This is a genomic window from Xenorhabdus innexi (genome assembly GCF_002632485.1).
Taxonomy (GTDB): Bacteria; Pseudomonadota; Gammaproteobacteria; order Enterobacterales; family Enterobacteriaceae; genus Xenorhabdus; species Xenorhabdus innexi.
In genome coordinates this window covers 57,672-141,912 of sequence record NZ_NIBU01000005.1, presented here as the reverse complement: position 1 = coordinate 141,912, position 84,241 = coordinate 57,672, and the positions used below count along the sequence as shown (strand labels likewise).

Sequence of the window (84,241 nt, the reverse complement as noted above, 5' to 3'; positions counted from 1 at the left end):
TATGCCAGAACGCGTTCAAAACACCACAAAGAAAATCATGTAAAAACAAAACATTGGATGCGTGTTTTGAACGGCTTAATTCTTAAGAGCCTATCTATGATACCCTATTAATTGTTATTATCATTTCTAATAACAGAGTGAATTTATCCCATCGTTAAAATCCTATCGAGCCTGATTTAATTAATTAGATGATGATGCCATCAATTTATATAAAGAAGTACACCTTACAATCATAGCCCATCATGTGCCATGATAAGCTTATTCTCTTCCTTAACATAAAGGGAGGTATTAAATGCAATCACTTACTCACATCTGGGAATCAGAACGAAGGGTATCGTTTAGCACCTTTATCTCACTCTGGCGGTTCACACCAATACGGTTTGAATTATCTTCGGGCTTACTTATCGGTATTAAATATGAAAATACGAAAAGCGCTTGTATTTTATTTACCGTTTTCTTCATACCGTGTTTACAAAGACCATGGCTTGGAGTCAATAATATAAATTTTTAACAAAATAAAAATGGAGTCCTATCTCATGAATATGATGAAAAAAATACTGTCAGGAGTTTTGATTTTATTCATGCTAAACGTTTTTTCAGCAGCATATGCTCATACTGATAAAATAAAATCTAACACCAAAGAAGGAGCGACTCAAGTTATATCCAAGGTATCGATAGGAACTACATGTACTCCTACGTCTAACTATAAAGGTTATGTTGACTCTGTTGCTATTGGGTATGGAGGTATCAACAAAGGTGAGGCAATAAAAAACTATATCGCTATTACATTAGTTGATCAAAAGAGGAAAAATAACGAATGGTACTGGACACAGTATGATGCTAATACAGATGCAGGTAAATCCATACAAGCAATCGCGTTATATGCTGCTGCTAGTGGGCAGAAGATTCTTGCTGAGTGCGTTACGTCCGGGGATCACCAAAATATTAAATCCTTATGGGTTGGGCCCGATGCTTGGTAAAAAAATAACGGGAGCATATCATGAATTTAATAAAGAAAATATTCATTGCCATAATTGCAATGTTATCATTTTTATCATCTAATTTCATGGCGTTTGGCCAGCCACCCCCTCCACTCCAACCATTAGCACCATATGATCCAAGGTATTTTGTTGTCGCTTTCTTTTGGGGTTCAAACTATCAGATTTATAATCCCGTAGTGGCTTACGGACATACAATAAGATATACACTACCCAATCCAAATTTATGGGTAACATATACATATGCTGGAGACGATATTGATATTCCGATCGCGCCGCTTATGCGCCGTGCTGCAGAATATTATTCCACTATTCTGCAGCCTTATTTGACTATCAGGGAATCTGAACCAGGGGAAGAACCTAATTTTACTCTACAAACTATGTTACCTACTATGTTAAATAACATAAATCCTGAGTTCAATATTAGCGATGATCTAGATGCAATAACTGTTATGCGGGGTACCGATTATTATCATGTGATGGTATCTCGTTATGGAGTTACGTCACCAGGAGTATTTTTTAGGCCTACCCTTGCTGTGTCTGATCAATTTTACGAGGGTTTGGAAACCACAATGGGGCGGGATCATAGTTTAGAGTACTATGCAGAGATTTATACATATGCGCTTATACTTCATGAGATGGGCCATGCTTTAGGATTAGGTCATCCTGATGATGCGTTCGAGGGTGTACGTAATGTAATTTCAGATACTCGCCCGGCGATCGCTGATGTAAATGATTTGGCTGTATTTACAGATGAAAATACACATCCTGCTTATCAAGATCCACCCGTAATGCTTTCATATCAGATGACTTTTTTACTAACTTTGAATCAACTGATTGGTGTACCGTTAACTATTGAGAATCTTCTGTTAGCAAGACGTGAAATAAGGTATCTACTTGATCGGGTTTCTGGAGTCTGCCGTCCATTACATTTTGAAATGCCATCGAATTCAGCTGAACTTGATAGCCCAAAGGCAAACTGTGATTATAACATTGTGTACCCACTAGCAAAAACAATGGTACCCATTGTCAATATGCTGCTGAGTAATTCACCACCACCTCCTCCTCCTAAGCCAACAGTTAAGACTTGTACAGTTGAGCTTGCAACCATAGACAGCCTGGAACTTCTCTTTTCTAGCAACTGGTATACTACCTTTACTCGCAAGAGCGGATGTGAGGTCAATCTGACTTTAAAATGTGATGGAAGTGAAAGCGCCTGTGACAGTGGAGATTATTCATCACATAATAAATTTCAGGCAATTATATATGATAACGAATCAAGCTATGACGAGAAACTCACCAGCATCGTTAAAAATACAGAAAAAGATAATACAATACACCGGATAACAAATTTATCATCAACTGATAATATGAAATTTGAAAATAAAGGTCGTGGTACGGCAAAAGTTTCATATGTTGATTCCATTTGCTATTACAACGTGGGTCCCCCTGTGATGGAAATTAAACCAGGTCTTGACCGCGCGTTTACCGTAGAAACTAATAATAATTTTTTTAGTGCCTGTACATCACAACCCAAAAAAATAAGCTGGAAAATTGAATACACGACATATGAATAAATGAGTTAAATCCTGAGTAAAACAGGAAGCAATATAATATTTTTTTTGTATTGTTGTCATGGGTAAAATTCACTTATTTAAACTGTATTCATTAAATATTAATATGTGCATTAGTATTTTCAATATTGTGGAATTGAAAGGTAATAAGACAATAATTATAGCTAAAATTTTTTATCGAAGTAAAAACTTCAAGGATTAACTTTTCAGTACTCGAGAATATGTTGTATCAACAGATCGAGCTTACATACGCAATCAGCCATCAACTTTGTATGTGAATGCAGACTAGTTAATAAGGAACAAATGACTATGAAATCAATTTATTTATTCGTATTATTTTGTTTGTTTTCCTGTAGTGTGTCAGCGGAGGAGAATGGAAACAAGATAACTGATAGCCAATTAAGGCAAAATATCAACGTTCCTACAAGTAGGAGTGATGCAATAAACTGTAATAAATCTATTACAGGAAATGTTATTTCTGTTTCCACAGGATATAACGGAAATAAAGATTGGTTGACCGTCACAATTAAGAATAAAGATGGTCAGAACTGGTTCTGGGTGGCTCACCTAAACAATACTGATGCAGGAAAATCTCTGCTTTCAACGGCAATTTTTGCTGCTTCTAGTGGCCAAAAAATTTATGCCGACTGTGATAGTAATCAATATATTACATCTCTGTGGGTTGGGCCGGCTGCGTGGTGATTATTTTATGTTGCCAGTCGATAAACTTTCTCTGCGGGAATAGCACATTATATTCAAATTCTGATGCCAGAAGATCACAAATTAAATAGATTTATCAATTTTCATTCTGTTAGTTACCTCTTTAAATATGTAAAATCATAATATTGTGTCATAATGCCAGGGACGACTAATAACAAGGCAAAATTGAAATGGGTTATAGCTTAGATTTCCGAAAAAGAGTACTGGCATACAAAGACAAGCATGCGTTGACGTTCGAGCAGATCAGTGACCACTTTGAGGTTTCTATCCGTACTCTGTTTCGGTGGTGCAATAAAATAGAACCCTGTATGACGCGTGATAAAGCTCCCACAAAAATCAGTGACGAGACACTGCTCGCTGATGTCAACCGTTATCCCGATGATTATCAATGGGAAAGAGCAAAACGTCTGGAGGTCTCACAATCCGCCATCCATTACGCCTTGAAACGACTCAGAATAACCGCCAAAAAAAACACTAAAACACCCCGCCGCTGACGAACACGCGCGTCAGGTATTTAGTGAGCGTATCCGCCATCATGAGCAGGCGGGCAAACCGATTGTTTATCTGGACGAAAGCGGCTTTGAGCAGTCCATGCCACGTACGCATGGTTATTCGTTAAAAGGGACGCGCTGTTTTGGTTTACATGACTGGCAGCACAAAGGTCGCATTAATGCCATTGGTGCCATCATTAAAAATACCTTTGTGACCTTAAGTTTGTTTGCCGGAAACATTAATGCGAATGTGTTTCATGCCTGGATGACACAAGATTTGTTACCGAAGATCCCAAAGGGTGCTGTGATTGTGATGGATAATGCCTCTTTCCATAAACGGTGTGATACGTTACAAGCGATAGCCGATCACGGGTGCCAGTTAGAATGGCTTCCCCCTTACAGTCCAGATTTAAATCCTATCGAAAACAAATGGGCGGAAACAAAAGCGATAAGAAGGCGAGAAAGATGCTCTCTTGATGAGTTATTTACAGAACATGTGAGCTATGTCTAGTTATATTGATTCAGCTATACCAAAACCAGCGTTGATGTTGCTTGTTCCCCACAAACGATCATTGTTCATCTATTTCGCAGATAAGCTGAATATTTTTTCCCTCAAGGGGAAGTGTTGTTACGTGTCGGGGCGTGAGTTTTTTAATGTCTTCATAACGGTGGCTGTTGCAACTTTCAGGATTCTCGCGGTATCACGAACTCCCACGTTATTCATCGCGATATCAACAATCTGCTCTTTAACGCCGGGCTTGCAGGCTTGATAGGTGTATTCCAATTGAAAGACCTTACAGCAGCTATAACAGCGATAACGAGGATGTCCGCCATTTCCTTTTCCGTGTCCTTTGACCTGTTCTGATTTGTGGCAATAACGACAATAAACGTCAACTTTAGCCATGCTTCATCCTTAAAAAGCCGGAAGCATATCACAGCAACTAACTATTTAATACATGACCTGTAGTGAGATAAGAAGCTCAATTAATTAATTATAAAATTTATTCTTTTTTATATTTAAACAAAGGGATCACCATATTTATTACAATAATTATAATAACCTATCCTGAATAGCTCATGCTCTTTCTCAATTTCTGCTCTTTTATCACTATATAATGCTGTCAGGATTTGTTCAGAAAATTCTATCGCGGCTGTTCCATTTGCCGTGATAAGGTTTCGATCAGTAATAGATTGCTTTTTGATGAAGTTATTTCCATTCCTGTACTCTGTATATTCATTCCATATGTATTGAGAATTACCTGTATGTTGATAATTATTTAATAATCCATTTTTGGCTAAAAAATCCACGGCACCACAGATAGCGCCAACAATTATCCCCGAAGTAAGATAAAAATTTATAAGATTTTTCAGTTCATTATTTTCGATATTCCATGAGTTACCACCAATTAAGATACAAAGATCAATATCGCGGGGGATCTCTTCTAAAGAATAAGCAATAACTATGCTAAAGCCCCCTATTGATTGACATATTCCTTTGTCTAAAGATGCAGTTTCCACCAGCCATTCTTTAGTCATACTGAGTCTGGAAGCAAGATATGCGCCTTCCCAGTCAGCATAATCATTCAACAAGAAAAAAATGGCCTTTTTCATACTCTACCCCTGTTTGTAAGTTATCTGCCTGGTAATAGACTGAATTAGCTGGTTATAACCCGTCGACAAAGTACGCACTAATTGCGCGTAGCCATTTTCTGTTTGTTTTAATTCTAAGTTGAATGTCCGATTAATGGTCTGTTTCTGATTGGATAACACCCAGTATCCCTGAATGATAACCCGCCCATCATGACGCCCATTAAAAGCAGTTATTGTGATTTCCAATACATCAGCATTCTTTTCCAATAACTGGTCAGAAACCAGTCTTTGCGGAAATGCCGCACTCAACTGAGTAGTCAGGATTTGTTGTAACTGTTGCTCCAATGGGCTGGCCCATAAGTGATTCGAAGCATTGATATAGCTGACATCTCCTGTTTGATAAGCGATACCCGGTGATGCGAGGTAATCAGCAAGATTTACCTTTTTTATCCATAATTGAGGTTTATGCGCGCTATCTACCCATTTTATCTCCGAAGCTTTTGTGACAATAGGTAGTTGATAATATGTTTTCTTCGGCTGGCTGCTACTGCATCCTGAAAGCAACATCCCCCCCACCAGCAGGAAACCAACAGGAATAAAAAATGCCAGTCTTAATATCAATTTTTTCATCAATTACGCGCCTTTTTCGGTTCAGGGTCCTGTGTTGCTTGTGCTTCAAATACCAGTGCGTTGCTCTTATTATTCAGTGTCTTCAATATTGGCTGTAATTCACGTAAGACCTGATCCAACCGTTGCATGTTATCAACCAGTTTATTGTAAGCCTGTGAACCCGGCTGAATCCCCTGCATGCTGCGGTTTAATTCATTCAATGTATTTTGTATATCTTTGGGAAGCCCTTGAGCTTCTTTACTTGCAAGGATGGTATTTAATTCGTTCATCATTTTTTGCGCAGCCTTAACTGTTTTCTGGCTCTCTTCTAATGTTTTAGTCGCCTGTACAAAGAGAGGTTCAATCGGCATTTGATTAATTTTATCCAGAGCCATGGTGACTTTTTGCTGAATCTGAGCCAATCCGCTGCTTGTAGTTGGTAAAACCTCGTAACCTGCCACTTTTCTCGGGCCTTTCCACATCTTTTCATCAGGATAAAAGTCCAGATCGATGAATAGTGCTCCCGTCAGTAAGTTTCCGGATTTCAAGGAAGCTCTTAAGCCCCGGGAAATAATTTTTTCCAGTTCTTTATCTGTGTAGAAGCCATTACCAATTTCTTTCTCAAACCGTTCAGGCTCCATATGGATTAAGACAGGAATACGAAAATCGCTATCAAGGCGCTGGCCAATCCCATCCGTATAGAATGGCACTTTTGCTACTGTTCCCACCCGTATGCCTCTGAATTCAACAGTAGCGCCCGGTTGTAAGCCTCTGATGGAATCAGAGAAGAACAGTAAGAAATCTCTATGTTCGGTATAAAGTGAGTTTTCTATGTTTTTTTCACTATCGTAAAGCCTGAACGTTTCTTTTTCTTGTACCGGTTTGCCTAAATCCCAACCTTTCGGCACATCAAAACTGACTCCCCCGGCAAATAAAGTCGACAATGCCGCAACTTCAACTCTTACTCCCTGTGATGAAACATCAAAAGCAACACCACTGTCTTTCCAGAACCGGATATTGGTTGTTAATAATCCGTCATAAGGCGCATTAATGAAGACCTGATATCTGGCCAAACGGGATTTAGGATCGAAAGTACTTGTTTCCACTGAACCAACACGATACCCACGAAATAAAACGGGGTCACCCGCTGATAAGCGCCCTGCTTTTTCACTGGTTAAGATCAGGCGCATGCCTTTTGCATCCGGTGATGCCAATGGCGGTGAATCTAATAGTGAGAATTTTCTTTCTTCACTGCCTTCGCTTCCGGGCTGTAATTCAATAAAGACTCCCGATAGCAATGTACTCAGGCCAGAAACGCCTTCACGACCAATTTGAGGCTTTACGACCCAAAATGCGGTATCTTTGTGTAATAGCCTTTCCATACCATCATTCAGACGAGCTTTGATGATCACTTCACCCAAGTTATCGCTTAATGACACTCTTTCAACCACACCAACATTAACACTGCGGCTTTTTATTTTCGTTTTTCCGGCCTCAATGCCTTCAGCATTAGAAGTGACCAGTATCACTTCCGGCCCCTGATGACTAAAGTGATAAAACAGTATCCACGCACCGATGAGCACAGTAATAATTGGTACAATCCATATCGGTGACCAACTCTTAAGTTTGCTGATCTTGGCTTGCGCCAGAGTTTCTTCTTTATCCGTCACCTTATGATTCCTCATTATTCCGTAACTCAAATTTTTTATTTGCTTTATCCCAAGTCAGACGCGGATCAAATGTCATTGATGCAAACATGGTTAAAATCACCACTGAGGCAAACAGTATGGCTCCCGTTGCGGGATAAATACTCATAAATTGCCCCATGCGTACTAACGCCGATAATACCGCGATAACAAAAACATCAATCATTGACCAACGACCAACAAACTCCACCATTTCATAAATAAAGTGCATGGTTTCAGAGTTATATCTGCCATGTCTTTTTGCATCCCAGCACAACCAGCAAATAGCGAGCATTTTCAGTAACGGCACCATAATACTGGCAACAAAGATAACCAGCGCAACGGGATAAGAACCCGTACTCCAAAGCAAAATAATCCCTTCCAGAATGGTTGAATTAATGTCGCTTCCTAATGTTTGTGTCACCATAATCGGTAACATATTCGCTGGAATATAGAGTATGGCTGATGTAATCAATAGTGCCATTGTCCACTGAAGACTGTAATGGCGGCGGGCATGCCCTTTTGAGTAGCAGCGGGGGCATTGATGTTTCTGTGCAGGTAAGATGGCTGTACAACACTGACATAGTCTGACCCCCTGAATTAAACCGGGTTTACCTGTTTTTAGAGGAACATTTATTTTCGGTGCCGATTCTATCTCATTCCAGATCCAGTACCGATCCAGACATTGAAAAGCCCTGATCTGAAACAGGCAGAAAAGACAGTAAGGCAGAAAACTGAGACCAACCGCAATATCGCCATAAGCCATTAGCTTAACAAAGCTGACTAACACTCCGGCTAAGAATATTTCGGCCATACACCAAGTTTTCATCTGAAATAAAATGCGCGCCAACTCAACTTTAAGCCGACGCGCCATTTTGATGTTCTGGCATAAAAAAATGATGGAAACCATGCAGAATGCTGGTACAAGCTGCACAAAGATCAGGAAGAACACGGCCATGCTCGAATAATCTTCACTGAACATGATTTTAGGGATTTCTGTCAGTGTGATTTCACTGACAATCCCTGCAACATTCATACTGACAAAAGGAAACAAACAGGCAAGCAATAGCATAAATAATGCACTTACTGCATAACCTGTTGGTTGGTTACGTGGTTCTTTCCACTTTGCGGTCAGTAACGTGTCACATCGTGGGCAGACGGCCTTCTTCCCTTCTTCCAGATCAGGCAGTGCCACCAGCATATCGCATTGGTGGCATAGAAGCAGCCTGCCATTCTGATGATTGTCAGAACACAAAGTGTTTCTCCTGTAACAAAGTCAATGCTGTTGTTCTGTTTACACTCTTTGTTTTCCAGTTGTTTCTTTGTCGGCTGCCCCTTATAACAGTCATCGTTTTTATAAACAGGCTGTTATCTATGCTTCTGAGGGTTCACTCTCCTGCTGCCGCGCTATATCTGGAATCCATTAAGTATACTTTAGATTGCCGCGCTATATCGCAGCAATCTGTACACTATCAGATATCACCAGCAGACATTATCCATTTTTCATCATTTCCAATTCTTGCCAGCGATCAAAAGCTTTCTCCAATTCCTGCTCTTTGTTTGCCATCGCCTGCAATACATTTTGTGTAACTTCATGTGGCTGATTGAAAAATTCAGGATCACTGACCTGAGTTTGTAGCTGTTCGATCTCTTGCTCTAACGTTTCCAATAATGAGGGTAGTTGTTCTAACTCTCTGAGTAAATGGTAACTTATCTTATTATTTGAACGTTTTGTAGCTTCTTTAACCTTATCTGGTTTACTCTCTGCCTTCTCTTTTTTTGCAGGAGACTGACGCAAAGAAACAGTTTGCTCCCGCTGTTGCTGGGCATCGAAATAGCCACCGACATAGTTGTTGATTTCGCCGTTACCTTCAAAAATCCAACACTCTGTCACAGAGTTATCAACAAACTGACGGTCATGGCTCACCAGAATGACTGTACCTGTGTAACCATCCACTAACTCTTCCAGTAACTCGAGCGTTTCAACATCAAGGTCATTGGTTGGTTCATCAAGAATAAGCAGGTTACTCGGTTTCAGGAATAAACGGGCTAACAGCAGACGGTTACGCTCTCCGCCTGACAAAGCCCGTACAGGTGTCATTGCCCGTTTAGGATGGAAAAGGAAGTCTTGCAAATAACCCAAAACATGGCGCGGACGACCGTTTACCATGACTTCCTGTTTGCCTTCTGCAAGGTTATCCATCACTGTTTTGTCTGGATCAAGAGCGGCCCGATGCTGATCAAAATAAGCTACTTCAAGTTTTGTACCACAGTGAAGCCGCCCACTGTCTGCTTTCAGATCACCCAGCATCAACTTCAGTAATGTTGTTTTACCACAGCCATTCGGCCCCACTAAGGCAATTTTGTCACCACGCTGAATCTGAGCCGAAAAATTGTTAACTAGCGTCTTATCGCCAATCCGATAATTGACGTTTTCCAGTTCAAATACAATTTTGCCGGAACGGGTTGCTTCTTCAACCTGCATTCTTGCACTGCCCATAACGTTACGACGCTCTGAACGTTCCACCCGCAGCGCTTTTAGTGCTCTCACCCGGCCTTCGTTACGCGTACGACGAGCTTTGATGCCTTGTCGAATCCAGACTTCTTCCTGTGCCAGCTTTTTATCAAATTCTGCATTCTGGAGATCTTCAACCCGTAATGCTTCTTCTTTTCCCTCAAGATACTTATCATAATTTCCCGGCCATGAAGTCAGTTTTCCGCGATCCAGATCAATAATACGGGTCGCCATACTGCGAATAAATGAACGGTCATGGGAAATAAAAACCAGACTGCCATTAAAATCTTTCAGGAAATTTTCGAGCCATTCAATCGTTTCAATATCCAGATGGTTGGTTGGCTCATCAAGGAAAAGGACTTTCGGTGCGCTGACTAAGGCTCTTCCCAGAGCAGCTTTACGCAACCATCCACCCGATAAAGAAGATAATTTTGCTTCCCCCGGTAAAGCCAGTTGCTTTAATACATCACTAATCCGGCTGTCCAGCAACCAGAGGTTGCGGGTATCCAATACCTCCTGTAACTCTGCCAGTCGGTTGAGATTTTTCTCACTGGGATCAGTTTCAACCAGACGTGAAGTCTGGTGGTATGCCTTAATATACTCCGCCTGCTCTTTTACGCCTTCCGCGACAAAATCAAAGACCGTACCTTCCACATCACGGGGGGGATCTTGTTGTAACCGGGCAACAATCAGATCCTGTTCATAAATAACCTGCCCATCATCCAGAGGCTGCTCTTTTGCCAGTACGCGCAACAAAGTGGATTTACCGGCACCATTACGGCCCACCAAACAGACTCTTTCATTTTCTTCAATATGCAGCTCAGTATCATCCAATAATGGAGCATCGCCGAATGACAGCCCTGCGCCAGATAGACTAATCAATGCCATAATATTATTTTCCTTCGCCAGCGTGACGCAGCAGCCAGCAATTGTGGATCTGGCGGTTGCGGGCAAAATCCTGAGACAGGGTTTTTTCTGTAATATCTTCTGCTACCAGACCCAACTTCTCCAGTTCAGCCAAATCCATTTTAAAACCACGCTTATTGTTGGAGAACATTAATGTTCCTCCACGACGGAGTAAGCGCTTTAATTGTTTCATTAAGTCAATGTGATCGCGCTGAACATCAAATGTATCTTCCATACGTTTAGAGTTGGAAAATGTCGGAGGATCAATAAAAATCAGATCAAACTGTTCGCGTGTCTGTGCCAGCCAACCCAGACAATCGGCCTGAATCAGACGATGCTGACGACCAGACAGACCATTTACCTGTAAGTTTTTCTCCGCCCACTCAAGATAAGTGCGGGACATATCCACTGTCGTCGTGGAACGTGCCCCACCCAATCCGGCGTGAACTGTCGCTGAACCGGTATAGGAAAACAGATTGAGGAAGTCTTTGCCCTGACTCATTGCCCCCAGTTTTTTCCGGGCAAGGCGGTGATCAAGGAATAAGCCCGTATCCAGATAATCCGTCAGATTAACCCAGAATTTTGCACCGTATTCATTCACCAAAAAGAATTCTTTCTTTTCAGCGAGTTTTTCATATTGGTTTTTACCTTTCTGACGCTGGCGGGTTTTCAGGATCAACTGATTCGATTGCAAACCAAGCACGTTCATTGTTGCGCTAATAACATCAAACAAACGCTGACGGGCTTTATTGGCATCTACAGATTTAGGGGGAGCGTATTCTTGTACAATAACTTTATCAGCATAGCGATCAACTGCGACATTATATTCCGGCAAATCTGCATCATATAAACGATAGCAATCAACACCCTGCTGTTTAGCCCATTTGCTGAGTTTCTTTTCATTTTTACGCAGGCGATTGGCATAATCTTCTGCAATACCACTATCCAGTGGCTGAGATTTACCTGACGCTTGTTCACTTTGCTGAATAGAATAGTTTTTCTGAACACAATCTAAAGGGCCATTTTTCGCTTTAAATTCGCGTTCAGCCCGCAATTGCAGGCAACTTAACAATTCAGGTGAAGCACTGAACAGGGATAAGCGCCAGCCCGGAAAACGATTTTTTATAATCCGACCGAATACATTGTGTAAAGCAATCAATGCCGGTTCACTTTCAAGGCGCTCTCCATACGGAGGATTACTTAAAATTGTTCCTGTTATGCCTTCCTGTAATGGATTTTCCAGCTTACTTGCGTCGCCTTGCTGAAATTCAATCAGCTGAGAAACTCCCGCTCTGCGGGCATTTGAACGAGCCATATCCATAACGCGACGGTCAATATCCAGCCCCCAGAAACGCGATGAAGTTTCCTGTAATCCTTTACGAAAACGTACCTGTGCTTCTGTGGTAACTTCACGCCAGATGGTTTCATCGAATTTTAACCATGATGTGAACCCCCAGCGCTGGCGGTTTAAACCCGGTGCACAATCAGCCGCCATCATTGCTGCTTCGATCAATAATGTTCCTGAACCACACATCGGGTCAACCATTGGCGTTCCTGCGTTCCAGCCGGAACGCAACACAACTGCGGCTGCCAGATTTTCTTTCAGTGGAGCCTGTCCGGCTAAATCACGATAGCCACGGATATGCAGCCCTTCCCCACTCAGATCGAGCGATACGCTTGCTTTCTCTTTATTAAGAAAAACGTTAATACGCACATCAGGCAGTTGTTTGGCAACATCCGGGCGTTGTTTGGTCTTCCGCATAAAGCAGTCAACAATGGCATCTTTGACTTTCAGAGCACCATATTGGGTATTTCTGATTTCTTCATTGGTTCCGCTGAAATGGACTGCAAATGTGCTATCTACTGAGAAAATCTCAGTCCAGTCAATCGACTGAACACCAAGATACAGATCCAGATCGCTGTAAACCTTAAATTCATTAAGCGGCAGCAGAATACGGGAAGCTAATCTGCTCCAGAGCAGGCTTTTATACATCACCCGTTCATCGCCTTTAAAATGAACTCCACCCTGGGCAATCTTACAGGATTGTGCCCCCAGCGTTTCCAGTTCGTTCTTTAACAGTTCTTCCAGTCCACGTGCCGTGCTGGCAAAGAGAGAGTTCATGTATTATTCACCAAGACTATTATTTACTAAGAAATGTACCACCAAAAAATTGCTGCCATTATAGCTAATACCAGCAGCATGTCATAAGATTGCTCACTTAAGGTAAAAATAAAGATGGAAAGTAGCCTGCGACCGGCACTTAAGGGCACTCGTATACGGGAAAACGTCAGCACTCTTTGATGCGCGGAATAGGTTAAGATTTAGTTAAGAGAGAGAAAAAAGAAACAGTCAGCCTTCAGCGGATGTGTATTTGGAGTATATGTATTTTGATCAGTTATAGAGCCGGATTAATATAACCTTTAAATTACCTTATCATATATAGGTGCCTGAGCTGGCTCAGTATAAGGTATTAAACGGTCATTCATTATTTTTATTGGATCACAGAAATTCATTACACGATCACCAAGATCTAATTTTTGCTGCACCAATAAGCAAACACTGGCATTTTCTCCCGCCTCAGCAACCATAAATAACGCTTCTGAATCATTTTCCTGTAGACGAACCTGAATAATTTCACCCTGTTCAGGTTTACTTATTAAAGAAAAGGTAGAGAAATACCAACTTTTAGGCATCTGTGGTTTCATAAAACGAAATGCAACCAATCCATTTAAGGCTAATTCAGCTCTGAGTTCTGGTGCAATATTAATACGGCGGGAATATTCTTCGAAAGTATAATAAAGCGCGGCATCATCGACAGAAAAGCTAATTTCTTTCATTGTGGTTACATAAGCAGTCAACATTCTGGCAGGAAAACGAGAACGAAAAACCATACCATTAGCCAGATCGAGCATAACTCGATTATGCTCAGTATCAAAATACCAGCGCCACTGATCATCAGGTCTAATTTTCATTGGTTACCCTTTTCTGCTCAAAATAGTTTATTTGTTTAAAAATAAGCACCACCCTAACGGGAATTTTAAAAAATTGATAAACTTTTAATCTGTCAGACAAAATATAGACGAGTCAGGAGCAGAAATAAACCCCCAACTCATTAATACTAAACCTTAAACACCAGATTGCAGTAAATATTCAGATATGATTAACAATATCTTTGATTAATTTCGGCCCTTTATAGATAAAACCAGAGAATATCTGAATCAGTGAAGCACCGGCTTCCATTTTCTCTCTGGCTGAAACTAAGGAATCAATTCCACCAACACCAATAATCGGAATTTCACCTTTTAATTCCTGAGAAAGGCGGCGAATAATTTCTGTGCTGCGCAACTGTACCGGACGACCGCTTAAACCACCAGCCTGCTGACAATGATTTAATCCTTCAATAATCTTTCTGTCCAGAGTCGTATTTGTTGCAATAACTCCATCAATTTGATGACGCATTAAACTATCTGCGATTTCTACTAATTCAGCTTCTGTCAGATCCGGCGAAATTTTTACAGCAACAGGAACATACTTTTGATATTTTTGTTGTAGTTCACTTTGTTTATTTTTAATCGCAGACAGAAGATCATCCAGCGCTTCGCCATACTGTAATGTTCTCAGGCCGGGTGTATTAGGTGAAGAGATATTAATCGTAATATAACCAGCATGGGAGTAAACTTTATCCATACAAATTAAATAGTCATCTTTACCATTCTCTACCGGCGTATCTTTATTTTTGCCGATATTAATTCCGATAATCCCGTCGTATTTTGCTTTTTTAACATTCTCAACCAGATTATCAACACCAAGATTATTAAAGCCCATCCGATTAATGATGCCTTCTGCTTCAACAACACGGAATAACCTCGGTTTATCATTCCCTGCCTGCGGACGTGGGGTCACTGTACCAATTTCAACAAAACCAAAGCCCATTGCACCAAAAGCATCAATGCAATCACCATTTTTATCAAGACCGGCAGCTAAACCAAGAGGATTTTTAAATGACAACCCCATACAGGTAACGGGTTTAGTAGCAACTGATTGGCGGATGAGGAATTCGAAAGGAGTACCGGTAACAAGTTTGAGCTGGCGAAAAGTAAGCTCATGGGCCTGTTCCGGATCAAGTTGGAACAATGCCTTCTTTAGAAGCGGATAATACATGCAATCTCCTGCGAGCATAATGACAGGTTATGGTGACTATGAAATAAGCGCGAAGCATCTTAAAGAGATCCTGCCAAAATGTAAATGTAACGCAGAAGATATTTTCCTGATTTCCTCCGGCATAGGCCGGAGGAAGTCTCATTACTCAGCTTTCCAGTGCCTTAGTGATTTTCTCAAATAAGTCACCCGATAAGTTTTCCAGTGTTTTCAATTCTTCTAACGTTGCGCGCATCAGTGCCTGACGTTTTTCATCATAGCGTTTCAGGCGGATTAGTGGCTCAATCAGGCGTGAAGCTACTTGCGGGTTACGTGTATTCAGATCAGTCAGAACTTCTTTCAGGAACTGGTAGCCCTGACCATTCTCAGCATGGAATGCCACCGCATTATTGGCAAAGAAGGTTCTCAGTAGCGAATAAGTACGGTTTGGGTTACTCAGGCTGAAAGAACGGTGGTTCATCAGGCTGCGTACTTTATCGAGTACATCAAACGCCGGACTGGTTGCCTGAAGAATGAACCATTTATCCATGACCAAGCCGTCCTGATGCCAGCGTTGATCAAATTCATCCATCAATTGGTAACTGCAAGGCAATTCTGCCGCCATTGCCGCAGATAAAGCAGCAACAGTATCAGTCATATTATCTGCCTGATAATACTGCGTAGCGACTAATTTATCGGCCTGAGTTTTATCTTCAATAAAGGCGAGATAATGCAGACAAATATTACGTAATGAGCGTTTCGCAATATCCTGATGATCCACACGATATGCCCCTGTGTGAATGCTATGGTAAACAGCAGCAAATTCATCTGCCATTTCATTTGCCAGACTGCGTGTTATTGCGTAGAGCACTTCATGAATAGCCTGCGGATCAATCACGGTAAACAGCTCTGCTATTTCATTTTCAGACGGCAGTGTCAGGATCAGGGCTGCCAGAGCCGGATCGATATTTTTATCCAGCAATACCGCACGGAATGCATCAATAACATGGATTGGCAATTCTATCGGCTGAGATTGCTGGTAACGGCTGACATTTTGTTTTACATAATTTGCTAACAGCGCCTGTGCCGAATCCCAACGAGAAAACTCATTACGAGCATATTTCATCAGGAAGGTCAGTTGATTATCAGTGTATGGATAATCCAGTTTCACCGGTGCCGAGAATTCACGTAATAAAGAAGGAACCGGCTGTGACAGTACATCATCAAATACAAATGTCTGTTCTGCGTGGATAATATTCAGCACATGATGTACCGGCTGCCCATCACGGCGCAGCGGAATGACACGGCCATGTTCATCATACAGTTCAATATCCAACGGAATGTGCAGAGGCAGTTTTTCTTTCTGATCTGCGGTAGGTGGAGTCATCTGGCTGACATGCAGAATATACTGCTGTTTTTCAGCATCATATTCATCACGGACAGTCAGTACTGGCGTACCTGATTGGCTGTACCAGCGGCGGAATAACGTCAAATCAACGTTTGAGGCATCTTCCATTGCCTGTACAAAATCATCACAGGTTGCCGCACTGCCATCATGACGGTGAACATAAAGCTGTATTCCCGCCTGAAATTGCTCTTCACCCAGTAAAGTGTGGATCATTCGAATGACTTCTGAGCCTTTTTCATAAACAGTCAGCGTATAGAAATTATTCATTTCCATCACCTGCTCAGGGCGGATTGGATGCGCCATCGGGCTGGCATCTTCAGCAAACTGAGCGGCACGCATAATACGAACATTATTAATACGATTAACGGAGCGTGAACCTAAATCCGAACTGAATTCCTGATCACGGAATACTGTCAGACCTTCTTTCAGGCTTAACTGGAACCAATCACGACAAGTGATCCTGTTTCCTGTCCAGTTATGGAAATATTCGTGTCCAATCACAGATTCAATGCCAAGATAATCTTTATCTGTCGCCGTTTCAGTTTTCGCCAATACATATTTGGAGTTAAAGACATTCAGCCCTTTATTCTCCATCGCACCCATATTGAAGAAATCAACAGCAACAATCATATAAATATCAAGGTCATATTCCAGCCCAAAACGGCTTTCATCCCACTTCATGGAATTTTTCAGTGACGTCATGGCCCAGTCAGCGCGATCCAGATTCCCTCTGTCAACAAACAGCTCCAGCGCAACCTTACGGCCACTGCGGGTAATAAACGTATCATGCAGAACATCAAAATCCCCTGCGACCAGTGCAAACAGGTAAGATGGTTTCGGGAATGGGTCCTGCCATTTAACCCAATGGCGGTCATCGCTCAGCTCTCCCTGCTCAATACGGTTACCATTAGACAATAAAAATGGATACCTGGATTTATCAGCCGTGAGACGGGTTGTAAAACGGGCCAATACGTCCGGCCTGTCCAGATAATAAGTGATATTGCGGAAACCTTCTGCTTCACACTGAGTGCACAAAGCATCACCTGATACATACAGCCCTTCAAGTGCAGTATTGGCCGCAGGATTATTTTCATTAACTATTTTCAGCGTAAATTCAGCAGGTAGTTGCTCAATGATTAACTTACCATCCTGCTCCTGATAATGTTCCCATGCTTTATCATTAATATGGATACTTTTTAATGTGAGGTTTTCTCCATCTAAAATAAGTGGAGTAATATCATTAACCTGACGTTTTACCTGACTTGTTGCTGTTACAGTTGTTTTCTCTGCATCCAGCTCAAAATCAAGATCAATATCTGTAATAGTATAGTCTGGCGCTTTATAATCCAGACGATGCTTAATAAGCCGCTGTTGTGTCATAAGAAACCTTTTTCATTACTTAACTGTTTTAAGCACTTAAATGTGAGAAGCTAACGCTGCCACAGAGACACCATCCTTTCAATCCAGAAATCTCTTTTTTCAGATGTTAATCATTTATTAAATAAAGGTGTCAATCCTGTATTGAGAATATTAGTACTTTTGTGCTAATGCTCCTCTCATATTGTATTTAACATGATATCATCTATAAATTGATTAACCTTAATCTCTATTGTCCGGAAAAATATATGCGATTATGTAGCTTTAATAACAAAATAATCACGGTATACTCTTCCGACTTTATCGATTTATACCCAATGGATTTCAAGTTGCATCGCGGCGGCAAGGAAGCGAACCCCGGGAGCATAGCTCACTATGTGACTGGGGTGAACGAGCGTAGCCAACAAAGAGACAGCTTGAAAGACGAAGGGTATAGCAGACACAAATGCTCCGCGAGGATGCCTGACGCGCCATGACTTTAGACGCTACCCCGATTATCAAATCACTGCTTGATACTGATGCTTATAAATTTCATATGCAGCAAGCAGTGTACCACCATTACAACGATATTCACGTTGTTGCAGAGTTCCGCTGCCGTGGTGATGAACTGCTCGGTGAATACGCCGGGGCATTACGCCAGCAGATTAATATGATGGCTGACCTGACTTTGACAGAACAGGAAGCCGAATATCTGTCTGGTTTACCTTTTTTTAAAAAAGATTATCTGGACTGGTTCAAAACCTTCCGCTTTAATCCTGAACAAGTAGAAGTTTCTGTTACTGATAATGGACAGCTCGCTATCAGAATTTCAGGTTTATGGCGTGAAGTTATTTTATGGGAAGTTCCGTTACTTGCCCTGATTAGTGAACTGGTACACCGTGATCGTTCTCCTGAAATTAAACCAGAAGCGGCAGTCAGCCAGCTCAGAAAATTAATTGAGCTGTTCTATCAGGATGCAGCAGCAGAACATATCGATTTATCTGGTTTCAAACTGATGGATTTCGGCACACGCCGCCGTTTTTCACACGAAGTACAATATGCCATCGTTAAGGAACTAAAAGAGAGTTTTCCTTACCTGATTGGAACCAGTAACTACCAGCTGGCACAGCAACTTGATCTGGCTCCGCTCGGCACGCAGGCGCACGAATGGTTTCAGGCTCATCAGCAAATCAGCCCGGAACTCGCTAACAGCCAGCGCGCAGCCTTACAGACTTGGCTGAACGAATACCCGAACCAGTTAGGTATCGCCCTGACAGACTGTATCACTATGGATGCTTTTTTACGGGATTTCGATAAACCTTTTGCTGTTGCCTATAACGGCCTGCGCCATGATTCTGGAGACCCCGTTGACTGGGGCGAAAAAGCGATTGCTCATTACCAGTCACTGGGTATCGATCCGCTGACCAAAACGCTGGTATTTTCAGATAGCCTGGATCTGCAAAAATCACTGGCCCTTTATCGTCATTTCCACCAACGAATCAATGTCATGTTCGGCATTGGCACACGGCTGACCTGCAATATTCCGGGAATAAAGCCCCTGAATATAGTGATCAAACTGGTTGAATGTAACGGCAAACCTGTAGCCAAACTGTCTGACAGCCCCGGAAAAACCATCTGTGAAGATGTCGAGTTTGTCACCAGATTACGCAAAGCATTTGATATCCCGGAAATGAAAAAAGCCGTGTAATTTTCAGGATAGTTTGTATCGATCTTTTATCGGTGTAATCAGCCTCTTTCTGATTACGCCGATAAAAAACGACTTTTCCCCCTATTTCCTCCTTAACCCCCTTAATTTCTGCTTGTTTCCTGTGAGAGGACAAGTAAGATAAGGAGTCATCGTGCCATTTGGCACGACTTACAATAAGTCTAATTATCTATATATAAAGAAGAGAGAAATTTATGAGCGTAGCGCCTGTAGTCGATGTACTGCAAGGCCGTGTTCCGGTTGGCAGCGAAGTCACCGTCCGCGGTTGGGTACGTACAAGGAGAGATTCAAAAGCTGGTATCTCGTTCCTCGCCGTTTATGACGGTTCCTGCTTTAATCCATTACAGGCCGTCGTTAATAATAATTTGCCTAATTATCAGAGTGAAGTTCTGAACCTCACAACCGGCTGTTCTGTGGAAGTAACCGGTACTGTTGTGGAATCACAAGGTAAAGGTCAGAGTTTTGAAATACAGGCAACCAGCGTTGTAACCGTTGGTATGGTGGAAGATCCTGATACTTATCCGATGGCAGCAAAACGCCACAGTATCGAATACCTGCGTGAAGTTGCACACCTCCGCCCACGTACTAACCTGATTGGCGCTGTTGCGCGTGTTCGTCACACATTGGCGCAGGCTCTGCACCGTTTTTACCACGAGAAAGGGTTTTTCTGGGTATCTTCACCACTGATCACCGCCTCAGATACTGAAGGTGCAGGTGAAATGTTCCGCGTTTCCACTTTGGATATGCAAAATCTGCCATTGACAGATAAAGGTGAAGTTGATTTCAGCGAAGATTTCTTTGGACGTGAAGCCTTCCTGACTGTATCTGGTCAGTTAAACGGTGAAGCTTATGCCTGTGCATTAAGTAAAGTTTACACCTTCGGGCCGACTTTCCGTGCTGAAAACTCCAATACCAGCCGTCATCTGGCTGAATTCTGGATGCTTGAACCAGAAGTTGCTTTCGCTGATCTGAATGATATTGCTAAATTGTCTGAAGAAATGCTGAAATATGTTTTCAAAGCCGTTTTAGAAGAGCGTGCTGACGATCTGGCATTCTTTGCAGAACGTGTGGACAATGAAGTCATTACTCGTCTGGAAAAATTTGTCGACTCTGATTTTGTCCAGTTGGATTACACGGATGCAATTGAAATTCTGGAAAACTGCGGCCATAAATTCGAAAACTCGGTTTATTGGGGTGTTGATTTGTCATCTGAGCACGAACGCTATCTGGCAGAGAAACACTTTGGTGCGCCGATTATCCTGAAAAACTATCCGAAAGACATCAAAGCGTTCTACATGCGTATGAATGATGATGGCAAAACTGTTGCAGCAATGGATGTTCTAGCTCCGGGTATCGGCGAAATCATTGGTGGTTCTCAGCGTGAAGAGCGTCTGGACGTACTGGATAAGCGTCTGGAAGAGATGGGTATGAATAAAGAAGATTACTGGTGGTATCGTGATCTGCGCCGTTATGGTACTGTTCCGCACTCTGGTTTTGGTCTGGGCTTTGAGCGTCTGGTCGTTTATGTCACCGGCGTATCAAACGTACGTGACGTTATCCCATTCCCAAGAACACCAAGAAACGCAAGTTTCTAATGAATTAGCTCAATAAATAGCCACAATTCAATCTAAAGAAAAGCCAGCGAAAGTTGGCTTTTTTCGTTTTATCGTCAAAACAGTGCAAAAAAAGTTCCTTGACATTTACACTTTGTAATATCTTTTTTCACTTTGTTACCAATCTTGCGCTTTTGTAGCATTTTGAAGGTGGATAAAAGCCATAACCAATGGAACACTGGGCGCAGATTAATGAGACACCTGATACCAACAAATAGTTCCAAAAATTTTAGTGTTCTATTTCCAATATGTGTCAGATGTCTGAATAACACCAATGAGGGTAATAATAATGAAGCGCAATATTCTTGCAGTGGTAATCCCAACTTTGCTGGTTGCTGGTACAGCAAACGCAGCTGAAATCTTTAACAAAGATGGCAACAAACTGGATCTGTACGGCAAAGTAGACGTTCGTCACCAATTCGCTGATAAAAGAAGTGGTGAAGATGGTGATGACTCTTACGCTCGTATCGGTATCAAAGGTGAAACTCAGATCTCTGACCAACTGACTGGTTTCGGTCGTTGGGAATATAACCTGAAAGCTCACCAAGAAGAAGGTAAGGGAACACAAGAAGCATCTACCCGTCTGGCTTTCGCTGGTCTGAAATTCGCTAACTACGGCTCACTGGATTACGGTCGTAACTACGGCGTAAACTACGACGTTAACGCATGGACTGACGTACTGCCAATCTTCGGCGGTGATTCTATGTCCGACAAAGATCGTTACATGACTGGCCGTGCCACTGGTCTGTTAACTTACCGCAACACTGACTTCTTTGGTCTGGTTGATGGTCTGAATTTTGCTCTGCAATATCAGGGTCAAAACAGCGAGCGTACCAAGAATGCTCGTTCCGGATCTAAAGCCAATGGTGACGGCTATGGCCTGGCTACTACTTATGACGTAGGTTACGGCATCAATGTTGGTGCTTCTTATGCTAATTCTACTCGTGCAAATGGTGACTGGGCTGGTACAGAGGCTCACGGTAAACGTGCTGAAGCGTGGAACATCGGTGCTAAATACGATGCTAACAACGTATATGTAGCTGCAATGTACGGCGAAACTCGCAATATGACTCCTACTTCAGTGTCAACTAAGCATGGTGCTCTGGATGGTATTGCGAATAAAACTCAAAATATTGAGTTAGTTGCACAATACTTGTTCGCTGACTACGGTCTGAAACCATCTCTGGCTTATGTTCAGTCTAAAGGTAAAGATCTGAACCGTAATCACAACAGTGATGAAGGTTTCAATGCAGATCTGGTTAAATATGTTTCTGTAGGTTCTTACTACTACTTTAACAAAAACCTGTCTACTTATGTTGATTACAAAATCAACCTGTTGGACAAAAACGAATATGCTGATGCAAATGGCCGCAACGTATTCGGTGTTGGTCTGACTTATCAGTTCTAATTGCCGTTGATAAACAGTTTAGCCAAAAGTTAAACGATTTATCTCAGAAAAGCAGCGCTCCGGTGCTGCTTTTTGCATTTTATCCCTCTGTTTTTTCAGACTCTTTTCTCCACTTCGTAAACTACTTCACAAGATTTTATTCTTTTTGCTACAAGTGGTTGGCAAATCGATTTCTTAGCGTTACCCTGAGCAGCGTATAATTTATTTCGGGCTTAACTCTCCAAATTTTGGAATAAAAAAATGTTTGAAAAAATCACAGCAGCGCCTGCCGACCCTATTCTTGGTTTAGCTGATAGCTTTAAAGCTGATCCCCGCGAAAATAAAATCAATCTGGGTATCGGTGTCTATAAAGATGAAACCGGTAAAACTCCTGTCCTGACCACCGTTAAAAAAGCAGAAAAGTTCCTGCTGGAAAACGAAAATACTAAAAATTATCTGGCAATCAGTGGATTACCGGAGTTTGGTCGTGTAACTCAGGAACTGCTTTTCGGCAGCACCAGTGCTATCGTTACTGAAAAACGTGCCCGTACTGTACAAAGCCCGGGCGGAACAGGTGCACTGCGTATCGCCGCTGATTTTATTGCCAAACAGACTAATGCCAAACGTGTTTGGATCAGCAACCCTACATGGCCGAACCATATCGGTGTTTTCTCCAGCGCTGGTTTAGAGATCCGCCAGTACAATTATTACGATGCAGAAAAACGTGCTCTGGATTTCGAAGGTATGCTGGCAAGTTTGTCTGAAGCACAAGCCGGTGATGTTGTTCTGCTGCACGGCTGCTGCCATAACCCAACCGGCATCGACCCTACTCCTGAACAGTGGCAGAAATTGGCAGATCTATCTGTAGCAAATGGCTGGTTACCTATATTCGATTTCGCTTATCAGGGCTTTGCTAAAGGTCTGGATGAAGATGCAGAAGGTCTGCGCATTTTTGCCAAGAACCATAATGAATTGATCGTTGCCAGCTCTTACTCCAAAAATTTTGGCCTGTACAATGAACGTGTTGGTGCCTGTACTATCGTTGCAACAGACAGCGATACCGCAGAAAAAGCATTTAGCCAGGCTAAATCTATTGTACGTACCAACTATTCTAACCCTCCGGCTCACGGCGCTTCTGTTGTGACGACCATTCTGTCCAACGAAGAACTGAAAGCAGAGTGGGTTCAGGAACTGGCAACAATGCGCGAACGCATTCAGCGTATGCGTCAGTTGTTCGTCAACACCTTACAAGAAAAAGGTGCAAAACAAGATTTCAGCTTCATCTGCACTCAAAATGGGATGTTCTCATTCAGTGGCCTGACCAAAGAACAGGTTGAACGTCTGCGTGAAGAATACGCTGTTTATGCCGTTAGCTCCGGTCGTATCAACATAGCTGGCTTAACACTGGAAAACATGGTTCCTCTGTGTGAAGCGATTGTTGCTGTACTTTAATTTGCATACAAAGTTTCATTGAAGTACACAATCTATATTGATATTAAAGCCGCTGAAAAAGCGGCTTTTTCTTTCCAAAGACTCTTAAAATTCAGACATACTGAATCAAAAAATTATTGGTCAGTTTTGCAAGAAAGGATTGGTTTTCCGTTCATGCCCCAAAGTTGACATCGGGCCGTGCCCCGGAATGAATTGATAATCATCCCCCAAAGCCAGCACTTTCTCTTTGATGGATTGGATTAACTCATCATGATTCCCACCCGGAAAATCCGTTCGACCAATACTGCCTTTGAACAGAACATCTCCCATTGAAATTAGCTTATCAGCATGATTGGCAAAAATAACATGTCCCGGAGTGTGCCCCGGACAGTGTAAGACAGAAAGCTGAATATTACCGATTTTTACTGTATCCCCATCATCCAGCCAACGTTCGGGGGTAAAAGACGGACACTCTTCAACACCAAACATCTGGCATTGAACCTCTAATGCTTCTATCCAAAATGCATCACCTTTGTGTGGGCCATGTACCGACACATTAAAATGCTTAGCAATATCAACGGTTGCACCTACATGGTCAAAATGACCATGTGTCAGCAAAACTTGAGTTAGCTTAACTCCCCGCCTCTCGATCTCAGCGATCAGTTTTTCAGCCTCACCGCCCGGATCGACAATTGCAGCCTCCAGAGTTTCATCGCACCAGATCAACGTACAATTCTGCATCGCTACGGTGACAGGCATTATGTGGTATTTCATTGTATTGTTTACACTCCACAATCAGGATAATTTCTTAATATATCGACGTATTTCAAACCATTTTACAGCTAACTTGAAATATGAAAGATATAATAAGATTACCACGTCCTGACTGGGCCTGTATCAATATGAATAAAATTACTTTTTGGGTAAAACCCTACTCCACCAGCTCTCATTTTTAATGCAGCTTTACGGATATGTGATAGCTTCATACCATCAATATGGAAATCCATCGCCTGACCACGGGTGTGGTAACTGTGTTTTGCCACTCCTGAACTTGCATGACGCAGCATATTATTCGTTTTTAGTGAACGATATCCTGAAACCAACTGAACTGGTTTATTTATTCCCATCATCATTTGTAACAAGTAAATTTGATCAAACAATTTGGGATCTATTTTTTTAGTTTCATTCTGGCGATAATCACGGAATAAATAATTCAGTCGAATAAGTTCAGATTTATTATAATGATGCCCGTCAAAGAATTCGGCCTTAATCTTTTCTCCGGTATGGAGGTTATCTACCCGCAAGATTCTAGGGCGTGGTGTTGTTAGTGTGGCTAGTGCATGTTGAGGTAATAAACCTAATCCTAATGCAACCATACTGACGCCGAGCCACTTACGGCGGTTATGATCAATATTATTCATATATATAATGCCCTGCTGCTTTCCTGATTCTTAGATAGCTTCAAAAATATATTAACAATCAACCCTGATCAATTAACAAATAACTAACAAACAAAAAGTAGCTTTTACTAGTTTTTGTCTATTAATGTAAATTTGTTAGTTGATACTTTTCTCTGATTTACATAACACAATTTATATTAAACTGAATTAAAATATTTATATTTGGTTAATGCAAGCTATTAACTGAGTATTTGTGTAATAATTAAAAGAAAAAATCAGAATGTAGAGAGAATTGCAGGTAAAAAAATAGCAGTGAGGATATTTCTCACTGCTTAAATACGTTTTATCTTTTTCAGCTACTGTTTAACAAAAATCAAAGCATCATATGGTTGCCAAAATATTAGACATAAGTTCAGATTTTTGTCTGGTATGACTATCATATTCATAAATATCAGCACGATATTGTGGTTTTCCTTTTTCATCCACCCAAGCAGTCTGGTAATAAAGGAATACCGGAATTCTTTTCGGGATATTTACATATTTTGTCACCCACGTTTTTAAAGAATTATTTACCTTTCCTTTATTCCAGCCTGCATCTCCCAGTAACATATTTGCTAATTCAGGTGCTTTATTAACACGTACACAGCCTGAGCTGACGGCCCGCATTTCCCGCTTAAATGAGGCCTGATTTGGTGTGTCATGTAAATATATTGCTTCCGAATTAGGCATATTAAACTTGAACCTGCCTAATGAATTAGTCGGGCCGGGAGCCTGCCGTATCCGGTAAGGAAAATTACTGGGTGTTATTGTTCCCCAGTTAATCGATGAAGGATCGATTACTGTCGCATCACTGCTCCAACTGGCAAAAACGGTATAACCACGGCTGCGGAAATAATTGGGATCACGCATGGCTCTTGGTGCAATGTCTTTACGAGTCATGCTAACAGGAACAGTCCAGGGAGGATTAATCACCACATTATTCAGTTCACTACTCATAATTGGTGTTTTTCGGCTTGGGCGTCCTACAACAACTTTAGAGCTTAATGCCTCTTCGCCATTCAAATTATAAAGTAACGAGTAGTTCGGTATATTCACTAAAATCGCAGTAGGAAGGTTATCAGGAATGATGCGCAACCGTTGCATATTCAACGCCATGATCCGTGCACGGATTTTCGGGGTGGTATTTAACCATACTCTGGTTGATTGCCCGATGACGCCATCAGCAGTTAGACCGTGTGAAGCCTGAAATCGTTTAACTGCTGCAACCAGCTCTTTGTTATAAATTTTATTTTCAGGACTTACCGCCGAAGATTTTAAAGTACCTGATCGAATTAATATATTTCTCAGTGCAATGACGCTCTGGCTGCTTTGCCCGGGTTTTAATGTTCCTTTCATCGAAAATTCAGACCACGGCTGTTTGTCCTTCAGTTGCTTTAGCATCTCCTCACGCATCAGCCCATACATAGAATGATTAGGTGATAATGACGAGATATAATTGTTGATATTATTACTCTTAACCTGTTGTTGCCACTTTTCAATTAAATTATGAGGGGGTAAATCAATTTTATATGGAGTTTTACTGTATAGCCATGAATCCCCTTTATTATGAATATTATTAATAAAGTGAAGATAACCTAACATAGCATCAGATAGGATAATATCCCGCCCCATTTCACTTAATTCGGGCGAGTTAAGTTGCACTATCCATTTGCCAAATTGAGGCTGAAACCCAGCTAACGATAAATCAAATAATTGTTCTTTAAAATTTTGTATGGCGTTTTCATCCCGCCATAATGGTTGCAAGTTATTTACTGAATATAATCGTGATAATTGTTGATAATATATCGGTTTTATTTGTTTAGGCAATAATATTTGTATTTGCTCTCCTATTTCCTGCGGAGAGCTCGATGAAGATATAGGAGCTATTTGAGTAGAGGTGTCATCCGTATCTACTTTTTCCTGCCCCCAGGATAATGGCTGGGCATTATTTGCTGTCAATACATTATGTTGACTTGCAAAGGCTCCCTCCGATACTACTAAGACACTACAGATAAAAGAAACTTTCAGTAACCTTACCGGATTCTTTGCCATAAGAGTTCACCTCGCTTTTATGTATACCCCTTTTTCATAGTGACACGTTTACCGACTGTATTTACCAGCCCTGAAACTTTACATGAAATTTACTGGGTATATTTGGCTATCCAATGACTTATTCTAATTATCGGCAGACCAATGTTATCAGAAGAGAATAGTAGTAATTATATACATAATTACTTATTAAGACAGAAAGCTCCTCAATTATATCCAATTACATGAACCAAAAGAAAATTACTGCTATAATAAATTAACTTATATTAGTTATAAAAAAGAAAAGGCACTTAAAGTGCCTTTAATAATAAATAAACACGATAAGTGTTTAAATTAATATTCTGAGTTAATAACGACTTCTTCTCCAAATTTACCCGCTTTAGGCAACGGCTGATAGGAGGAATTTGATGCTCTCAAAATACGAATACCACGAATATTCAGTTCACGGGCTGCAGCAATATCTGCGTCAGCATCACCATAATAGATTTCCAGCTTATGATCCTTCATCCAACTAATTTTATTATTTTTACCGGGATCATCTCCTGCAAAGATAACCGAATTCATTTTATTGACAGGAATATGGAGGTCTTCCTGTAAATATTTAGTGACTGTTTCTGTTTTAGTTCTGGTACGGCCGGTAATAAAATAAATGTCATCACCGCGTTTCAGGTGCATCTGGACCAAATCGATGCCAATCTGCTTCGGCATGCTGAATTTATCCCACTCGTTATTCATTTTTTCCCAGAATTGCGGATTTTTCAGATAGCTATTGTCATTTGGTGAATATTCCAGCTGACCTCGATAAAAACCGGGGCTGGAAAACAGTACTGTATCATCTATATCAAATCCTACGGCCATCGGCGGCTTATTTTGCAAACTTTTTTCAATCTGCGCCACTGAAACCCAATGCACCGCCTGACGTTGAGAAAGTTCTGCTGTCGTGACCCCTGTACTCACTTGTTCCGGTACTTGCACTTTTGCCTGAGCAGCACCACTTAAACCAACAGCAAGCGCAATTGCACTAAATGCTAACACTACCTTACGCATTATTTTTCCTTCTTTTTATCTTGGTCACAATGGGAGGGAATGATAAGTACTCTTATTTCAAGAAAATGAGATTCAATGCACATATTTCAAAACGTGATTATTATCTTTATGAATTAAAAAGCCGTCATCTCACCAATGACGGCTTTAATTTATTAATTCAGATGGAAATTATCCTCAGAAGATCGCCTGAGCCTGTTCCTGCCGCTGTTCAATAACGGGAGTTTCCTGCCCGAAGCCTCGTAAACCCACAACATGCACATGTTCCTGATTATTGAAGATCTTACGCACTAATTTATACGTAGTGCCTTTCTCCGGGCTAATATTTTCCGGAGCAGCAATAATCAGCTGCATCTGTAAGCGTTCACATAATTCAAACAGTGTGGCGATTGATTTCGCATCCAGACGTGCTGCTTCATCGAGGAATAGCAAGCGACATGGGGAAATATCTTTACCACGCAGGCGGCGGGACTCTTCTTCCCAACTCTGCACAACCATAACCAGAATAGACATTCCCGTACCAATGGCCTCACCGGTAGAAAGTGCGCCACTTTCCGCTTTCAGCCAGCCATCTGAACCACGATTCACCTCAACATCTAATTCAAGGTAATTACGGTAATCCAGCAATTCTTCACCAATTGTCTGAGGTAAACGCTGCCCCATATCAATTTGCGGATTTAAGCGCTGATACAGTTTAGCTATAGCTTCTGAGAAGGTCAGGCGCTGGCTATTAAACAGATCCTGATGTTGTTCCTGTTGTTCAGACAGAACATCCAGCAAAGCAGCGTGGCTTTCACGTATGTTCACATTCAGGCGTACACCACCCACCTGGCCAAAAGAAACCATTTGTAGTCCCTGATTCAGCATTCTGATCCGGTTCTGTTCACGCTGAATAGTCTTACGGATGATATTCGCCACACTTTTAGAACTGATCGCCAGTTTTTGTTCACGTGCCGTTAACTCTTCGGTTAAGCGCGCCAGTTCGATTTCCATCTGCTCAATAGCATCAACCGGATCATCAGTGCGAATAATATCCTGACGAATACGCTCACGCAGATGCTGATAAACGGCTACAAAGAACTGAATCTTGCGTTCAGGACGTTTCGGATCTTCAGATAAACGCAACGCATCACGTAAATGCTCATTATCTGCTACAGCAAGACGCAGTGCACCCAGTGCCTTATCTGACATTGAACGCAATGCATCAGCATCCATATAAGCCAGTTCACGGCGATGAAGACGGCGTTCAACACCATTATCTTTCACCATCCGCATCACTGCACACCAACCCGCTTTCGAAGACACCACCTGCTCACGTTTCTGATAATAATCACGCTCTGATTTACGCAGTTTCTTCTGGAGGTTTTCCATTTCCGCCTCGCAGAATGCGATCTGCTTCTCAAGCTGATTGATGCGGGAACGGTTGGCCTGCACTGAGGCATAAAGCTGATCACGGCGTTCACGAGCACGATTTTCGGCATTAGCATCAGCCTGAACACCAATATCTTTCATTTCCTGTTCAAGTTCTTTCAACATATCCTGTTTGGTGTCATAAGAACTTTTCAGGGAAGCCAGTACCTGACTGAACTGAGCACTTTGTGATTGCTGCTGGCGAAGCTGTTCACGGGCACGGCTGCGATCAGATTCCGCATGTTCAAGACGCTGACGCAGCTTATCGTTCAGGTCACTATTTTCACTGAGCATGCCTGCTGAGTCGCTGTAACTGAAATGCACGCGACGCTGTACTACTTCAGTCAACGCAAACGCCTGTTGCTTGGCTTTGATTTGACTCTGTTTTACCAACTCATAATCCCGCTGCAACTGCTCATGCTGACGAGGATCGCTTTGCAAAACCGAGACCATCGGCTCAAGTTTATTCAGAGTGTTGGTATGCTGTTGCAGAAAACGTGCCGCATCCTGCGCTTCACTCATTTCTTCACGGACAGCTTCCACACGATCAATCAGGGTTTCATCCAACAAAATTGCAATTTGCGGGATCAGCCGATTCAGCACAGACAGGCTTTCTTTTACCTGCGTCAGTTTTTGTTGGTTCTGTTGCGTGTGGGACTCAAATTGTGACAGCTCCCGTTCCAGCTCAGTTCTCCGCTGGTTCAGGCTACGGATTTCCATTTCAGGATCGCTATCAAACGCCACAGACAAATGTTTACCGACAAAACGGCTGAAAGCCTGATGTGCACGCTGGATTTTCTGCACATCAAATGAGAGCGTTGCATAACGTTCTGCCAGTGTATCGCGCTCCAGACCAAGAGCTTCCAGACGATTTTCCCTTGCCGCCCGTCCGAACAGAGGGACTTCAGGATAGCGGGAATAACGCCACTGACGATCAGAAGATTTGACCAGAACAGCATTTTCCTGCTCTTCAAAATCAAACACGCTGTCATCAAACGATTGCGGATCTCCTTCGATCAGATAGAGATCTTCCGGGCAATCTTCTAACGCTTCCAGATGTGGGCGAACCAATGAAAGATCAGGCACAACAATAGCATGCCGTGCGGAACCGTATAACGCGGAAAAATAAGGTGCATCATCAATAGTGATGTCATCATAAATTTCTGACAGTAAAACACCGCCGAAACGTTCCGCCAGAGCCAACAACCGGCTGTCTTCCGCACCACTTGGCTGGCTCAGTCGTTCGATCTGTTTTTCCAGTTCACGTTTCTGTGCTGAGACATTATCACGTTCAACAGTGGTTTCACGTTCCTGCTCCAGCAATTGCTGCATATATTCCGTGACATCATTGCTGTCTTCGAATGTTTCACCACTCTGTTCGCAAAGCTGATCCAGTGTTTCCTGTGCCGCCAGCCAGACTGGAGCACGGGCAGTCAACGTCTGAATTTTCTGCCTGAGCTGTTCAAGTTCCTGACGCACCTGCATACGGGATTCACCGCTTTCATTTGCAGTCAGGCTTAATTCTTCCAACTGGGCTTCTAATTCACCCTGCAATACTTCCAGATCTTCAGCCTGATATTGCTGGTGATGACGCTTACAGAACTCTTCCAGCATACGTTCTGCATTTTGCTGGCTGTTAAGACGCTGTTCCAGCTCAGCCAGCTGAATACGTAACGGTTGAACACGCTCTGCCAAATGGCGTTGAGATGACCATTCACGCAATACTTCACGGGCCCGGTGCCATGCTTCGCTACGGCTGACTTCACCAACAATATTTTTCACCAGCTGGTAAGCCTGTTCAAACTGACTATGAGCAGCATCAGCCACACTGAGTTTTTGTTCCAGTGCTAACAGGGTTTCAGTTGCCTGCTGTTCTTTGGCCTGATAAGTCTCCTGCCATTCATCAGCATTCTCTGCCGATAATTCAGGAAGCTGGCAAAGTTCACGTGCACGCTCCAGTGCTTGCAGCGCCTGTTGATACTGAATAGCGCGAGTCTGCTGAACATCCAGTGCCTGCTGATAATCAGCAAGCTGGCTTTTCAATTCGTCAACTTCCTGCTCCGCTGCCTCAGATGCAGCTTCGTATTCCGCCTGCATCTCTTTCGCTTCTTCAACGACTTCAGTCTGTTCTTCCAACCGATAAGTCAGCTCTTCGATATCGGCCTGATAGCGGTCAATTTTTTCCTGCTGACGCATAGCGGTCTGAACCAGATTCAGGTGGTCACTGGCTGCCTGATAATCCATTTCCAGATCAGAGGATGCCCCACTCTGTTCAGTCAGTTCTCGCGCCATTTCTACATGACGGTATTGCTCCGTCACTAATTGCCGTCGGCTGCCAAACAATTCACTACGTAGAGCCAACGCTTCATCCAGATGGACGCGGCGCTCATTGGCATGACGCATGTAGTCAGCTGAAACATAAGCTGTTGCTTCAGTAATGAGGTGCTTAAACAGGTCACGGTCAGACTGAGTGACACGGATAGCTTCCAGTGTTACACGGTTTTCACGCAGAGCCGCTTCCATATCCTGAAATGCTTTTCTGACACCGCTATTTTCTGGTAACAAATAATCACGCAATGAACGTGTGATAGCGCTGGAAATCCCGCCATACAGTGATGCTTCTATCAGACGGTAAAACTTGCTGCGATCACTGGCAGAACGTAAACGTTTCGGGATCACACCCAAATCAAACATCAGGGAATGGTAATCCGTAATGGAATTAAATTGTTTGAACTGAACGCCATCCATCTCTTCGAGGCGCTCTTTAAGTTCATTCAATGGCAGAACGCGTGCCTGACGTTCGTTGATGTTTTCGGTTAATAACTGTGTTGGTTGTATTGATGCGGGTACACCCTGAATCATAAAGGGTTTGATATCAACTTTCCGATCTCGTCCCGCGATCTGCTGTAAACGTACACCGGCAATAACTCTCTGATGGCGGGAATTAACCACATCCAGCGTAGAATAACAGACTCCAGCTCTCAGTTTACCGTGCAAACCTTTATCACGGGAGCCACTGGTTGCTCCGGCTTCTGTCGTATTGCGGAAATGCAGTAGTGTTAAATCCGGAATTAATGCCGTGACAAATGCTGCCATCGTTGTGGATTTACCCGCGCCGTTACCACCGGATAAAGTCGTTACCAGTTCATCAAGATCAAACGTTCTGGCGAAAAAGCCATTCCAGTTTACCAGTGTCAGTGAGCGAAATTTACCGCGTTCAATCATGACTGTTCATCCTCCGCACCGGCTGCTGAATGCGTGGGTGCTTCTTCGTGTTCATTACTTTCCTGCGATAAACTGCTTTCCACGGGCATTGCTTCTCCATCACGGATCATCCGCAACTGAGCCTCACGTGGATCATCACCGCTACGTACATCTGCACCGAAACGAAATACAGCTTCGGTGATCATAAATTTATTACTGTCATTTTGTAGGAAATAAGCCATCCCCAAGCGACGCAGACGGTTCAGCGAGGTGCGTACTTTTTCCTGTAATTTTTGTTTATCCAAATCTGAACCGGTTGAGCGCTGATTCACCAATTTCATCAGTCTGTTTTCATCAGCCAATGACAATAGCTCTTCATGCAGTTCCTGAAAGGTGAATATTCCCTGATTAGACAGGCGCTCAGGGCTGAGATAGAGATAACACAGAATTTTACCCACCATCATGTCCAGCTCAGATAAAACAGAGCGGGAGATCAGCGTATTTGAACGCGGCCGCAGGTAGAAAAAACCTTCTGGTGCACGGATCAATTCGACGTTATAACGCGAGTAAAATGTTTCCAGCTCTTCCTGAAAATCCATCAGAAAAGCATGATTATCAAGATCATCCATTCCAATATGACGCCCTGAACGAAGCTGACTGTCTAATTCGGGGAAAAGTGTATTGGATAATGCCTGAGCCAGTTTAACTGGCATAAATTGTTCAATATGTGTCGATGACATGTGCCTGCACCTTGGCTCCGTAATCATTAATCGCTAACCATTCCGCTGGCAACCCAGAGAAATCTGCTTCTGCAACGCCCAATCGTACTGCCTGATCCACCAGAATACGTGCAACATCAAAATGATGGGTGTGTGGATATTTGGCAAGGTAATCACGCAAGACCGCGCCCAAATCCAGAGGGAGTTTAGCCTGTTGGTAAATTGCCAGTGCCTGTTCTATCATTTCCGCCAGTTGCTCGTGAATTTCATTAAATTCTTCGTATTCCATTTCTGGCGGCAGTTCACCCATGACTTCTTCATTGCGTAATGTCAGTTCTTCATCTCGCATATCCAGCAGACGCTCTGCACTGGCAATATTCAGCACCCACGGATTATCAAAATAATTCTGGATAGACTGGCGAAGACGCTGGGCAAAAATGCGGTTTTTATCCATATCAATCGCAGTTCGGATGAATTTGTGAACATGTCGGTCATAACCGATCCAGAGATCAATGGATTGCTGCCCCCAGCTAATAATGCGGTCGAGTTTGCTTTGCAGATCAAAAACCAGCTTATCCACCAGCTCAGAGCCATCACTCATCATGTTGGCATCCTGTATCCGCAATAAGTTGGCCTGTAGCTTGTCGCCTGCGGCTTCAAGCGTATCCTGAAGCTCCCGCAGCGTCCCGGAGGTTTCAGACAGTAGTTGCTCACAATTAGCGATGGCGGCCTGCCAATCCTGATTGAGTAAGGCTGCAATATCGGTTTTTACACTGTTTTGCTGCTCATCCATGATGCGCTGTGACAGATCAATACTGTCAAAAATTTCAGCTACCGAATATTTGAGTGGTGCAAATACATTGCGATGCCAGTGGAACTCATCGCCACCTTCTTCAGCCGCTTCCGCCGCACGATGTAGCTCATTAGCAACAATGGAAAGCTGCATGGAAAGACGCAACGTGGAAAATTCACGCTGACGAATATAATAGTCACTGATGCCAATGCCTAATGGAGTCAGGCGATAAATAGCGCTACCATCCGCCAGTTCACTGGTAAAACGGTTAAGCAGCTTTTGCCTTACCATATCGTTAATTGCATTATTTGCCCTGACCGCTACCGCTTCTGAAGTCTGTTCAAAACCTTTACAGACTTCCCGGAAAGCATCAATCAGCTCTCCTTCACTCATTTCGCCATCAAGACGTTCACTGTTCAGTACGGCAATTGCCATTAAAAAAGCCAACCGCTCTGGTGGCAACGAAATGGAAAAATCATTCTTTCTGGCCCAGGACACAAGTTCAGGAACAGTCTGGGAATATTCACTCATAATTCGCTCTTTAAGGTAGGCTTGCGTGCCGTCACATGAATATAGCGCCCAAGGCTGATATAAGGCTCTTGTCTGCAATAACGCTGTTCAAGTTCAAGCAGCGCCGGAAAATCTGTATTTTGCAATTGGCGACTTTGCAGGTAGTCGTGAAAAACCCTGACTCCTGTTTTAGCCATTATTTCCATATTAAGTTCAGTGAGCCACTGATATACCTGCTCAGGTATTAATGGATTCTGTGGCGATAGGGAGCGCTTCCGACGGCGTTGAATATTTGGTGTTGCCAAATGAAAATTACCCAAAATGGCATTGCGCATAACCAGCCCATTAGCATTATAAAACATTAATGAGAGTGCACCACCGGGCGTAATGATATCTCCCAATATTTCTATCACATCTTTTTGATCAGTAATCCATTCCAATACCGCGTGGAACAGGATTAGATCAACAGGTTGAGTAATATATTGGTGAATATCCTGTACCGGACATTGAATAAACTCCATCCGATGAAGAACTCCCCGTTCTTCTGCATTGCTTTTTGCCCGTTGGATCATTTCTTCGGAGAGGTCACATAATATGACCTGATGGCCTAATTCAGCTAGCTGGCAGGCCATATTTCCTTCACCGCCCCCTGCATCTAAAATACGCAGAGATCGTTGAGGCAAATGATTCAGCAATTCTTCGATATCCTGCCAGACAACGGCTTGTCTGATTTTACCTTTGGTCGTACCGTAAATATTACGCGAAAATTTGTCTGCAATATCATCGAAATTGCGATCCCGCATGAAAAAACGCCTCATTAATAAATAAACTAAGCTTGATGTATCTATGGAGTATTTATAGGGTCTATTAAGTATATATAGTGTCTGGTGCTATTTTTGCTACCGTTATTCTGGCACAGTAATCAGTAAATTCACTACTTTTACCCTTGAATTTACCCCTGTGCGGTGATAATTCAATCAAATTAAGGCCAGTTAATGCTATTCCTGCTAAAAAAATACGTTGGTGCGCTATTAATGCCGCTCCCTTTAATCATTTTAATCGCTTTAGCAGCTTTACTCCTGCTGTGGTTTACCCGTTGGCAAAAAACAGGAAAGACAATTCTCTCCTTGAGCTGGCTTGCTCTACTTTTATTGAGCTTACAGCCCGTTGCTGACTATTTACTACTTCCTGTTGAAGGGAAATATACTCAGCGTTACGAGCCTGATGCAGCACATCAGACCCCGGTAAAATATATTGTTGTTCTTGGTGGTGGCTTTACGTATAACCCGGAATGGGCACCCAGTGCCAACCTTACCAGTAATAGTCTGCCCCGAGTGACTGAAGGCATCCGGTTATACCGCCTTAATCCCGGTGCTAAAATGATTTTTACCGGTGGTAAAGGTGTGAATTCAATCAGCAGTGCAGAAATCGCTGCTATGGTAGCACAATCTATGGGGGTTCCTGTAGCAGACACAATAGCATTAAAAGATCCGCTGGATACAGAAGAAGAAGCTACTGAAGTTGAAAAAGTCGTCGGTCAGCAACCTTTTATTCTGGTTACATCCGCAAACCATATGACTCGTTCTCTGAAATTTTTTGAACAGCATGGTATGCACCCTATTCCCGGCCCGGCAAATCAACTGGCAACCACAACCCCACTATATAATTGGGAAAAATACACTCCGTCATCCTATTATTTTTCTCATACAGAGCGGGCATGGTATGAAACTCTGGGTAAAATCTGGCAGGCAATTAAGCCTTCAGGTACAGATAAAAAGAGTGAAAATTAATTATGATGTTTATCGTTATCGCTGAGTAGCCAGAAAAAAATTAGGCGAATTTAATCGCCTAATTGCTATGGTCTATAAATACTATGGTCTATAAATACTATGACCTATAACTACTATGACCCGCTTGCTACTACTATGTTTTATTATTTTCTTATCTCAGACTGCAAAAGCCTTTCTGACTGCTTCCAAATCTTCCGGGGTGTCTACGCCAGCCCCCGGCGCCTGTAGCGCCTTCGCAACATGGATTTTTTCCCCATACCAAAGCACCCGTAATTGTTCGAGCATTTCGATATTTTCCAATGGGCTTGGTTCCCACTGCACATAGCGACGTATAAATCCGGCTCTGTATGCATAAATCCCGATATGGCGCAGGAAATTATTCCCGATAGTCTCTTTGGACTGCATAAAACGATCCCGCTCCCACGGAATGGTGGCACGGGAAAAATAGAGCGCATAACCCTGAGCATCCATCACCACTTTGACCGCATTCGGATTAAACGCTTCTTCTGCATTCTGGATCTGAACGGCAAGTGTTGCCATACCCGCATCACTTCCGGCTAAATTATCAGCAACCTGCCTGATGATTTGCTCAGGAATAAGCGGCTCATCACCCTGAACGTTTACAATAATTTCATCATCGGCAAATTGGTATTTATCGATAACCTCTGCCAAACGTTCTGTACCTGAATGATGGTTTTCACTGGTCATACAGGCTTCACCACCCGCAGCAGTAACGGCATCAAAAACAGCCTGATTATCTGTGGCTACGATCACACGACCGGCACCGGAACGAATAGCTCGCTCCATAACCCGCACAATCATCGGCTTACCATGAATATCAGCCAACGGCTTTCCGGGCAGGCGGGATGAAGCAAAACGTGCAGGGATAATGACAGTAAACATAAATTATTTCTTTTCCTCTGTTGGCAAAGCACGTGCTTCGTGCTCCAGCAGCACAGGAATGCCATCACGGAAAGGAAAAGCGAGGCGGTCAAGTTTGCAAATCAGCTCAAAGTTTTCTTTATCGTAGCTAAGTTTGCCATGACATACCGGACAAGCGATAATTTCGAGTAAACGGTGATCCATACATCCCCCAAATGACGGGTTTTTGAAGTTTAATGTGACTCAGAATACCACAAGCGATGTATCACCGTTAACTCTGTTATCTTGTACTCGTCGTATTTCAGGTTGCCTCTTTATTGGTAATATACTGAATTTCATAGAATAATGCCCTATAAAGCCTGATGATAACTGTAGTTATGAACTACGATTGTTCCCTTCAGGGATTAATGCACAAATCTCATCCAGCAATTTCTGCCCCTGATCCTCAGGAAAGTAAGCTGATACGGGTAGATACCACCAATTAGCCTGTGCAAACCGAGAACATTTCACCGCATCTTTTTCTGTCATCAGTAAATTTTGTTCAGTATTGGTTAAAGCCAATAACTGCGTCTTTTCATAAGCCTGATGATCAGCAAATGCATATGTTTTTTGCAAAGTCACACCCAATTGCTGTAGTGCAGCAAAAAAACGCGGTGGATGACCAATGCCTGCCATTGCAACTACATCAGAAATATGACTGACTTTTCGCTTTTCTCCGGTCAGAAGATTAATCGCAATTTCTCCCTTTAGTACCATCGGCAACTCACCCGCTTCTGCTGTTCCACCATTAACGATAATCGTATTTACGGTATTTAAACGACCAGAAAGTTCCCGCATCGGCCCTGCCGGTAGCCAGCAACCATTACCAAAACGACGGATACCATCAATCACAACGATTTCATAATTGCGCTGTAAGGCATAATGCTGGAGGCCATCATCGGTGATCACAATATCAAGAGGGGAATGTGCTAATAGTTTTTTGACTGCATCGATACGTTTTGGCGCAACAGCGACTGATACTCCTGTGCGACTGTGAATTAAAACCGGCTCATCTCCTGCTTGTGCAGTAGTTACTTCATCTGTCACCAGCAAGGGATAATGTTCAGATTTTCCGCCATAGCCGCGGGACACAACACCAACCCGATAACCTTTTCGCTGTAAGTGTTCCACCAGCCAGATAACTACCGGTGTTTTACCATTGCCTCCGGCAGTTAAATTACCCACAACGACAACAGGCACAGAAGCTTTCCATGAGCGGAATAATCCTGATTTATAACCCAATTTACGCAGGCCACTCACCAGCCCATAAAGGGCTGATAGTGGTAATAACAGGATATAGAGCCATGAACGGCCCGACCAAATGCGCTCAGTCATTGGCCAAACTGCATCCGATGTAACTGGGCATATGCACCATTTTTCTCCAACAGAACAGTATGGTTGCCTCTTTCGATAATATTGCCATCTTCAATAACAATAATTTCATCAGCACTTTCAATAGTAGAAAGGCGATGTGCAATTACCAGAGAAGTTCTGTTTTTCTGCAACTCATCCAGTGCTGACTGAATTGCACGTTCAGACTCCGTATCCAGTGCCGAAGTGGCCTCATCCAGAATCAAAATAGGAGAATCACGCAATAGAGCACGGGCTATGGCAATACGCTGACGTTGCCCACCAGAAAGCAGAACGCCATTCTCACCAATCATGGTATCAAGGCCGTTATCCATCTTTTTGATAAAGTCCATTGCGTAAGCCATTTCCGCCGCACGTTCAATTTCCTCACGACTAAACTGACCTTCACTGGCATAAGCAATATTGTTAGCCACGGTATCATTGAACAAATGTACATTTTGCGATACCAGTGCTATCTGATTACGCAAAGAAGACAATGTATACTCACGTAAATCATGACCATCCAGAGAAATGCTCCCTTCACTGACGTCATAAAAACGGGTAAGGAGATTGGCAATCGTTGATTTCCCAGAACCAGAGCGCCCAACCAGAGCAATTGTTTTACCTGCCGGGATTGCCATGGAAATATTTTTCAGCGCAGGATGATCTTTAGTTGGATAACAGAAAGTCACGTCGCGGAATTCAATATCGCCTTTCGCTTTTTTAATTTCCCGTTTACCTTCATCTTTTTCCTGCTCCATGTCCAAAATCGCAAACAAAGTCTGGCTGGCTGCCATACCACGCTGGAACTGTGCGTTAACATTGGTCAGTGATTTCAGCGGGCGCATTAAGGCGATCATGGATGAGAATACAACGGTAATTTTACCCGCAGTCAGAGCACCCATAATTTCAGGAAAGCTGGCAGCATACAGTATAAATGCCAGAGCAAATGAAGCGATAAGCTGGATAATAGGGTCAGAAATGGAATCAGCGGAAACCATTTTCATGCCTTGCTGACGCATATGATTGCTGACTTTATTAAAACGTGCTGTTTCAACTTTCTGACCACCAAAGATAAGAACCTCTTTGTGGCCTTTCAGCATTTGTTCTGCGCTGGTTGTCACCAATCCCATACTGTTTTGCATATTTTTACTGATACGACGAAAACGTACGGAAACGAGACGGATAACACCCGCAACAATAGGAGCAATAACAATCAGGATCAAAGATAATTCCCAACTGTAATAAAACATCAGTGCAAAAAGGCCGATAATTGATGCCCCTTCCCTGACAACGGTCACCAGAGCGCCGGAGGAAGAAGATGCAACCTGCTCTGAATCATAGGTAATACGGGAAAGTAGCGTCCCCGTAGATTGCTGGTCAAAAAAGGCGACTGGCATGCCCATCATATGATTGAACAGACGACGACGCATCTGCATCACAACTTTACCGGAAACCCACGAGATACAATAACTTGATACAAACCCAGATATGCCACGCATAAGCATTAACCCGATAACCACCAGTGGCATCCATTTCAATACACTCATGTCTGCTTTGCCAAATCCTTCATCCAGTAAAGGCTTTAACAAAGAAAGCATCAATGTATCACCGGCAGCATTTATAACCAGCGCAACCGCCGCAACTAACAAACCGGCCTTAAATGGTGTGATGATCGGCCATAGTCGGCGGAAGGTCTGCCAGGTAGAAAGGTCTTTATCATTCATTATTGAGTTACCAAAACCAAAAGAAATAGCGGCTTATTCTACTCATGATCACCGCGAATACCAAACCACTGATGATACCACCGTGACATTAACTGCTGTCGGTATCTTTCTAATTTAATGTGATCACGATAAATATAACCGGTGATCTGACCTGAGACTGACGTGCTATTCCATTGAATTTCTGCATTTTTATAACGTTGCCTGACCTTCATGGAGGGAAGTTTCCAAGGGCTGTAACGCGCAACCGAGGTTAAAGCATATTCAGGCCTGACTCTGTCTATAAATGCAGCCGTAGATGAGGTATTACTTCCATGATGAGGAACCTGCAAGATAGTCGCATTAAGATTTTCCTTCTCAAGCCCCAGTAAACGATATTCAGCCTGTTTCTCCAGATCACCCGTTAATAATAAACTATACCTGCCATCATCAATACGGATAACACAGGATTGATTATTAGTAACACTTTCTGCTTTTTCCGGTGGCCAGATAACCCGGAAAGTTAACCCCTGCCATAGCCACTGTTCACCACGGATACAAGGCAAATGGGCAGATTTGCTTGAGGGGCTGCGAATATTAATCTCTGGATATTTTTCATGCAGATATTCCAATCCTCCAGTATGATCCAGATGATCATGACTAAGAATAATTTGTTCAGGTATTAGTTGATGCCAACGCAGGTAAGGCTGAATAACTTTTTCTGCCATACTGCCTGTTTCCCAGCGGTTTCCTGTATCGAATAAAATTGCCTTTCCTCCTTTATCTATGACAATAGCCAAGCCATGACCGACATCCAACATTGAAAAGCGCCATCGGAACTCATCATCACGCTTTAAATAACAGAATGTTATTCCGGTAAAAATACATAACAACCCAACATATGATTTCCACCAGCCAAAACGCCAGATAACAACGGACATCCAACCAGCGAAGGTGATGAAGAAAGGAATATGCCCTGTCTCAGTCCATGAATGAACAAAAGCTGGTAGTGGCATTAAAGCAAACGAAATAGTGTAGTCAACCAACTGCCATAAAAATGGCTGAATAAACTGATCCAAAGGTAATAAAACACTTAGCAAGACCAACATAACCAGCGGAACTGTCAGAAAAGAAATTATCGGGACAGACCATAAATTCGCAATTAATGACGCAACATTAATACCCTGAAATAACAGAAGTTGCAGCGGCAACAACATAAGCATTATTCCCGATTGCATATGCAACCCGCGTAACCAGATCCAGCGCCAACCATAACGAAACCTTTCAGACAAAGGCATCCAATGAAACCAGAATAACAAAGCCATAACTGCAAAGAATGAAAGCCAAAAGCTGTCAGAGAGAATTGCCAGTGGATCAAAAAGCAAAATCAGAGCCGCACTCCATAAAACCCACTGCCATGAAAAACAAAAATGATTTCTACAACGCAAATAGATCCAGACAGTTAATCCCAACATTGCTCTGATAGCAGGAAGCCCCCAGCCAGAAAGCCACCCATATAACATTGCAGTCAACCAGCCCACAAAAAGCGGAAAACGAAAGCCGACCCATGTTGCGGGAAGCAGGAATTGAATTCCTCTGGCAAAAAACCAGCCAAATAAACTTGCTATTGCAATATGTAGCCCGGAAATAGCCATCAAATGAGCAATTCCCGTTTGTTGTAATAATAACCGAGTCTGTTTTTCCAGCCATGCTCTTTCACCAAATGTAAGTGCCAGAGCAATACCGGAATGTTTCAATAACTGTATTTCAGGGGTCAGTTTATCAATTAATTTTTGTCTGAGATTGCATGTATCATCCAATAAATTCGCCTTAATAATTTTGCCATTAAGCGGCTGACGAATTGATAAAGCATAGCGTTGGCTATCATAACTTCCTTGATTTAATTGAGCATGAACAGCTCTGAGTTTCATCGTGACCTGCCATTTTTGGCCAGCACAAAGCGGTGTCGGAGAGTTTAGTGATGTTGAAGGACTCCATAATACCGAAGCATATAAAGCAGGAAAAATGTATTTTCCATCGCTTTCAATTAACCTGATCCTGTAACGCTTCTTCTCACTTATATCAGTTTCATTTAACGATACACTGTCAATCATAATAGTTGCTGACCTTGTTGTATCGCTAAAATATGTTATTTGTTCCAGAATTTGGTGACCATTCCAACATCCCCAGAGTAATCCCCATAATATCAAAGAAATAATCCGGCTTGATTTATAAGAAATAAACCATAAAACAATTGCTGCCACAAATAAGAACAATATTTCTCGTGATTGAGGTAATTCTTCCAGTAATAAAAGAGGGAACATTCCCAATACAATGGCTATAGCTGCCTGATTCAGACTTATAATAGGTAATGGTTTTCTCCGAACAGAAAAAAACGGAGAGAAAAGAAACTGAATAGTCTGCGGCATCCGCATCGCTCCCTGCATTTGAATTCTCTTTATGCAGAGAAGACTATTCGACAGTACGCGTTACTGCCAGTCAGATAAGACGTATTTTGGAAACACTTCGCAAGTTAATTTCAAACAAAAAAACATGTAGTATGAAAATGTGAAAATAATCACAAAAACAAAAAAAGAACGGCACCCTGAGGTGCCGTAGCAATTAAGTAATAACTTCTATCTTAGCTGTCGCTATAGATATTCACGCGGTCGCGTAATTCTTTACCTGGCTTGAAGTGAGGAACGTATTTACCGTCCAACTCAACTTTATCACCTGTTTTTGGATTACGACCCACACGCGGAGCTCGGTAGTGAAGAGAAAAGCTGCCGAACCCGCGAACTTCAATACGTTCACCGGAGGCCAGTGTTTCTGCCATATGATCAAGCATTTCTTTCACTGCATCTTCAACGGCTTTAGCCGGCATATGAGATTGTTGCTCTGCAAGTCTTTCAATTAATTCAGACTTGGTCATGGTACCTCCCTAAACTACCGTGTTCGGGTAATATTATCGTGACCGAAAATATTACCCGCCGTTATTGACTTAGATTATTCGCCTTTAGCTGCTTTGAAAGCTTCAGCCATTGCGTTGTTAGCAAAGTTTGCGTCTTCTTGCTTGTTCACAGAAGCGATAGCGTCTTTTTCATCAGCTTCGTCTTTAGCGCGAACAGACAGGTTGATTACGCGGTTTTTGCGATCAACACCAACATATTTAGCTTCAACTTCATCGCCAACGTTCAGAACTTGAGTTGCATCTTCAACGCGGTCACGAGAAGCTTCTGATGCACGCAGGTAACCTTCAACACCGTCAGCTAATTCAACTGTAGCACCTTTTGTGTCAACCGCAGTTACTTTACCGTTAACAATAGTACCTTTCTTGTTTACAGACAGGTAGTTATTGAATGGGTCTTCTGCCAGTTGCTTGATGCCCAGAGAAATACGCTCACGCTCTGCATCTACTTGCAGAACTACAGCAGCAATTTCGTCGCCTTTTTTGTATTCACGAACTGCTTCTTCGCCTGCAACGTTCCAGGAGATGTCAGACAGGTGAACCAGACCGTCGATGCCGCCGTCCAGACCGATGAAGATACCGAAGTCAGTGATTGACTTGATTTTACCTTCAACACGGTCATTTTTGTTGTGAGTTTCAGCAAATTGCTGCCAAGGGTTAGCTTTACACTGTTTCAGACCCAGAGAGATACGACGACGTTCTTCGTCGATATCCAGAACCATAACTTCCACAACATCACCAACGTTAACAACTTTGGATGGGTGGATGTTTTTGTTAGTCCAGTCCATTTCTGAAACGTGTACCAGACCTTCAACGCCTTCTTCGATTTCTACGAAGCAGCCGTAGTCAGTCAGGTTAGTTACGCGACCAGTCAGTCGAGTACTTTCTGGATAACGCTTAGCGATTGCTACCCATGGATCTTCACCCAGTTGTTTCAGACCCAGAGATACGCGAGTACGCTCACGGTCGAACTTCAGTACTTTAACTGTGATTTCGTCGCCCACATTGACGATTTCGCTTGGGTGTTTAACACGCTTCCAAGCCATATCAGTAATGTGCAGCAGGCCATCAACGCCGCCCAGATCAACGAATGCACCGTAGTCAGTCAGGTTCTTAACGATACCTTTAACTTCCATGCCTTCTTGCAGGTTTTCCAGCAGCTGATCACGTTCTGCACTGTTTTCAGATTCGATAACAGCACGACGGGAAACAACTACGTTGTTGCGTTTTTGATCCAGCTTGATGACTTTGAACTCAAGCTCTTTGCCTTCAAGGTGAGCTGTGTCACGAACTGGACGAACATCAACCAGTGAACCCGGCAGGAACGCACGGATACCGTTCAGTTCTACAGTGAAGCCGCCTTTTACTTTACCGTTGATAATACCGGTAACAGTTTCAGCTTCTTCGTATGCTTTTTCCAGCATCAGCCATGCTTCATGACGTTTCGCTTTTTCACGGGACAGGATAGTTTCACCGAAACCATCTTCTACCGCATCCAGTGCTACGTCGATTTCATCGCCAACCTGAATTTCCAGCTCGCCCTGAGCATTTTTGAATTGCTCTACAGGAATTGCAGATTCTGATTTCAGACCTGCGTCAACCAATACAACGTCTTTATCGATAGCAACTACAACACCACGTACGATTGCACCTGGACGAGTTTCGATAGTCTGTAGGGATTCTTCAAAGAGTTGAGCAAAAGATTCTGTCATTTTAATGATCTTCAAGGTTTTAAATTAACGTCCATCTAGCATCCGGCCGAATGGGGTTGTTTTACATACCTCGCAACTTTTCCCTGTTACAAGGTGTTTTAGTATGCCAGCATATTTCACTACTCACATACCAGAATTCTATATACATCGTCTTGATGTGCCATTGCAATAGCATTATACGCGAAAATAAGCAGATTAAGCGGTTAATGCTAAGGTATTTCTCGCATAATTTAGTGCCTTATCAATTACCTCTTCGATAGACATGCTGGTCGAATCCAGAGTTAAGGCATCCTGAGCGGGCACTAACGGCGCAACTGCCCGATTACGGTCGCGGAAATCCCGTTCCTGTATTTCAGACAAAAGGCTTTCAAAGTTAACACTAAAACCATTTTCCTGCAACTGCAACATGCGCCTACGGGCACGTTCTTCCGCACTTGCATCAAGAAAAATTTTCACTGGCGCATCAGGAAAAACAACCGTTCCCATATCACGCCCGTCAGCAATCAGCCCCGGGAGAATACGAAAAGCCCGCTGCCGACGAAGCAATGCTTCACGTACCCGAGGGAATGTTGCAGTCTGTGAAGCTGTGTTACCAACCGTTTCAGTACGGATTTCATTGCTGACATCTTCACCTTCGAGAATAACCCTGAGCCTGCCGTTTGCAGGAACAAAGCGAACATCCAGATTTGCAGCCAGAGGAACCAGTGCGTCTTCAGACTTGATATCCACCTGATGGTGAATAGCAGCCAGTGCCAGCACGCGATAAATGGCTCCTGAGTCAAGTAATTGCCAATTCAATGCCTCAGCCAGTGCCTGACACAGAGTTCCCTTGCCAGCACCGCTCGGACCATCAACGGTTATTACCGGGGCTATTATCGTCATTCATTCTCCTCCTTTTTGCTTTGCATGGCGCTTTTCGACATTTTCCTACACAGAAAATTTTCCCATACAGAAAACGGGTCATTCACCGAATGCAGAAGGCTGTTCAATAAGTAAACAGCAAAAATATGAGCTTATTATACCTACTCGGAGAATGAGTGGAATAAATACATCATCATTAATCAACAATTTTCGCCATGAATATCACTGATAGATTTAAGTTGTTTAAAATATTCAGGAAATGTCTTGGTCGTACAGCCGGGGTCAAGAATAGTCACTGGAGTATCCGAAAGAGCCACTAATGAAAAACACATTGCTACCCGGTGGTCATTATAGGTCTCAATCTCAGCCGATTTCAGTTTTGCTGGCGGAACAATACGAATGTAATCATGCCCTTCTTCTACTTCGGCTCCGACTTTACGCAATTCTGTAGCCATAGCATTAAGGCGGTCTGTCTCTTTCACCCGCCAATTGTAGATATTACGGATAGCTGTTTCTCCTTCAGCAAACAGAGCCGTTGTCGCGATGGTCATGGCTGCATCAGGAATAGCGTTCATATCCATGTCAATACCCGTCAGGGTACCACGTTCACACTCTACAAAATCATCCCCCTTACGTATGATCGCCCCCATTTTTTCCAGAACATCCGCAAACTTTGTATCACCCTGCAAACTGTTTTTACCAATTCCTGTAACACGCACCGTGCCACCTTTAATCGCTGCGGCAGCAAGAAAATAGGATGCGGAAGAGGCATCACCTTCAACCAGATAATGCCCCGGAGATTGGTACTTTTGGCATCCTTTAATCCGAAAAACCTGATAGTGATCATTTTCCACAGTGACACCAAAGCTGCTCATTAATGCCAGCGTAATATCAATGTAAGGTTTAGAAACCAAATCTCCTTTGATATAAATTTCGCTATCATTCAATGCCAAAGGTACTGCCATCAATAACGCTGTCAGAAACTGACTGGAAACACTGCCATCCACAGTCACTTTTCCACCAGTGAAGCCCCCCCTGATACGTATTGGCGGATAATTTTCCTGCTCAAGATAGTCAATTTTTGCCCCTCCCTGACATAAAGCATCCACTAAGTGACCAATCGGACGCTCTTTCATCCGTGGTTCACCCGTTAAAACAATATCATTGTCTCCGAGACACAATGCCGCAGCCAGTGGGCGCATCGCTGTTCCTGCATTTCCTAAAAACAGTTCCAGCCCATTTTTACCGGTTATCATCCCGCCAATACCATCAACCTCACAGGCGGTACGATCTTCAGATAAGCGATAGGAAATACCCAGTGCCGTTAACGCATTCAGCATATGGCGGATATCATCACTATCCAATAAGTTGGTCAGATATGTTGTTCCCTGAGCAAGAGCAGCAAGTAGCAGTGCGCGGTTGGAAACACTTTTGGAACCGGGCAAGTTAATAGTTCCATTAATGTGAGAGATGGGTTGTAACGTCAGGGATTGCATAAACGGCAGGATCTCCGGTTGGTAGTACGTTATGTTTTTAATTGATTATTATGGAAAGAATTAATATCGGGAGGATTCCCCCCGATAAAAAAGTCATTATGCATTGCGCCGTTCAAAATCAGCCATAAATTCAACCAATGCCAGAACACCTTCATAAGGCATTGCATTATAAATTGAAGCTCTGGCACCTCCGGCGACTTTATGCCCTTTCAAAGCATGCAAACCATGGGCGTAGGCTTCTTCCAAAAACTTGCCGTCGAGAGCGGGGTTAGCTAGCTGGAAAGGTACATTCATAATAGAGCGGTTTTGTGGTGCAACGCGATTGATATACAAATGACTGTTATCAATCGCATGATACAGAGCTTCAGCTTTTGCATAATTGCGTTTTTTGATTTCCTGTAACCCACCCTGCTCTTTCAGCCACTTGAACACCATACCAGAGAGATACCATGCGAATGTTGGTGGTGTGTTATACATAGAATCGCTGTTCACCTGCACAGTATAATCCAGAATGGATGGGGTGTGCTTATGGGCCTTACCCAGTAAATCTTCACGAATAATTACAACGGTAATCCCCGCCGGGCCGATGTTTTTCTGAGCACCTGCATAAATAACCCCATAGCGGCTTACATCGATTGGTGCTGAAAGAATGGTTGAGGAATAATCCGCAATCACAATTTTATCATCACCAAAATCAGGCTCTTCAAAAATTGCAATACCGCCAATAGTTTCATTAGGGCAATAATGCACATAGGCCGCGTCATTACTCAAATCCCATTCATTCATTGGCTTCACACTTTTGACGCCATCTGTTTCAGTAAGAATATTAATGACATTGGGTGTGCAATATTTTGCGGCTTCTTTGGCTGCACTTTCAGCCCAATAACCACCAACGATATAATCTGCTGACGTTTTACCGCCAAGTAGATTTAATGGCAGTGCTGAAAACTGACCACGAGCACCGCCATGACAAAACAGCACCTTGTAATTATCAGGTATCGATAATAAATCCCGGAGATCTTTTTCTGCTTCAGCCGCAACCGCTATAAATTCTTTACTGCGATGGCTGATCTCCATAACGGATGTTCCCAGCCCATTCCAGCTGCAAAGTTCCTGCTCTGCACGACGTAATACTTCTGCTGGTAACATGGCTGGACCAGCACTGAAATTATATACCTGACTCATTAACTCCACCCTATCATTATAGATACAATAAAAATCGGATGTATTGGTTTTATCACTCCCGTCCAGCCTCTGCAATGGTTATTACCAGATTGTTGTCAACGACAGCATAGTGCCTACCGGATAGTACTGTTTATAGCCAAAAGTTAATGTATTCAATAAATACAAGCTCAACTATTTTTAATGAGCACTGTTATTCTGATTATGTAAATCCACCATAACTAAATAAGAATATTATTATCAAATTATGTGTAATAGGGATTTAAAGAAATCATAATAAAATACCTGCAAGCATACTTATCAGCATGATAGTGCTTAGAAATAACTTTATATTTTATTGGATTAAAATAGAGTAGTTCATTTCATCTCTATATTTTAAAGTAAAGAAAATACATTAAGACAACAAAAATAATAATTTTATTACCAACATTATAAAAACAAATTTCAACACTTTAATAAAGGTGTAATTATGACTAACACAGTAATAAAAACAACCCCTCATGGTTTCTGGGGTGAATTAACCTATCCTGTTAACCATGATTTAATTAACATTTTCATTCAAAAATCGGTAGAGTACTCTGAACATCCTGCAATAATTACCGAAGAACGAACCATTAGTTACCGTGAGTTAATTCATCAAGCACGTTCACTGGCATTCTATTTATTTAATCTGGGTGTAAAACATGAAACGCCGGTAGGGATTTTACTGGAACCCGGTATTGAACAGATTATTAGTCAGGTTGCTATTCTAATGGCCGGAGGAAGCTGCGTTCCACTCGATCCGACCGTACCTGATGATAGATTATGTTTTATGCTACAAGACTTACAAATAAATCTGACATTAACCACTCAAAAATATCAGAGCCGTTCTTTACCCACAAATTTCATTACTATTAATCAGGATATACTGGAAAAATCAATCATTGTCTATTTCCCCAAGATTAATAGGGAGAAAAATCATCGAACCCATATATTATTTACTTCCGGAACAACAGGCCGTCCAAAAGCAGTTGAAATAGAAGCCCGAGGTATTCTCCGTATTGTTGTTGAGCCTGATTACATTAACTTCACTGCCAATGATAAAATAGCTGCTATTTCGAACCCCACATTTGATGTTTCTCTATTCGAGATCTGGGGAGCGTTATTAAATGGAGCTGCCGCGGTTGTTATTCCCCGAAAAATAATTATAGATCCCTATCTGTTTGAAGCTGCACTAGAGAAATATTCGGTGAGCTGCATGATGATGACTGCGGCTTTGTTTCATTTAACTGCTCATTCATGTCCCCGAGCATTTCGTCACTTACGTTACCTTTTTGTAGGTGGTGAAAAACTAAATCCACACGCTTTTCGTCAGGTTTTACAGGCTGCCCCTCCAAAATTTTTAGCAAATTGTTACGGGCCGACTGAAAGTACCATTATAGGCCTGATCCATGAAATTAAGTTGGATGAATTAACCGATGAGGATATACCAATAGGAAGACCGATTGGTCACACTGATATTTATATATTAAATGATCAATTACAGCCTGTTGCACCAAATCAGATAGGTGAAATATATCTGGGAGGGGAAGGGATTGCCCGTGGTTATTGGAATCGGCCGGAAATTAATGCGCAACGTTTTATCATGATGGATATTGAAAGAAACAATCAATTAAAAAAAATATATCGGACTGGGGATTTAGGCTGGCAAAGATCTGACGGTATTTATATGTTTGCAGGACGAATAGATAATCAGATAAAAATACGCGGACATCGCATTGAAATAGAAGAAATTGAAACTCAATTACTGAAAAGCGAACTTCTTCAGTCTGCGGCTGTGAGTATAGTGAAAAAAGAAAATATAGAACCTTACCTGATTGCATTTGTTGTCCCTAAAAAGCCGGAAACTTTTTCAAAACATAATTTAACTCAGTCAATTAAACACTACTTACCTGATTATATGTTGCCTCGGATTACTATTGTTGAACACATCCCTATTAATCCAAATGGTAAAATAGATAGAAAACGCTTACTGGCCGAATATACCCAAAATCAGGAACAACGATTATCATCTCAGCCAACTACCGATACAAATGAAGATGAGCTAATTGTTTTGAGTATTTGGCAGAAAACCTTAGATGATTATGACCTTACTCTGGATAGTAATTTCTTCCAGATAGGGGGCAATTCACTGCAAGCCAGCAGCCTTATTCTTGCACTAGGAAATAAAATACAAAAACGTTTACCTGTTCAGCTCTTGTATGACTTTCCCACACCAAGAACACTGGCTGCACACATGTCGCAAAATGAGAATATGTCTGAAGATCTCTATGCTACTATGCTCAAAGACAGCATACTTCCCCCGGAAATTCAGCCACTACCTCACTTCCCGGAACCGTGGTTAAGCTCAGATGCCGGGCGAGTACTGCTCACTGGAGCAAGCGGTTTTCTGGGAGCATTTTTCCTGCGTGACCTTTTACTACAAACCAAAATTAACAGAGTTACTTGTCTGGTACGTGCCAAAGATAACCAGACAGCTTTGTTACGACTTAAGGAAAATCTGTATCAATATGGATTATGGCAAGAAGAATTTCTTCCGCGATTGCAGGTTATGGCCAGTGATCTTACAAAACCTCATTTAGACCTGAGTCAACAAGATTATGAGCAACTGTCCTCTGAGTGTGACGCTATTTTTCATTTGGCTGCCCATGTAAATTATATTCAACCCTACTCCATGCATTATGATGGCAACGTTCTGGGCACACTGAATATTTTACGCCTTGCCACCAATAAGAAAGCAAAACCTCTGCACTATGTATCTACAGTTTCTATTTTTGGTCCCGCTGGAATTTTCTCATCAGTAGACAGCTTAGGTGAAGATGACGATATTTCCCCTTATCTGACCGGATTAAAATATGATTCAGGATATTCACAAAGCAAGTGGGTTGCTGAACGTATGATATGGCAGGCCAGAGACAGGGGAATACCTCTTTCAGTATATCGTCCCGGTTTTATCATGGGCGATAGCCAGACAGGAGCCAATAACCCAAAAGACTTTGTTTCCAGATTAGTTAAAGGCTGTATCAAAATAGGTGCCTATCCACTCTTAGCCAACCTGCGTGAAGAGTTCGTTCCTGTTGATTATGTCAGCCAAAGCTTGCTTAATATTTCCATTGATAACAAAAAGTTGGGAAAAGCTTACCATCTGGTTTCGCCTGATCGTAAACAATCAATGGATTTAGATCCATTCTTCGCATTACTCAGGCAGCATGGCTACCAGCTTGAAGGTATGCATTATTCTGAATGGCTGAAAAAACTGGAAACAGATAATGAAATTATGGATAACCCATTAATGCCATTACTCCCTATGTTATCTGAAAAAGCCTATGGTGAATTATCCCGATTAGAAATGTACAAAGATATGCCAGCATATGATGCAAAAAACACAGAATCAGCACTAAAAGAGACACCAATCAGATATACACCAATGGATGATAATTTACTTGAATGCTACCTTACCTATTGGAAACGCATCGGTTTTTTATCATAAAGTGAGTTTATTTAATAAATTGTTTGTTTAATAACAGAAAGACGCCTAAAAGCGTCTTTCTGTTGCTGAGTTAATATAGTTATAATACAAAGTATCATTTTAATTCTGTTAATTTAATAATTTTTAAGGTTAATCATCATTAATTGAAATATGCAGAAATTATTTTCCCTGCTATAAGTTACCTATATCTTTAACTTAAGATAAAAACCCCAGTTAAATATCCTTTCTTTTCAAACCAAACTTGAATTATTTAAAAAGTATTTTTATTAACTAATAAACTAAATAATTAAAGATCTTCAACATTACTATTTTTATCATTTATTGAAAAAGTCATTACGTTTTAGTGTTGAAACAATCACCAAAATAGCGAGTCGGGTCTACCCGTTATATTCATCATCATTATAAATGAAAAAGGTGATTTATTATGAATTGGAATTTAACACGCTCTCAGTATATGGCAGATTTTATCATCGTTCCGGTTTATGCTTTTGCAGCATTCGCGATGTCGCTTATCAGCGGTGATATAAATATATTCTGGCTACTTTACGCTGGGTTAGGATGGCTTATATGGACATTAATGGAATATACAATTCACCGTTTTGGTTTTCATTTTTATTATAAACGAGACCATGCGAGACATCATGTAAAACCACTTGATTGGATTGGTACCACACCAATTTTTATCACTATCTCTTTGGGATTAGCCTGGCTGATATCTTGTACTCTGATGGACAGTTTCACTCGGGGGAGCATGATATTTATTGGTCTTTGTATCGGGTATTATTATTATATCAGTATCCATTATTTGATCCATCACTCAAGTACATCAGTGATAGACAAATTACGTCGCCATCATGAAATACACCATCGTAATCCTCATGTTAATTATGGCGTCTCAGTTAGGATTTGGGATTTTGTTTTAAGAACGATAAAAATATCGAAATATAATGATTGATAATGAATGCGACAAACCTCGTTATTTTCAACAAGGTTTGTCGGCAATCTGAACAAAAAGACATTTAAAAGCGTCTTTCTGTTTATACTTCCTTTCTTTCACGTTGCAACAATGCAACCTGAAAAAGATTCGGTATGTTTAGCTCAGGAATTAATATTTAGAAAACATTGCCTGAACTTTTGCTGGATCAGAAGTCTGAGTCAGAGCCAATTGCAGAAGAACACGTGCTTTCTGTGGGTTCAGTCTTTCTGATGCCACAAAGCCGTATTTGCTGTCATTAACTTCAGCATTCTGAGTGGTAAAACCGAAAGGAATACGGCTGGAGCGAACCACAACAACACCATCTTTAGCTGCCTGTGACAGTGTGTCCAGAATAGACTTGTAAATGTTACCGTTACCTACGCCAGCACTGATAATGCCTTTATAACCATTTTCTACAAACGCTTTAGTTGGCAGGTCGGACGCATTAGAGTAGTTATAAACAATTCCTACTTTTGGCAGTTCAGTCAGTTTACTGACATCAAAAGCAGCTTTCTCTTCTTTCGCTGGCGCAGCAGAGTAATAGTTTACTTTACCGTTATGAATAAAGCCTTGTGGGCCTGCGTTCACTGCCTGGAAAGCCTGAACTTCAGTTGTGCTCAGTTTTCCGATGTCACGTCCATGAATAACAGAATCATTCATAGCAAGCAAAACACCGCGGTTTGCAGAATCTTTATCTGATGCTACAACAACAGCATTGTAGAGATTCAATGGACCATCAGCACCCAGAGCAGTTGATGGACGCATTGCACCAACCATAACGATTGGTTTCTTACACTGAGTAGTCAGATCAAGGAAATAAGCAGTTTCTTCCATGGTATCAGTACCGTGGGTGATGACAAAACCATCGGTTTTATCACAATCTGCATTAATCTTTTTCGCCAAAGTCAACCAGACCTGATCATTCATGTCCTGAGAACCGATGCTAACAACCTGCTCACCTTTCAGATTAGCAATATTTTTGATAGCAGGAACAGCATTCAGTAATGAATCAACACCTACCTGACCCGCAGTGTAGCTGGATTTAGTTGCAGATTCACCACCACCAGCGATTGTGCCTCCTGTTGCCAGAACAGTAATGTTTGGCAGAGCAAATGCAGAACCACTGACTAAAGCCAGAAAACTGGCTATTGCTGTTTTTTTAATACTTTTCATTATTCAACCTCTTGTAAAAAAAGCTATTCTAGTATGTATTGGGGAAATAAATAAACTCTAATTAACAATAATTTTTGGGAATTAAATAGAGGCGACAAAAAAAACGCCGTATGATATGTAGCTCTTTACAGAAATCAAAGTGAATAATGATGACGCAGACCTACATCCCAGGCAAAGATGCCGCATTAGAAGACTCTATTAATAATTTCCAACAGAAACTGCACAACCTTGGTTTTAATATCGAAGAAGCCTCATGGCTGAACCCTGTCCCAAATGTCTGGTCAGTACATATCCGTGATCGCGACTGTCCACTCTGTTTTACTAACGGCAAAGGAGCCAGTAAGAAAGCGGCATTAGCTTCTGCGTTAGGTGAATACTTTGAACGTCTATCAACTAACTATTTTTTCGCTGATTTTTATCTTGGAAAAACTATTGCTCAGAGCGATTTTGTTCATTATCCGAACGAAAAGTGGTTCCCTTTACCGGAAGATGATTCTCTGCCAGCGGGTATTCTGGACGAACATCTGCACAGTTTTTACAATCCGGCTAATGAGCTTTATGCTAGCCAACTAATTGATTTACAATCCGGCAATGAAGATCGCGGGATCTGTGCTCTGCCTTTTACCCGCCAGTCTGATAATGAAACGGTCTATATCCCAATGAACATAGTTGGGAATCTGTATGTGTCAAATGGTATGTCAGCAGGTAATACCATGAATGAGGCCCGTGTTCAGGGTCTGTCCGAAGTATTCGAACGCTATGTGAAAAACCGCATCATCGCAGAATGTATTAGTTTGCCTGAAATTCCGCAAGCCGTAATGGACCGGTATCCCGGTGTTGTTGCATCAGTCAATAAGTTACAGGAAGAAGGATTCCCACTTTATTGCTACGATGCCTCTCTGGGTGGGCAATTTCCGGTCATCTGCGTTGTCCTGTTTAACCCTAATAATGGTACTTGTTTCGCCTCTTTTGGTGCTCATCCCGAGTTTGGCGTTGCACTGGAGCGTACCGTCACTGAGCTTTTACAGGGCCGCAGTCTGAAAGATTTGGATGTCTTCACACCACCAAGTTTTGATGATGAAGAAGTTTCTGAACACACTAACCTTGAAACCCATTTTATTGATTCAAGCGGAGCAATCAGCTGGGATCTGTTCAAACAGGATGCTGATTACGAATTTGCCGACTGGAATTTCAGTGGTAAAACCGAAGAAGAATTCGCAACTCTGATGCGTATTTTCAATACGCTGAGTGCCGAAGTTTATATTGCTGACTACGAACATCTGGGTGTTTATGCCTGCCGTATTCTGGTGCCGGGTATGTCAGATATTTATCCGGTTGAAGATTTGCATATTGCCAATAATACAATGGGCACTCACCTGCGTGACACCATTCTGGCATTACCGGACAGCCAGTGGCAGCCTGAAGAATATCTGGCATTTCTTGATCAAATAGATGAAGAAGGCTTGGATGATTTTACCCGTGTTCGTGAGTTATTGGGAATCGCTTCCGGTAAAGACAACGGCTGGAGCAATTTAAGGATTGGTGAACTGAAATCCATGCTGGCACTGGCTGGTAATGATCTGGAACAAGCTCTGATCTGGGTTGAGTGGACACAGGATTTCAACGCTTCTGTCTTCACCGCAGAAAGAACAAATTACTATCGCTGCCTGCATACATTACTGCTGTTGACTCAGGAAGAAGAGCGTAACCCGAGCCAGTATTATCAGGCTTTTGTCAAAATGTATGGTCAGAATACAGTCGATGCTGCTTCTTCAGCCATTTCCGGTCAAAATTGTTTCTACGGCCTATGGTCTGTCGATTCAGAATTAAAAGCATTACCAGCCCATCAGGCACTGTTAAATGCTTATGAGAAATTACAAAACGCCAAACGCACTTTTTGGTGTAAATAAGCTGAAATATATAAACTGTTAAATTAATAGTTATTAATTAACAAAAGTAAAAATCAGGTTAAATTTAATTTTATTTAAAATAACAAATAAATGACAATTTAACCTGTTATTTTACCTTTCATCCATTTGGCGCCAAATTCCTTATATAAAATATTTTTATAAATTTTAAAAAATATTTTTAATTTAAAAATCAATTTGTTAGAATAAAAAACAGCTATCAGAGTGGTCGTATTTCGCTAAACTTTCTATTTAATATGATCCATATCAAATTCATGCCAATGTCCGTTTGTTACTATCATTACGTGCTATAATTAACCGAAGATAAAGAGAGTGTTAGTATGAAAACTGACGACACTTTTAACCTATTTCCACCTGCTGTAATGGCACAAATTGCTGATGATAGTGGTGTCTATAAAGTCAATAAAAATCCAGCAGTGATTTATTTATCAGCAATAATGGCTGGTGTGTTTATTTCCATTGCTTTTGTTTTTTATATTACGGCGACTACAGGAACCTCTTCTATTCCTTATGGTTTAGCTAAATTAACCGGTGGAATATGTTTCTCCTTAGGGCTGATGCTGGTCGTAATATTTGGTGTCGATCTCTTCACTTCTACGGTATTAACCATTGTTTCAAAGGCAACCGGTCGTATTACCTGGTCACAAATGTTCAAAAACTGGGTGCATGTTTATATCGGCAATCTGATAGGAGCCCTGTTCTTTGTCGCTTTAATGTGGCTGTCAGGCCAGTATGCCGTTGCCAATGGTTTCTGGGGACTGAATGTATTACAGGTAGCTGATCATAAAATGCACCATACCTTTGTTGAGGCGCTGTGCTTAGGTATTCTGGCTAATCTGATGGTATGCCTTGCTGTCTGGATGAGCTACGCAGGCCGCAGCCTCATTGATAAGTTATTTGCATTGATTCTGCCGATTGGTATGTTCGTCGCCAGCGGCTTTGAACACAGCATTGCCAACATGTTTTTAATTCCTTTCGGGATTGTTATTAAAGAATTCGCTCCGACTGAGTTCTGGGAAAAAGTCGGCGCAACACCAGAGCAATTTCCCCAACTGACAATTTCAAATTTCATTACTGATAATCTGATCCCGGTTACGATAGGTAACATCATCGGTGGTTCGATATTGGTTGGGTTGACTTACTGGTTCATTTATTTACGTGGCAGCCGCTGATATTCATTTGCTTCCACACCCAATTTTTACAAGTTCTACTGTTAAAAGGTAAAAATATCATGTCCGAGTTAAATGAAAAATTCTCCGTAGCATGGCAAGGCTTTAACGAGGGTAACTGGCAGAGCGAAGTCAATATTCGTGACTTTATTCAGAAAAACTATACTCCGTATGAAGGTGATGAATCATTCCTTGCGGGTGCCACAAAAGCGACAGATATTTTGTGGGAAAAGGTCATGGAAGGTATCAAAATTGAAAACCGCACTCATGCGCCGGTTGATTTTGATACTAACGTTGCGTCTACAATTACCTCTCATGATGCTGGTTATATTGAAAAAAATCTGGAACAAATTGTTGGCCTGCAAACTGATGCACCTCTGAAACGTGCCATTATTCCATTCGGCGGAATCAAAATGGTTGAAGGTTCCTGCAAGGCATATGATCGGGAACTGGATCCGAAACTGAAACAAATTTTTACTGAATATCGTAAAACTCACAATCAGGGCGTATTTGATGTTTACACACCTGATATTCTGAAATGCCGTAAATCCGGTGTATTGACTGGTCTGCCAGATGCTTACGGCCGTGGTCGTATTATCGGTGATTACCGCCGTGTTGCGCTGTACGGTATTGATTTCCTGCGTGATGAAAAATACGCACAATTCACTTCATTGCAGGAAAAACTGGAGAATGGCGAAGACCTTGAAGCCACTATCCGTTTGCGGGAAGAAATTTCAGAACAGTATCGTGCTCTGGGTCAGATTAAAGAGATGGCAGCTAAATATGGCTACGACATCTCTGCCCCGGCGACTGATGCTAAACAAGCTGTACAGTGGACTTATTTCGCCTATCTGGCAGCAGTGAAATCCCAGAATGGTGCGGCAATGTCTTTCGGTCGTGTATCCAGCTTTCTGGATATCTACATCGAACGCGATATGCAGGCAGGAAAACTGACAGAACAAGAAGCGCAGGAACTGATCGACCACTTGGTCATGAAACTGCGTATGGTTCGTTTCCTGCGTACTCCAGAATACGATGAATTGTTCTCCGGTGATCCGATTTGGGCAACTGAATCCATCGCAGGTATGGGGTTGGATGGTCGTACTCTTGTTACCAAAAACAGTTTCCGTTTTCTGAATACCCTATACACAATGGGGCCATCTCCGGAACCTAACATAACCATCCTGTGGTCTGAAAAACTGCCAGCTAATTTCAAAAAATATGCAGCAAAAGTATCTATAGATACTTCATCTCTGCAATATGAAAATGATGACCTGATGCGTCCTGATTTCAACAGTGATGACTATGCGATTGCATGTTGTGTCAGCCCGATGATTGTTGGTAAACAAATGCAGTTCTTCGGTGCCCGAGCAAACCTGGCAAAAACCATGCTGTATGCCATCAATGGCGGTATGGATGAAAAACTGAAAATGCAGGTTGGTCCAAAAGAAGCACCAATCACAGATGAAGTGCTGGATTATGACACGGTCACCGAACGCATGGATCACTTCATGGACTGGCTGGCAAAACAGTATGTCACCGCATTGAATATCATCCACTATATGCATGATAAATACAGCTATGAAGCCTCTTTAATGGCACTGCATGATCGGGATGTTCATCGTACAATGGCCTGTGGTATCGCAGGGTTATCTGTAGCCGCCGATTCTTTATCTGCGATCAAATACGCAAAAGTCACACCAATCCGTGATGAAAACGGTCTGGCAGTTGATTTCAAAATTGAGGGTGAATATCCGCAGTTTGGTAATAATGATGCGCGTGTTGATGATATCGCCTGTGATTTGGTTGAACGCTTCATGAAGAAAATTCAGAAGTTACAAACCTATCGTAATGCAGTTCCGACTCAGTCAGTATTAACGATCACTTCAAACGTTGTTTATGGCAAAAAAACCGGTAACACACCTGATGGACGTCGTGCTGGTGCGCCATTCGGTCCGGGTGCGAACCCAATGCATGGTCGTGATCAGAAAGGTGCGATTGCTTCCCTGACTTCAGTAGCTAAACTGCCATTTGCTTATGCTAAAGATGGTATTTCTTATACCTTCTCCATCGTACCTAATGCGTTAGGCAAAAATGATGATGTGCGCAGAGCCAATCTGGCCGCTCTGATGGATGGTTATTTCCATCATGAAGCCAGTAATATTGAAGGCGGCCAGCATCTGAATGTTAACGTAATGAACCGTGATATGTTACTGGATGCTATGGAAAATCCTGAGAAATATCCTCAATTGACAATCCGTGTATCCGGTTATGCTGTACGCTTTAACTCTCTGACTAAAGAACAACAACAGGATGTCATTACCCGTACATTTACCCAAACAATGTAAACATCCTGCTATGTATTACCTCAAAAATGTCATTGTTTTCATGAGACAATTTTGATGAAATAAAACAGCATCACTTCAAGGCCCCTTTAAAAACGGGGCCTTTATTATCCTGTCAGTTTTTGGAGAAATCTTCCCATGCCCGTACTTGGCCGTATCCACTCTTTTGAATCCTGCGGAACCGTTGATGGCCCGGGTATTCGTTTTATTGTATTTTTTCAGGGTTGCCTGATGCGTTGCCTTTATTGCCACAATCGCGATACATGGGATACTCACAGTGGCAAAGCAGTAACAGTCGAAGAACTTATTAAAGAAGCAAAGACTTATCGTCATTTTATGAATGCGTCTGGAGGCGGAGTTACAGCTTCTGGTGGGGAGGCAATCCTTCAGGCTGAATTCGTTCGTGACTGGTTCAGGGAGTGTCATGCAGAGGGTATTCATACCTGTTTAGATACCAATGGTTTTGTTCGTCGCTATGAGCCGGTAATTGATGAGCTACTGGATGATACTGATTTAGTTATGCTGGATTTGAAACATCTTAACGATGATATTCACCGTGAGCTGGTTGGTGTTTCCAATCACCGAACACTCGAATTTGCCCATTATCTGGCAAAACGTAACCAAAAAACGTGGGTTCGCTATGTTGTAGTTCCCGGATGGTCAGATGATGACGAATCTGTCCATATGCTGGGTGAATTTACTAAAGATATGGATAATATCGAAAAGATTGAATTACTGCCTTATCATGAGCTTGGCAAACATAAGTGGGTTGCTATGGGTGAAGAGTATAAGCTGGAAGGCGTAAAACCACCTTCGAAAGAGACTATGGAAAGAGTAAAAGAGATTCTGATGAGCTATGGTCATCAGGTAATGTATTGATTTTTCATTTCATTCTCTGTTTATTGACTTGATAACCACGCTTTCCTTCCCATTTTGGTTAATATTAATAGCAACATCCTAATATTAACCAAAATAAACTATAATATTTTAATTTTATTAGATATGTTAGCTCCTATTTATAACTATAATTAAATATATATTTTATTATGTTGGCAGTTTCAAGCAGAAACATATTGAAATGATAAATAAAATTATCACTCTAAAAATAAAATAAAAACACACACTATTCCTCTGATTAAAATAATTTTTCCTCTTGTTGATTACGCATTTTTATATGATAATTTTTTGCTTCTCTAAAAACACCACTTCTGGGATGGGGATGTAGAGAAGTATTAATCTGGTAATTACTATTCAATTATATGAAACGGAAAAAATGAATAATCAAGATATTAATTTCGATTCTGGGGAAAAAAATGTTTCCCTTACCAAAGAAAAAGAAATTTTCATTCGTGAAGGCCAGTCTGTCGGTGCTGGAGCCGCAACAGAATGGATCGGCAATGCATGGAAAATGTTTAAAGCAAATCCAGGGCTGTGGATACTGTTTACATTTGTCTACTTCGCTATTCTTTTAGCAATAAATTTTATTCCACTTATTAATTTCATAACATTTCTATTTGGCCCGGTATTTGTTGCAGGTATTATCGCTGCGGCTGAAAAACAGCGAACTACGGGTGAACTTAGAATAGACTTACTTTTTTATGGATTTAAAGAAAAACTAGGTTCACTGATTGCTGTTGGTGCTCTTTACTTCGGTATCTATATGCTTGGCATTATAGCCTTTGTTCTTGTTGCAGGCTTTGGTGTACTAGACCTATTTTTTATCGCCCAAAATGCAGATCCAGATCCATTACTATTCATGAGAAGCATCCCTTCTTTGATATGGGCATGTTTTATACTCTGCATTTTCTGCCTGGTTGCTCTTGCATTTATCTGGTTCGCACCTGCATTAATTATCATTAATAATATGAAATTTGGTGAAGCAGTATCAATGAGCCTGAATGCTGTAAAGAAAAACTTATTCGGTGGTTTTTTGTTTTTCTTACTAATGGGAGTTCTATTCATTGTTTCTGCGCTCCCCTTAGGTTTAGGCTTAATTATAATGCTCCCCGTAAATCTGATTACTTATTACACTACATATCGTAGCATTTTTTATGCACAGGAAGAAAATAGCAATACAGAGCAAAAAAACCGCTTAATCAGCTAGTAAATAGTTCCTAAATGATAAATAAAAGTGCTGAGTATAGTGATCAGCACTTTATTTAAAATAAATTATCACTCAGTAAATCAAAATGAATAGTCAAAACAGTAATCCTGATATAACCAAAATAGAAAAATGTCCTTCTGATGTACAGGATATTTTCATACCCGAAGGACAACGTATTAAAGTCAGTGACGCGATCAATTGGATAGGTGATGCGTGGAGTTTTATATCGACTAAACTCGGCGTCTGGGTTTTGATGGGAATCACCTATAGCATCATCGAATTTAGTATTATGCTAATTCCTAAACTTGGCTTCATTCTGTTTAATTTACTGGAACCTGTTTTTATTGCTGGAATAATCGCTATCTGTGAAACACAGAGAACAACGGGTAAGTTTAAATTTAGGCAACTCTTCTATGGTTTTCGCCATAAATTTGGAGCTCTCCTGAAAGTAGGGATGGTCGTATGTGGGATAAAGGTATTTGGCTATCTGCTTGTAGCACTGATAGAAGGTGAGGATCTTTACCGGGCTGTTTTTGATGATTTTTATTCAGCTATGAATTATAACGACGATAGTTCAGAATTCTCATTCCTATCTTTGGGTATCACAATAATTTATCTATTTTTAACCACTGCATACTCTTGGTTTTCCCCTGCATTGATTATCCTCAATAATGTAAAATTTAAACAAGCAATTATAACCAGCTTTAATGTTGTATGTGAAAATATTGGAGGAATAATACTATTCTTCATTATTATTTATATTTTAATAGTAATTTCTGGTTTACCCCTACTGATAGGTCTTTTATTTACTACACCACTATATATGGCTACTTCTTATTCTTCTTATCGCAGTATTTTTTATAAAAAGGAAGTTAAGAACAATGAAGTCAATTAAATCGGAATATTTACTCATAAAAAAAGCGCCGTTATCTGGCGCTTTTTTTATTATTCAGAATAATTAGCTATTAGCCGATATATTCCAGTCCTTTCATATAAGGGCGCAATACTTCTGGAATTTCAATGCGGCCATCTGCCTGCTGATAGTTTTCCATCACAGCAACCAGTGTACGCCCAACAGCCAAACCAGAGCCATTCAGTGTATGCACCAGTTGGGTTTTCTTATCATCTTTGCTACGGAAACGAGCCTGCATACGACGAGCCTGAAAATCCCACGTATTAGAGCAGGATGAAATTTCACGATAAGTATTCTGAGCCGGTAACCAAACTTCCAGATCGTAAGTTTTTCTTGCACCTGCACCCATATCTCCGGTACACAACAACATCTTACGGTATGGCAAGTTCAGTAACTGCAATACTTTTTCTGCATGCCCTGTCAGTTCTTCCAGTGCTTCCATCGATTTTTCAGGATGCACAATCTGAACCAGCTCAATTTTATCAAACTGATGCATACGGATCAGACCACGGGTATCACGGCCATAAGAACCCGCTTCAGAACGGAAGCAAGGTGTATGCGCCGTCATCTTCAGCGGAAGATCACTCTCATCCAGAATTTCACCACGCACTAAGTTAGTTACTGGAACTTCCGCAGTCGGGATCAGTGCGTAGTTACTACCAGATTCTTCTTCCAGTGCTTTAGTATGGAATAAGTCTTCACCAAATTTAGGCAACTGACCTGTACCAAGCAGAGAGTCATGGTTAACCAGATAAGGAACGTAAGTTTCCAGATAACCATGCTGTTCAGTATGCAGATCCAGCATAAACTGAGCCAAGGCACGGTGCAAACGAGCAACCTGGCCTTTCATTACCACAAAACGCGCACCGGTTAATTTCACTGCGGCAGCAAAATCAAGGCCATCAGTCAGCTCACCCAGTGATACATGATCTTTGACTTCAAAATCATACTGACGTGGTTCACCCCAACGGTTGATTTCTACGTTATCGGTGTCATCTTTTCCATCAGGGGAAGAATCATCAGGGATATTCGGCATACCCAGCGCAAGATCACGGATTTCAGCCTGCAATGCTTCCAGTTCAGCTTTTGCTGAATCCAATTTTTCTCCCAACTGATTGACTTCCTGACGCAGTGGTTCGATATCTTCACCACGAGCTTTCGCTGCACCAATAGATTTCGATCGGGAGTTGCGTTCTGCCTGCAGGGTTTCAGTTTCAACTTGTAAAACTTTACGGCGCTCTTCTTGTTTACGCACCGTCTCCACATCAAGGGTGTAACCCCTGCGAGCCAGTTTTTCAGCGACTACGTCTAGCTCATTACGCAGCATATTTGGATCGAGCATGCTATTCCTGTGCTTATTATTGAGAAAAAAGTTATTGAGAAAATTTGTTTTTGATAAAACATGGTGAAACCAGTCTGAATCAACCAGACTGATATGATTTTTATCGTATAAACATTACCGTATCAATCACATTAACGATAGCGTTTTGTTGGACTATTTTGATCCTGTTCTATTAGCCAGTTTAATTTTTCACCAATCTTACCTTCCAATCCTCTACTAGTTGGATGGTAATAACGTGTTTTTTGCATCTCAGGCGGAAAATAAACCTCTCCGGCAGCATAAGCATTAGCTTCATCATGAGCATAACGATATGCTTCGCCAAAACCCATTTCTTTCATCAGCTTCGTTGGGGCGTTGCGTAAATGTTCGGGGACATCGTAGTCCGGCTTACCCTGTGCATCCGCCATAGCCGCTTTAAATGCAGTGTAAACCGCATTACTTTTGGGCGCGCAGGCAAGATAAACAATCGCCTGAGCTATAGCTCTCTCTCCTTCTGCTGCCCCAACACGTGTGAAACAATCCCATGCAGCAATTGCTATTTGCATTCCACGAGGATCTGCATTGCCAACATCTTCAGAAGCTATCGCCAGTAAACGTCGGGCAACATACAGAGGATCACCACCGGCAGTAATAATCCGGGCATACCAATAAAGTGCAGCATCTGGCGCAGAACCACGAATGGATTTATGCAGGGCGGATATTAAATCGTAATATCTGTCACCTTTATTATCAAAGCGCGCACTCCTTTCCCCACTGACTTCTTTCAACAATTCAAGTGTCAGTATCCGCTGCCCTTTCGCATCCGTTTCTGCCATATCTGCCATCATTTCCAGCAGATTCAGTGAACGACGCGCATCCCCTGCTACCAATTCTGCAAGTATCTGACGAGTCCTCTCCGGCAACACAATATTTTGCCCCCCGAGACCTCGCTCTTTATCATTGATGGCCTGAATAAGCACTTGTTCTATTTCTGCTGACGAAAGGGATTTCAGTAAATAGACACGAGCCCGCGATAACAGGGCTGAATTTAGTTCAAAAGAGGGGTTTTCTGTTGTAGCACCAATAAAGGTGATTGTGCCATCTTCAATATGTGGCAAAAATGCATCCTGCTGGCTTTTATTAAATCGATGAACTTCATCAACAAATAAAATTGTTCTGTGCCCTGCGTTACGATTCTGCCGCGCCTGCTCGATAGATTCCCGGATCTCTTTGATACCAGAAGTCACCGCAGAAATACGTTCAATATCTGCCTGAGCATAATGGCCAATAATCTCAGCTAATGTGGTTTTTCCCGTGCCGGGAGGCCCCCATAAGATCATCGAATGAAGCTGACCAGAGCGGATAGCTCTTGGTAAAGGTTTACCTTCCGCTAATAAATGCTGCTGACCAATGTAATGATCTAACGTGATTGGCCGCATTCTCGCGGCCAATGGCTGAAATTCATTCTGTGAAAAATCGAGAGAAAGATTGTTCAATTAAACCTCACTGGCGTTGATCATCCAGTGTCACACCTTCTGGCAGAGTGAACTTAAATTTCGACGCATCCACACTCGTATTCTGCTGTCCTTTCAACTGATAAGCACTTTTCTGACCATCCTGTTCAACAGCAGTAAATTTCTGAATAGTACCATCCGGTGTCACTGTGATTGAAAAATATTTGAGATTCCTGTTGGCATTCTTAGGTGTCAACTCAAAGTGATTGCCCTTTTGAGTCACACTGTACTGCTTCCAATCCGCTGGATCATTACGGGCAATCAGCATAAATGGTGTATTTCCCGTAGCATCTTTTAGCCAATTAGCTGTGACCTGTTCGACAAATGGATTGTAAAACCACAATGTCTTACCATCAGAAATCAAAACACTTTCATCAGGCGATGTCATATGCCAGTTAAACAAATTAGGACGTTTTACCCAAAGTTGCCCTTCTCCATTCTGGATCGCAGAGCCGTCATTACTGGTCACGGTCTGGGTAAATTTTGCATGAAAGCTATTTACCTTACCCAAACGTTCCTGCAAATCATGTGCAGCATCAGCCCATACAGAACTCACGCTCAACCCCATCATCAGACAGCCAATCAACATCAGTTTTTTCATGTGTGAGTACCTTCAATTCATATTATTATCAGTGTTCATGTGGCGGAGGAGCTAAAACCTCACGATTACCATTATGACCGGGCGCACTGACAATTTGCTGAACTTCCATCTGTTCTACAATACGGGCTGCCCGGTTATAGCCAATGCGGAACTGGCGCTGTATTCCAGAAATGGATACCCGACGTTTTTCAATCACAAACTCTACCGCCTGATCGAACAGAGGGTCCAGCTCTTCATCACTATCAAATCCAAGACCGCCTTCTCCGTCTTCTCCCCCCTTAATGATACTATCAATGTATTGAGGGCGACCGCGAGCTTTCCAGTCATTAACAACTTCATGAACTTCCTGATCACGCACGAAAGCCCCGTGAACACGTACAGGAATTGATGAATTTGGCGCTAAATAAAGCATATCCCCCATACCAAGCAATGACTCTGCTCCCCCCTGATCAAGGATAGTACGGGAATCAATTTTGCTGGAAACAGTGAATGCAATTCGCGTAGGAATATTGGCTTTAATCAATCCGGTAATAATATCCACAGAAGGACGCTGCGTTGCCAATACCAGATGAATACCCGCAGCCCTTGCTTTCTGAGCCAGACGGGCTATCAACTCTTCAACTTTCTTCCCTACAGTCATCATCAGATCGGCGAATTCATCGACCATCACAACGATATAAGGCTCTTTTTTCAGAACAGGATGTTCCACATCCATGCTGTCACCGGGCTTCCAGAATGGATCAGGAATAGGGCGGCCCATTTGTTCAGCCTGCTTTATCTTATCGTTATAACCTGCAATATTACGCACACCTAAAGCTGACATCAGTTTATAACGGCGTTCCATTTCATTGACACACCAACGCAACGCGTTAGCGGCATCTTTCATATCTGTAACAACTTCCGTCAAGAGATGCGGAATACCTTCATAAACGGACAACTCAAGCATTTTCGGGTCGATCATGATAAAGCGAACATCTTCCGGCTTCGCTTTATACAAGATGCTGAGGATCATCGCATTGACCCCCACTGATTTACCCGAGCCTGTCGTCCCGGCAACCAACAAGTGTGGCATTTTCCCTAAATCAGCCACAACCGGCTGACCCGCAATATCTTTCCCTAAAACGATAGTTAAAGGAGAGGGATTAGTACGGAATTTTTCGCAATCCAATACTTCCCGCAGATAAACGGTCTGGCGTTTTTTATTTGGTAACTCCAGACCCACATAAGGTCGTCCCGGTATAACTTCTACAATCCTGACCGCGACTGCCGAAAGTGAACGCGCAAGATCACGGGATAAATTGGAAATGCGCGACGCCTTAACTCCGGGAGCCAAATCTAGTTCAAATCGTGTAATCACAGGACCCGGCGAAAAACCGACAACATCAGCCTTGACCCGGTAATCGTTCAGACGGGCTTCAATTAAGCGTGAAGTCTGTTCCAGTGCAAACATATCGACTGGCTCTTCTTCTGCTGGCGGCGCTGCCAGAAGATCGAGAGAAGGCATCGGTGTGGTTGGCTTAGGCAATGGTTGATCATTACGCACCAAAAACGGATGAAACAGACTTTGCTGCGGTTGCTGCGGTTGCTGCGGTTGCTGCGGTTGCTGCGGTTGCTGCGCAAAATTATGTCTGATTTCTCTCTCATGAGAAGCACTCGGAACAGAAGAAACTGTCGAACCACTTGAAACAGGAGGACTAACACTTTTTTTCTGCTCGGGTTGTGTAATATCTTCTGCTGGCATGAACTCAGATGGCATAAATAGCGGTTCTGTCGGCACAGATTTATCTGAACTATCAGTTTGAGAAAAATATTCAAACACAGAGTTTTCAGACTGCTGTAAAACCGTAGTCTGGTTTTGGTAACGCTCATTCTGTTTCTGCTCAAAGGCTTTCCGCAACATCTCTTCCTGCTCTGCCAGTTCGTCAACATTACTGACAGGTAACTCAGAAGATTTCTCTACCTCTGTGTTATCGGCAGACTGGCTTTGAACCTCATTAAGCAGCTCTGTATTTTCTTTAACCTCTTTTTCAACATCACAGCCATAACGCTCACGCTGCTGGTCAAGAAATTGCTGGCGCAGCATATCCTGCTGTTGCGCATCCATTTTCTGTTCTTCTACTTCGGCATTAAGTTCTTCTTGCCTTTCTTTTTCTTTTCGCTGCAAATGTTCAGACAAACGATGAGAAGGAACTTTAATACCATATAGTTCACGCCGGGTCGGTATCCGTACTGGGTTCGGTCTCGGCATTTCAGGGCCAATACCCTGTTTTATTTGAGGGGTTCTTACTGCCACAGCGGGTGCTGTTACCGAATTATGCAAACTGACACCATTATCAGGAGATGACGCCTCAGCCATACCATACAGCATTTTATCCTGTACGGCTGTATCTGAATGAATATCAACTGGAGATAATTCTGATGCTGGCACCGTATACGATGTATTACTTAACTCTGCCACTATACTCTTCGTTTGCTCATCATCCGGCAGCTCAAATGTATAATGGACAGGTTCTGGTTCCTGAATATTTTCAACCGGATCTGATATTGTTTCTGGAACACTAGCGCTCTGAGGCTCAGATGAAATACTGGCAGAGAGACTTTCTTCTGATTTTTCTGGTTCAGGCTGCCTTGGGTCAGTATTGACTAATTCTGCGGCTACCGGTGTTGCCAGCAATACATCGTCTTCATCGACAATATCTGAATCCTGCATAATGTCAGCTTCGGTTGAGGGCGCTCTATGCTCATTATGACCGGATTCTTTTTCAGTACTGGAGGAAGCAGATATTTCTTCTTTTTTCAGCTCCTGCTCTTCCAATTCTTCGTCATATTCAGGTTCAGGACGGCTACGGTTGAGCACAAAACTGATGGAATCGAGAATACATGCACCAATTCTTTCTGCAATGGTAAGCCACGACCAGCCAGTAAATAGCGTAAATCCGATAACCCAGACACCAAGCAGTGCCAGTGTTGTGCCCAGAATATTGAGCCACGGCAGAATGGCATTACTGAATAAACTGCCAACTACCCCACCTGACGCAAAATCATTGAAATCATCAATATTAAGTTCTGCTAAACCACATGAAGTCAGAATAAGTGCCAAGGCACCAATAATACGTAATGCAAGTGTGAAAAAGTCCACATACTCTTGCCTATCTTTCTGACGGAAAGCATTCCAACACCCTAAAAGTATTAATGGCGGGACTGCATAGGCAAGAATACCAAATGCTGAGAATAGTATGTCTGACAACCACGCACCAACACTGCCACCTAAGTTATGGACAGGTTCATGCCAGGCAGTTTGTGACCAGCTGGGATCGGAAGGATGAAAACTGACAAGTGCGACCATTAAATAGACGGCACATATAGCAATAACCAACAGAATGGCTTCCAGAAGCCTGCGGCCACTGCTGACTCTTTTTAATTTAACACGTTTGTCTTCTGTATATTCCTGGTTCAAGAAAGGCTCTCCAGGTTTTCCTGTTGATTAAACGGAACAACGCTGAGGGCAGCTCAGCGTTGGAACTGTATGCATGAACAGGAGTGTACCTAAATTTTTCCTGTTTTGCACCTATCACTGTACATTGTAGACAAAAGCTTAACGAGTCTTAATTACCAGTCGATTACTCTGTTTCACTTCTTCCATAACTACATAAGTACGAGTATCGTTAACACCCGGAAGGCGTAACAGGGTTTCTCCCAGCAATTTACGGTACGCAGACATATCCGGTACACGTGTTTTCAGTAGGTAGTCAAAGTCTCCCGAAACTAAATGGCACTCTTGAATTTCTTCAAGTTTTTGTACGGCAGTATTGAACTGCTCAAAAACATCTGCTGCTCCGCGGTTCAGGGTGATTTCAACGAATACCAGCAATGATGCATCCAGATAGTGAGGATTCAACAAAGCGGTATAACCGGAAATAAACCCCTGACGTTCTAAACGACGTACACGCTCCAGACAAGGAGTTGGTGATAATCCGACCCGTTTGGATAATTCCACATTAGAGATACGGCCGTCTTTCTGCAATTCATTAAGGATATTACGGTCGATGCGATCAAGATCTTTTCCTGGACGCTTTTTATTATCTATCATCTTATTGCTCTCTCTTTATATTCCTACACCCATAACATTTTCCCTATCTCTTTTAAGCTGATGAGCTGGAAAAGATGTCTTCAAAGGCTAAAGCTCAATCTGTAACCAAGGTTTGGGGTCTGCACGTAATCTTCCAGAATACAATTTCCCAGAACTCGATTAACCAAAATACGACTTACTAGAACACCGTCTTTCAGAATGTCATTTCCCAAAACACGATTTTCCCAAAACATTGGGTCTCCCAGAAAGCAGCTTATCGGCAATTTTTAATATTCTATGAGAAAATCATCCACTCCGAATTGTCTATTCTATAGAAACAATTGATTAGCGAGGTAGATAATTATCTCTTACACAGATGTTTTCGCAAATGCATAGCCGATTGTCAAAGTAAATGAACAAAAATCAGAACAACATACCAAACAAATTTTCGGTAAACCGCCTTAGCTGCTCGTTTCGTGGCTAAAACGAATAAATGATGTTCAATTCAAAATGTTAAGCACTTACTCCTTACATTCCCATTACATCATAGTTACTATCTATCGGTAAAATCGTTAATAACATGAATATTTTATCTGATAATCGCTTTTTTTAACTTATCATTTCTCCTACAATCCCTAAATCCACGATATGTGATAATGGAAATGAGGTATTCATGAGTACAGCCAAACACAGTAAGCTCATCATTCTTGGCTCAGGTCCTGCTGGTTATACTGCTGCTGTTTACGCAGCCCGTGCTAATCTAAGTCCCGTACTCATTACTGGAGTTGAGAAAGGCGGCCAATTAACCACCACGACTGAAGTTGAAAACTGGCCCGGCGACCCTGAAGGGTTGACAGGCCCCGGCCTGATGGAGCGTATGCTCCAGCATGCTGAAAAATTTCAGACAGAAATTGTTTCTGACCATATTCAGAAAGTTGATTTCTCCAAAAAGCCATTCCATTTGTATGGGGATGATCAGGAATACAGCTGTGATGCCCTGATTATCGCAACTGGCGCTTCGGCTCGCTATTTAGGCTTACCTTCTGAGGAAGAATTCAAAGGGCGCGGTGTTTCTGCCTGTGCAACCTGCGATGGTTTCTTCTACCGTAAACAAAAAGTCGCCGTTGTCGGTGGCGGCAATACTGCTGTTGAAGAAGCATTGTATCTGGCGAATATTGCATCCGAAGTTCACCTGATCCACCGCCGTGATACTTTCCGCTCCGAGAAGATCCTGATTGATCGTCTGATGGATAAGGTTAAAAACGGTAATATTATTCTGCATACAGATCGCACTCTGGATGAAGTTCTGGGTGATGAGATGGGCGTAACAGGTGTTCGTATCCGCGATACCAAAAGTGATAACACCGAAGAGCTTGATGTTGCCGGTGTTTTCATTGCTATCGGCCACAGCCCGAATACCGATATTTTTGCAGGCCAGCTTGAACTGGAAAACGGCTATATCAAAGTCCAATCCGGCCTGCATGGAAACGCTACCCAGACTTCCATTCCGGGCATCTTTGCCGCTGGCGATGTGATGGATCATGTTTACCGTCAGGCTATCACTTCTGCCGGTACCGGCTGTATGGCAGCGCTGGATGCTGAACGTTTTCTGGATGGGCTGGCAACCAAATAAAATTATCTTTCCTTAAGAGCGCTATTTCGATAGCGCTTTTTAACAGGTCGCATTTTTTGTCAGTGGTATTTTGTAGATAATACACTGTGTAGATAACGTAGTGCGGGGAAGCTGGCAACGTGATTACCAGCTTGTTTTGATACTCGGTATCATCTGTTAATCTGAAATTTTTCTTATGGACAAAACAAGACAATCTGAACTTGTTCGATGGCTGAAACAGCAAAGTACCCCAGCCCGTCGATGGCTTCGTCTATCCATGCTACTGGGCCTGATTAGTGGCCTGCTGATTATATCTCAGGCCTGGCTGCTCGCATCCATCCTCCAGGCGCTTGTCATGGACCATGTTCCCCGTGAAAATCTTATCGGTCAATTTACGCTGCTGATGACCGCTTTTGCCTTGCGAGCGCTTGTCAGTGCTCTTCGGGAACGTATCGGCTTTATCTGTGGCAAGGTCGTACGTCAGCAAATCCGCGGTATGGTCTTGGATAAGCTGACTCAATTAGGGCCTGTTTGGGTGAAAGGTAAACCAGCTGGTAGCTGGGCAACCATTATTCTCGAACAAATCGAAGATATGCAGGATTTTTATTCCCGCTATTTACCTCAGATGACCCTTGCAGCCACTATTCCTGTTCTAATTCTGATTACAATATTTCCGATCAACTGGGCTGCCGGTGTTATTTTATTTGTAACAGCACCTTTGATCCCTCTTTTTATGGCTTTAGTCGGGTTAGGAGCAGCTGATGCAAATCGACGCAATTTTGTTGCACTTAGCCGATTAAGCGGTAATTTTCTCGACCGTTTGCGCGGGCTGGAAACGTTGCGTTTATTCCATCGGGGTAAAGCCGAAGTTAAACAAATTACCGAATCTACAGAAAATTTCCGCCTCAGAACGATGGAAGTCCTCCGCATGGCGTTTTTATCCTCTGCGGTATTGGAATTTTTTGCTGCTGTTTCCATTGCGGTTGTTGCTGTTTATTTTGGTTTTTCTTATCTGGGAGAGTTGCATTTTGGCAGTTACGGCCTTGGTGTCACACTGTTTGCTGGTTTTCTCGCGCTTATACTAGCTCCAGAGTTTTTTCAGCCTCTACGTGATCTGGGCACTTTTTACCATGCTAAAGCTCAGGCTATAGGCGCTGCAGAATCACTTTTCACGCTGTTAACCAGCGAAGGGGAACACTCCTCATATGGTGGCAAAAAAAATCTGTCCGAAAAAAGCGCTGTCACTATTGAAGCAAATGAACTGGAAATTCTGTCACATGATGGTCATCGCCTTGCCGGTCCTTTGAACTTTACGATTGATAAACATCAACGTATCGCATTAGTCGGTAAAAGTGGCGCAGGAAAAAGCTCCCTGATAAATGTCTTACTCGGTTTTCTTCCTTATCGTGGTTCACTGAAGATCAATGGGAATGAATTAAATGAGCTTAATCTCGACAATTGGCGTAAACAGTTAAGCTGGGTTGGGCAAAATCCTCACCTGCCGGAACAAACAATACTCGATAATATTCTCCTTGGTCAGTTTGATGCGACGCAGGAACAAATTCAGGATGTGATGCAGCGGGCCTATGTCACTGAGTTTGTCTCTGAGCTGCCTGATGGCCTAAACACCGTTATTGGTGATAACGCTGCACGATTATCCGTCGGACAAGCACAGCGTATCGCTGTCGCCAGAGCTTTATTGCATCCCTGTCAGCTTTTGCTGTTAGATGAACCCGCCGCCAGTCTTGATGCCCACAGTGAGCAACGAATAATGACAGCCTTGAATCAGGCTTCCGGTCAGCAATCCACTCTGTTAGTTACACATTTATTGGAAGAAACGCCGGAATACGATCAAATCTGGGTCATGGAAGGCGGATTAATTATCGAGAAAGGCAGTTATGAAAACCTTAGCCAATCTCAGGGCGCATTTTCCCGTCTGTTGTCTCACCGCAGTATGGAGCTTTAACATGCGTATATTACTTCCATTTCTCGCTCTCTATCGTCGTCACTGGTTTCTTATCAGCTTAGGGATGGTTCTGGCAACACTCACTCTGTTAGCCAGTATTGGCTTACTTACCCTGTCCGGCTGGTTTCTGGCCGGTACGGCTGTTGCGGGCTTTGCCGGAAAATATACCTTTAACTACATGCTGCCTGCTGCAGGTGTCCGGGGAGCTGCAATTTTCCGCACTGCCGGACGCTATGGTGAGCGTCTGGTTAGTCATGATGCGACATTTCGAGTATTAGCCCATCTGCGGGTATTTACCTTTCAGAAGATCCTGCCACTTTCTCCGGGAGGGATTGCCCGTTTTCGTCAGGGGGAACTATTAAACAGAGTGGTGGCTGATGTAGAAACATTAGATCACCTCTATCTTCGAGTCCTGTCTCCATTGCTTGCGGCGCTCGCTGTGATTGTAGTTCTGACATTGGGTTTAAGCTTCCTTGACTGGACTCTGGCTTATACTCTCGGCGGTATTATGCTGGGATTGTTACTGATATTACCTTTTGTGTTTTATCACGCAGGCAAACCCTATGGCAGAAATATCACTGCATTACGCGGGCAGTATCGTACTTTACTTACCAGCACATTACAGGGTCAGGCTGAATTAACCGTATTCGGTGCTCTTAATCGTTTCCGCCAGACAATGTCCGAGATTGAATCCCAATGGCTAAAAAGCCAGCAAAAACAAGCTAACCTGACCGGAATTTCTCAGGCTATCATGATTTTTGCTACAGGTATGACAGTGACATTAATATTATGGTTAGCAGCAGCAGGTGTAGGCGGAAATACTCAACCCGGAGCATTAATTGCCTTGTTTACCTTCTGTGCTCTTTCAGCTTTTGAATCTCTGGGGCCTGTCACTGTTGCATTCCAACATATGGGTCAGATGATCTCGTCTGCAACTCGCGTTTCTCAGCTAATGCATCAGAAGGCAGAAGTCATCTTCCCTGCTGACGGGCCAAAAAATACAGGTAATCTCAGTCTTGAGATAAAAAACATAGGGTTCACTTATCCTAACCAGCCTATGCCTGTATTGCAGAATGTTTCACTCTCCCTGCAAGAAGGTGAACATATCGCCTTATTAGGTAAGACAGGCTGTGGTAAATCCACTCTTTTACAATTATTAACCCGGGCATGGGATGTTGATAACGGCGAAATCCTACTCAATCAACAACCCATCTCTCTTTATGATGAAGCCACACTGAGAGCAATGATATCCGTCGTTCCTCAACGGATACACGTATTCAGTCATACTCTGCGGGAAAATCTGCTGCTGGCAAAACCGGATGCCACAGATGAGGAATTAACAACCACATTAAAACAGGTCGGTTTAGAAAGCTTGCTAGGCAATAATGAAAAGCTAAACTGTTGGATGGGCGAAGGTGGGCGACAGCTTTCAGGTGGCGAGCAACGCCGCTTGGGTATTGCCAGAGCTTTGCTGCATAATTCACCACTCATGTTGCTGGATGAACCGACAGAAGGGCTTGATGCGGATACTGAACAACAAATTTTGGCACTATTGCGCCATAGTTGTCAGGATAAAACACTTATTGTGATTACCCATCGGTTAACAGGCTTACAGCACATGGATCGGATCTGTGTGATGGATGGGGGACGTATCATTGAGCAAGGGCAACACGATGTATTATTGTCCCAACAAGGACGCTATTACCAATTCTATCAACGACAGAGCTATCTGGATCAGGAGTAAAACGTTTTATGTTGATAGCTCAATTGGATAACTCATATGAATTTCCTCATCCAGATAATGCACTGGCAGAACCAAATGGTCTGTTAGCATTTGGGGGTGATTTAAGCGCTGAACGATTAAAGACCGCGTATAGCAAAGGAATTTTTCCATGGTTTTCACCCAATGAGCTTCCTTTGTGGTGGTCTCCCGACCCCAGAGCTGTCCTGATCCCGGGAGAATTACATACCGGACGCACTTTACGACGTTTTATTCGCAAACATCCTTACCAAATTACGGTAAACTATGCTTTCGAACAGGTGGTATATGGATGTGCCCAGAGGCAGGAAGGCACATGGATCGGTTCTGACATCCAATTGGGCTACCAGACTCTGCATCAGGAGGGTTTGGCTCACTCAGTTGAAGTCTGGCATAAACAACAACTCGTCGGCGGGTTATATGGTGTTAATATAGGAACACTATTTTGCGGTGAATCGATGTTTAGTAAAATGGAGAATGCATCCAAGTGTGCTTTTGTGGCATTCTATCACCATTTTTTACGTCATGGTGGCCAACTTTTTGATTGCCAGGTGCTAAACCACCATACAGAATCACTGGGCGCCAAAAATATTCCAAGGAAAGAATTTCTCCGGTATCTTGGCCAATGCCAAAAGCAATCATTGCAAACAGGTTGTTGGGACGCACAACTGCTGGAGTTATAATCAATTCTTGGTGATTTATGCTGTTCACGGTGGGAGTGTCAATACTATTATCAGGAAAATGATGGTGTAAAATACGACATTCCTTTACATAATGAGGGTTTTTCGGCATTATCTTGCCGGTTAAAAACTATGGTTGTTACATTTAGAGGATTAGATGGCCAAAGAAGACAATATTGAAATGCAAGGTACTGTGTTAGACACACTGCCAAACACCATGTTTCGTGTCGAATTAGAAAACGGACACGTCATTACTGCTCACATTTCAGGTAAAATGCGTAAAAACTATATCCGCATCCTGACTGGAGATAAAGTTACAGTTGAACTAACTCCATATGACCTGACCAAAGGCCGTATCATCTTCCGTAGCCGCTAATTTCGATACCTTCTTTACACCACAGGCTATGTTTTCTGAACATTCACCTGTGGTGTTCCTCGCAGATTTATCGCCAGTCTTTTATATGCCGTACTTATTCATAGCACGGCATCTTCAGATTTTTTCTTGTTAGATTTCTGTACGCTTTTGAAATCGTATTTCAGTGCATTTTTATCTTTATCAAGGCTAATTCTGACTGAGCCTCCATGCACTAAAGAGCCAAACAGCAACTCATTTGCCAATGGTTTTTTCAGACTATCCTGAATCACACGAGCCATCGGACGAGCGCCCATCGCTTTATCGTAACCCTTATCGCATAACCACTGACGGGCATCCGTACTGATTTCCAGAGACACGCCTTTTTCATCCAGTTGAACCTGCAATTCAACAATAAATTTATCAACAACTTGCTGAATAACTTCCACAGAAAGTGAGTCAAACCAGATAATACTGTCAAGTCGATTGCGAAATTCTGGGGTGAAGGTTCGCTTAATCTCTGTCATTCCATCAATGCTATTATCCTGTTCCGTGAAACCAATGGATTTACGCTGTATTTCACGCACTCCCGCATTAGTGGTCATCACCAGAATAACATTACGGAAATCAGCTTTGCGGCCATTGTTATCCGTCAATGTTCCATTATCCATCACCTGAAGCAGAATGTTGAACACATCTGGATGGGCTTTCTCAATTTCATCAAGCAACAACACGGAATGAGGGTGTTTAATAATAGCATCCGTTAATAAACCACCCTGATCATACCCAACATAACCCGGCGGAGCACCAATCAAGCGACTGACTGTATGACGCTCCATATATTCAGACATATCAAATCGTAATAATTTAATATTGAGCACTTTAGCCAACTGTACAGTCACTTCTGTCTTACCAACGCCTGTAGGCCCGGCAAACAGGAAAGAACCAACCGGTTTGTGCTCCTGTCTCAGTCCCGCACGGCTCATTTTGATAGCTTCGGTTAACGCGCCGATGGCTCTGTTCTGACCAAAAACCAGCATTTTTAAACGATCATCCAGTGTTCTCAGAACATCTTTATCACTGGCTGAAACTGTTTTCTCCGGAATACGGGCAATACGGGCAACAACGGACTCAATATCTGCAACATTAATCGTTTTTCGACGGCGGCTAGCCGGGACTAACCTTGTACGTGCACCTGCTTCATCAATCACATCAATGGCTTTATCCGGCAAATGGCGATCAGTAATGTATTTCACAGACAGTTCAACCGCAGCCCGAATCGCTTTTGCTGTATAGCGAACATCATGGTGTGCCTCATATTTAGCACGTAACCCATTAATGATTTGTACCGTTTCTTCAGAAGACGGCTCCAGAATATCGATCTTCTGAAACCGACGGGCCAAAGCGCGATCTTTTTCAAAAATATTGCTGAATTCCTGATAAGTTGTCGAACCAATCACCCGAATACGACCGCTGGATAAAAGAGGTTTAATCAGATTGGCAGCATCCACCTGACCACCCGAAGCGGCACCCGCACCGATAATAGTATGAATTTCGTCAATAAAGAGAATACTTTTGCTGTCCTGTTCCAGCGTTTTTAACAAGGTTTTGAAGCGCTTCTCAAAATCACCACGATATTTTGTCCCGGCCAGTAATGAACCGATATCCAGTGAGTAAATTGTGCAATCCTTCATCACGGCCGGAACATCTTTTTGCACAATGCGCCAGGCGAGGCCTTCTGCAATCGCGGTCTTACCGACACCAGATTCCCCGACCAGCAACGGATTATTCTTACGCCTACGACACAGCACCTGAATTGTTCTTTCTAATTCATGCTGACGACCGACAAGCGGATCAATTTGCCCTTTTTGGGCAGACTGATTCAGATTTGTAGTGAAATTTTCCAATCTATCCTCACCTATCGCTTGTTCTTCCTGAACTGGATTAACATTATGATGGCTCTCATTATCGAGCTCATCTTTACGTGTTCCGTGAGATATAAAATTCACAACATCCAGTCGGCTGACATCATGCTTGCGCAATAAATAAGCCGCCTGAGATTCTTGTTCGCTAAAAATTGCAACCAGCACATTAGCACCGGAAACTTCTGAACGCCCCGAAGATTGAACGTGAAATACCGCTCGCTGCAAAACTCGCTGAAAGCTCAGTGTTGGCTGGGTATCCCGATCATCATTTTCCGGTAATAAAGGGGTTGTTTGAGTAATAAAATTTTCCAGTTCCTGGCGTAAAACCGCCAGATCGACCTTACAAGCCTCCAGTGCTTCTCGCGCTGATGTATTACTCAACAACGCCAGTAGCAGGTGCTCTACAGTCATAAACTCATGTCTGTTATCCCTTGCTTTGGCAAAAGCAATGTTGAGACTCAGCTCCAATTCTTGATTGAGCATAAGCACCTCCTCCTAAAATCAGTAAGCCAGATTCAGACTTTTTCCAGCGTGCAAAGTAACGGATGCTCGTGCTCCTTGGCATACATGTTCACTTGCGCAGCTTTAGTTTCTGCGACCTCTGCTGTATAAATACCGCAAATTGCCTTCCCTTGGTAATGGACATCCAGCATTAGTTGCGTTGCTCGTTCAACATCATAAGAAAAGAACTTTTGTAATACGTCAACCACAAACTCCATAGGGGTATAGTCATCATTATTCAGAATTATCTTGTACATTGATGGCGGCTGTAACGCTTGCTTTTCTTTATCTTCTATAAATTCTTCAAGATTCAAGCTGTTATAAAAATGACTCATTATCTTTCCACTGAGTATTATCTTTCTATCGGATTTTAGTATGAACTAATTCGTTCTACCTCTATATATTTTATCACTACATAAAGCACTCTGCTTATTCCCGTAGACGATCAGAGCCAGTATTCCACCTAAAAACCTGATACCGTTATCTATATCAAACTTTGGTAATTTGAAGCAACCAGACATAACTTCTGCACTTGACGATAAAATCAATTTCACTACAGTGTATTTTATGAACACCATACATAGCTGGACGACTGTTCATGATCCTGAAATTTTTAGTGATTCCTAAACCCGAAATCATAATACGAGGGATAGAGAAGTATGGAAACAGGCACTGTTAAATGGTTCAATAATGCGAAGGGCTTTGGATTTATTTGCCCTACTAGTGGCGGCGAAGACATCTTTGCTCACTATTCGACTATTCAGATGGATGGTTACAGGACGCTGAAAGCTGGGCAAAAAGTGAATTTCAGCGTTAACCAAGGCCCTAAAGGCAATCATGCCTGCCTTATTGTTCCTTTGGAAGATGGCTCAAAACTAAAAAAGAGTGACTAATAGTTTCGTAACTCACGCGCCACAGGTAAATTTCCCTTTATTTGTGGCGTGTTATTCCACAGATAATCGCTCTTTTCCCTCCCCCTAAAAACCTGTCACATTTACACAATAAATATAATTGAGTGAGATGTAAATCAATTGGATGTAAATGAAACAGATGTAAGAATCAAGAGAGTTTTATCATCAAATATCAACCATAACTAACTCATATCTCTAAGATTACGAGTTTCCACATCATACAAAATGATATTGCCCTATTTTACTTTGAATCTACTTAATTTTTTTATAAGTCCAAAGTGGCAGGATAACAAAAATGGGCTGAATTACAGTAGGTTTTCCTTTACCCAGCATGTTATAGTAGTGTGAATTATTTGTTGTTACAGCTTTTTTAGTTTTTATGACTAACTTTATATCTAGCATAAGTGCAATCAACAAAAACGCGACTTGAAAGACAAGAGTATAAAGCCAGATTAAAAGATAAAAGACGTTTATTATAAGGATATGTAACATGTATTCAGGATTACTGATTATCCTCCTTCCATTGATTCTGGGTTATCTGATTCGCCTAAATAACAAAATGATACTCACCAGAGTTCACAAATTGCTCAATATCATGGTTTATCTCATTCTCCTGCTCATGGGCATCAGCCTTGCCATACTGGATGATCTAGGCAGCAATTTGCTCTCTATCCTACTGTATGCGATGACATTTTTTTTATGTATCTTTGCAACTAACTGGCTGGCACTTTTTTTTCTGGATAAAAAAGAGCCGTGGATTATCACAGGGCATAAACAGGAAAGCCCCCCTTCCCGTCTGCATATGGCATTTGATTCCATCAAATTATGTGGCGCTCTAATATTAGGTTTTTTGCTCGGTCTGACAGAATTGTCATTGTTTAAGTTTGCCGACAAAGCCAGCACGATTACCTTAATTTTCTTACTGTTTCTTGTTGGTATCCAGCTACGTAATAACGGCTTGAGTTTGAAACAGACATTGATGAATCGCCGTGGAGCGGTTATTGCTGTTATTGTCGCTATCAGTTCTCTTATTGGCGGGGTTATAGCAGCATTCCTGCTTGGCTTACCAACCAAAACAGGCTTGGCTGTTGCATCTGGATACGGCTGGTATTCTCTTTCCGGTATTTTACTCTCTGACGCTTACGGGCCTGTGCTTGGCAGTACGGCTTTTTTTAATGATCTGGCTCGTGAGCTGGCATCAATTATGCTTCTTCCTATGTTGATCAACCGCTATCGTTCTACTGCATTAGGTTTAACCGGAGCAGCATCAATAGATTTCACATTACCCATACTACAGCGTTGTGGGGGCATAAGTATTGTACCCGCAGCGATTGTTCACGGCTTCATTTTAAGTTTGATGACACCTATATTTATCGCATTTTTTACCCGATAGATTCAAAACAACAAACATAAGGCATTATTTAACAACTTAATATTCAAACTAAAAAAAGGCAATCCAATAAAAAGCAGATCATAAAAAGAACGAGTCCTGATTAGAAAATTTATAAAATTGACTAAAATAACGATTTTACGCGCATATTATTGCATAGTTATTCTTTTGGGATTAACATCCATAAACTAATTAACTATTCATAGTTTTCGCATGAGAATTCAATTAAAAAATATCAATTGTTTCTATGGGACTAGTCAGGCTCTGTTTGATATCGACTTTGAATGTGGTTCAGGAGAAACCGTTGTTCTGCTCGGCCCTAGTGGTGCAGGCAAAAGTTCCTTACTGCGAGTCCTGAATTTACTGGAGATGCCTCGTTCCGGTCAGTTAAGTATAGCAAAGCATCAATTTGATTTTAAACAACCCCCTAATGCAAAAGAGATTCGCGCACTGCGGCAGCATGTGGGGATGGTTTTTCAGCAATATAACTTATGGCCGCATTTAACCGTAATGGATAACCTGACTGAAGCTCCCTGTCGGGTTTTAGGCTTATCCAAACAACAATCCTTGGAAAAAGCAGCTAAGTTACTCTCCCGTCTTCATCTTGAAGAATTTGCTCATCGCTTTCCGCTGAATTTGTCAGGGGGGCAACAGCAACGGGTCGCTATTGCACGCGCACTCATGATGGAACCTCAGGTTCTGTTATTTGATGAACCAACAGCAGCACTTGACCCCGAAATCACATCTCAGGTCGTTGAGATAATTAAAGAACTGGCAGAAACCGGCATTACTCAAATTATTGTGACACATGAAGTGGAACTTGCCCGTAAAACAGCCAGTCAGGTTATTTATATGGAAAAAGGAAGAATTATAGAAAAAGGTGATGCAAGTCATTTTTTGAAGCCTCAAACAGAAGCTTTTGCTCATTATTTGTCACACTAAGTTTGTCATACTGAGCCAGCTATACAGCCCCCCATGCAAAAATAGTGTCAGAAAAATAATCATCAATCACATGCTCATCAATTACAGGACATGGCTATGAAAAAATTATTGCTTGCAGCTTTATTCTCTACAATCACCCTATCAGCAACCGCTGCAGAGAAAGAAACTCTGCACTTTGCGACTGAAGCAACCTACCCTCCATTTGAATTTGTTGATGCCAACAATAAAATTCAGGGGTTCGATGTAGATCTGGCAGATGCTATGTGTAAAAAAATCAATGCCGAATGTAGCTTCACCAATCAAGCATTTGACAGTCTTATTCCCAGTCTGAAATTCCGCCGTGTCGATGTGTTAATGGCTGGTATTGATATTACGCCTGACAGAAAAAAACAGGTTGATTTCACTGATACTTATTATGATAACTCCGCCGATTTTGTGGTTGTTAAAGGTAAGTTTTCCAAAGTTGATGAGCTGAAAGGCAAGCTTGTAGGCACTCAGAATGGTACAACCCATCAAAAATACCTGATGGAACAGCATAAAGAATTAAAAACAGTGCCATATGACAGCTACCAGAATGCAATCCTTGACCTGAAAAATGGTCGTATTGAGGCAATATTTGGTGATACTGCTGTTGTCAATGAATGGCTGAAAAAGAATAAAGAACTGGGCACAATTGGTGAGAGAGTCACTGATAAAAATTACTTTGGTACCGGTTTGGGGATCGCTGTTCGTAAGGGCAATACAGACCTGTTGAACAAGCTGAATAAAGCTCTGGCAGAAATCAAACAGGATGGCACTTATGACACCATCTACAAAAAATGGTTTGGAAAAAATAACTAATTGAACGCCAATGAATGAACTTCAATCTTTAATCAGTGCCGCCGGTATCACCGTCGGCCTTGCTGTTTCCTCTCTCATAGCAGGCCTGATTCTGGCAATGATTTTTGCTGGCTGGGAATCTTCGCGCTGGAAAACCTTTGCACTCTTAGGCTCCTGTTGGGTTACTCTGATCCGTGGGCTGCCTGAAATTCTGGTAGTTCTTTTTATCTATTTCGGGAGTTCACAACTTCTTATTCTTTTATCAGATGGTCTTGATATCAATCTGGTGGTCTGCCAGTTCAGAATACAGATGGAAATTGACAGTTTTGATGTCAGCCCTTTCCTTTGCGGTGTCATTGCGCTTTCGCTCCTTTATTCAGCCTATGCATCTCAGACAATAAGAGGAGCATTAAAAGCGATTCCTGCCGGGCAGCGAGAAGCTGG

At 42.3% G+C, this 84,241-nt stretch carries 63 protein-coding genes and 1 pseudogene (1 of these 64 running past the window's edge); 28 read left to right on the top strand and 36 right to left on the bottom strand.

The genetic code is table 11. The annotated features are described in order from the left end of the window. Positions 1-536 precede the first annotated feature (536 nt). The 5 genes from Xinn_RS03660 to Xinn_RS03640 all read left to right on the top strand — a co-directional run bounded on the left by Xinn_RS03660 (position 537) and on the right by Xinn_RS03640 (position 4,294). Complete coding sequence (locus tag Xinn_RS03660; RefSeq protein ID WP_086953608.1) at positions 537-980, top strand: hypothetical protein; 444 nt, start codon at positions 537-539, stop codon at positions 978-980. 20 nt (positions 981-1,000) lie between these two features. Then, positions 1,001-2,575 (top strand): hypothetical protein, encoded by a 1,575-nt coding sequence (locus Xinn_RS03655; RefSeq protein ID WP_086953609.1) that lies wholly within the window; start codon positions 1,001-1,003, stop codon positions 2,573-2,575. A gap of 306 nt (positions 2,576-2,881) precedes the next feature. Then, a complete protein-coding gene (locus Xinn_RS03650) occupies positions 2,882-3,274 on the top strand; it encodes a hypothetical protein (protein ID WP_086953610.1) in 393 nt (130 codons plus the stop codon). Between the two features lie 188 nt (positions 3,275-3,462). Further along, positions 3,463-3,786: an IS630 transposase-related protein gene (locus tag Xinn_RS03645; RefSeq protein ID WP_099137603.1), complete on the top strand. Its 324-nt coding sequence runs from the start codon at positions 3,463-3,465 to the stop codon at positions 3,784-3,786. Between the two features lie 31 nt (positions 3,787-3,817). Next, positions 3,818-4,294, top strand: a complete 477-nt coding sequence (locus tag Xinn_RS03640) for an IS630 family transposase (RefSeq protein ID WP_211285997.1) — start codon at positions 3,818-3,820, stop codon at positions 4,292-4,294. A gap of 61 nt (positions 4,295-4,355) precedes the next feature. On the opposite strand, the pseudogene Xinn_RS03635 reads toward Xinn_RS03640, so the two are convergent. The 10 genes and pseudogenes from Xinn_RS03635 to pepN form a co-directional block, all read right to left on the bottom strand. Further along, a pseudogene (locus Xinn_RS03635) lies at positions 4,356-4,687 on the bottom strand (IS1-like element transposase); the annotation flags it as partial. A 113-nt stretch (positions 4,688-4,800) separates the two neighbouring features. Further along, positions 4,801-5,394 (bottom strand): DJ-1/PfpI family protein, encoded by a 594-nt coding sequence (locus Xinn_RS03630; protein ID WP_099137601.1) that lies wholly within the window; start codon positions 5,392-5,394, stop codon positions 4,801-4,803. Positions 5,395-5,397: 3 nt separating this feature from the next. Beyond that, complete coding sequence (pqiC, locus tag Xinn_RS03625; RefSeq protein WP_099137600.1) at positions 5,398-6,003, bottom strand: membrane integrity-associated transporter subunit PqiC; 606 nt, start codon at positions 6,001-6,003, stop codon at positions 5,398-5,400. Then, a complete protein-coding gene (gene pqiB / locus Xinn_RS03620; protein ID WP_186435639.1) occupies positions 6,003-7,667 on the bottom strand; it encodes an intermembrane transport protein PqiB in 1,665 nt (554 codons plus the stop codon). Before pqiB ends, pqiC begins: the two co-directional genes overlap by 1 nt. Beyond that, positions 7,654-8,922, bottom strand: coding sequence for a membrane integrity-associated transporter subunit PqiA (gene pqiA, locus Xinn_RS03615; RefSeq protein WP_086953614.1), 1,269 nt, complete (start codon positions 8,920-8,922; stop codon positions 7,654-7,656). Before pqiA ends, pqiB begins: the two co-directional genes overlap by 14 nt. Before the next feature lie 237 nt (positions 8,923-9,159). Beyond that, positions 9,160-11,070, bottom strand: a complete 1,911-nt coding sequence (locus tag Xinn_RS03610; RefSeq protein ID WP_086953615.1) for an ABC transporter ATP-binding protein — start codon at positions 11,068-11,070, stop codon at positions 9,160-9,162. Positions 11,071-11,074: 4 nt separating this feature from the next. Then, positions 11,075-13,210, bottom strand: coding sequence for a bifunctional 23S rRNA (guanine(2069)-N(7))-methyltransferase RlmK/23S rRNA (guanine(2445)-N(2))-methyltransferase RlmL (rlmKL, locus tag Xinn_RS03605; protein WP_086953616.1), 2,136 nt, complete (start codon positions 13,208-13,210; stop codon positions 11,075-11,077). A gap of 299 nt (positions 13,211-13,509) precedes the next feature. Beyond that, positions 13,510-14,061, bottom strand: a complete 552-nt coding sequence (locus tag Xinn_RS03600) for a cell division protein ZapC (protein ID WP_086953617.1) — start codon at positions 14,059-14,061, stop codon at positions 13,510-13,512. A gap of 178 nt (positions 14,062-14,239) precedes the next feature. After that, positions 14,240-15,250 (bottom strand): quinone-dependent dihydroorotate dehydrogenase, encoded by a 1,011-nt coding sequence (pyrD, locus tag Xinn_RS03595; RefSeq protein WP_086953618.1) that lies wholly within the window; start codon positions 15,248-15,250, stop codon positions 14,240-14,242. 145 nt (positions 15,251-15,395) lie between these two features. Beyond that, a complete protein-coding gene (gene pepN / locus Xinn_RS03590) occupies positions 15,396-18,014 on the bottom strand; it encodes an aminopeptidase N (RefSeq protein WP_086953619.1) in 2,619 nt (872 codons plus the stop codon). A gap of 469 nt (positions 18,015-18,483) precedes the next feature. Between pepN and pncB the strand changes: the two genes are divergently transcribed. From pncB to Xinn_RS03570, 4 genes are all read left to right on the top strand, one after another. After that, entirely contained in the window at positions 18,484-19,698 is a 1,215-nt protein-coding gene (gene pncB / locus Xinn_RS03585; RefSeq protein WP_086953621.1) for a nicotinate phosphoribosyltransferase, read from the top strand. Between the two features lie 212 nt (positions 19,699-19,910). Beyond that, positions 19,911-21,311 carry an asparagine--tRNA ligase gene (gene asnS, locus Xinn_RS03580; protein ID WP_086953622.1) on the top strand — a complete coding sequence of 467 codons (1,401 nt, stop codon included), beginning with the start codon at positions 19,911-19,913 and terminating at the stop codon, positions 21,309-21,311. Between the two features lie 307 nt (positions 21,312-21,618). Beyond that, positions 21,619-22,737, top strand: a complete 1,119-nt coding sequence (locus Xinn_RS03575; RefSeq protein WP_086953623.1) for a porin — start codon at positions 21,619-21,621, stop codon at positions 22,735-22,737. A gap of 240 nt (positions 22,738-22,977) precedes the next feature. After that, positions 22,978-24,168, top strand: a complete 1,191-nt coding sequence (locus Xinn_RS03570; protein WP_086953624.1) for an amino acid aminotransferase — start codon at positions 22,978-22,980, stop codon at positions 24,166-24,168. Positions 24,169-24,288: 120 nt separating this feature from the next. Here the strand turns inward: Xinn_RS03570 and Xinn_RS03565 are convergent, their stop codons facing one another. The 8 genes from Xinn_RS03565 to cmoM all read right to left on the bottom strand — a co-directional run bounded on the left by Xinn_RS03565 (position 24,289) and on the right by cmoM (position 36,118). Then, positions 24,289-24,921: an MBL fold metallo-hydrolase gene (locus Xinn_RS03565; RefSeq protein WP_086953625.1), complete on the bottom strand. Its 633-nt coding sequence runs from the start codon at positions 24,919-24,921 to the stop codon at positions 24,289-24,291. A gap of 98 nt (positions 24,922-25,019) precedes the next feature. After that, positions 25,020-25,568, bottom strand: coding sequence for a peptidoglycan L,D-endopeptidase MepK (gene mepK, locus Xinn_RS03560; RefSeq protein ID WP_086953626.1), 549 nt, complete (start codon positions 25,566-25,568; stop codon positions 25,020-25,022). 360 nt (positions 25,569-25,928) lie between these two features. Further along, positions 25,929-27,638: a L,D-transpeptidase gene (ldtD, locus tag Xinn_RS03555; RefSeq protein WP_086953627.1), complete on the bottom strand. Its 1,710-nt coding sequence runs from the start codon at positions 27,636-27,638 to the stop codon at positions 25,929-25,931. Between the two features lie 330 nt (positions 27,639-27,968). Further along, positions 27,969-28,682, bottom strand: a complete 714-nt coding sequence (gene aphA, locus Xinn_RS03550; RefSeq protein ID WP_086953628.1) for an acid phosphatase AphA — start codon at positions 28,680-28,682, stop codon at positions 27,969-27,971. 174 nt (positions 28,683-28,856) lie between these two features. Then, the gene (gene mukB, locus Xinn_RS03545; protein WP_086953629.1) at positions 28,857-33,314 is read right to left on the bottom strand and encodes a chromosome partition protein MukB; all 4,458 of its coding nucleotides are present in this window, start codon (positions 33,312-33,314) and stop codon (positions 28,857-28,859) included. Beyond that, the gene (gene mukE, locus Xinn_RS03540; protein WP_086953630.1) at positions 33,311-34,033 is read right to left on the bottom strand and encodes a chromosome partition protein MukE; all 723 of its coding nucleotides are present in this window, start codon (positions 34,031-34,033) and stop codon (positions 33,311-33,313) included. Before mukE ends, mukB begins: the two co-directional genes overlap by 4 nt. Next, positions 34,014-35,336, bottom strand: coding sequence for a chromosome partition protein MukF (gene mukF / locus Xinn_RS03535; RefSeq protein WP_086953631.1), 1,323 nt, complete (start codon positions 35,334-35,336; stop codon positions 34,014-34,016). The genes mukE and mukF overlap by 20 nt, the downstream gene beginning before the upstream one ends. Further along, complete coding sequence (cmoM, locus tag Xinn_RS03530; protein WP_086953632.1) at positions 35,333-36,118, bottom strand: tRNA uridine 5-oxyacetic acid(34) methyltransferase CmoM; 786 nt, start codon at positions 36,116-36,118, stop codon at positions 35,333-35,335. Before cmoM ends, mukF begins: the two co-directional genes overlap by 4 nt. A 192-nt stretch (positions 36,119-36,310) precedes the next feature. Here cmoM and elyC point away from each other — a divergent pair, with 192 nt between their 5' ends. Then, the gene (gene elyC, locus Xinn_RS03525) at positions 36,311-37,105 is read left to right on the top strand and encodes an envelope biogenesis factor ElyC (protein WP_086953633.1); all 795 of its coding nucleotides are present in this window, start codon (positions 36,311-36,313) and stop codon (positions 37,103-37,105) included. Positions 37,106-37,261: 156 nt separating this feature from the next. On the opposite strand, the gene kdsB is transcribed toward elyC, so the two are convergent. The 10 genes from kdsB to serC all read right to left on the bottom strand — a co-directional run bounded on the left by kdsB (position 37,262) and on the right by serC (position 49,301). Then, positions 37,262-38,008 carry a 3-deoxy-manno-octulosonate cytidylyltransferase gene (gene kdsB / locus Xinn_RS03520; RefSeq protein WP_086953634.1) on the bottom strand — a complete coding sequence of 249 codons (747 nt, stop codon included), beginning with the start codon at positions 38,006-38,008 and terminating at the stop codon, positions 37,262-37,264. A 3-nt stretch (positions 38,009-38,011) separates the two neighbouring features. Continuing rightward, on the bottom strand, positions 38,012-38,191 hold the full coding sequence (locus Xinn_RS03515) for a Trm112 family protein (RefSeq protein ID WP_086953635.1): 180 nt from the start codon (positions 38,189-38,191) through the stop codon (positions 38,012-38,014). A gap of 171 nt (positions 38,192-38,362) precedes the next feature. Further along, positions 38,363-39,361 (bottom strand): tetraacyldisaccharide 4'-kinase, encoded by a 999-nt coding sequence (gene lpxK, locus Xinn_RS03510; RefSeq protein WP_086953636.1) that lies wholly within the window; start codon positions 39,359-39,361, stop codon positions 38,363-38,365. Further along, positions 39,358-41,106 carry a lipid A ABC transporter ATP-binding protein/permease MsbA gene (gene msbA / locus Xinn_RS03505; protein ID WP_086953637.1) on the bottom strand — a complete coding sequence of 583 codons (1,749 nt, stop codon included), beginning with the start codon at positions 41,104-41,106 and terminating at the stop codon, positions 39,358-39,360. The genes lpxK and msbA overlap by 4 nt, the downstream gene beginning before the upstream one ends. 35 nt (positions 41,107-41,141) lie before the next feature. After that, a complete protein-coding gene (locus tag Xinn_RS03500; protein WP_086953638.1) occupies positions 41,142-43,508 on the bottom strand; it encodes a ComEC family protein in 2,367 nt (788 codons plus the stop codon). Between the two features lie 212 nt (positions 43,509-43,720). Continuing rightward, the gene (ihfB, locus tag Xinn_RS03495) at positions 43,721-44,011 is read right to left on the bottom strand and encodes an integration host factor subunit beta (RefSeq protein WP_086953639.1); all 291 of its coding nucleotides are present in this window, start codon (positions 44,009-44,011) and stop codon (positions 43,721-43,723) included. A 74-nt stretch (positions 44,012-44,085) separates the two neighbouring features. Then, positions 44,086-45,759 (bottom strand): 30S ribosomal protein S1, encoded by a 1,674-nt coding sequence (gene rpsA, locus Xinn_RS03490; RefSeq protein ID WP_086953640.1) that lies wholly within the window; start codon positions 45,757-45,759, stop codon positions 44,086-44,088. Between the two features lie 195 nt (positions 45,760-45,954). Then, positions 45,955-46,641 carry a (d)CMP kinase gene (cmk, locus tag Xinn_RS03485; RefSeq protein WP_086953641.1) on the bottom strand — a complete coding sequence of 229 codons (687 nt, stop codon included), beginning with the start codon at positions 46,639-46,641 and terminating at the stop codon, positions 45,955-45,957. 179 nt (positions 46,642-46,820) lie between these two features. Continuing rightward, positions 46,821-48,116 (bottom strand): 3-phosphoshikimate 1-carboxyvinyltransferase, encoded by a 1,296-nt coding sequence (gene aroA / locus Xinn_RS03480; RefSeq protein ID WP_086953642.1) that lies wholly within the window; start codon positions 48,114-48,116, stop codon positions 46,821-46,823. Between the two features lie 96 nt (positions 48,117-48,212). Beyond that, a complete protein-coding gene (serC, locus tag Xinn_RS03475) occupies positions 48,213-49,301 on the bottom strand; it encodes a 3-phosphoserine/phosphohydroxythreonine transaminase (RefSeq protein WP_086953643.1) in 1,089 nt (362 codons plus the stop codon). 466 nt (positions 49,302-49,767) lie between these two features. On the opposite strand from serC, the gene Xinn_RS03470 reads away from it, so the two are divergent. Both Xinn_RS03470 and Xinn_RS03465 read left to right on the top strand, forming a co-directional pair. Then, positions 49,768-52,827: a non-ribosomal peptide synthetase gene (locus Xinn_RS03470; RefSeq protein WP_086953644.1), complete on the top strand. Its 3,060-nt coding sequence runs from the start codon at positions 49,768-49,770 to the stop codon at positions 52,825-52,827. Between the two features lie 424 nt (positions 52,828-53,251). Further along, positions 53,252-53,782, top strand: a complete 531-nt coding sequence (locus Xinn_RS03465) for a sterol desaturase family protein (RefSeq protein ID WP_086953645.1) — start codon at positions 53,252-53,254, stop codon at positions 53,780-53,782. 150 nt (positions 53,783-53,932) lie between these two features. Here Xinn_RS03465 and ansB read toward each other — a convergent pair whose 3' ends face one another. Next, on the bottom strand, positions 53,933-54,976 hold the full coding sequence (gene ansB, locus Xinn_RS03460) for an L-asparaginase 2 (protein ID WP_086953646.1): 1,044 nt from the start codon (positions 54,974-54,976) through the stop codon (positions 53,933-53,935). 149 nt (positions 54,977-55,125) lie between these two features. On the opposite strand from ansB, the gene ycaO reads away from it, so the two are divergent. From ycaO to Xinn_RS03430, 6 genes are all read left to right on the top strand, one after another. Beyond that, positions 55,126-56,886, top strand: a complete 1,761-nt coding sequence (gene ycaO, locus Xinn_RS03455) for a 30S ribosomal protein S12 methylthiotransferase accessory factor YcaO (RefSeq protein ID WP_086956451.1) — start codon at positions 55,126-55,128, stop codon at positions 56,884-56,886. Positions 56,887-57,224: 338 nt separating this feature from the next. After that, positions 57,225-58,076: a formate transporter FocA gene (focA, locus tag Xinn_RS03450; protein WP_086953647.1), complete on the top strand. Its 852-nt coding sequence runs from the start codon at positions 57,225-57,227 to the stop codon at positions 58,074-58,076. Positions 58,077-58,135: 59 nt separating this feature from the next. Then, positions 58,136-60,421: a formate C-acetyltransferase gene (gene pflB / locus Xinn_RS03445; protein ID WP_086953648.1), complete on the top strand. Its 2,286-nt coding sequence runs from the start codon at positions 58,136-58,138 to the stop codon at positions 60,419-60,421. Between the two features lie 135 nt (positions 60,422-60,556). Further along, the gene (gene pflA, locus Xinn_RS03440; RefSeq protein WP_086953649.1) at positions 60,557-61,297 is read left to right on the top strand and encodes a pyruvate formate lyase 1-activating protein; all 741 of its coding nucleotides are present in this window, start codon (positions 60,557-60,559) and stop codon (positions 61,295-61,297) included. Positions 61,298-61,691: 394 nt separating this feature from the next. Continuing rightward, a complete protein-coding gene (locus tag Xinn_RS03435; RefSeq protein WP_086953650.1) occupies positions 61,692-62,522 on the top strand; it encodes a BPSS1780 family membrane protein in 831 nt (276 codons plus the stop codon). A gap of 85 nt (positions 62,523-62,607) precedes the next feature. Then, positions 62,608-63,417, top strand: a complete 810-nt coding sequence (locus tag Xinn_RS03430; protein ID WP_086953651.1) for a BPSS1780 family membrane protein — start codon at positions 62,608-62,610, stop codon at positions 63,415-63,417. Between the two features lie 70 nt (positions 63,418-63,487). Here the strand turns inward: Xinn_RS03430 and serS are convergent, their stop codons facing one another. The 5 genes from serS to lrp all read right to left on the bottom strand — a co-directional run bounded on the left by serS (position 63,488) and on the right by lrp (position 70,961). Beyond that, positions 63,488-64,777 (bottom strand): serine--tRNA ligase, encoded by a 1,290-nt coding sequence (serS, locus tag Xinn_RS03425; protein WP_086953652.1) that lies wholly within the window; start codon positions 64,775-64,777, stop codon positions 63,488-63,490. Positions 64,778-64,908: 131 nt separating this feature from the next. After that, positions 64,909-66,252, bottom strand: a complete 1,344-nt coding sequence (locus Xinn_RS03420) for a replication-associated recombination protein A (RefSeq protein WP_086953653.1) — start codon at positions 66,250-66,252, stop codon at positions 64,909-64,911. 7 nt (positions 66,253-66,259) lie between these two features. After that, positions 66,260-66,871 (bottom strand): outer membrane lipoprotein periplasmic chaperone LolA, encoded by a 612-nt coding sequence (lolA, locus tag Xinn_RS03415; RefSeq protein WP_086953654.1) that lies wholly within the window; start codon positions 66,869-66,871, stop codon positions 66,260-66,262. A 28-nt stretch (positions 66,872-66,899) separates the two neighbouring features. Next, positions 66,900-70,328 (bottom strand): DNA translocase FtsK 4TM domain-containing protein, encoded by a 3,429-nt coding sequence (locus tag Xinn_RS03410; protein WP_086953655.1) that lies wholly within the window; start codon positions 70,326-70,328, stop codon positions 66,900-66,902. 138 nt (positions 70,329-70,466) lie between these two features. Continuing rightward, on the bottom strand, positions 70,467-70,961 hold the full coding sequence (gene lrp / locus Xinn_RS03405) for a leucine-responsive transcriptional regulator Lrp (protein ID WP_004256338.1): 495 nt from the start codon (positions 70,959-70,961) through the stop codon (positions 70,467-70,469). Between the two features lie 652 nt (positions 70,962-71,613). On the opposite strand from lrp, the gene trxB reads away from it, so the two are divergent. The 5 genes from trxB (at position 71,614) to infA (ending at position 77,333) form a co-directional block, all read left to right on the top strand. Further along, on the top strand, positions 71,614-72,573 hold the full coding sequence (gene trxB / locus Xinn_RS03400) for a thioredoxin-disulfide reductase (RefSeq protein ID WP_086953656.1): 960 nt from the start codon (positions 71,614-71,616) through the stop codon (positions 72,571-72,573). A gap of 175 nt (positions 72,574-72,748) precedes the next feature. Beyond that, the gene (cydD, locus tag Xinn_RS03395) at positions 72,749-74,518 is read left to right on the top strand and encodes a heme ABC transporter permease/ATP-binding protein CydD (protein ID WP_086953657.1); all 1,770 of its coding nucleotides are present in this window, start codon (positions 72,749-72,751) and stop codon (positions 74,516-74,518) included. 1 nt (position 74,519) lies between these two features. Then, complete coding sequence (cydC, locus tag Xinn_RS03390) at positions 74,520-76,262, top strand: heme ABC transporter ATP-binding protein/permease CydC (RefSeq protein WP_086953658.1); 1,743 nt, start codon at positions 74,520-74,522, stop codon at positions 76,260-76,262. Between the two features lie 8 nt (positions 76,263-76,270). Then, positions 76,271-76,960 (top strand): leucyl/phenylalanyl-tRNA--protein transferase, encoded by a 690-nt coding sequence (gene aat / locus Xinn_RS03385; RefSeq protein ID WP_086953659.1) that lies wholly within the window; start codon positions 76,271-76,273, stop codon positions 76,958-76,960. Between the two features lie 154 nt (positions 76,961-77,114). Then, a complete protein-coding gene (gene infA, locus Xinn_RS03380) occupies positions 77,115-77,333 on the top strand; it encodes a translation initiation factor IF-1 (protein WP_086953660.1) in 219 nt (72 codons plus the stop codon). A gap of 98 nt (positions 77,334-77,431) precedes the next feature. Here the strand turns inward: infA and clpA are convergent, their stop codons facing one another. After that, entirely contained in the window at positions 77,432-79,717 is a 2,286-nt protein-coding gene (gene clpA / locus Xinn_RS03375; protein ID WP_086953661.1) for an ATP-dependent Clp protease ATP-binding subunit ClpA, read from the bottom strand. A gap of 32 nt (positions 79,718-79,749) precedes the next feature. After that, entirely contained in the window at positions 79,750-80,070 is a 321-nt protein-coding gene (clpS, locus tag Xinn_RS03370; RefSeq protein ID WP_086953662.1) for an ATP-dependent Clp protease adapter ClpS, read from the bottom strand. A 324-nt stretch (positions 80,071-80,394) separates the two neighbouring features. Between clpS and cspD the strand changes: the two genes are divergently transcribed. The 5 genes from cspD to artQ form a co-directional block, all read left to right on the top strand. Beyond that, positions 80,395-80,628: a cold shock-like protein CspD gene (cspD, locus tag Xinn_RS03360; protein WP_086953664.1), complete on the top strand. Its 234-nt coding sequence runs from the start codon at positions 80,395-80,397 to the stop codon at positions 80,626-80,628. Positions 80,629-81,136: 508 nt separating this feature from the next. Next, on the top strand, positions 81,137-82,039 hold the full coding sequence (locus Xinn_RS03350) for a LysO family transporter (RefSeq protein ID WP_086953666.1): 903 nt from the start codon (positions 81,137-81,139) through the stop codon (positions 82,037-82,039). Positions 82,040-82,249: 210 nt separating this feature from the next. Continuing rightward, complete coding sequence (artP, locus tag Xinn_RS03345) at positions 82,250-82,978, top strand: arginine ABC transporter ATP-binding protein ArtP (protein ID WP_086953667.1); 729 nt, start codon at positions 82,250-82,252, stop codon at positions 82,976-82,978. A gap of 96 nt (positions 82,979-83,074) precedes the next feature. Then, positions 83,075-83,818, top strand: a complete 744-nt coding sequence (gene artJ / locus Xinn_RS03340; RefSeq protein WP_086953668.1) for an arginine ABC transporter substrate-binding protein — start codon at positions 83,075-83,077, stop codon at positions 83,816-83,818. Between the two features lie 10 nt (positions 83,819-83,828). After that, on the top strand, positions 83,829-84,241 hold the 5' portion of the coding sequence (artQ, locus tag Xinn_RS03335) for an arginine ABC transporter permease ArtQ (RefSeq protein WP_086953669.1). It continues 310 nt past the right edge of the window; 413 of the gene's 723 nt are visible here — the first part of the coding sequence; the start codon lies at positions 83,829-83,831; its stop codon lies beyond the right edge, outside the window.

Coding starts and splice junctions, on each gene's coding strand:
- Xinn_RS03660 (WP_086953608.1), top strand. CDS start 537: ATGAATATGATGAAAAAAATACTGTCAGGAGTTTTGATTTTATTCATG.
- Xinn_RS03655 (WP_086953609.1), top strand. CDS start 1,001: ATGAATTTAATAAAGAAAATATTCATTGCCATAATTGCAATGTTATCA.
- Xinn_RS03650 (WP_086953610.1), top strand. CDS start 2,882: ATGAAATCAATTTATTTATTCGTATTATTTTGTTTGTTTTCCTGTAGT.
- Xinn_RS03645 (WP_099137603.1), top strand. CDS start 3,463: ATGGGTTATAGCTTAGATTTCCGAAAAAGAGTACTGGCATACAAAGAC.
- Xinn_RS03630 (WP_099137601.1), bottom strand. CDS start 5,394: ATGAAAAAGGCCATTTTTTTCTTGTTGAATGATTATGCTGACTGGGAA.
- pqiC (WP_099137600.1), bottom strand. CDS start 6,003: ATGAAAAAATTGATATTAAGACTGGCATTTTTTATTCCTGTTGGTTTC.
- pqiB (WP_186435639.1), bottom strand. CDS start 7,667: ATGAGGAATCATAAGGTGACGGATAAAGAAGAAACTCTGGCGCAAGCC.
- Xinn_RS03610 (WP_086953615.1), bottom strand. CDS start 11,070: ATGGCATTGATTAGTCTATCTGGCGCAGGGCTGTCATTCGGCGATGCT.
- rlmKL (WP_086953616.1), bottom strand. CDS start 13,210: ATGAACTCTCTCTTTGCCAGCACGGCACGTGGACTGGAAGAACTGTTA.
- Xinn_RS03600 (WP_086953617.1), bottom strand. CDS start 14,061: ATGAAAATTAGACCTGATGATCAGTGGCGCTGGTATTTTGATACTGAG.
- pyrD (WP_086953618.1), bottom strand. CDS start 15,250: ATGTATTATCCGCTTCTAAAGAAGGCATTGTTCCAACTTGATCCGGAA.
- pepN (WP_086953619.1), bottom strand. CDS start 18,014: ATGACACAACAGCGGCTTATTAAGCATCGTCTGGATTATAAAGCGCCA.
- pncB (WP_086953621.1), top strand. CDS start 18,484: ATGACTTTAGACGCTACCCCGATTATCAAATCACTGCTTGATACTGAT.
- asnS (WP_086953622.1), top strand. CDS start 19,911: ATGAGCGTAGCGCCTGTAGTCGATGTACTGCAAGGCCGTGTTCCGGTT.
- Xinn_RS03575 (WP_086953623.1), top strand. CDS start 21,619: ATGAAGCGCAATATTCTTGCAGTGGTAATCCCAACTTTGCTGGTTGCT.
- Xinn_RS03570 (WP_086953624.1), top strand. CDS start 22,978: ATGTTTGAAAAAATCACAGCAGCGCCTGCCGACCCTATTCTTGGTTTA.
- Xinn_RS03565 (WP_086953625.1), bottom strand. CDS start 24,921: ATGAAATACCACATAATGCCTGTCACCGTAGCGATGCAGAATTGTACG.
- mepK (WP_086953626.1), bottom strand. CDS start 25,568: ATGAATAATATTGATCATAACCGCCGTAAGTGGCTCGGCGTCAGTATG.
- ldtD (WP_086953627.1), bottom strand. CDS start 27,638: ATGGCAAAGAATCCGGTAAGGTTACTGAAAGTTTCTTTTATCTGTAGT.
- aphA (WP_086953628.1), bottom strand. CDS start 28,682: ATGCGTAAGGTAGTGTTAGCATTTAGTGCAATTGCGCTTGCTGTTGGT.
- mukB (WP_086953629.1), bottom strand. CDS start 33,314: ATGATTGAACGCGGTAAATTTCGCTCACTGACACTGGTAAACTGGAAT.
- mukE (WP_086953630.1), bottom strand. CDS start 34,033: ATGTCATCGACACATATTGAACAATTTATGCCAGTTAAACTGGCTCAG.
- mukF (WP_086953631.1), bottom strand. CDS start 35,336: ATGAGTGAATATTCCCAGACTGTTCCTGAACTTGTGTCCTGGGCCAGA.
- cmoM (WP_086953632.1), bottom strand. CDS start 36,118: ATGCGGGATCGCAATTTCGATGATATTGCAGACAAATTTTCGCGTAAT.
- elyC (WP_086953633.1), top strand. CDS start 36,311: ATGCTATTCCTGCTAAAAAAATACGTTGGTGCGCTATTAATGCCGCTC.
- kdsB (WP_086953634.1), bottom strand. CDS start 38,008: ATGTTTACTGTCATTATCCCTGCACGTTTTGCTTCATCCCGCCTGCCC.
- Xinn_RS03515 (WP_086953635.1), bottom strand. CDS start 38,191: ATGGATCACCGTTTACTCGAAATTATCGCTTGTCCGGTATGTCATGGC.
- lpxK (WP_086953636.1), bottom strand. CDS start 39,361: ATGACTGAGCGCATTTGGTCGGGCCGTTCATGGCTCTATATCCTGTTA.
- Xinn_RS03500 (WP_086953638.1), bottom strand. CDS start 43,508: ATGCCGCAGACTATTCAGTTTCTTTTCTCTCCGTTTTTTTCTGTTCGG.
- ihfB (WP_086953639.1), bottom strand. CDS start 44,011: ATGACCAAGTCTGAATTAATTGAAAGACTTGCAGAGCAACAATCTCAT.
- rpsA (WP_086953640.1), bottom strand. CDS start 45,759: ATGACAGAATCTTTTGCTCAACTCTTTGAAGAATCCCTACAGACTATC.
- cmk (WP_086953641.1), bottom strand. CDS start 46,641: ATGACGATAATAGCCCCGGTAATAACCGTTGATGGTCCGAGCGGTGCT.
- aroA (WP_086953642.1), bottom strand. CDS start 48,116: ATGCAATCCCTGACGTTACAACCCATCTCTCACATTAATGGAACTATT.
- serC (WP_086953643.1), bottom strand. CDS start 49,301: ATGAGTCAGGTATATAATTTCAGTGCTGGTCCAGCCATGTTACCAGCA.
- Xinn_RS03470 (WP_086953644.1), top strand. CDS start 49,768: ATGACTAACACAGTAATAAAAACAACCCCTCATGGTTTCTGGGGTGAA.
- Xinn_RS03465 (WP_086953645.1), top strand. CDS start 53,252: ATGAATTGGAATTTAACACGCTCTCAGTATATGGCAGATTTTATCATC.
- ansB (WP_086953646.1), bottom strand. CDS start 54,976: ATGAAAAGTATTAAAAAAACAGCAATAGCCAGTTTTCTGGCTTTAGTC.
- ycaO (WP_086956451.1), top strand. CDS start 55,126: ATGACGCAGACCTACATCCCAGGCAAAGATGCCGCATTAGAAGACTCT.
- focA (WP_086953647.1), top strand. CDS start 57,225: ATGAAAACTGACGACACTTTTAACCTATTTCCACCTGCTGTAATGGCA.
- pflB (WP_086953648.1), top strand. CDS start 58,136: ATGTCCGAGTTAAATGAAAAATTCTCCGTAGCATGGCAAGGCTTTAAC.
- pflA (WP_086953649.1), top strand. CDS start 60,557: ATGCCCGTACTTGGCCGTATCCACTCTTTTGAATCCTGCGGAACCGTT.
- Xinn_RS03435 (WP_086953650.1), top strand. CDS start 61,692: ATGAATAATCAAGATATTAATTTCGATTCTGGGGAAAAAAATGTTTCC.
- Xinn_RS03430 (WP_086953651.1), top strand. CDS start 62,608: ATGAATAGTCAAAACAGTAATCCTGATATAACCAAAATAGAAAAATGT.
- serS (WP_086953652.1), bottom strand. CDS start 64,777: ATGCTCGATCCAAATATGCTGCGTAATGAGCTAGACGTAGTCGCTGAA.
- lolA (WP_086953654.1), bottom strand. CDS start 66,871: ATGAAAAAACTGATGTTGATTGGCTGTCTGATGATGGGGTTGAGCGTG.
- lrp (WP_004256338.1), bottom strand. CDS start 70,961: ATGATAGATAATAAAAAGCGTCCAGGAAAAGATCTTGATCGCATCGAC.
- trxB (WP_086953656.1), top strand. CDS start 71,614: ATGAGTACAGCCAAACACAGTAAGCTCATCATTCTTGGCTCAGGTCCT.
- cydD (WP_086953657.1), top strand. CDS start 72,749: ATGGACAAAACAAGACAATCTGAACTTGTTCGATGGCTGAAACAGCAA.
- cydC (WP_086953658.1), top strand. CDS start 74,520: ATGCGTATATTACTTCCATTTCTCGCTCTCTATCGTCGTCACTGGTTT.
- aat (WP_086953659.1), top strand. CDS start 76,271: ATGTTGATAGCTCAATTGGATAACTCATATGAATTTCCTCATCCAGAT.
- infA (WP_086953660.1), top strand. CDS start 77,115: ATGGCCAAAGAAGACAATATTGAAATGCAAGGTACTGTGTTAGACACA.
- clpA (WP_086953661.1), bottom strand. CDS start 79,717: ATGCTCAATCAAGAATTGGAGCTGAGTCTCAACATTGCTTTTGCCAAA.
- clpS (WP_086953662.1), bottom strand. CDS start 80,070: ATGAGTCATTTTTATAACAGCTTGAATCTTGAAGAATTTATAGAAGAT.
- cspD (WP_086953664.1), top strand. CDS start 80,395: ATGGAAACAGGCACTGTTAAATGGTTCAATAATGCGAAGGGCTTTGGA.
- Xinn_RS03350 (WP_086953666.1), top strand. CDS start 81,137: ATGTATTCAGGATTACTGATTATCCTCCTTCCATTGATTCTGGGTTAT.
- artP (WP_086953667.1), top strand. CDS start 82,250: ATGAGAATTCAATTAAAAAATATCAATTGTTTCTATGGGACTAGTCAG.
- artJ (WP_086953668.1), top strand. CDS start 83,075: ATGAAAAAATTATTGCTTGCAGCTTTATTCTCTACAATCACCCTATCA.